Annotated in this window: 87 protein-coding genes and 1 pseudogene; 49 read left to right on the top strand and 39 right to left on the bottom strand. The window is 68.2% G+C overall.

All coding sequences use genetic code 11. The features are described from left to right. Positions 1-75 precede the first annotated feature (75 nt). Positions 76-375 (top strand): annotated as a pseudogene (locus tag AC07UK_RS34135) (cytochrome D1 domain-containing protein); the annotation flags it as partial. A 35-nt stretch (positions 376-410) separates the two neighbouring features. Further along, positions 411-1,184, top strand: a complete 774-nt coding sequence (cobA, locus tag AC07UK_RS34130) for a uroporphyrinogen-III C-methyltransferase (RefSeq protein ID WP_494687417.1) — start codon at positions 411-413, stop codon at positions 1,182-1,184. A gap of 150 nt (positions 1,185-1,334) precedes the next feature. On the opposite strand, the gene pobA is transcribed toward cobA, so the two are convergent. Beyond that, entirely contained in the window at positions 1,335-2,504 is a 1,170-nt protein-coding gene (pobA, locus tag AC07UK_RS34125; protein ID WP_436224718.1) for a 4-hydroxybenzoate 3-monooxygenase, read from the bottom strand. 126 nt (positions 2,505-2,630) lie between these two features. Between pobA and AC07UK_RS34120 the strand changes: the two genes are divergently transcribed. Next, complete coding sequence (locus AC07UK_RS34120; RefSeq protein WP_436224717.1) at positions 2,631-3,539, top strand: helix-turn-helix domain-containing protein; 909 nt, start codon at positions 2,631-2,633, stop codon at positions 3,537-3,539. A gap of 4 nt (positions 3,540-3,543) precedes the next feature. Here AC07UK_RS34120 and pcaDC read toward each other — a convergent pair whose 3' ends face one another. From pcaDC to pcaH, 4 genes are all read right to left on the bottom strand, one after another. Next, positions 3,544-4,719, bottom strand: a complete 1,176-nt coding sequence (gene pcaDC, locus AC07UK_RS34115) for a bifunctional 3-oxoadipate enol-lactonase/4-carboxymuconolactone decarboxylase PcaDC (protein ID WP_436224716.1) — start codon at positions 4,717-4,719, stop codon at positions 3,544-3,546. A gap of 70 nt (positions 4,720-4,789) precedes the next feature. Further along, a complete protein-coding gene (locus AC07UK_RS34110) occupies positions 4,790-6,145 on the bottom strand; it encodes a 3-carboxy-cis,cis-muconate cycloisomerase (protein ID WP_436225359.1) in 1,356 nt (451 codons plus the stop codon). A 107-nt stretch (positions 6,146-6,252) separates the two neighbouring features. Continuing rightward, the gene (gene pcaG / locus AC07UK_RS34105; protein WP_011617762.1) at positions 6,253-6,822 is read right to left on the bottom strand and encodes a protocatechuate 3,4-dioxygenase subunit alpha; all 570 of its coding nucleotides are present in this window, start codon (positions 6,820-6,822) and stop codon (positions 6,253-6,255) included. A gap of 4 nt (positions 6,823-6,826) precedes the next feature. Beyond that, positions 6,827-7,528: a protocatechuate 3,4-dioxygenase subunit beta gene (gene pcaH / locus AC07UK_RS34100; protein WP_494687418.1), complete on the bottom strand. Its 702-nt coding sequence runs from the start codon at positions 7,526-7,528 to the stop codon at positions 6,827-6,829. A 94-nt stretch (positions 7,529-7,622) separates the two neighbouring features. Between pcaH and AC07UK_RS34095 the strand changes: the two genes are divergently transcribed. Then, positions 7,623-8,576 (top strand): LysR substrate-binding domain-containing protein, encoded by a 954-nt coding sequence (locus tag AC07UK_RS34095; RefSeq protein WP_436224714.1) that lies wholly within the window; start codon positions 7,623-7,625, stop codon positions 8,574-8,576. Here the strand turns inward: AC07UK_RS34095 and AC07UK_RS34090 are convergent. Beyond that, positions 8,570-9,952, bottom strand: coding sequence for an MFS transporter (locus tag AC07UK_RS34090; RefSeq protein ID WP_436224713.1), 1,383 nt, complete (start codon positions 9,950-9,952; stop codon positions 8,570-8,572). The two genes, AC07UK_RS34095 and AC07UK_RS34090, sit on opposite strands and share 7 nt — an antisense overlap. A 469-nt stretch (positions 9,953-10,421) precedes the next feature. Here AC07UK_RS34090 and AC07UK_RS34085 point away from each other — a divergent pair, with 469 nt between their 5' ends. Beyond that, positions 10,422-10,622: a DUF2905 domain-containing protein gene (locus tag AC07UK_RS34085; RefSeq protein ID WP_010810842.1), complete on the top strand. Its 201-nt coding sequence runs from the start codon at positions 10,422-10,424 to the stop codon at positions 10,620-10,622. 15 nt (positions 10,623-10,637) lie between these two features. Here AC07UK_RS34085 and AC07UK_RS34080 read toward each other — a convergent pair whose 3' ends face one another. Continuing rightward, positions 10,638-12,587 carry a methyl-accepting chemotaxis protein gene (locus AC07UK_RS34080; RefSeq protein WP_494687419.1) on the bottom strand — a complete coding sequence of 650 codons (1,950 nt, stop codon included), beginning with the start codon at positions 12,585-12,587 and terminating at the stop codon, positions 10,638-10,640. A 265-nt stretch (positions 12,588-12,852) separates the two neighbouring features. After that, the gene (locus AC07UK_RS34075) at positions 12,853-13,881 is read right to left on the bottom strand and encodes a LysR family transcriptional regulator (protein ID WP_494687420.1); all 1,029 of its coding nucleotides are present in this window, start codon (positions 13,879-13,881) and stop codon (positions 12,853-12,855) included. Positions 13,882-13,987: 106 nt separating this feature from the next. Between AC07UK_RS34075 and AC07UK_RS34070 the strand changes: the two genes are divergently transcribed. Then, the gene (locus AC07UK_RS34070; protein ID WP_494687421.1) at positions 13,988-15,202 is read left to right on the top strand and encodes an MFS transporter; all 1,215 of its coding nucleotides are present in this window, start codon (positions 13,988-13,990) and stop codon (positions 15,200-15,202) included. A 54-nt stretch (positions 15,203-15,256) separates the two neighbouring features. Here AC07UK_RS34070 and AC07UK_RS34065 read toward each other — a convergent pair whose 3' ends face one another. From AC07UK_RS34065 to AC07UK_RS34055, 3 genes are all read right to left on the bottom strand, one after another. Further along, on the bottom strand, positions 15,257-17,143 hold the full coding sequence (locus AC07UK_RS34065; RefSeq protein ID WP_494687422.1) for a sensor histidine kinase: 1,887 nt from the start codon (positions 17,141-17,143) through the stop codon (positions 15,257-15,259). 9 nt (positions 17,144-17,152) lie between these two features. Continuing rightward, positions 17,153-17,827: a response regulator gene (locus AC07UK_RS34060; RefSeq protein ID WP_436224708.1), complete on the bottom strand. Its 675-nt coding sequence runs from the start codon at positions 17,825-17,827 to the stop codon at positions 17,153-17,155. 193 nt (positions 17,828-18,020) lie between these two features. Continuing rightward, on the bottom strand, positions 18,021-18,278 hold the full coding sequence (locus tag AC07UK_RS34055; RefSeq protein WP_436224707.1) for a hypothetical protein: 258 nt from the start codon (positions 18,276-18,278) through the stop codon (positions 18,021-18,023). A 276-nt stretch (positions 18,279-18,554) separates the two neighbouring features. Between AC07UK_RS34055 and AC07UK_RS34050 the strand changes: the two genes are divergently transcribed. Next, on the top strand, positions 18,555-19,490 hold the full coding sequence (locus tag AC07UK_RS34050; RefSeq protein ID WP_436224706.1) for a BON domain-containing protein: 936 nt from the start codon (positions 18,555-18,557) through the stop codon (positions 19,488-19,490). Between the two features lie 32 nt (positions 19,491-19,522). Here AC07UK_RS34050 and AC07UK_RS34045 read toward each other — a convergent pair whose 3' ends face one another. After that, positions 19,523-20,449, bottom strand: a complete 927-nt coding sequence (locus AC07UK_RS34045) for a LysR substrate-binding domain-containing protein (RefSeq protein ID WP_436224705.1) — start codon at positions 20,447-20,449, stop codon at positions 19,523-19,525. Between the two features lie 118 nt (positions 20,450-20,567). Between AC07UK_RS34045 and AC07UK_RS34040 the strand changes: the two genes are divergently transcribed. Further along, on the top strand, positions 20,568-22,022 hold the full coding sequence (locus AC07UK_RS34040) for an amidase (protein WP_494687423.1): 1,455 nt from the start codon (positions 20,568-20,570) through the stop codon (positions 22,020-22,022). 80 nt (positions 22,023-22,102) lie between these two features. Further along, positions 22,103-23,092, top strand: a complete 990-nt coding sequence (locus AC07UK_RS34035; RefSeq protein ID WP_436224703.1) for a Bug family tripartite tricarboxylate transporter substrate binding protein — start codon at positions 22,103-22,105, stop codon at positions 23,090-23,092. Between the two features lie 30 nt (positions 23,093-23,122). Here the strand turns inward: AC07UK_RS34035 and AC07UK_RS34030 are convergent, their stop codons facing one another. Further along, the gene (locus AC07UK_RS34030) at positions 23,123-23,899 is read right to left on the bottom strand and encodes an NAD(P)H-dependent oxidoreductase (RefSeq protein WP_494687424.1); all 777 of its coding nucleotides are present in this window, start codon (positions 23,897-23,899) and stop codon (positions 23,123-23,125) included. A gap of 89 nt (positions 23,900-23,988) precedes the next feature. Between AC07UK_RS34030 and AC07UK_RS34025 the strand changes: the two genes are divergently transcribed. Then, on the top strand, positions 23,989-24,882 hold the full coding sequence (locus AC07UK_RS34025) for a LysR family transcriptional regulator (RefSeq protein WP_494687425.1): 894 nt from the start codon (positions 23,989-23,991) through the stop codon (positions 24,880-24,882). 107 nt (positions 24,883-24,989) lie between these two features. Further along, complete coding sequence (locus tag AC07UK_RS34020) at positions 24,990-25,376, top strand: nuclear transport factor 2 family protein (protein ID WP_494687426.1); 387 nt, start codon at positions 24,990-24,992, stop codon at positions 25,374-25,376. Positions 25,377-25,531: 155 nt separating this feature from the next. Here the strand turns inward: AC07UK_RS34020 and AC07UK_RS34015 are convergent, their stop codons facing one another. Further along, complete coding sequence (locus AC07UK_RS34015; protein ID WP_436225358.1) at positions 25,532-25,984, bottom strand: RidA family protein; 453 nt, start codon at positions 25,982-25,984, stop codon at positions 25,532-25,534. 172 nt (positions 25,985-26,156) lie between these two features. On the opposite strand from AC07UK_RS34015, the gene soxR reads away from it, so the two are divergent. Further along, the gene (soxR, locus tag AC07UK_RS34010) at positions 26,157-26,672 is read left to right on the top strand and encodes a redox-sensitive transcriptional activator SoxR (RefSeq protein ID WP_316156054.1); all 516 of its coding nucleotides are present in this window, start codon (positions 26,157-26,159) and stop codon (positions 26,670-26,672) included. Here the strand turns inward: soxR and AC07UK_RS34005 are convergent. Then, positions 26,635-27,015: a c-type cytochrome gene (locus AC07UK_RS34005; RefSeq protein ID WP_436224700.1), complete on the bottom strand. Its 381-nt coding sequence runs from the start codon at positions 27,013-27,015 to the stop codon at positions 26,635-26,637. The genes soxR and AC07UK_RS34005 overlap by 38 nt on opposite strands. 178 nt (positions 27,016-27,193) lie before the next feature. Here AC07UK_RS34005 and AC07UK_RS34000 point away from each other — a divergent pair, with 178 nt between their 5' ends. Further along, a complete protein-coding gene (locus AC07UK_RS34000; RefSeq protein ID WP_436224699.1) occupies positions 27,194-27,607 on the top strand; it encodes a hypothetical protein in 414 nt (137 codons plus the stop codon). 130 nt (positions 27,608-27,737) lie between these two features. Continuing rightward, the gene (locus AC07UK_RS33995) at positions 27,738-28,397 is read left to right on the top strand and encodes a DsbA family oxidoreductase (RefSeq protein ID WP_436224698.1); all 660 of its coding nucleotides are present in this window, start codon (positions 27,738-27,740) and stop codon (positions 28,395-28,397) included. Between the two features lie 78 nt (positions 28,398-28,475). On the opposite strand, the gene AC07UK_RS33990 is transcribed toward AC07UK_RS33995, so the two are convergent. Both AC07UK_RS33990 and ytfE read right to left on the bottom strand, forming a co-directional pair. Continuing rightward, positions 28,476-30,764 carry a nitric-oxide reductase large subunit gene (locus tag AC07UK_RS33990; RefSeq protein WP_494687427.1) on the bottom strand — a complete coding sequence of 763 codons (2,289 nt, stop codon included), beginning with the start codon at positions 30,762-30,764 and terminating at the stop codon, positions 28,476-28,478. 34 nt (positions 30,765-30,798) lie between these two features. Next, a complete protein-coding gene (gene ytfE, locus AC07UK_RS33985) occupies positions 30,799-31,515 on the bottom strand; it encodes an iron-sulfur cluster repair protein YtfE (protein ID WP_436224696.1) in 717 nt (238 codons plus the stop codon). A 151-nt stretch (positions 31,516-31,666) separates the two neighbouring features. On the opposite strand from ytfE, the gene norR reads away from it, so the two are divergent. The 3 genes from norR (at position 31,667) to AC07UK_RS33970 (ending at position 35,592) form a co-directional block, all read left to right on the top strand. Continuing rightward, positions 31,667-33,232, top strand: a complete 1,566-nt coding sequence (gene norR / locus AC07UK_RS33980; RefSeq protein ID WP_494687428.1) for a nitric oxide reductase transcriptional regulator NorR — start codon at positions 31,667-31,669, stop codon at positions 33,230-33,232. A gap of 146 nt (positions 33,233-33,378) precedes the next feature. After that, positions 33,379-33,807 (top strand): polyhydroxyalkanoate granule-associated phasin, encoded by a 429-nt coding sequence (locus AC07UK_RS33975; RefSeq protein ID WP_436225357.1) that lies wholly within the window; start codon positions 33,379-33,381, stop codon positions 33,805-33,807. 210 nt (positions 33,808-34,017) lie between these two features. Next, positions 34,018-35,592 carry a histidine kinase N-terminal 7TM domain-containing protein gene (locus AC07UK_RS33970; protein WP_436224694.1) on the top strand — a complete coding sequence of 525 codons (1,575 nt, stop codon included), beginning with the start codon at positions 34,018-34,020 and terminating at the stop codon, positions 35,590-35,592. Positions 35,593-35,601: 9 nt separating this feature from the next. Here AC07UK_RS33970 and ubiT read toward each other — a convergent pair whose 3' ends face one another. Genes ubiT through ubiU form a run of 3 tightly spaced genes read right to left on the bottom strand, consistent with a single transcriptional unit; the run spans position 35,602 to position 38,089 of the window. Continuing rightward, a complete protein-coding gene (gene ubiT / locus AC07UK_RS33965) occupies positions 35,602-36,066 on the bottom strand; it encodes a ubiquinone anaerobic biosynthesis accessory factor UbiT (protein WP_010810646.1) in 465 nt (154 codons plus the stop codon). After that, positions 36,063-36,995: a U32 family peptidase gene (locus AC07UK_RS33960; protein ID WP_494687429.1), complete on the bottom strand. Its 933-nt coding sequence runs from the start codon at positions 36,993-36,995 to the stop codon at positions 36,063-36,065. Before AC07UK_RS33960 ends, ubiT begins: the two co-directional genes overlap by 4 nt. A gap of 47 nt (positions 36,996-37,042) precedes the next feature. Then, complete coding sequence (gene ubiU, locus AC07UK_RS33955; protein WP_436224692.1) at positions 37,043-38,089, bottom strand: ubiquinone anaerobic biosynthesis protein UbiU; 1,047 nt, start codon at positions 38,087-38,089, stop codon at positions 37,043-37,045. A gap of 267 nt (positions 38,090-38,356) precedes the next feature. Between ubiU and AC07UK_RS33950 the strand changes: the two genes are divergently transcribed. Beyond that, positions 38,357-39,526 (top strand): NAD(P)H-dependent flavin oxidoreductase, encoded by a 1,170-nt coding sequence (locus AC07UK_RS33950; protein ID WP_436224691.1) that lies wholly within the window; start codon positions 38,357-38,359, stop codon positions 39,524-39,526. Positions 39,527-39,719: 193 nt separating this feature from the next. Here AC07UK_RS33950 and AC07UK_RS33945 read toward each other — a convergent pair whose 3' ends face one another. Then, the gene (locus tag AC07UK_RS33945; protein ID WP_494687430.1) at positions 39,720-41,018 is read right to left on the bottom strand and encodes a hypothetical protein; all 1,299 of its coding nucleotides are present in this window, start codon (positions 41,016-41,018) and stop codon (positions 39,720-39,722) included. Positions 41,019-41,356: 338 nt separating this feature from the next. On the opposite strand from AC07UK_RS33945, the gene AC07UK_RS33940 reads away from it, so the two are divergent. The 4 genes from AC07UK_RS33940 to AC07UK_RS33925 all read left to right on the top strand — a co-directional run bounded on the left by AC07UK_RS33940 (position 41,357) and on the right by AC07UK_RS33925 (position 44,743). After that, positions 41,357-43,381, top strand: coding sequence for a type IV pili methyl-accepting chemotaxis transducer N-terminal domain-containing protein (locus tag AC07UK_RS33940; protein WP_494687431.1), 2,025 nt, complete (start codon positions 41,357-41,359; stop codon positions 43,379-43,381). Then, entirely contained in the window at positions 43,378-44,034 is a 657-nt protein-coding gene (locus AC07UK_RS33935; RefSeq protein WP_494687432.1) for a response regulator, read from the top strand. Before AC07UK_RS33940 ends, AC07UK_RS33935 begins: the two co-directional genes overlap by 4 nt. A gap of 200 nt (positions 44,035-44,234) precedes the next feature. Next, entirely contained in the window at positions 44,235-44,393 is a 159-nt protein-coding gene (locus AC07UK_RS33930; protein WP_013953922.1) for a DUF3309 family protein, read from the top strand. Positions 44,394-44,554: 161 nt separating this feature from the next. Beyond that, on the top strand, positions 44,555-44,743 hold the full coding sequence (locus tag AC07UK_RS33925) for a DUF3008 family protein (protein WP_010810654.1): 189 nt from the start codon (positions 44,555-44,557) through the stop codon (positions 44,741-44,743). 90 nt (positions 44,744-44,833) lie between these two features. On the opposite strand, the gene AC07UK_RS33920 is transcribed toward AC07UK_RS33925, so the two are convergent. The 3 genes from AC07UK_RS33920 to AC07UK_RS33910 all read right to left on the bottom strand — a co-directional run bounded on the left by AC07UK_RS33920 (position 44,834) and on the right by AC07UK_RS33910 (position 46,971). Next, positions 44,834-45,538 (bottom strand): ParB-like protein, encoded by a 705-nt coding sequence (locus AC07UK_RS33920; RefSeq protein WP_494687433.1) that lies wholly within the window; start codon positions 45,536-45,538, stop codon positions 44,834-44,836. Next, complete coding sequence (locus AC07UK_RS33915; RefSeq protein WP_041228949.1) at positions 45,522-45,941, bottom strand: hypothetical protein; 420 nt, start codon at positions 45,939-45,941, stop codon at positions 45,522-45,524. Before AC07UK_RS33915 ends, AC07UK_RS33920 begins: the two co-directional genes overlap by 17 nt. A 172-nt stretch (positions 45,942-46,113) precedes the next feature. Beyond that, positions 46,114-46,971: an SDR family oxidoreductase gene (locus AC07UK_RS33910; protein WP_436224685.1), complete on the bottom strand. Its 858-nt coding sequence runs from the start codon at positions 46,969-46,971 to the stop codon at positions 46,114-46,116. 342 nt (positions 46,972-47,313) lie between these two features. On the opposite strand from AC07UK_RS33910, the gene AC07UK_RS33905 reads away from it, so the two are divergent. Together AC07UK_RS33905 and AC07UK_RS33900 are read left to right on the top strand one after the other, a co-directional pair. After that, positions 47,314-48,378, top strand: coding sequence for a BON domain-containing protein (locus AC07UK_RS33905; RefSeq protein ID WP_494687434.1), 1,065 nt, complete (start codon positions 47,314-47,316; stop codon positions 48,376-48,378). A 7-nt stretch (positions 48,379-48,385) separates the two neighbouring features. Continuing rightward, entirely contained in the window at positions 48,386-49,021 is a 636-nt protein-coding gene (locus AC07UK_RS33900; RefSeq protein ID WP_494687435.1) for a ParB-like protein, read from the top strand. A 37-nt stretch (positions 49,022-49,058) separates the two neighbouring features. Here the strand turns inward: AC07UK_RS33900 and AC07UK_RS33895 are convergent, their stop codons facing one another. The 7 genes from AC07UK_RS33895 to AC07UK_RS33865 form a co-directional block, all read right to left on the bottom strand. After that, on the bottom strand, positions 49,059-49,913 hold the full coding sequence (locus tag AC07UK_RS33895; protein ID WP_436224682.1) for an alpha/beta hydrolase family protein: 855 nt from the start codon (positions 49,911-49,913) through the stop codon (positions 49,059-49,061). Further along, the gene (locus AC07UK_RS33890; protein WP_494687436.1) at positions 49,900-51,093 is read right to left on the bottom strand and encodes a DUF3182 family protein; all 1,194 of its coding nucleotides are present in this window, start codon (positions 51,091-51,093) and stop codon (positions 49,900-49,902) included. Before AC07UK_RS33890 ends, AC07UK_RS33895 begins: the two co-directional genes overlap by 14 nt. 54 nt (positions 51,094-51,147) lie before the next feature. Beyond that, complete coding sequence (locus tag AC07UK_RS33885) at positions 51,148-51,714, bottom strand: low affinity iron permease family protein (protein ID WP_494687437.1); 567 nt, start codon at positions 51,712-51,714, stop codon at positions 51,148-51,150. Positions 51,715-52,536: 822 nt separating this feature from the next. Continuing rightward, positions 52,537-53,010 carry a PRC-barrel domain-containing protein gene (locus AC07UK_RS33880; protein ID WP_010810663.1) on the bottom strand — a complete coding sequence of 158 codons (474 nt, stop codon included), beginning with the start codon at positions 53,008-53,010 and terminating at the stop codon, positions 52,537-52,539. Positions 53,011-53,095: 85 nt separating this feature from the next. Further along, complete coding sequence (locus AC07UK_RS33875) at positions 53,096-53,470, bottom strand: hypothetical protein (protein ID WP_436224678.1); 375 nt, start codon at positions 53,468-53,470, stop codon at positions 53,096-53,098. A gap of 200 nt (positions 53,471-53,670) precedes the next feature. Further along, positions 53,671-54,477: a sensor histidine kinase gene (locus AC07UK_RS33870; RefSeq protein ID WP_436224677.1), complete on the bottom strand. Its 807-nt coding sequence runs from the start codon at positions 54,475-54,477 to the stop codon at positions 53,671-53,673. Between the two features lie 141 nt (positions 54,478-54,618). After that, the gene (locus AC07UK_RS33865; protein ID WP_013953934.1) at positions 54,619-56,019 is read right to left on the bottom strand and encodes a sigma-54-dependent transcriptional regulator; all 1,401 of its coding nucleotides are present in this window, start codon (positions 56,017-56,019) and stop codon (positions 54,619-54,621) included. Positions 56,020-56,374: 355 nt separating this feature from the next. On the opposite strand from AC07UK_RS33865, the gene AC07UK_RS33860 reads away from it, so the two are divergent. Then, a complete protein-coding gene (locus tag AC07UK_RS33860) occupies positions 56,375-57,436 on the top strand; it encodes a sigma-54 interaction domain-containing protein (RefSeq protein WP_494687438.1) in 1,062 nt (353 codons plus the stop codon). Here the strand turns inward: AC07UK_RS33860 and AC07UK_RS33855 are convergent. Continuing rightward, on the bottom strand, positions 57,421-59,427 hold the full coding sequence (locus tag AC07UK_RS33855) for a hybrid sensor histidine kinase/response regulator (RefSeq protein ID WP_494687439.1): 2,007 nt from the start codon (positions 59,425-59,427) through the stop codon (positions 57,421-57,423). The genes AC07UK_RS33860 and AC07UK_RS33855 overlap by 16 nt on opposite strands. A gap of 160 nt (positions 59,428-59,587) precedes the next feature. Beyond that, the gene (locus AC07UK_RS33850; RefSeq protein ID WP_494687451.1) at positions 59,588-60,595 is read right to left on the bottom strand and encodes an SDR family oxidoreductase; all 1,008 of its coding nucleotides are present in this window, start codon (positions 60,593-60,595) and stop codon (positions 59,588-59,590) included. Positions 60,596-60,850: 255 nt separating this feature from the next. Here AC07UK_RS33850 and ligD point away from each other — a divergent pair, with 255 nt between their 5' ends. The 4 genes from ligD to ku all read left to right on the top strand — a co-directional run bounded on the left by ligD (position 60,851) and on the right by ku (position 67,673). Continuing rightward, entirely contained in the window at positions 60,851-63,592 is a 2,742-nt protein-coding gene (ligD, locus tag AC07UK_RS33845; protein WP_494687440.1) for a DNA ligase D, read from the top strand. 145 nt (positions 63,593-63,737) lie between these two features. Then, the gene (locus AC07UK_RS33840) at positions 63,738-64,133 is read left to right on the top strand and encodes a hypothetical protein (RefSeq protein WP_436224673.1); all 396 of its coding nucleotides are present in this window, start codon (positions 63,738-63,740) and stop codon (positions 64,131-64,133) included. Between the two features lie 288 nt (positions 64,134-64,421). Beyond that, positions 64,422-66,431: a response regulator gene (locus tag AC07UK_RS33835; protein WP_436224672.1), complete on the top strand. Its 2,010-nt coding sequence runs from the start codon at positions 64,422-64,424 to the stop codon at positions 66,429-66,431. 222 nt (positions 66,432-66,653) lie between these two features. After that, positions 66,654-67,673, top strand: a complete 1,020-nt coding sequence (gene ku, locus AC07UK_RS33830) for a non-homologous end joining protein Ku (protein WP_494687441.1) — start codon at positions 66,654-66,656, stop codon at positions 67,671-67,673. 70 nt (positions 67,674-67,743) lie between these two features. Here the strand turns inward: ku and AC07UK_RS33825 are convergent, their stop codons facing one another. Then, a complete protein-coding gene (locus AC07UK_RS33825) occupies positions 67,744-68,184 on the bottom strand; it encodes a BON domain-containing protein (RefSeq protein WP_436224670.1) in 441 nt (146 codons plus the stop codon). Between the two features lie 288 nt (positions 68,185-68,472). Continuing rightward, complete coding sequence (locus tag AC07UK_RS33820) at positions 68,473-68,733, bottom strand: hypothetical protein (RefSeq protein ID WP_013953943.1); 261 nt, start codon at positions 68,731-68,733, stop codon at positions 68,473-68,475. 235 nt (positions 68,734-68,968) lie between these two features. On the opposite strand from AC07UK_RS33820, the gene AC07UK_RS33815 reads away from it, so the two are divergent. From AC07UK_RS33815 to AC07UK_RS33775, 9 genes are all read left to right on the top strand, one after another. Further along, positions 68,969-69,925, top strand: coding sequence for an oxygenase MpaB family protein (locus AC07UK_RS33815; RefSeq protein ID WP_494687442.1), 957 nt, complete (start codon positions 68,969-68,971; stop codon positions 69,923-69,925). Between the two features lie 746 nt (positions 69,926-70,671). Further along, positions 70,672-70,998 (top strand): RNA chaperone Hfq, encoded by a 327-nt coding sequence (locus AC07UK_RS33810; RefSeq protein WP_436224668.1) that lies wholly within the window; start codon positions 70,672-70,674, stop codon positions 70,996-70,998. 227 nt (positions 70,999-71,225) lie between these two features. Next, positions 71,226-72,512 (top strand): FliC/FljB family flagellin, encoded by a 1,287-nt coding sequence (locus AC07UK_RS33805; RefSeq protein ID WP_436224667.1) that lies wholly within the window; start codon positions 71,226-71,228, stop codon positions 72,510-72,512. Positions 72,513-72,643: 131 nt separating this feature from the next. After that, entirely contained in the window at positions 72,644-72,997 is a 354-nt protein-coding gene (locus AC07UK_RS33800; RefSeq protein WP_436224666.1) for a flagellar protein FlaG, read from the top strand. A 33-nt stretch (positions 72,998-73,030) separates the two neighbouring features. Next, entirely contained in the window at positions 73,031-74,437 is a 1,407-nt protein-coding gene (fliD, locus tag AC07UK_RS33795; RefSeq protein WP_494687443.1) for a flagellar filament capping protein FliD, read from the top strand. Between the two features lie 38 nt (positions 74,438-74,475). Continuing rightward, the gene (gene fliS, locus AC07UK_RS33790) at positions 74,476-74,901 is read left to right on the top strand and encodes a flagellar export chaperone FliS (protein ID WP_436224664.1); all 426 of its coding nucleotides are present in this window, start codon (positions 74,476-74,478) and stop codon (positions 74,899-74,901) included. A gap of 1 nt (position 74,902) precedes the next feature. Continuing rightward, positions 74,903-75,244, top strand: coding sequence for a flagellar protein FliT (locus AC07UK_RS33785; protein ID WP_436224663.1), 342 nt, complete (start codon positions 74,903-74,905; stop codon positions 75,242-75,244). Between the two features lie 70 nt (positions 75,245-75,314). Continuing rightward, complete coding sequence (gene fliK / locus AC07UK_RS33780; protein ID WP_494687444.1) at positions 75,315-76,640, top strand: flagellar hook-length control protein FliK; 1,326 nt, start codon at positions 75,315-75,317, stop codon at positions 76,638-76,640. Then, positions 76,637-76,930, top strand: a complete 294-nt coding sequence (locus AC07UK_RS33775) for an EscU/YscU/HrcU family type III secretion system export apparatus switch protein (protein ID WP_114136290.1) — start codon at positions 76,637-76,639, stop codon at positions 76,928-76,930. The genes fliK and AC07UK_RS33775 overlap by 4 nt, the downstream gene beginning before the upstream one ends. 71 nt (positions 76,931-77,001) lie before the next feature. On the opposite strand, the gene fliE is transcribed toward AC07UK_RS33775, so the two are convergent. Further along, positions 77,002-77,325 carry a flagellar hook-basal body complex protein FliE gene (gene fliE, locus AC07UK_RS33770; protein ID WP_041688225.1) on the bottom strand — a complete coding sequence of 108 codons (324 nt, stop codon included), beginning with the start codon at positions 77,323-77,325 and terminating at the stop codon, positions 77,002-77,004. A 408-nt stretch (positions 77,326-77,733) separates the two neighbouring features. Between fliE and fliF the strand changes: the two genes are divergently transcribed. From fliF to AC07UK_RS33725, 9 genes are all read left to right on the top strand, one after another. After that, entirely contained in the window at positions 77,734-79,464 is a 1,731-nt protein-coding gene (gene fliF / locus AC07UK_RS33765) for a flagellar basal-body MS-ring/collar protein FliF (RefSeq protein ID WP_494687445.1), read from the top strand. After that, positions 79,451-80,461: a flagellar motor switch protein FliG gene (fliG, locus tag AC07UK_RS33760; RefSeq protein ID WP_013953954.1), complete on the top strand. Its 1,011-nt coding sequence runs from the start codon at positions 79,451-79,453 to the stop codon at positions 80,459-80,461. Before fliF ends, fliG begins: the two co-directional genes overlap by 14 nt. After that, a complete protein-coding gene (fliH, locus tag AC07UK_RS33755; RefSeq protein ID WP_494687446.1) occupies positions 80,448-81,266 on the top strand; it encodes a flagellar assembly protein FliH in 819 nt (272 codons plus the stop codon). The genes fliG and fliH overlap by 14 nt, the downstream gene beginning before the upstream one ends. Continuing rightward, positions 81,259-82,734 (top strand): flagellar protein export ATPase FliI, encoded by a 1,476-nt coding sequence (gene fliI / locus AC07UK_RS33750; RefSeq protein ID WP_058697368.1) that lies wholly within the window; start codon positions 81,259-81,261, stop codon positions 82,732-82,734. Before fliH ends, fliI begins: the two co-directional genes overlap by 8 nt. Further along, positions 82,712-83,170: a flagellar export protein FliJ gene (gene fliJ / locus AC07UK_RS33745; protein WP_011617820.1), complete on the top strand. Its 459-nt coding sequence runs from the start codon at positions 82,712-82,714 to the stop codon at positions 83,168-83,170. The genes fliI and fliJ overlap by 23 nt, the downstream gene beginning before the upstream one ends. Before the next feature lie 26 nt (positions 83,171-83,196). Continuing rightward, complete coding sequence (locus AC07UK_RS33740) at positions 83,197-84,624, top strand: flagellar hook-length control protein FliK (RefSeq protein WP_494687447.1); 1,428 nt, start codon at positions 83,197-83,199, stop codon at positions 84,622-84,624. Positions 84,625-84,829: 205 nt separating this feature from the next. Further along, positions 84,830-85,246, top strand: coding sequence for a type II toxin-antitoxin system HicB family antitoxin (locus tag AC07UK_RS33735; protein WP_436224658.1), 417 nt, complete (start codon positions 84,830-84,832; stop codon positions 85,244-85,246). A gap of 31 nt (positions 85,247-85,277) precedes the next feature. After that, positions 85,278-85,931: a DNA oxidative demethylase AlkB gene (gene alkB, locus AC07UK_RS33730; RefSeq protein WP_494687448.1), complete on the top strand. Its 654-nt coding sequence runs from the start codon at positions 85,278-85,280 to the stop codon at positions 85,929-85,931. An 84-nt stretch (positions 85,932-86,015) separates the two neighbouring features. Continuing rightward, positions 86,016-86,504 carry a GFA family protein gene (locus AC07UK_RS33725; RefSeq protein WP_436224656.1) on the top strand — a complete coding sequence of 163 codons (489 nt, stop codon included), beginning with the start codon at positions 86,016-86,018 and terminating at the stop codon, positions 86,502-86,504. A gap of 59 nt (positions 86,505-86,563) precedes the next feature. Here the strand turns inward: AC07UK_RS33725 and cysK are convergent, their stop codons facing one another. Beyond that, entirely contained in the window at positions 86,564-87,481 is a 918-nt protein-coding gene (cysK, locus tag AC07UK_RS33720) for a cysteine synthase A (protein ID WP_436224655.1), read from the bottom strand. Between the two features lie 427 nt (positions 87,482-87,908). On the opposite strand from cysK, the gene AC07UK_RS33715 reads away from it, so the two are divergent. Together AC07UK_RS33715 and bcsS are read left to right on the top strand one after the other, a co-directional pair. Further along, positions 87,909-90,068: a glycosyltransferase gene (locus AC07UK_RS33715; protein ID WP_494687449.1), complete on the top strand. Its 2,160-nt coding sequence runs from the start codon at positions 87,909-87,911 to the stop codon at positions 90,066-90,068. After that, on the top strand, positions 90,065-90,796 hold the full coding sequence (gene bcsS / locus AC07UK_RS33710) for a cellulose biosynthesis protein BcsS (protein WP_436224653.1): 732 nt from the start codon (positions 90,065-90,067) through the stop codon (positions 90,794-90,796). Before AC07UK_RS33715 ends, bcsS begins: the two co-directional genes overlap by 4 nt. A gap of 34 nt (positions 90,797-90,830) precedes the next feature. Here bcsS and AC07UK_RS33705 read toward each other — a convergent pair whose 3' ends face one another. Then, the gene (locus AC07UK_RS33705; RefSeq protein ID WP_013953965.1) at positions 90,831-91,460 is read right to left on the bottom strand and encodes a DUF938 domain-containing protein; all 630 of its coding nucleotides are present in this window, start codon (positions 91,458-91,460) and stop codon (positions 90,831-90,833) included. 118 nt (positions 91,461-91,578) lie between these two features. Next, a partial coding sequence (locus tag AC07UK_RS33700; RefSeq protein WP_494687450.1) for a group II intron maturase-specific domain-containing protein occupies positions 91,579-92,508 on the bottom strand: 930 nt, incomplete at its 5' end.

Below are 92,508 nucleotides of genomic sequence, written 5' to 3'. Positions count from 1 at the left end.
CGACCGGGTCGTCAAGTCCCGCCCTTCACGCTATGCCGTTCGCTTCCTCAATAGGGACCTTAACTGAACGGCATTACCCCCTACGCCTGGGCCGACGCCATGATGAGCCCGAAGCGCGACACTCTGCAGGTGATCGACAAGCAAAGCCTGCGGGTGATCGGCAGCGTCACGCCGAGCCCTGGGCGCACCGCCGCCCACGTCGAATTCACGCGCGACGGGCGCTACGCGCTGGTCAGCCTGATGGAGCGCGACGGCGCCATCGTGGTGTACGACGCGGCCACCTTGCAGGAGGTCAGGCGCCTGCCGATGGACAAGCCCATCGGCAAGTACAACGTCTTCAACAAGACCACGCGCTCGGCCGGCACCAGCCACTGAGCCGGCGTGGTGATGCCCCATTGCAGGAGCCCGAGATGAACCCACCCCTGAAACCCGGCAAGGTCTGGCTGGTCGGCGTCGGCCCCGGCAGCCCGGACCTGGTCACGGTACGCGCCATGCGCGCGCTGGCCGCGGCCGAGGTCTGGCTGGTCGATGACCTGGTCGCGCCGGAGATGTCCTGCTATGCCAGGCCCGGCACGCATGTGGAGTGGGTCGGCAAGCGCGGCGGGCGCTGCTCGGTCAGCCAGGAGCGCATCCAGCAGCTGACGCTGCAGCATGCGCTGGCCGGCCGCACCGTGGCGCGCGTCAAGGGCGGCGATCCGCTGCTGTTCGGGCGCGGCGGCGAAGAAGCCGCCTTCCTGCGCGGCCACGGCGTAGCCGTCGAGATCGTCAATGGCATCAGCAGCGGCATGGCCGCCGCACAGGCACTGGGGATTGCGCTGACACACCGCGCGCACTGCCACGGCGTGACCTTCGTGACCGGCCATACCAGCGCGCACGGCTCGCCCGACTGGCAGGCGCTGGTGCGTGGCGGCACCACGCTGGTGATCTATATGGGCATGAGCCGGATCGCGGCGATCCGCGACGGCTTGCTGGCGGCGGGGATGCGCAGCGACATGCCGGCGGCGGTGGTGATGCATGCCGGCAGCGAGCAGGCACGCAGCTGGACCGGCTCGCTCGGCACGCTCGCAGAATCGCTCGCAGCGGGGCTGGCCAGCCCGGCCGTGATACTCGTGGGTGGGGTGGTCGGAGACACGCTGCAGGCAGTGCAGGCGATGGTCCCGGGCGCCGGCGCGCTGGCCGCGTAGCGTCGGCTGCCTGCAAGTTCTACCGGGTTTCAGCGAGCCGACTGTGTGCTCCCTCTCCCGCTTGCGGGAGAGGGAGCAAGCCGGCAGCATGCAAAGTCTGTCAGCAGTTGCGCGCCGATGCCGCACTCGCCTCGCTTGCTGGCAGACCGCTCAATACGGCAACCCCACATAGTTCTCCGCCAACACCCGCGACGCCGCCTCCGACCCCACCAGATAGTCCAGCTCCGCCCGCTGCATCCGCAACGAGAACGCATCCGCATCCGGAAACCGGTGCAACAGCGAAGTCATCCACCACGAGAAGCGCTCGGCCTTCCACACACGCTGCAGGCAACGCGCGGAATAGCCATCGAGGCCGCTGGCATCGGCATGGCGGTAACGGGCTTCAAAACCCTCGGACAACGCCAGCACATCACTGGCGGCCAGGTTCAACCCCTTGGCCCCGGTAGGCGGCACGATATGTGCCGCGTCGCCCGCCAGGAACAGCCGGCCAAAACGCATCGGCTCGCTCACAAAACTGCGCAGCGGGGCAATGCTCTTCTCGATGCTGGGCCCGGTCACCAGCGCGCTTGCCGTCTGCGGATCGAGCCGGCTGCGCAGCTCCTGCCAGAAGCGCTCATCGGACCAGTCTTCGACGCGCTCGCTCGACGCCACCTGCACGTAGTAGCGGCTGCGGTGGCGCGAACGCATGCTGCACAGCGCGAAGCCGCGCTCATGGCTGGCGTAGACCAGCTCATCGGCAACGGGTGGCGTCTCCGACAACAGCCCCAGCCAGCCAAACGGATAGACGCGCTCGAACACCTGGCGTGCCGCCACCGGCACGCTCTCGCGGCAGATGCCGTGAAAGCCGTCGCAGCCGGCGATGTAGTCGCAGGCAACCTCGCGCATGGCGCCATCCTTGCGATAGCGCACCGACGGCGTGCTGCCGTCGAAACCATGCACGCTCACCTCCTGCGCTTCATAGACCGTGGTGGTGCCATCGGCGCGGCGTGCATCCATCAGGTCGCGCGTGACCTCGGTCTGCCCGTACACCGTGACGCTGCGCCCGATCAGCGCATGCAGGTCGATATGGTGGCGCTGCCCGCCGTACGACAGGGCGATGCCGTCGTGGACCAGGCCTTCCGCATGCAGCCGCCTGGCCACGCCGGCACGTTCCAGCGCGTCGACGGTGACGCTCTCCAGGATGCCCGCGCGGATGCGGCCAAGCACGTATTCGGGACTGCGTTGTTCAATGATGATGTTGTCGATGCCGGCGCGAGTCAGCAACTGGCCGAGCAGCAGGCCGGCCGGGCCGGCGCCGATGATGGCAACCTGGGTGCGCATGTCTTGTCTCCTTGTGGGTATCCGTCTTCTGCCGCTAAAGATAGTCGGCTGAGGCCCCCCAAGGAATGGACAGATCGAACCAATGACAGGACAATCGGAACATCGCTGGTAAACACTGAAGCCACCGTGAGACCTGTCCCGACGTACTCGCTATACGGCACCAATCCCTCGGAATTGCTGTCAAACCAGCTGCATTTCGAGTCCATTGCCGCGCGCAGCCGCCTGCACGGGTGGGAGATCAAGCCACACCGGCATGAGCGCTTCCTGCAAATTCTGTACATTCACTCAGGCGCCGGCGAAGCCTTGCTGGAGGAGCGGCGCGAACCGCTGCGCAGCGGTTCGCTGGTGACGATGCCGCCACGGCACATCCACGGCTTTGTCTTCACGCCGGACACCGACGGCATGGTCGTGACCATGACCGACAGCCACCTGCGTACGCTGCTGGCCGGGGTGCCGGATGCGCTGCCGCTGTTCGCCCATCCGCGCCACGACCGCGTGCGCCGGGGCCACGCGCTGGCCGACACGCTGGCACTGGTTCGCGGCGAGATGGAAACTGTGTCCGCCTGGCGCGGGGCGTCGCTGTCGGCATTGCTGACGCTGCTGCTGATCGGCATCGCGCGGCTGGCCAATGCCACCGCGCCGGCCGCGGTGCGCAGCAACAGCCGGCCCGCGCGGCACTTCCAGCACTTTCAGCAGATGCTCGAGTCAGCTTATCGTGAGCAGAAGGAAATCGCGCACTATGCCGGCGCCATCGGCATCACGCCCACGCAGCTCAACCGCGTGTGCCGCCAGGCGTGCGGGCAGTCGGCCCTGCAGATGATCCATGCGCGCGTGCTGGCCGAGGCGCAGCGCGACTTGCTGTTCAGCGACCTGGAGGTCAAGTACATCGCCCTGTCGCTCGGGTTCTCCGACGCTGCCTACTTCTCGCGCTTCTTCGCGCGGCTGGTAGGACAGTCGCCGACAGAGTTCCGGCAATCGGGGCGCGCGCGGCTGCCGGCATTTGCCATGCCGCCGCCCGCGGATGCGGCGGGGTGACCGGTCAGCCGGCCTGGTCCATCCCGGCGAACACCTCCTCGGCCAGATGAAAGGCCGAGTTCGCCGCCGGCACGCCGCAATAGATTGCGGTCTGCAGCAGCACCTCCTTGATCTCGTCGCGTGTCACGCCATTGTTGGCGGCGGCGCGCAGATGCAACCTGAGCTCCTCCGGGCGGTTCAGCGCCACCATCATGGCGATCGTCAGCAGGCTGCGCGTATGCCGCGGCAGGCCTTCGCGCGTCCAGATCTCGCCCCAGGCATAGCGCGTGATGAGGTTCTGGAATTCCTCGTTGAGCGGGGTCAGCCGCGCGAGCGAACGGTCCACGTGCGCGCTGCCCAGCACCTCGCGCCGCACGGCAAGGCCGGCGTCGTAGCGCGCATGATCATCGGTGACCGGCAGCCGGCCGCGCACGAAATCGAGCAGCGCTGCCGTGAAGCGGCCGGGCTGCTCGAAGCTGGAAATATGCGCGGCGGGCAGTTCGACAAAGCGGGCGCCGGGAATCGCATCGGCCAGCGCGCGGCCTTCCTGCGCAGGGGTCGACGGGTCCTGGCTGCCGGCGATGACCAGCACCGGCACCTGGATCGACGCGACCGACTCGCGGAAATCGGCGTCGCGCACGGCCGCGCAACTGGCCGCATAGCCGCGCGGATCGAGGCCGGCGAGCACATCGCGCAAGCCGTCGAGCGCGCGCTCCGCCGTGGCGGCAAACCCCGGCGTGAACCAGCGCTCGACTGAAGGCGCGACCATCACGGCCATGCCTTCGCGCAGCACGGTGTCGATGCGGGTGTTCCAGCCGTCGGCATTGCCGATCTTCGCGGCGGTATTGGCCAGCACGATATGCGAGAACCTCTGCGGCGCATGGATGCCCAGCCACATCCCGGTGAGCCCGCCCATCGACAGGCCACAAAACGCCGCCTGCCCGATCCCCAGCGCATCCAGGATGGCGATGACGTCCTGCCCGAGCTGCGCCACGGTAAAGGCATCGCCCGGCGCGGTCGAGCGGCCGTGGCCGCGGGTGTCGTAGCGCACCACGCGATAGCGACCGGCCAGCGCGGCAGCCTGCGGCTCCCACATGGTGTGGTCGGTGCCGAGCGAGTTCGAGAAGAGGATGGCGGGCGCGGAATCGGGGCCGTCAACGGTGTAGAAGAGCCGGGCGCCGGCGTGGTCGAGGTAGGGCAATGCAGTCTCCTTGGGTGCGCGGCCGGCGGTGTGGCCGGCGCATCGCGGTAGTTCCGGGCTCAGGGCAGTCTCAGGACTGGCGCGCCGCCAGCGCGGATTGCCAGGCCTGCACGGCGGCGTCCGCAAAGGCCGCTGACTGGCCCGCGTAGTTGGCCGGGTCGGCAAGGCGGTCCAGCGCGGCGTCATCGAGCAGGCCAGCATGCGCCGGGTCGGATTGCAGCGTGCGAGCCAGTGCGTCGCGCAGGCTGGTGCCGTCGGCCACCGCACGTTGCGAGGCACGCTCTACCAGATGGTGCGCCGGCAGCCGGCCGATCCTGCCGCCAAGTTCAAGCATCGCCGCCTCGCCGAGGATCAGGCCATGGGTGAGGCCGAGGTTGGCACGCATGCGCGCCGTATCGACCTGCAGCCCCGCCACGACCTCGCCCATCTGGCGCAGCGCGCCGGCGGCCAGCGTCACGATCTGCGGCAGTGTGTCCCACTCTGCCTGCCAGCCGCCCAGGGCGCGTTCATGTTCCTGCACCATGCCCGCCAGCATCGTCGCCACCAGCGGGGGCACGCGCACCGCGGCCGTCAGCACCGCCGCGCAGCCGACCGGGTTGCGCTTGTGCGGCATGGTGCTGGAGCCGCCGCGGCCGGGGCCAGACGGCTCGGCCACTTCCGCCACCTCGGTCTGCATCATCAGCGAGATATCGCGCGCCATCTTGCCGAGCGTGCCGGTCAGCATGCCCAGCGTGGTGGCGATCTCGGCCATGCGATCGCGATGCGCGTGCCACGGCAGCACGGGGGCGGCCAGGTCCAGTTCGCGGGCCAGCGCGGCGGTCACCGCGGGCGCGGCCTGGCCAAGGCTGGCGAGCGTGCCGGCGGCGCCGCCGAACTGCAGCACGCGGGCCTGGGCGCGGGTGGCATCGAGACGGCCGAGATCGCGGCGCAGCGCATCGAGCCAGCCCGCGGCCTTGAGGCCGAAGCTGGCCGGCAGGGCATGCTGGAGCCAGGTGCGCGCGACCATCGGCGTGGCCCGATGCGCCGAAGCCAGCGCGGCGCAGGCTGCGCCCAGGCGCACCAGGTCGGCATCGAGCGCGCGCAGCGCGTCGCCGGCCTGGAGCACCAGTGCGGTGTCGATAATGTCCTGGCTGGTGGCGCCCCAGTGGACAAAGCGCGCCGCCTCGGCATCGCGCGCTGCCACGGCGGCGGTCAGTTGCCTGACGAAGGGAATGGCGAGATTGCCGGCAGCGACCGCGGCTTGCGCAAGCGCGTCGCGGTCAATGATGCCGGGGTCGCGGCAGACGTCGGCAATCACGGCCGCGGCCGCGGCAGGGATCACGCCGCTGTCGGCTTCGGCGCGCGCGAGCGCGGCCTCCACGGCAAGCATGCGCTGCACCGTGCCGGCGTCGGAGAAAATGTCCAGCACGGCCGGGCTGCCGGACATGGGATCGGTAAGACGCGTAGCGGTTGGCATTGGGGGCGATGGGTAGCGTGAGTGGCCGTGACATCGACGGCCACCCGATTATGCGTCTGTTGCCGGCAGCGGGGCCTTCAGATATCGAAGAACACCGTCTCGCCCTGCCCCTGCAGCGCCACATCCCAGCGCAGCGTGCCGTTGCCGGCATCGCTGGCAATCAGCGTGCCGCGGCGCTCGGCGGGGACCAGCGCCAGCACGGCATCGGCTGCATTGGCGGCCGCTTCGTCCGGGAAGTACATGCGCGTGGCGACATGCTTGACCAGCCCGCGCATGAACACCGACACCATGATGTGCGGCGCCTGCGGCCGGCCGTCCGGACCGGGCACGGTGCCGGGCTTGACGGTGACAAAGCGGAACGAGCCGTCGGCCTCGGTCGGCACGCGGCCGAAGCCGGTAAAGCCAGGCACCAGCGGCAGCTCGCGCGCATCGTCGGGGTGGCGGTAGCGGCCGGCGGGGTTGGCCTGCCAGATCTCGACCATGCCGTCCGGCACGGGCTCGCCGTCGGCGTCGGTCACGCGGCCTTCGATCACGATGCGCTGGCCGGCCAGTTCCGGCGCGCTGGCGGTCAGGTCGGCGCAGTTCAGGCCGCTCAGGCCGATATGGAGATAAGGGCCGACGGTCTGGGATGCGGTGGCGTAAAGCATGGTCTTACTCCATCGGCGTGGCATCGCGGCCACGCAGCACGATATCGAATTGGTAGCCGAGCGCGTATTCGGGCTGGGTTGTCTCCCAGTCGAGGCTGGCCACAAGCCGGTTGCGCGCCTTTTCGTCCGGCACGCAGTTGAAGATCGGATCGAACGGCAACAGCGGATCGCCGGGGAAATACATCTGCGTCACCAGCCGCGTGGCGTAGGCGTTGCCGAACAGCGAGAAGTGGATATGCTGCGGCCGCCAGGCATTGTGGTGGTTGCGCCAGGGATAGGCGCCGGGCTTGATGGTCTTGAACTGGTAGCGCCCGCTGGCATCGGTGACGGTGCGGCCTTCGCCCGAGAAATGCGGGTCGAGCGGCGCATCGTGCTGGTCGCGCTTGTGCACGTAGCGGCCGGCCGCATTGGCCTGCCAGACCTCGATCAGCGCGTTCGGCACCGGCCTGCCATTCTCGTCCAACACGCGGCCGGTCACGAGGATGCGCTCGCCGATGGGCTCGCCGCCGTTGCCGACGGTGAGGTCGTTATCGCCTTCACGGACGAACTCGGCGCCAAAGGTGGGACCGGTCACTTCAGACAGCGACTGCGGCAGCGCAATCAGCGGCTGGCCCGGCGAGCGCTTCTGCGTCGAGGCATAGGGATCGAAGCGGTATTCGGGCTGGGTGTCCCAGTAGGGACGGCGGTACTGGGCAAGACGGGTCATCGCGCAGTCTCCTTGTCATTGGAATGGTTTGACTTTAAACAACACATAAAGTCATGTAAATTAATAATTCATCGAAATACGATAACTTTTTGACATGAAACCCCAAGGCCCACTCACGCTCGAAATCTTCCGCAATCGCGTGCGGCTGCGGCACCTCTATTGTTTCGTGGCGGTGTCCCAGACCCAGCACCTGGGCCGCGCCGCCGAACGCCTGGGGCTGACGCAGCCGGCTGTCTCCAAGACACTGAGCGAGCTCGAGGAACTTGCCGGCACCCGCCTGCTGGTCCGGCAGCGGGCCGGCACTGAACTGACCACCGCCGGCACGCGCTTCCTGCGCCACGCCCTGCGCATCCTCGCGGATATCGATGCCGCCGCGGACAGTATGGCCGGCGCGGATGCGCTGCCGCAGGAGCGCATCCGGCTGGGTGCGCTGCCAAGCGTGGTGCCGGCCGTGCTGACTGATGCCCTGCTGCGGTTCCGCGCCGCGCATCCCGAGGTCGGCCTTGCCGTGCAGACCGGCATGAACCGCAACCTCATCGACCAGCTCAAGGCGGATGTGCTCGACCTCGTCATTGGCCGGATGGACGACCCGGTGGCCATGGAGAGCCTGTGGTTCGAGTCGCTGGGCCCGGACTCGCTGGCACTGGCGGTTCGTCCCGGGCATCCCCTCGCCGCCGTATCGCGGCCAACGCTGGTTGACGCACTGGCGTGGCCACTGGTGATTCCGGCCGCGGGCTCGATTCCCCGCCACAACACCGAAAGCCTGCTCGCCCGGCACGGCCTGCCACTGCCGGACGGCTGCGTGGAAACCTCGGACGCCTATCTCGGACGGCTGCTGGCCCGGCAGAGCGACAGCGTGTGGGCAGCGCCGCTCTCCGCAACCAGGCGCGCGGTATCCGAGGGGGATCTGGTACTGCTGCCGATCGATACGCAGGGCACCGAGGAACCGATCGGCCTGCTGCGGCACGGCGACCGCACGCTCACACCAATGGCCGAGGCGCTGGCGAACTGCATTCGCGCCGCGGCCCAGCCTGATTCCGCTCAGTGACTTGCGACGCTTGCGCTGCCATTGACTGAGTCGGCGGCACCCGCAGGGCGGCTGCTAAAATGCTTCACCAGCAGCGCTCCGGCGGCAAGGAATGCCGGCACGGTAAGCAGCGTAAAGATCGTGTCGAAGCCCAGGTGCAGGCGCAGCAGTTCCGCACCGAGCAGCGCGCCGGTGATGCCGCCGAAGCGGCCGATGCCAAGCATCCAGGCAACGCCGGTAGCGCGGCCCTGCGTCGGGTAAAAGGCCGCGGCCAGCGAAGGCATCGAAGACTGGGCGCCGTTCATGGCCGTACCGGCGAGGAAGATCAGTACGCCCAGCAGCACCTGGCTGCCGGTGCCGTGGCCCACTGCGTAGATCAGCACGCCGGTTGCGGCGTAGGTGATGGCGATGACCTTGTTCGGATTGAAGCGGTCCATGAACCAGCCGGCGGCGATGGTGCCGATGCCGCCACCGAGCGGAAACAGCGCCGTCAGGAACGACGCGTGCTGGATCGAGAAACCAGCGTCCTTCATCAGCGTCGGCATCCAGCTCGTCAGCAGGTAGAAGATGACAAGGCCCATGAAGTAAGTGGTCCACAGCATCGCCGAGCCCAGGCGATAGCCGGGCGCCACCACGGTGCCGATGGCGGATCGGGTCGCAGGGGCCTGCTCGCCGATGATGAAGTTGTTGGCCTCGGACAGGTCTGCGCCAGTCACGCGCCGCAGCACGTTGCGGATCTGGGTGGCAGGATAGTTGCGCAGGACCATGTAGCGCACGGACTCCGGCAGCAGCACCACCAGCAACAGCGCAAGCGCAAGCGGCACGATGCCGCCAAGCAGCAGCACGCTGTGCCAGCCGAAGTGCGGAATCATCGCGGCGGCGACAAAGCCGCCGGCCGCGGAACCCAGCGGAAAGCCGCAGAACATGGTATTCACGAGCACGGCACGGCGGCGTTGCGGCGCGAACTCCGATGTCAGCGTCACGGCATTGGGCATGGCGGCGCCCAGTCCCAGGCCGGTCAGGAAGCGCCAGACCGTGAGCCATCCCAGCGTGGGCGCAAACGCAGTGGCGAGGCTGCAGGCGCCAAAGAAGAAGACGGACAGCACCAGCACCTTCTTGCGGCCCACCCGATCGGCCAGCGGGCCGGCGAAGATCGCACCGAAAGCAAGACCGAACAGGGCCGCGCTCATGACGGGCCCGAGGGCGGCTTTCTCGATCCCCCATTCCTGCACCAGCGCCGGCGCGATATATCCGATTGCGGCGGTATCGAAACCGTCAATGGCAACGATCAGGAAGCACAGCACAAGAATGAGCCACTGGTAACCAGTGAATCGCTGTCCGTCGATCAGGGCCTGGACGTCCGTGACGCCGCCCTTCGTTTGGGTGGGATGTTGCACCGCTGTCTCCGTTTGCCTGGAAATCGCACGAACCGTCCTGCGGGCCGGACATGCGATATTGTTCTAATTGCGAACTGCTGTTCTCCAATTGAACGGAATCTTAGGCAACGGGCATTGGGACTACGAATTAGCGTTAACCCGGCGGGAAATTGGCCATCCAGCGTGTGGATTTCGCCGGAAGGCGCCATTTTTGTGGAACCAGATTGAACATCTGGATCACGGAACAGTGCTTTCTATCGGAAAACTGGCTGATCGTGAAATTTACTATCAGACTAACCTTGCGGCATTTCGGCGCTATAACCAAATTTCATGCAAAGAGCGCCAACTCTCAATTTACATTCCGAAACCCGAGACCTATAGTCCCTGCCCCCGGTGCGCCGAGCCGATGCAATCCTGCGGCGAAGTGCCTGTCCAACGTCTCAGGATCCGGGGCGCCACAAGCCGCCGGCCCGAACAAATCCATCCGATCATGCAACGCCTGCTTCTCATCCTTGGCTGCCTGCTGATCGCAGCCGCCGCTGCCTGGCCCTGGCTGTCGAAGCTGCCACTTGGGCGGCTGCCCGGCGATATCCATATCGTCCGGGACGGGTTCAGCTTCTACTTTCCGATCACGACCTGCATCCTGGTGTCGGTGCTGGTGTCGGTCGTGATCTGGATCTTCCGGCGCTGAACACTGGCAGGCGGACTAGGCTTGCGCCTCGGTCCGGAACACCGCCACCGCCCGCTGCATATGCAGCGCCTGCTCCTGCAGCGACTGCGCCGCCGCGGCGGCCTCCTCCACCAGCGCGGCGTTCTGCTGCGTGACCTGGTCCATCTGCGTCACCGCCTGGTTGACCTGGGCGATGCCGGTGCTCTGCTCGCGCGAGGCATGGCTGATCTCATCCATCATCGCCGTCACGCGGCCGATGGCGGCAACAGTGGTCTCCATGGTCGCGGCAACGTCCAGCGCCAGCGTGTTGCCCGACGCCACGCGCTGCGCCGATTGCGAGATCAGCGTGCGGATCTCCTTGGCCGAGTTGCCGGCGCGCTGCGCCAGCCCGCGCACTTCGGTCGCCACCACCGCAAAGCCGCGGCCGGCCTCGCCCGCGCGCGCGGCCTCCACCGCCGCGTTCAGTGCCAGGATATTGGTCTGGAAGGCGATGCCGTCGATCACCGCGATGATGTCGACGATGCGCCGCGAGTCGGCCTCGATTTCCTGCATGGTCTGCTGCATACGCCCGACCGCGTCGCCGCCGGCGCGCGCCACGTCAGACGCCTCGCGCGCCAGTTCGCTGGCCTGGCCGGCATTGCTGGCGTTCTGCTGCACGGTTGCAGTCAGCTGCTCCATGCTGGCCGCGGTCTGCTCCAGCGACGAGGCCTGCTCCTCGGTGCGCTGCGACAGGTCGATATTGCCCTGCGCGATATCGCCCGCCGCCGCCAGCACGTTGTGCGCGCCGGACTTGGTGTCGCCGATCAGCGCGCGCCAGCTGTCCACCAGCGACAGCAGGTGCCGCTTGATCTCGCTCAGTTCGTCGCGCCCGCGCACCGCGATGCGCAGGGTCAGGTCGCCCGCGTTGATGCGCTCGACCATCTCCGCCACCTGCCGCACGTCGCCGCGCATGCCGCGGCTGAAGCCGATGAACAGGTAGAACGCGGCGGCCACGGTCACCAGCGCAATGCCCGCCAGCAACACGAACTGCGCTTCCTGCGCCGCGACACGCTGTGCCAGCATGGCGTCCACGATCCCGGCAAACGCCTTGTTGGCGGCCGCCACGCCTTCGATGGCCGCGGTGGCCTCATCGAAGTAAGTCTTGGCATCGATATCGATGCCGGTCGCGCCCAGCATCCGGACCTTGAGCGTGCGATGGAAGTTGTCCATCGCGGCGAGCCGCGCCAGCGCGGCGTCGATGCGCGGCCGGTACGCGGGTGCCGCGTTCCCGACGCGCGCGATGTCGCGCCGCACCGTTTCCAGCCCCTCGTGGATCTGCTCGGCGAGCGCGCCCAGGCCGGCCTGCTGCGCGGCATCGGCATAGCCGCCCTGCGCGATGATGCCGGCCCCGCGGCCGCGCGCCAGCGCGCTCAGCTCAGCCAGGCGCGGCATCGGGCCCACCAGCAGGTTGAGCAGGTAGTACGAGCCCGCTTCACTGTCCAGCGCCAGCTGCGAGCGCTCGGCCACGTCGCCGATAAACGCCTGCGTCTGCCGCACCAGCACGCTGTGGCGCTCGAACAGCGGCCCCGCCGTGGTGTCCAGGCCAAGCCCGCGCAGATGCTGCCAGTCCTGCTCCAGCTTGCGCGCCCCGGCCGCCAGTTCAAAGGCAGGATTCTCCGCGATGCTGCGCGTCAGCCCCGCCAGGCTGGCCGCGGCCTTGTTGTCGGCCGCTTCGAAGGTGGCGCGAAAGGCCGCATTGCCCGACAACACCGCATTGGCGGCGCCGCGCCGCACCTGGGTCTCGCGCATGAAGTCGAGCGCATGCCCGGCCACGGCAAGCCCCCGCACTTCATCGCCGGTGGTGCGGATCGATCCCGCCGCATCGCTCAGCACCACGTACATCGCGCCGCATAGCGGCACCAGGAACAGCACGGCGATCAGCGCGAGCTTGCGGTTGATATTCAGGCGCGCCATCAGGCGCTCGGCGGGAAGGAAAAAGGGCGTCATGGCGGTCACAGAACCTGGCTTGGATTTCCTCCTATCGGCCTTGATTTGCAGGCCTGAAGCGCGGATTTCTAAGGTCTTGATAATGCGCAAATCCAGTGCAGAAAACGCGCTGAAGTGGGGCAGAAAGCACGGGTTGCGGGCAGTGTCGGCACCGCTGCCTGCCCACCTGCACCGAAGAGGTGTGGGGCATTGGGCAAGGGGTGACGGCGGCCTGCCCGGCCTTGTGCCCTTGACGGCGTCGTCTTCCGCGCCTCCCTGGGCACGCTCATGCGCGACGGGTCCGCTCGCCGCGCTCGCGCCGCCGCGGGCCCGGGCCCGGGCTCCCGACCATACCCGGCGTGGGAATGGCTTGCCGCATGGCATCGACAAACGACCTGAGCTTCGCCGGATAGAAGCGCGCATAGGGGTAGACCAGGTAGATCGGCAAGGGATCGGCCTGCCACTGCGGCAGCAGGTGCAGCAGCCTGCCGCTGGCAATGTCGTCGGCAAAGATCCAGGCCGAGCCGACGGCAACACCCAGCCCCAGCCGGGTCGCCGAATGCAGCGCGTAGAGGCTGTCCGTGCTCATGCGCGGCTGGAATGCGATGCCTTGGCGCGCCTGCGTCTGCGTGTTCTGCAGCACGACCTCATTGCGATAGAAGGTGCGCAGCGCCAGCCATGGCAGGCCCTCCAGGTCTTCCGGCCGGCGTGGCAGCGGCTTACCCTCAAACAGCGACGGTGCGGCAATGACCGCACGCGGCACGTCGGCGAGCCGCACCGCCACCACGCCAGGTTCATTCACTTCGCCCACATGGATCGCGCAATCGATGGCCTCGGCGATGAAATCCGGGGTACGGTCATGCAGCAGCCATTCCACCGAGACTTCGGGGTACTGCTGCAGGAAGCCGGCCAGCGGGCCGACCAGCAGCTCCTGCCCGAAAGCGTGCGGCACCACCACGCGCAACGTGCCTGCCGGCGCATGCCCGACCCCGCGCACGTCGGCCTCGAACATGGTCCAGTCGGCCACCAGCCCCTTGGCACGCTCATAGCAGCGTTCGCCGTCCTCGGTCAGCTTCATCGCATGCGTGGAGCGCTGCAGCAGGCGCACGCCGAGCAGCCGCTCCAGCGTCTGCAGGCGCCGGCTGACGGTGGGCTGGGTCGTCTGCAGCTGCGCTGCCGCCATCGACAGGCTGCCGGCCTCGACGATGCGCACAAAGGTCTGCATCAGCTCGATGCGGTCGGCGCTGGTCGCGCCGCGGGCGGCTGCCCTGCCCTGCGTGGCGGGGGTTAGCGGCAATGCTGGCTCGCGTTTCATACGTATCTCGTATAACCATTGTTCATTCCGCACGTCTACCAGAATCGGCCGGCGTGGACAACACTTCGAGCCACCCAAACCTGCCTGCGGACCACGCAACCCCAACATGTCCTCTGCTCCTGCCACCCCAGCCACCGTTGCCAGCCCGTCCTTGCCGGCACGCCTGGTGCTGATGCTTGCCGTCGGCGCGGGCCTTTCAGTCGCCTCGCTGTACTACAGCCAGCCCATGCTCGGGGTGATGGCACCCGACCTGCATGCGTCCGATTCGGCAACCGGCGCCATCCCGACCCTGACGCAGCTCGGCTATGCGCTGGGCATCCTGCTGCTGGCGCCGCTGGGCGACCGCTATGACCGCCGCCGCATCATCGTGGCCAAGGCGGTGGCGCTGGTCGGAGCCTTGCTGCTGGCGGGCCTGACGCCCGGCATTGGCGCGTTGCTGGTATCCAGCCTGGTGGTGGGCCTGGCCGCCACCATGGCCCAGGACATCGTGCCCGCTGCAGCGGCGCTGGCGCCCGCGGCGCAGCGCGGCAAGGTGGTCGGGACGGTCATGACCGGACTGCTGCTGGGCATCCTGCTGTCGCGGGTGGTCAGCGGCTTCGTCGCCGCGCACTTCGGCTGGCGCGCCATGTTCATGATTGCGGCGGCCAGCATCGCGGCGGTCGCGCTGGTTGCCCGGCGCCAGTTGCCGCGCTTCACGCCCACCACGGTACTGCCGTATCGTGCGCTGCTGGCCTCGCTGGCGGCCCTGTGGCGCGAGCATGGCGCCTTGCGCCGCGCCGCCCTGGCGCAGGGGCTGCTGTCGGTGGGCTTCAGCGCGTTCTGGTCCACGCTGGCGGTGATGCTGCATGGCGCACCGTTCCATCTCGGCAGTGAAGCCGCGGGCGCGTTCGGCCTGGCCGGCGCCGCCGGCGCGCTGGGCGCGCCGCTTGCCGGGCGCCTTGCCGACCGCAGCGGGCCGGAGCGGGTGACCCGGCTGGGCGCGGCACTGGCGGCGCTGTCGTTTGCCGGCATGCTGCTGACCCCGCTGGTATCGCCGCATGCGCAGCTGTGGCTGATCGGCGCCAGCGCCATCGGGTTCGACCTCGGTGTCCAGATCGCTCTGGTCGCGCACCAGACCATTGTCTATGGCATCGATCCGGGCGCGCGCAGCCGCCTGAATGCCGTGTTGTTCGTCTGCATGTTCACCGGCATGGCGGTCGGCGCCGCGCTCGGCAGCCTGGCACTGGCGCGTTTCGGCTGGACCGGCGTCGCCGCGCTGGCGACCGCCGCCGCGCTGGCTGCGCTGGCCGTGCGGCTGGCGCCGCGGCGTGGCGCGCGCTGAGCGCCAGCCCCCGGCCTGGCATGCTGAGCCTTCGCGCCCAGCCCGCCCGGGCCTCTACGCGGCGGGCGCGATGCCCTCCCGGTCGGTGCCAGCCTCATCGCCGTCTCGCGGCGCCAGCGGCACCTCCACCGTCAGCGCCGTACTGCCCGGCGCCGAGCGGATCAGCAGCCGCCCGTCGATCGCCGCCGCGCGCACCTGCATATTGCGCAGCCCGCGCCCGCCGCGCGTGGCCCCGGTGTCGAAGCCGCGGCCGTTGTCGGCCAGCGTGATCCGGATCACCTGCGCGTCCATGTCCGCGTGGGCGGTCACGGTCAGGGCGGTTGCCCGTGCGTGCTGCAGCACGTTGGTGATGCCTTCGAGCAGCAGGTATTGCAGCTCCTGCACCTTGCGCGCGGTGAAATGCGCCAGCGTGGGCAGGCGCTCGACCTCCCAGTGGATATCGAGGCCGCCATCGGCGATGCGCGGCCCCAGGCGGTAGCGCAGGTTGCCCAGCACCGCCGCCAGGTCGCCGCCGGTGTCCTGCATGGCGTCGATGGAAAGCTTCAGCGAATCCAGGGCGTGCCGGACCTGCACGGCGATTTCCGACGAGCTGGCCTTGCCGGATTCCAGCATCGAGATCGTGGTGACAAGCTGGCTGCCCAGGCCATCGTGCATGTCGCGCAGGATGCGGCCGCGCTCGCGCAGGGCGGTCTCCTCGGCAGCGATCTTCTGCGTGCGCGCGAAGGCCGCGCGCAGCTGCGCCTCGCGCTGCGCGACGCGCTCGGTCAGCACCCGGTTGGCGTCCTGCAGGCTCTGCACCGCGCTGGTGTAGCGCTCCGCCAGCATCCACGCCATCACCACGCTGAACGGCACCGACACATAGCGGGTCATGGAATGGACCCAGTAGTAGTCGCCGGTCAGCCAGACCTTGATCCAGTCCGCCAGGAACAGCACTGCCGACACTCCCACGGTGGCGGCCAGCAGCGTTGCCTCGCGGCTGGGCCGGCGCAATGCGCCCCATACCATCGCGCCGGCCACGGTCAGGATGATGCCCACCTTGACCAGCCAGCTCAGCGGAAAGACCATCGGGTGGCTTGACACGGCAGCCAGCGGCGCGATCACCGGCAGCGCCAGCCACAGGTAGGCGTTGAGGGTGCGATGCAGCCAGCGCCACGGCACGCGGATCACCAGCAGGCAGAACCGGGCGATGGCGCCCAGGAACACCTCGCGCGCGGCGGCGACGATATAGCTGCGCAGTTCCGCGGGAATCGCCAGGTCATCGACAAAGTAGTCGAGCAGCCGCACGCTCCAGGCGACCTCGGCCAGCCCGTACAGGCCGAACAGCGGATCGCGCTGGCGCCACCAGATCAGCAGCGCGAGGCCGCCCAGCACGACGCTGAGCACCGCCGCGATCAGCGGGCCGACTACGCGCAGGCGGAAGGCCTGTTCGAACTGCGCGCGCACGTCGGCGGCCGGGCCCACCGTCACCGGCAGCAGGCCCGAGCGCGCATAGGCGCGCGCCGCCACGGTGATGCGCAGCAGGTTGCCGTGAGTGCTTGCCAGCTCGGGCGGCATGGCCACGTAGTAGGGTCGCTTGGCCAGCGCCGACGAGGGTGCGTCCAGGCGCCCGCCGGCAGCGATCAGCACGCCATTGAGCCGCACCTCGTAGCTGCCGCCGGCCCATGGTACGAACAGCCCCCCAGGGTCAGCCGCGGGCCAGTTGCGGTCAAAGCGCAGTTCGTAGACTAGCGTGCCGGACTTGCCCGGCATCCCCCGGTCCCAGTAATCAGGCAGCGTCAGCGGGAGCGCCGGCAGCACCGTGCCGTCGGTCAGCGTGGCCGCGCGCGTGGCCGCGGCCAGTTCCATCGTGCCCGCGGCTGCCGCCATGCCGGGCAGCATCAGGCAGGCCCATGCCAGCAGCACGGCAAGCACGGTCCGGAGGTGGCGCGGCCGATGCAGCATTAGGTGGGGTCACAAGGACTTGAGCAGGCCCAGCTTGGCCGCCTCGAACACGGCTTCGCCGCGTGAGCGCACCGCCAGCTTGCCGTAGATGTTCTTGATGTGCGATTGCACGGTATGCACGCTCAGCCCCAGGTAGCGGGCAGTCTCGGCATAGGTATAGCCGCGCGAGATCAGGTCCAGGATCTCGTTTTCGCGCACCGACAGCACCACGGCACCGGGGGCCGCGGTATCGCGCGCAACCGCCTCGGCCGGCGCGCCGCGCAGCCGGTTCACTACCTGCCGCGCGATCAGCGGGCTCATCGGCGAGCCGCCCGCGCGCAGCTCGCCGATGGAGGCGGCGATGCGGTCCGTGGTTTCGTCCTTGAGCAGGTAGCCGATGGCGCCGGCCTCGATGCTGGCCAGCACGTGCTGGTCGTCGCCGAACACCGTGACCACCATGCAGTCGCACGCGGGATAGCGCTCGCGCGCGTCGCGGATCACGTCGATGCCGCTGCCGTCCGGCAGGCCGAGGTCGCACAGCAGCACGTCGGGCTGGTGCTGCGCCAGCCAGGCCAGGGCTTCCGCCGCGCTGGCGGTACAGCCTGCCACCACGGTGGCCGGCGCATGCATCTCGACGGCCTGCACCAGGCGGCTCAGCGCCGCGGGATCGTCTTCGACGATCAGGACTCTTGTTGTGCTTGCCATGCCTGTCTTTTCCCGAGCCATGCCGCTGTGCCGCCCATTGCGCCGGGCACGACGGCGGATTCTGACATATCCGCCCGCGCATGGGACGGTCGTGCGGCCCGCTTGAGGGTAAACGCCGCCGCCCTTACCCATCGCACGGTCTGCCGCGGTTGCCCATCCCATATTCTGGGGAGGCGCCTGAATCCGCCTGCTCCTATGATCCGGCAAACAGCCTGATCCGCCGCCGCTTCAAGGACTCGGTCAATCCGCAGTGCACCGGCAAGGCGCTGATGCGCGACGCGCTGATGGTCAACCAGAAGAAGATCAGCAACCTGATCGAACCGGCCCCGGCGACCACGGCCGCTGGCAGCGCAGCCGCCTCTGCGAAAGCCTCGGCCACCAAGTCGACAAAGTCGACCAAGACCAGCAGCGCGAAGTAAACCGGCAAAAAGGTGGCGACGGGCGGCAGCACGGCCGCCCGGCATGCCAGCCCCGGTGCGCGTGGCGCCCTGCCTCGCGCCATGTGGATACTGCGGCACGCCCCGCCCATCCGGACCGGCATCCCTTACAAGCTCTGAAACCCTTGCATGGATGCAGTGCGCCAAAGTGCCGGCAAACCCCCGTCCGCGGGGCATCCCGCCGCACGGTACGAATCTTGCCCCTTCCTGATTACCCGCCAGCGGTTCGCGCACGGCGTGTGCGCCTGCGCCCGCACATGGCGCCACACGCACACTGTCAGGAAAACAGCATGGGCTACTACTACGATGAGCGCAATGCGCGCGCCGCGCGCCAACGCCGCCAGGCATGGGAAGACGATGACTGGCAACCTGAATCCGAACAGGAGCGCTGGCAAGCGCGGCGTCGGCGCCAGCAAATGGCCCCGGGCCAGACCAGTTACGGCGGCTCCGCCCGCCCGGACCGGGATTTCAACGAAGCGTACGGCGCCCGCAGGTACCCGGAACACCCGTCCGGCGCACGCTCCGGCAGCAACCTGCGCTATGGCCTGAACGGCGGCTATGGCTGGGAACGTGCCAGCGAATGGCGCGATCCGCAGGCATGGCAACGCGACGACGAGTACGCCGAGCGCCAGTGGCGCCGCAGCGCCGAACGCGCACGGGATCCGCGTGAATCGCCTCACGCGCGCGGCCATGACACCTACTTCAGCGACCTGCGCAGCGACACCCGCTACTGGGTCGACCCGCACGAGGACTGGGAAGAAAAGCAGCGCTATGAGGCCCGGCGTCACAGCCCGGGCTACCGGGAATATGCGCAGCGCCGCGGCTGGGAAACCGACGATCTCGATGACGAGCGCGAAGGCTCGCATGGCGTGCTCTACAACCTGGGCCGCCGCATCGGCGAAGCCGTGGGCGACTGGTTCGGCAGCTCCGAACGCCACACTGGCCCGCGCGGCTACCAGCGCAGCGACGAACGCATCCGCGACCAGATCTGCGAGCAGCTGAGCTATGCGCGCGGCGTTGACGTGAGCGACGTCAGTGTGGACGTCAGCGAAGGCGTGGTGTCACTGACCGGCACCGTGCGCGACCGCGGCCAGAAGTTCTATATCGAAGACCTGGCCGACGGCACCTACGGCGTCAAGGAGGTCAACAACGACATCCGCGTGCGCCGCGAGCTCCCCGAAGCCCGCACCACCGGCGATGTGACCGGCAGCACCTGGCGCGGATGACGCCAGCGATGGCGGGCGCCGCAGGCCAGGCCCTAGGCGCCCGCCACGCCAACCTCCGCCGCCAGCCGTTCGCGGATAAACCCCAGGAACGCACGCACGCCCTCAGGCAGCGTGCGGCCGGCCAGCGTCTGCAGTTCGACCGCGCGGCTGCGCATGCCGCGCTCCCGGATCGAGGCGGCGCGCAGTTCGCCGCGGCGCAACCTGTCGCCCACGGTGACGGCGCCGGAGATCGACAGCCCGCCACCGTGCAGCACGAAGTTGGTCAGGGTCTCGAAGTGGTTGGTCACCAGAACCGGCTCGAACACGATGCCGCGTTCGCCGCAAGCGATGTCGAACAGCTGGCGCACGGTGTTGTCGCCCTCCGGCAGCGCCAGCGGGTAAGGCTGCATCTGCGCCAGCGTGACGCTGCGAAAGCGCGCCAGCGGATGGTCCGGACGCATGATGGCAATGACCGGCGCGGGCTGGCGGTGCTCCACGCGGATGCCCTGCTCCGCGGCGCGGCTGTAGGTAATGCCGATGTCCGCGTCGCCGTGCAGCACGATGCCGGTGACCTCGGCCGGCGGCGCCACGCGCACATGGAACTGCAGGCCCGGATAGCGCTGGCGGAACTCGGCAATGATGCGCGGCAGGAACTCGATTGCAAAACCTGCTGAGCTGGCCACCCGCACCCGGCCCCGGCGCAGGCCCTGCAGCGCGGCGATCTCTGACACCACCCGATCGGCCTCCAGCGCACCGCGCAGGGCATAGGCCGCCAGCAACTCCCCGGCCGCGCTAGCCACCATGCCACGCGGCCGGCGGTCGAACAGCGGCACGCCGAGCAACGCTTCGAGCGCGCCGACCTGGCGGCTCACAGCCGACACGGTGACATTCAGCCGCTGCGCCGCCTCGGTCAGCGAGCCGCTGCGTATGACCTCCAGGAAATAGCGCAGCGAGGTTTCCTGCAGGCGATGCGACAACATGGGCGGCTCCGGGGGCTGGTTTGCGTTTTACGCAAGGATATTTGAAAAAATCATCGATTGCGGGAAACCGTGCGCCGCCCGTATGCTTTTTCCCGACACCACAGGAGACACCCGAGCCATGGCGCCCACCCCGTCCACCGATCCCATCACCGAACTCGATGCCGTCGCCCTGTCGCGCGCCATCCATGCACGCGAGGTCTCGTGCGTGGAAGTGCTCGATGCCTTCCTTGGCCAGATCGACCGCCACAACCCGCGCGTCAATGCCATCGTGGCGCCGGTGGAGCGCGACACCCTGCGCGCGCAGGCCGCGGGGCTCGACGCCGAACTGGCACGCGGCGCCAGCCGCGGCCCGCTGCATGGTTTCCCGCAGGCGCCCAAGGACATCAGCCCGGCCGCGGGCATGGTCACCACCAAGGGCTCGCCGATCTTCGCCGGTCAGGTCAGCGAGACCGACGCCGTGATCTTCGAGCGCATGCGCGCCGGCGGCGCGGTCTTTGTCGGGCGCACCAACTCGCCGGAGTTCGGCCTGGGCGGCCATACCTACAACCCGGTTTACGGCACCACCCGCAACGCCTTCGACCCGGCACGCTCCGCCGGCGGCAGCAGCGGCGGCGCCGCGGTGGCGGTGGCGCTGCATATGCTGCCGGTGGCGGATGGCTCGGACATGATGGGGTCGCTGCGCACGCCCGCGGCGTTCAACCATGTGTATGGCCTGCGTACCTCGGTCGGCTGCGTGCCGCACGGCCCGGGCGACGAGGTCTTCTTTCAGCAGTTCAGCGTGGCCGGCCCGATGGCGCGCAACGTGCCGGACCTGGCCCTGCTGCTGTCGGTGCAGGCAGGCTTTGACGCGCGCCTGCCGCTGACGCACCGCGCCGAAGCGCCCGGCACCTTCACGCTGCCGCCCGAACGCGACTGGACCGGCGTGCGCATCGGCTGGCTGGGCAACCTGGGCGGCCACCTGCCGACCGAAGCCGGCGTGCTCGATACCTGCGAGCAGGCGCTCGCGCACCTGCGCACGCTCGGCTGCACCGTGGACACCGCGCTGCCCGAGTTCGACCTGGAGCGCCTGTGGCGCGCGTGGATCGACCTGCGCAGCTTCTCGGTGGCCGGCGCCAACGCGGCGCTGTACCACGACCCGGCCAGGCGCCAGCTGCTCAAGCCTGAGGCCGCATGGGAGATCGAGCGCGGCCTGGCCCTGCCGGGCACGCGCGTGTATGAGGCCCTGTGCGAGCGCAGCGCGTGGTACCAGGTACTGCGCGCGCTGTTCGAGCGCTTCGACTACCTGGTGCTGCCGGCCGCGCAGATGTTCCCGTTCAATGCCGACTGGGACTGGCCGCATGCCATCGACGGCCGCGACATGGACACCTACCACCGCTGGATGCAGGTGGTGGTGCCGGCCACCATGGCCGGACTGCCCGCGCTGGCCGCACCAGCCGGCTTCGGACCCCATTGCCTGCCGGCCGGCATCCAGATCATCGGCCCGGCGCAGGCCGACGCCGCGGTGCTGCAGATCGGCCATGCCTATGACCAGGCCGGCGGCTTCTCGCGCGTGCGCAGCCCCTGGCTCGATTGAGCCTTCGGCTAGTCCTGGCCCCGCTTCGTATTGCTTCCGATTGCCTTCTATTCCTACAACTGCCGGCAGGAGTGCCAACGATGACCGCAATGCCCCCGAAGCTGTTTCTCGCCTGCGCCGCCGCCCTGACCGCGGTGCTGTCCACAACGCCCGCCGCCGCGCAGGCCCAATCCTGGCCGGACCGCCCGATCCGGCTGGTGGTGCCCTTCGCCGCGGGCGGCGCCACTGACGTGCTGGGCCGCCTGCTGGCAGTGGGCCTTGGCGAAAAACTCGGCCAGTCAGTGGTGGTCGAGAACAAGCCCGGCGCCAGCACCGTGATCGGCGCCACCCAGGTATCCAAGGCCGCGCCCGACGGCTACACGCTGCTGCTGGCGGCCAGCACCACGCTGACGCTGAACCCGGCCATCCGCCAACACCTGGGCTACGACCCGATCAAGAGCTTCACCCCGCTGGGCCTGGTCGCCGACATGAGCCTGGTACTGGTGGCCAACCCGGACACGCAGATCACCTCGCTCAAGGATCTGGTGACGCAGGCCAAAGCCCACCCGGACAAGTTCTCCTACGGCTCGTTCGGCGCGGGGTCCTCGGTGCATTTCGGCGCGGAGATGCTCAAGTCCGCCACCGGCATCCGCATGGTCCACGTGCCCTTCAACGGCAGCGCCCCCAGCCTGACCGCGCTGGCCGGCGGCCAGGTGCCGGTCGCGGTCGATACCGTGGTGGCCACCCTGCCGCTGATCAAGGGCGGCAAGATCCGGCCGGTGGCGGTGTTGTCGCCGCAGCGACTGCCGGCGTTGCCGCAAGTGCCGACCGTCGCGGAGAGTGGCTACCCCGGCTTCCAGATGGGCACGTGGTTCGCGCTGCTGGCACCCGCAGGCCTGCCCGCGTCGGTGCAGCAGAAGCTGGAGAAGGCCCTGGCCGACGTCGCCAACGCGCCGGCTACCAAGGCGCGCATGGTTGAACTGGCGCTGACGCCGGCTTATGGCAATGGCGCAGCAGTGAAGGCGCGGGTGGAGAAGGAATTGCCGGAGATGCGGGCGGTGGCGGCGCGGGCGGATATTCGGGCGGACTAAGTCCACCGGGGCGGCCGTCGGTTGCCGCCCTTACTCCACATGCGCCGCGAACCCCACCGTTCCCGGCGCCACCTCCTCGCGAAGCGTCAACTGCGGAATCTGGTAGTCCCCCGCGTTCTGCCGCCGGAACGGGATCGGTGCGGTTGTCCCCAGCGCATCTAGCCGCTCGCCCAACTCCTCGCGAATCCGAGCAAAGCGCGCCTCATCAACCTTGCTGGTCCGATACACCAGGTACGGCGGCAGCACGTCAAATCCGGGGTAGTACAAGATGCCGTGGTGGATCGGGAACAGGATGTCGTCGATCGGGCCATTGATGCCGCGCGCGCTGTAGTGGGATTCCCAGCCGCCGGTGGTGACGACCAGCATGGCGCGCTTGCCAGCGAGACTGCCTTCGCCATAGCGGTTGCCCCAACGCTCGTCGGAGTGTTCACCCACGCCGTAGGCAAAACCATAGGCATAGACGCGCTCGACCCAGCCTTTCAGGATGGCCGGCATCGAGAACCACCACAGCGGGAACTGCAGGATGACCGTGTCGGCCCAGCGCAGCTTTTCCTGCTCATGCGCAATGTCGTCGCTCTGCAGCCCGTTCTCGAAGGCATGTTTGGAATCCAGTGACGGGTGGAAGGGCGCATCGCCCGGCTGCGCCGTGGTGTCGGCGCCGTCGAGCTGGGCCTTCCATTGCATCGCATACAGGTCCGAGACCTGAACCTGGTGCCCGGCATCGCGCAAGCGCTGCACGGCAAAGTCGCGGATCGCACCGTTGAGCGACCTCGGTTCCGGGTGGGCATAGACAAGCAATACGTTCATGGCAGCGGCTTCCAGAAGTTTCGTGTGAAGCCAGCATAAGCCGTCGTCAGCTATATTAGAAATGAATATCCAATATCCCAGGTATTGTCATGACTAATCTCAGGCGGCTGGACCTGAACCTGCTGGTGACGCTGGATGTGCTGCTGTCAGAGCACAACGTGACCCGCGCGGCGCAGCGGCTGCACCTGTCACAACCTTCGGTCAGCGTGCACCTGTCCAGGCTGCGTGATTACTTCGGCGACCCGTTGCTGTTGCCGGGCCCGCGCGGCATGCGCCCCACCGCCAAGGCCGAATCGCTGCGCGAACCTTTGCGTGAGGCGCTGGACTCGCTGGAGCACGCGGTCTCGTCCGATAGTCCGTTCGATCCCGCTGCCTCGACCCACACCTGGCGCGTGGCCGCGACCGACTACGGCGAATCGACCATCGTGCTGCCGGCGCTGCAGGCGCTGCGCATGGCGGCGCCCGGCGCGCGCCTGGCCGTGGTGGAGATGGTTCCCCCGCGCATCGCCCGGCAGGCCGAGCGTGCCGAACTGGACCTGGCCCTCCACACCACCGATGGCTCGCCGCCGGGCCTGCACCGACGCGCCCTGTTCACCGAGCGCTATGTGCTGGTGGGCCGCGCCGGGCATCCGCAGCTGAAGCGGCGGCCCACGCTGGCGCAGTTCTGCGCGCTCGACCACGTGATCGTGTCGCCGGACGGCGGCGGCTTTTACGGCGTCACCGACGAGGCGCTGGCGCAGGCCGGCATGCAACGGCGTGTCGTGCTGTCTGTACCCCACTTCCTGTTTGTCACGTCGGCCGTCGCCAGCACCGATCTGGTGGCGATGCTGCCCGAGCGGTTGGTGCGCGGCGTGCCGGGACTGAAGGTGGTGGAACCGCCAGTCGAAGTGCCGGGCTATGAGATGTCGATGTTGTGGCCAGAGCGTGTGCATCGCGATCCGGCACACCGCTGGCTGCGTGAACTCATCGCCACATCGGTCTAGCCGACAGCGCCCCGTACGTTTGCATACAAAACTGGAATACAATCAGCGCTTTCAACGCCGCGGCATGGGGTGGGTAACCCGGTGCCGCCCCAGTTTTGGAGGAGACCATGACGTATTCAGAAACGGGCCTGACTTCCCGCCACGTGGCCGCGCTCGCGCCGATCGAGGACTACCTGCAGGGCCATATCACCGGCAAGGCCGAATTCATGTACAAGGCGTTTGCCGCCGACGCGCGCATCGTCTCGTTCCGTGACGGCAAGCTGCATTCGCTGACGGTTGAGGAATTCACCTCGGCGCGCTGCCCCGGCCATCCCGCGGCGGACGAGGCGCAGCGCAAGCGCTTTATCACGCAGTTCGATGTGGTGGGCAATGCCGGCGTCGCCAAAGTGGTGCTGGAATACCCGGGCGTGACCTTCACCGACTTTATGACGCTGCTGGAGATTGACGGCGTCTGGAAGATCGTCAACAAGACTTTCAGCGCCGCACCGCGCTGAAGATAGGACAGCCGCTGCGGCAAAGCGCCGCAGCCCACGCCTACCTTGCGGCTGCAGGCAATCCTGCCTTTGACATCGGCCCGAAGAACTGCCTTCATCCGCTCCCGCCCGACCACGCGCGCCACCTCGGCGATCACGCAGTCGTTGCGTTGCGTTCAGCCCGGCAGCACCGCCGTCGCTTCGATCTCGAACAGCATATTGTCCAGCGCCAGCCGCGGCACCGGAATCAGCGTGCAGGCCGGCGTTGGCTTGTCGCCCCACATCTCGCGCAGCGCCGCGCCGAAGGTGCGCAGGCGGTCGTGCGAGTGGTCGACCACCAGCACCGTGAGCTTGGCCACATCGCCCACGTCGGCGCCTGCCGCTTGCAGCGCGATGCGCAGGTTATGCATGGCACGCGCCACCTGGCGCGGAAAATCGAGCGGCAGGCAACCGGCCGCGTCCTCACCGCCCTGCCCCGCGATATAGACGATGCGGGCCGGGCCTTCCACCATGGCCACATGCGAATAGCCGTTGGGCCGCGGGTCGTACAGCCCCTCGGGATTGATGAGGCTCAGCGAGGGGTTGGAGCGAGCGACCGGCATGGTGGGCATGGAAGGCAGCGCGGGCATCGCGGGTGAACGCAAGGATGAGGGCGAGAACGGGAACATGGTCATCAGCTCTGTATTGAGGCGTGGCGAACAGTGGAGTCGCAAGTATCAAACCTCAACTTAGCTTGATGTCAAGCGCGGCCTTGGTGGTAGCATGGACATTCCTCCGTTCCACTGGTGTCTTCCACTGCCGATGGCCTCCGCGAACAAGCCCCCTTCACCGCGCCGGCGCCGTGCCGCGCCCTCAGAAGAACTGCTCTCCGTCGGCGAAGTCGCCGCGCGCACGGGCATCGCCGTATCCGCCCTGCATTTCTATGAATCGCGCGGCCTGATCGCCAGCACGCGCAGCGGCGGCAACCAGCGCCGCTATGCGCGCGCCGTGCTGCGGCGGCTGGCCGTGATCCGCGTGGCGCAGCGCATGGGGCTGCCGCTGGCGGTGATCGCCGATGCCATGCAGAAGCTGCCGGACGGGCGTGCGCCCACTGTGGCCGACTGGCGCCGGCTGTCGGCCAGCTGGCGCGATGACCTGGATGAACGGATCCGCACGCTCACGCAATTGCGTGACCAGCTAGATGGGTGTATCGGGTGCGGGTGTCTGTCGTTGAAGGCGTGCCCGTTGCGCAATCCGCATGACGCGTTGGCCGGGGAAGGGCCGGGGCCGCATTTCCCGCCTACTGGAATGTCTGCAGGTAAGCCAGCAGATCGCTGATCTGCTTGTCATCACTGAGCCCCCAGAAGCGCATCTTCGTGCCAGGCACGACCTTGCCGGGCGAATGGATGAAGGCACGCAGCGTGTCATGCGACCACACCACCTTTGAAGCGCGCATTGCCTCCGAATACTGGAAATCACTGGTGCCGCCCGCGGCACGGCCGAAGATGCCGTTCAGCTGCGGGCCAAAGCCTGCGCGCGCGTTGCGGCCAACGTGGTGGCACGAGGCGCAGCGCGTGGTGAACAGGGCCTTGCCGGCCTGGATATCGGCGGCGGCAGTGGCTGCGGTGGGGATGGCAGTGAAGGCGGCCAGGGCCAGCAGGACAAGGGCGGTACGGGGCATGGAGCAGCTAAGGAAGGAAAGAGCTTCGGCAACGGGGTTGCATGATACAGGCGTAGCCAAGACGTCCCATCCCTGCAGCAAGGTTACACCACGTCACACTTGCAACACTTCGCGCGCCCCATATTACAAGCCCGCCCCCTACAGTGAGCCCATGTCCAACGCCCCTTGGGAGGCAACCATGAAACGAATCATCGCAATGGCGGTAGCAGGTGGTGCAATGCTGGTGGCCAGCGCCGGGGCTCACGCCGGTGTGAATATCGATATCGGCATCGGCGTGCCGGGCGTGGTGGTGGCCCAGCCGGCGCCGGTCTATCGTCCAGCCCCGGTCTATGCTCCTGCGCCGGTGTATGCGCCGGCTCCGGTTGCCTATGCGCCCAGCCCGGTAGTGGTGGCACCGCGCCCCGTCGTGGTGGCACCGGTGCCGGTACGCTATGACTATGACCGCGGCTATCGCAGGGACTACCACCGGGACTACTACCGGGAAGGCTACCGCGAAGGCTATCGAGACAACCGCCGCGACTGGCGCGAGCGCGAATGGGCACACCGTCATGACGACAATGACGGCCACGGCTACGGGCGCCGCTGGGACTGACGGGTACTGATGGGGCGGCGCCCGGCCACGGCCGCGGCGCCCGCCTGCAAGGATTCGCCAGTCAGGCTACCCTGTCGGCAATTTCCAGATCCGGGCCGGGGTCACGCCCCTGCCCACGCCAGGAGTAGCCATGCCCCAACCCATCAAGATTGACTTCGTCTCCGACATTGCCTGCCCCTGGTGCGCCATCGGCCTGTCTTCACTGCAGTTGGCGCTGCAGCGCCTTGGCGATGCGGTGGATGCCGAAATCGTCGTGCATCCGTTTGAACTCAACCCGGGGATGCGCCCGGAGGGCGAAGCGATCGTCGACTATCTCGGCAGGAAGTACGGGCGCACCCCGGCGCAGATCGCAGAGACCCAGGCCATGATCCGCGAGCGCGGCGCCGGCGTGGGCTTCCCGTTTGGCGAGCGCACCCATGTCTACAACACCTTCGATGCCCACCGGTTGCTGCACTGGGCAGGCCTTGAAGGCAAGCAGCTGCCGCTGAAGCTGGCGCTGCTGCGCGCCTACCATGCCGACGGCAAGGACCCGAGCAATCACGAGGTGCTGGTCGAAGCCGCGCAGGCTGTTGGCCTGGATGCCGCGGCGGCGCGCAAAGTGCTGGACAGCGACGACTATGCCGATGCGGTGCGCGCGGAAATCCAGGAGTACCAGCGCATGGGCATCCAGTCAGTCCCGTCCATCATCTTCAACAACCGCTATCTGGTTACCGGCGGGCAGCCGGTGGAGGCGTTCGAGCAGGCCATCCGGGAAATCGTTGCCGAGGCGCAGCAGGCGGGGAACAGTTGAGCCGCCACGCATCGGCAGGATGAAAAAAGCCCGCCCGGAACCCCGGGCGGGCCAGCACTGCCTCTCGCTCCCGATCTTTCAGCGCACCGCCGTCTTCATCCGCGCCGGCACCGCATCCGCCGCCACCGGCGTACGATTCGCCAGCCCCAGCACCACCTGCCAGGCAAACGACACCGCGCCGACGATAAACACCACGTCGCCGAAGGTGCGCACCCAGCGCAGGGTCTGCAGGATGGGCTGCTGCATGAAGGCCTCGCTACGCGCATACCAGGTGCCATGCTCGACGCTGGCCAGGAACTGGATGATGCCGATCGGCAGCAGGCTGGTGCCGATCATCAGCACCAGGCCGATGTTCAGCCCCCAGAAGGCAGTCTTCATCAGCGTTGGGCTGAGCCGGTAGGCCGGACGCACGTAGCGCAGCACCAGCAGCGTGAAGCCCAGCGCCAGGAACCCGTAGACCCCGAACAGCGCGGCATGGGCGTGCACTGGCGTGGTGTTCTGCCCCTGGATGTAGTACAGCGCGATCGGCGGGTTGATCATGAAGCCGAACACCCCGGCGCCCAGCATGTTCCAGAACGCCACCGCGACAAAGCACATCAGCGGCCACTTCAGGTCTGCCATCCACGGCGCGCGCTGCTTCAGGCTCCAGTTCTCCCAGGCTTCATGGCCCAGCACGATCAGCGGCACCACTTCCAGCGCGCTGAATGCGGCGCCCACCGCCATCACCGGCGTGGTGGTGCCGGCAAAGTACAGGTGATGGAAGGTGCCGGGAATGCCGCCGAGCATGAACAGCGAGGCCGAGGCCAGGCTGGCGGCCGTTGCCATCGGGCGCGACACCAGGCGCAGCGTGGAGAAGATGAATGCCAGCGCGGTGGTGGCAAAGACTTCGAAGAAGCCTTCCACCCACAGGTGCACCACCCACCAGCGCCAGTACTCCATCACCGTCAGGCTGGTACGTTCGCCGTAGGCCAGGCCCGCACCGTAGAACAGGCCGATCGCCACCACCGACGAGGTCAGCAGCGCCAGCAGGTTGCGGTCGGTGCCGCGCGCGCGCAGCGCCGGCAGGATGCCGCGCATCATCAGCACCAGCCAGATCAGGATGCCGGCGAACTTGCCGATCTGCCACAGCCGGCCCAGGTCGACATACTCATAGCCCTGGTGGCCCAGCCAGAAGTTCAGGTGGGCCGGCAGCTTCTGCGCGATCGCCAGGTAGTTGCCGGTAAACGATCCCACCACCACGACCACCAGTGCCCAGAACAGGATATCCACGCCCAGGCGCTGGTACTTCGGGTCCTTGCCGCCGTTGATCAGCGGCGCGAGGAAGAGGCCCGCGGCCAGGAAGCCGGTGGCGATCCAGAACAGTGCGCTCTGGATATGCCAGGTGCGCACCAGTGCGTACGGGAACCACTGCGACACATCGATGCCGTAGAACTTCTGGCCCTCGACGGTGTAGTGCGCGGTAAAGCCGCCCAGCAACACCTGGAACACGAACAGCGCCACCACCAGGAACAGGTACTTGCCGAGCGCGCGCTGCGACGGCGTCAGCGCCACGGACAGCAGCGGGTCGCGTGCCGGCGCCTGCGGCGGCGCGTCTTCCTTGCCGCGCAGGAAGGCCCACGCCCACACCAGGAAGCCGACCCCGGCCAGCAGCACCACCACGCTGATCACCGACCACACCACGTTCTCGCTAGTGGGCTGGTTGCCGATCAGCGGCTCGTGCGGCCAGTTGTTGGTGTAAGTGGCCTCGTGCCCCGGGCGCGCGGTCGATGCGGCCCACGCGGTCCAGAAGAAGAAGTGCGTGAGTTGTTCGCGACGCTCGGCGCTGGGCAGCGTGTTCTCCTTCATCGCGTAGTGCTCGCGCGTGGTGTGCAGCGCTGGCGCATCGGAGAAGAGCTTGTCGTAGTAGGCGGATGTATCGGCAATGGCCTGCGCGCGGCGCTTCGACACTATCAGCACGTTGGTGGCCGGATCGGTGGCATTGCCGCGGTACTCGGTGCGCAGCTGTTCGCGCAGCGCGGCCTGCGCCGGCGCGTCAAGTTGCGCATAGGGCCGGCCGTAGGCGTCCTGCGCGGCCAGCTCCAGCCACGCGGTCAGTTCGCGGTGCAGCCAGTCAGCGGTCCAATCCGGCGCCTGGTAGGCGCCGTGGCCCCAGATGGAGCCCAGCTGCATGCCGCCCACGGACTGCCAGGCGGTCTGGCCGTCAAGGATCTCTTCACCGGTGAAGAGCGTGCGGCCCTCGGTCGTGACGACCTTGGCCGGCATTGGCGGGGCCTGCCGGTACACCTCGACGCCGTAGTAGCCGAGCAGGGAGAATGTGACCGCCAGCACGGCGATCAGCAGGAACCAGAGTCTGCGGTAGGAACCCATGATGCGAAGTCGTTGGTTATGGTGGCGGGAGGGCTCAGGCGTGCGTCGAGCAACCGCATCCGGTGGCTTGCGCGGCGGCGGGTGCCGTGGTGATCTCGAACAGCACGTTGTTTTCCAGGTGGATGTGTTCCATCAGGTCTTCGCGCAGCGTGCGCAGGCCCAGGTAGAGCGCGCGCCACGTATTGCAGGCCGCGCGCGGCAGCGTGATGTCGTTGGTCAGCGCCGCCAGCCGCTGCAACGCCACGCCGTGGTCGTCATGCTCGGCGCGCATTACCATGATCGGCCGGCCCGCGGCGGCATGCAGGCCGCGCGACAACATCGGGAACAGCACCTGCTCTTCCTTCTGCATATGCATTTCCAGCTCGCCCAGCATCTCGCTCAGGTGGTCGGCCAAGCCAAGCGGGCAATCGGGCCGGTCGCCGTGCACCTGCTCTACGCGCCGCGCCAGGCGGATCAGCTCGGGCAACTGCTCGCGATGGCGCGCATGGAAGCGCGTGAGGATATGGTCGATCAGCTCGGCCGGCGCCGCCGTGTTCCAGTCCTGCGCCGACGGCCCGGCTTCGTCCTGCAGCGCGCGCAGCTGGGCGTCGATGGTGCCGACGGCAGCCGCATCTAGACCCTTTTGCTGCGCGGCGTCGCGCAGGGTCTGCTTGCCCCCGCAGCAGAAGTCCAGCCCGTAGTCGTGGAAGATCCGGGTGGCACCGGGGATCAGGCGGGCCAGTTGGCCAAGCGAATGGTCCTGCAAAGTCATGATGGTTGCTCCGTGTGGAAGTTATGCCTGCATGACTTACGCGAGGAGCGTGCCTGAAAAAAACCTATCCGGATCAATGACTTGAATCAGTGATGGTGATTAATACCTTATACTTCTCGCGGTACTAATTACCCTGACGGTGTTTTTCACCATGCTACCGAGCGCGATGTATCCCGAGTTGCTGGCCGACCTTGTCACCGACTTGCCGCATGCGGTGCGCCTGCAGCGGCTGGTCAGCATGCTGCGCACGCATTTCCGCTGTGGCGCGGTGGCGCTGCTGCGGCTGGAGGAAGACCACCTGCGCCCCGTGGCGGTCGATGGCCTGGTGCGCGATGCGCTGGGCCGGCGCTTTGCGGTCGGCCTGCACCCGCGCCTGGCCGCCATCCTGGCGCGCCGCGGCGTGACCTGCTTTCATCACGACAGCGTGTTGCCCGATCCGTACGACGGCCTGATCGACGAGCACGTCGGCGAGCCGCTGCCGGTGCATGACTGCATGGGCACCAGCCTGGCCGTGGACGGTCAGCCCTGGGGCGCGCTCACGCTGGACGCGCTGGCGATCGGCACCTTCGATGCCGCGTCCCAGGCCGAACTGCAGCGGCTGACGGTGATCGTCGAAGCGGCCATCCGCACCACCCGGCTGGAAGGCGAAATCCGCGCGCTGCAGCTGGCACGCGGCACGCCCGATGCCGACGAAACCACGGCCCAGCATGGCGACATCGGCGGCGAGATCATCGGCCAGAGCGAGGCCATCGCCAACCTGCTGCATGAACTGGAAGTGGTGGCCGATACCGACCTGCCGGTGCTGCTGCTGGGCGAGACCGGCGTGGGCAAGGAGCTGTTCGCGCACCGCCTGCACCGCCAGTCGCGCCGGCGCGCGCAGCCGCTGGTGCATGTCAACTGCGCGGCGCTGCCGGAGTCGCTGGCTGAAAGCGAGCTGTTCGGCCATGCGCGCGGCGCGTTCTCCGGCGCGACCGGCGAGCGCCCGGGGCGCTTCGAGGCCGCCGACGGCGGCACCCTCTTCCTCGATGAAGTCGGCGAACTGCCGCTGGCGATCCAGGCCAAGCTGCTGCGCACGCTGCAGAACGGCGAGATCCAGCGGCTGGGCTCGGACCGCCCGCGCCGCGTCAACGTGCGCGTGATTGCGGCCACCAACCGCAACCTGCGCGAGCATGTGCGCGACGGCTCGTTCCGCGCCGACCTGTACCACCGCCTGTCGGTCTACCCGATCCCGATCCCGCCGCTGCGCGAGCGCGGCAACGACGTGCTGCTGCTGGCCGGGCGCTTCCTGGAGCTGAACCGCGCGCGCCTGGGGCTGCGCAGCCTGCGGCTGTCAGGCGGTGCGCAGGATGCGCTGCGCAGCTACCGCTGGCCCGGCAACGTGCGCGAGCTGGAACACGTGATCAGCCGCGCGGCCCTGCGTGCCGTCAGCCGTGGCGCGGGCCGCAATGACATCGTGACGCTGGAGCCTGAATTGCTCGATCTCGACGGACTGGATGTGCCTGCGGCACGCCATGCCGGCACTGGCATGGCCAGCCCGTTTGCCGCACCGGCGCATGCCGCGGGCATCACCCTGCGCGACGCGGTGGAGCAAACCCAGCGCGCCTGCATCGAACAGGCGCTGCAGGACCAGGGTGGCAACTGGGCCCAGGCAGCACGCCAGCTGGGCATCGATGCCAGCAACCTGCACAAGCTGGCCAAGCGGCTGGGATGCAAGTGATTGACACACTCGGGAGCCAGGATGCCGGCATGGCGATGCGCGCCGTTACCGCATAAGCTAGTCCGGGTGCCGCCCGCATCGCGGCATCGCCGTGTGCAGCAACTGCCGCCTCACTGCGCGCACACCCACCACCGGAGATTCCCGTGATGATGACCGCAACGCAAGTCTTCTGGCCGCTCGGCTTCTGGCCGTTTCCCACCTTTTACTCCGGCGCGCACCAGTTTGAGGCCATGCAAGCCGACCTGTCGGACAACTGGCGCCGCATGGCCGAGCTCAACCTGGACTTCGCCCGCACCATGTATGAAGAACTGCAGTTCGATGCCATGGGCTCAATCCTCGCGCCGGAGCCAGAGGCCTTCTACGTGCGCGAGATTGCCTGCGAGCTGCCGCTGATCGGCGGCCCGCTGCACTATGCGTCGGCCATGCTGGAGCTGTGCGCCCGGGCCCAGCAGAAGTGGATCGATGGCTGGGGCCACCTGCTGACGCAGGGCCTGATGCCTGACTGGCAAGGCATGCAAAGGGACGTCACCGATATCCCCTTCTGGCTGGTCCGCGAAACCCCGCGGCCGGCATGACCTGGCCACTCCGGCCTTGCCCCGTCGCGACGATCATCCCGATCGGTTCGCTCGACGCCAGGTAGTGGGGCGCCCCGCGCCCCTTTCCTGCGACCTGTTGCATCGGCGCACCCACAGCCAAGCCAGCCGCGCGGCCCGGTATCATGCTGGCTGACGAGATCCCGGATCGCCGGAACCAACGCCCGGGTCTCGGGATGCGCTCCGCCCTCAATGCCCTCATATTCCCTGGTTCTCCTGCTTACCGTCGCCGTGGTTGCCTGCATCGGCATGGCCATCGCCACCTGGCCGCGGCGCGACGATCCGACCGTCCAGGCGTTCCTGGTGCTGGCATTCGGCGCGGCGACCTGGAGCGGCGGCCGCCTGCTCGAGATCAGCGCCACCGACCTGGAGGGGCGCATCCTGTGGGCCAAGATCCAGTACATCGGAATCGTCGCCGTGCCGATCGGCTGGCTGGTGGCGATGGTGCACCTGAGCCGCCCGCGCTATGTGGTGCCCTGGTCCAGGCTGTGGCTGCCCGTGCTGGTGGCCGTGGTCACCGTGGTGATGGTCTTCACCAACGAGCGCCACCGGCTGATCTGGCCGCGCATCACGCTGATGCCTCCCGGCGTATTGCCCGGCGCGGTGTTCGACCATGGCATCGGCTATGCCGCGGTGGCCGTCTGGTCGTACCTGCTGCTGGGGGTGAGCCTGTATTTCCTGGTGACGGCCGAAGTGCCCAACGGGGCCTTGTCGCGCCGGGGCCGCGCCATCCTGGCGTCGGGCCTGGCCCTGCCCCTGGTTGCCAATGTCGCCTACCTCAACCGCTGGACCGGGCCGCTGGGCGGGGACCTGACGCCGGCGACGTTCTCGCTGATGGCGGCGCTGGTCTGGTTCTGCGCGCTGCGCACGCACCTTGACGATATCGGCCACTACGCCCGCCTGCGGGTGTTCGATGCCCTCAGCGAAGGCTGCGTGATCGTCGACAGCCATGGTGTCATCGTCGAATTCAATCCGGCCGCGGCGCAGCTCTGGCCGGCCCTGCGCCGCGGCGACCCCCTGCCCTCCGGCTGGGAAGCCGCGCTGCAGCACTCGCCCGCCGACACTGCCGGCCTCGCGGCCACGCCTTTCGTGCCGCCGGGCGAGCCCTTCGAGCTCACCGTGGAGGGGGTCGCCCGACTGGACGGCAGGCAGATCGGCAGCCTGCTGTTCCTGCGCGACATCAGCCGCTTCCAGTCGCGTGAGCTGGCCCTGACCGCGCGGCTCGGCCAGACCGAAGAGCAGTTGTGGCAGGTGCAGGCCGACCTGGACATCGACGCCCTGACCGGCATCCGCAACCGGCGCTACTTCCAGCGCGAGTCGATCGCGGCCGTGACCCGGGCGTGCGAGCGCAGCCAGGCACTGGGCCTGCTGATCCTGGATGTGGACCAGTTCAAGCAATACAACGACCTGCATGGCCACGTGGCCGGCGACGACTGCCTGCGGCAGATTGCCGGCGCCCTGACCCGCACGCTGTCCGGCGAGCAGTTCTGCGCCCGGCTGGGCGGCGAGGAATTCGCTGCGGTGCTGCCCGGCGCCACGCGCGACGAGACCCGTGACGTGGCGCGCCGCATGGTGGCGGTTGTGCGCGATCTCGGCATCGCGCACAACGGCACGCCGGTGCAGCCGGTGGTCACCATCAGCGTGGGCGCGGTCTGCACCGTGCCGGAAGCGCAGCGGCTGGAGCCGCTGCTGCACCGCGCCGACAGCGCGATGTACCGGGCCAAGCGCGCGGGACGCAACCGCTTCATGCTGGACGGCGACGCCTGAGCGTCACGGCTACGACGCCGCACCGGCCCGCCCCACGGTGGCCCCGTGCAAGGCCACCAGCCGCGCCGCGGCCTGGCTGACCCATGCGGGCCGCGGCGCGGCATCGAGCCAGTACTTGACCTCCAGACCCAGCGCGGTATCGCCGCTGATCACCAGCCGGCGCTGGAAGAACAGCGTGTCGGTATCGGCCTCACCGCCCAGCAGGCGCAGGTAGTCGACCGCGCAGGCGCGCAGCGTCAGTTCAGGCTCGGCGTCCGCTGCAGCGGCGCGAAAGCGCCCGCCTTCGCAGCGGAACGGCACGGCCAGCCCGAGATCCTGAACCGTCAGCAGGAAGGCATGTCCGTCCAGTGCGGCTGGCGGCTCCAGCCATCCCGCTCGGCGCGCCAGTTCCAGCGCCGCCACCAGCGGCAGCGCCCGGGCACGGGCGGGCATGCGCCGGTGCACGCCCGCGATCAGCTTGTGCAGCGCGCTCATGCCCGGGCCTCCCAGGCAATGCCCGCGCTGCCGTGCCAGTAGCCATTGCAGGGCTGGGCGCCGGCCGGCGTGATGCCGCTGGCAGCGGGTGCCTGTTCACCTGCACGAATCGACGCGAGCTGTTGCACCACCTGCAGCGTGCCGGATGAATGCGGGCTCACGCGCAGCATCCCCACCCCCATCCGCGCCATCGCCAACGCCTCTGCGCACAGGTCCAGGCAGGTGGCGCTCTGCGTCTGCACGCCGTTGAGCGTGAAGAAGGCCTGCCCTTCGCCGGTGGCGGCCACGAGGCCGTCGGGATAATCCATGCAGCGGAACTCGCAACTGTCCTTGCGCAGGCGATGGTGGCGTGCGGTAAAGCAGCGCGCCGAGAACGCCAGCGGCAGGCGTCCCCAGACAAAGGCTTCCAAACGCATGCCAGTGGGGCGCGACGCAGCCAGCGCTGCCAGCGTGGCGCCGTCCATCTCCACCGGCGCGACGCAGCCGGCCGCGCCCAGCCCGGCCAGCCACGCCAGCGTATCGGCGTGGTAGGCATTGAGGTGGGGGCCGCCGACAAAGGGCCGCCCTGCCATGCAGCGCACCGCGCCAAGGTCGTTGGCCTCGACCAGGTAGTCGTCCTGCGCGCAGGCGCGGCGCATCCAGGCGATGTCAGTGTCGGACTCCACCAGCACCGGCGTCGACAGCACCACCTCCTTGCCGGCATCGCGCAGCATCTGCGCAATCTCCAGCCATTGCGCATGACGGACTTCATGGCGGCGCGTGCAGACGGTCTCGCCGAGGTAGACGCGGTCGACCCGCGAATCGGCGACCGACGCATAGAACTGCATCACGGCCTCGCGCGGCCAGTAGTACAGCAGCGGGCCCAGGGCGATGCCGAAATCAGGCATCGCTACGGCTTGCGGCATCGCGGCCGCGGCAATCTCTGGCATGGGAAGCTCCATCATGGCCGGTTCAACGCAGATCGATGTCATGGGTGTCACCGCCACGGCCGGTCGTAGGCGCCTTGCGTGACCTGGTCGCCTTCGGCATGGCGCCCCAGCGTGCTCTGCCACTCTTGCCGCGGCACGAAGCGCGCCGGATCGGCGCAGGCCGCGTCGATGGCCGCGCGCAGCACGCCGACCACATCGCCCACATAGCGCGGGCTGCGCTGCCGCCCTTCGATCTTGATGGCTGCGATGCCCATGTCGATCAGCGCCGGCAGCAGCGACAGCGCATTGAGGCTGGTCGGCTCTTCCAGCACGTAGCCGCGCTCGCCCTCCACCTCGAAGCGGCCCTTGCACAGCGTGGGATAGCCGGCCGGCTCGCCCGGCGCATAGCTGTCGATCAGGATGCCCGACAGCCGCGCCTGCATGGTGCCGTCCTGCTCGGTCCAGCGCACCGCGTGCGCGGGCGAGCAGACGCCCTTGTTGTTGGGCGAGTCGCCGGTGGCGTAGGACGACAGCAGGCAGCGCCCCTCGGCCATCACGCACAGGCTGCCGAAGCCGAACACCTCCAGCTCCACGCTGGTCTGGCGCGCCAGCTTGCCGATCTGCGCCAGCGACAGCACGCGCGGCAGCACCACGCGGCGGATATGGAAGCGCTCGCGCATCAGCTCGATGGCGTCGGCGTGCGTGGCCGAGCCCTGCACCGACAAGTGCAGGCGCAAGCCCGGATGTCGCTCGCACGCATAGCCCATCAGGCCGGCATCAGCCATGATGACCGCGTCGGCGCCAAGGTCCGCCGCCGCATCGACCGCGCGCTGCCATTGCGCCACCGCGCCCATCTGGGCGAAGGTGTTGATGGCGAACAGCACCTCGGCGCCGCGCGCGTGGGCTTCGGCCACGCCGGTGCGGATGTCGGCCTCGGTAAAGTTCAGGCCGCCGAAATTGCGCGCGTTGGTGGCATCGCGCAGGCCCAGGTAGACCGCGTCGGCGCCGTGCTGCAGTGCCATGCGCAGGGCCGCCAGTGAACCGGCGGGCGCAACAAGCTGGGGCCGGCGCGGCACGCTCGCCGCGGCGGATGGGGCTGGGGAGGCAGGGGTCATCGGTGATGGCGCCGGCGGCGGCGCGAAGATGAAGACAGCGGCCGATGCTAGCCAAGCGCTTGCAGCAGGGGCTTGACCGCGCGCAAACCCACGCCAACGGCACACCGCCCGCGTTGGCCTATGCCGGTTGGCGTAGGCCGATGGCAGGCCACCACCGCGCGCTTGACCTGCGGCAAACGCCGGCCCGTGCCGCTGTGCCACGCTTGCCCGGTCATCCCCGCGGCTGGCCGCACGCCGGCCCCGCGCCCATCCTCTTCCGGAGACTTTATGAATCAACCCTGGCTCAAGCTGGCCGGCCGCCGCCTACTGCCCATCGTGCAGGGCGGCATGGGCATCGGCATCTCGGCCCACCGGCTGGCCGGCGCCGTCGCGCGCGAGAACGGCGTCGGCACCATCGCCAGCATCGACCTGCGCCACCACCACCCCGACCTGATGGAACGCACCCGCGGCAGCCGTGACAAGCCCGCCATCGAAGCCGCCAACCTCGAAGCGCTGGATCGCGAGATCCGTGCCGCGCGCACGGCGTCCGAGGGCCGCGGGCTGATCGCCGTCAACGTGATGAAGGCGGTGGGCTCGCACGCCGCGCTGGTGCGGCAATCCTGCGAAAGCGGCGCCGATGCCATCGTCATGGGCGCCGGCCTGCCGCTGGACCTGCCCGAGCTGACCGCCAGCCACCCCAGGGTGGCGCTGATCCCGATCCTGTCCGAGGCACGCGGCATCGGCCTGGTGCTGCGCCGGTGGATGAAGAAGGGCCGGCTGCCCGATGCCATCGTGGTCGAACACCCGGCGCATGCCGGCGGCCACCTGGGCGCGGCCACCATCCAGGACTTGTCGGAGCCGCGCTTTTCGTTTTCGCGCGTGCTGGCCGAATGCCGCGAGCTGTTTGCGCAGCTGGGGCTGGCCTGGGACAGCATTCCGCTGATCCTGGCCGGCGGCATCGACAGCCATGCCAAGGTGCGCCACTGGCTGGGCGAGGGCGCCGCCGCGGTGCAGCTGGGCACGGCCTTCGCCGTGACCGAGGAATGCGATGCCCACCCGGCCTTCAAGCAGGTGCTGGCCACGGCGCGGCCCGAGACCCTGCGCGAGTTCACCAGCGTGGCCGGGCTGCCCGCGCGCGCGGTGCTGACGCCGTGGCTGTCGCGCTACCTGTCGAGCGAGTCGCGGCTGCAGCGCCGCGCCAGGCCGCGTGAATGCCTGGAGGGCTTCGACTGCCTGCAGGCGTGCGGGCTGCGCGACGGCATTGCCCGCATCGGCCAGTTCTGCATCGACCTGAAGCTGGCGCAGGCCGTGCGCGGCGACGTGGAGCGCGGCCTGTTCTTTCGCGGCCGGGGTGCGCTGCCCTTCGGCGAGGCGATCCGGCCGGTGGCGGAGCTGATGCACTACCTGTTGACCGGGGAAAAGCCTGCGGGTCTGACTCAAACCCCGACACCAGCCTGACGCATGCCTGTTGTGCGTGCCGTGCCCAACGCGCGCGAACAAGGCTCCCCTCGCCCGCTTGCGGGAGAGGGGTGGGGGAGAGGGCCGGAGTGTCTACGAAGTGAGGCGCGTCAGTGTGCCAGCGCCTGCCCTCACCCCCGGCCCCTCTCCCGCAGGCGGGAGAGGGGAGCAAACCGGCAGCATGGGAACCTTGTCAGCAATCTGAGCGCGGCGGTAATCCGCCGCGCTTCTTCATCTCCCGCATGCAGCGCAACGCTCCCAGCAGCTGCCACCCCAGCCACGCATTGGCGCCCGCCAGCAGCAGGCCGCCAGCGCGGGCCAGCGGCGCCGGCGCCAGCGGTACCGCCAGCAGCAGCACGTAGGCCGCGAGCAGCAGCCATGCCTGCCACCGTTGCCGGCCCGGCTCGATGATGGCCTGCATGGCCGGCACGCGCGCGCGCGGCGGCAGCAGCCGGCGCAGGTGCAGCCAGGCCACGAACGGCACGATCTTGCCGAGCATGGCCGTGACCGGCAGCACGCCCACGCCGACCAGCGCCATGGTGCCGGCCCACCATGCCAGCGGCAAGCCGGCGGCGGGCAGCACGACTGCCGCCGCCCCCAGCAGCGCCGCGCCCGCCATGCTGGCGCATGCCACCGGCCAGAGCAGCCAGAACGGATCATGGCGCCGCCGCGCGCGCAGCGTGCCGGCCAGCCCGCACGCGCCCACCACCACCACGAGCGCCAGCCACGCGAGCAGCACGCCATGCGCCAGTGCCCGGTGACCCGGCCACAGCATTGCCGCGGCGCTGAACAGCGCCAGCGGCAACCAATGCGCCATGGGCAGCCAGCGCCCGATCGCCGCCGGCAGGCGCGGCGCCTGCCAGAACATCGGCAGCACGGTGGTGGCCACGCCGGTCACCAGCGCGGCCAGCCAGCCGCCCAGTGCCCACGCCATATGCAGGCCAAGCCAGCGCGCCACCGGCACGTGCCACCAGCCGCCGAGGGCGCCGGCCAGCACCATGCCGCACAGCACCGCGACCATCAGCGGCGCGCCGATGCCGGCAAGGGTGCGCGTGGTGGCATCCACTGCGGCCACGCGCCGGCCAGCAGCCAGCAGGATCGCCCCGGCCAGCAACAGGATCACGGCCACGGCCGCCGCTGCCTGCATCGCCACAGGTTCACCGCCGAGCAAGCCAATGCCCAGGGCGGTGGCCACGCCCGCGCCGGACGCGGCCATGAACGGCGCAAGCAGCCCCGCCCCCGGCACGGCCACGCCGGCCACCACCGGCATCATCTGGAACAGCGCGCCCACCATGACCGGCAGCAGCATGCCCAGCGCCAGCACATGCACCGCCACCAGCGCCAGTGGCGCAAAGCGGTCCGGCAAGCCGTCGGGCGGACCGGCGGCAAGCAAGACGCCCGCCGCGGCGCCAAGCCACGGCGCCGGCATCAGGCAGCCGAACACCACGGCCAGGCGCGGGGCGCGTTCATAGTCGAAATTGGCTGCCTTCACGCCTCGATTCTCCCCATCAAATGGTGACTGGATGCTAGGCCAGGGCAGGTCGTGGGAATTTGACCGCAGCCAAGTCCGACGACATATCCCCGCGCCATGCGGCGGAGCGATATATCACGACGTGACAGGTCGGGTGAGGGGCGACATCCCCGGTGATCAACCGCCGATGCGCCGCCGACCGCACATACACCGCACCAAAGTCGGACTTTCTTGATCTGGCGCAGGAAGCCCCGCCTGCTGTGCAGGGAAAATGGCTTCCACTGCCAGCGCACAGTCATGCACGCGCCGGCCGCCGGGCCAACACCCGGCTTCCCCGACTGGTAGCCCCCGATACCGCCATGTTCCGAACCGATCCTCCAGCCGCCAGCGCCACGGCGGCCTCCGGCGCTGCCGGCCTGCCGGCGCTGCGCGACCGCCTCTCCACCCGCATCATCTCGCTCTCGCTGGCCGTGCTGCTGGTGGTGCTGGGCATGATTGCCGGCACGCTGTGGCTGTCATGGAAGCTGGAAGGCGCGGGTGCCGCCATCAATGACGCCGGCAGCCTGCGCATGCGCGCCAACCGCGTGGCGATCGAACTGACGCTGGCACAGGCGCGCCAGGACAATGCACTGGCCGAGCAGGTGCAGGCGCTGGACGCCACGCTGGCCCTGCTCAGGAAAGGCGACGCGGCGCGCCCGCTGTTCCTGCCGGACGAACCCGCCATCCATGCGCAGATGGCCCGCGTCACGCAGGACTGGCAACAACGGCTGCGCCCGCTGGCAGTGGCCGGATCCGGCAACGACGCTGCGCCGGCACGCTATATCGCCGCACTGCCCGGCTTCGTCGCGCAGGCCGATCGCCTGGTCGGCATGATCGAGCATGACAGCGCGCGCAAGACCGACTGGCTGCGCGTGTCGCAGATCGCGCTGGCGGCAATGGCGTGCGTGGGCACCGTGGCCGTGATCTACCTGCTCTACCTGTGGATCATCCTGCCGGTGCTGCGGCTGCAGGACGGCCTGCGGCGCATGGCGGCGCGCGAGTTCTCACTGCGCCTGCCGGTGGAAAGCCGCGACGAGTTCGGCACCCTCAGCGAAGGCTTCAACCGCATGGCCGGCGAACTGCAGGGGCTGTACCACGACCTGGAGGCGCGCGTGGCGCAGAAGACCGCCGAGCTGGAACGCCAGAACCGCGACCTCGAGACGCTCTACGAGATGGCCGCCTTCCTGAACCAGGCCGCCGATGCCGAGGCCATGGCGCGCGGCTTCCTGGAGCGCGTGATGCGCCAGTTCGATGCCGATGGCGGCAGCGTGCGCGTGCTGGACAGCCGCCACGGCAGGATGCACCTGCTGGCAGCCGCCGGCCTGCCGGCCGCGCTGGCCGAATCCGAATCCTGCGCGGCGGCCAACGCCTGCCATTGCGGCGACGCCACGCGCGAGGCCGTGGTCGCCATCGTCGACCTGCGCGCGGCGCAGCGCCAGGGCGCCGCCGCGGATGCCACGCCCTGCAGCCGCAACGGCTTCCAGTCGCTGGCGGCCTTCCGCATCGAAAGCCAGCGCGGCGCCACCGGCGTGTTCGCGCTGCACTTCCGCACGCCGCGCGCGCTGCCCCCGTCAGACCGCCAGATGCTGGAAACACTGGGCCAGCACCTTGGCACCGCGCTGGAACACCTGCGCCTGTCCGCGACCGCGCGCCAGCTAGCGGTGGTGGAAGAGCGCAACCTGGTAGCGCAGGGCCTGCACGACAGCATTGCCCAGGGCCTGAACTACCTGAACCTGCAGGTGCAACTGCTGGACGCCGCGGTCGAGCGCGACGACCTGGCCGAGACCCGCGAGATCGTGCCGATGCTGCGCCACGGCGTGGAAGAAAGCTACCAGGACGTGCGCGAGCTGCTGAACAACTTCCGCTCGCGGCTCGGCACCGGCGAGCTGCGCCCGGCAGTGGAAGAGACCGTGGGCCGCTTTCGTCGGCAATGCCGCACCGAAGCAACGCTCTCCATCGACGAGAGCGGCGGCGCCTGGCCATTGGCGCCGGAGCAGCAGCTGCAGGTGCTGTTCATCCTGCAGGAGGCGCTCTCCAATGTGCGCAAGCACGCCATGGCGGCACACGTGGCGGTGGCGCTCAGCCACGGCCGCGATTTCCGGCTGGTGGTGCAGGACGACGGCGAGGGCTTCGACCCGGAGGAACTTGCCACGCGCGCCGAAGCGCATATCGGCCTGAACATCATGCGCGAGCGCGCGGCGCGGCTGGGGGCGCGGCTGCACGTGCAGGCCCGCCCCGGCCACGGCGTTCGCATCGAACTGGTGCTGCCCGCCGGCCGCGCTTCCGGCGCCCGCGAACTCGCCGACACCCGCCCCGCCCCCACGACCACCGAGACCCAGCCATGACCATCCGCATCCTGCTGATCGACGACCACACCTTGTTCCGCTCCGGCATCCGCGCGCTGCTGCAGCGGCAGGCCGACTTCGAGATCGTCGACGAAGCCGCCGACGGCGTGGAAGGCATCAAGCGCGCCAAGCAGCACCGCCCCGACGTGATCCTGCTGGACCTGAACATGCCCGGCCTGTCCGGCCTGGAGGCCCTGCAGCTGCTGGTGGAGGACCTGCCGCGGACCGCCGTGATCGTGTTGACCGTGTCGGAAGAAGCCGAGGAACTGGCCACCGCGCTGCGCGGCGGTGCACGCGGCTACCTGATCAAGAATATCGAGACCGAGGCGCTGATCGCCGGCATCCGCCGTGCCGCGGCCGGTGAGCCGGTCATCTCCGACAGCATGACCGCCAAGCTGGTGGCCCAGTTCCGCGCTCCCGCGCCGGTGGCCGCGGCGCGCCAGGATGAAGCGCCACGGCTGACCGCGCGCGAGCGCGAGATCGTGCAGGGCCTGGCGCGCGGCGAAAGCAACAAGGAGATCGCGCGCGACTTGGGCGTGGCGGAAAGCACGGTGAAGATCCACGTGCAGAACATCCTGAAGAAGCTGAACCTGGCCAGCCGCGTGCAGGTGGCCGTCTATGCCGTCGAGCACGGGCTGAACGCAGCGTGCTGAACGCGGCGCAGCGTCAGCCACGACAGCCCTGCATGTGCCCCCCACACCCCAGCGTCGTCCGATTCCTACACCGATATCAGCCCTAGTCCGGGGGGATGCCGGCGCCCCCTGATCTAGGCTGAACAGTAAGCAGTTGGTTCTCCGAGGCCACCCGGTCCGGAAGCCCCCGGCTTGCCAGATCCACAAACAAGGAGCACGCCATGGGAATCGGCACCATCCTCCTGATCATTCTTGTCCTGCTGCTGCTCGGCGCGCTGCCGGCCTGGCCCTACAGCTCCGGCTGGGGCTACTGGCCTAGCGGCGGCCTGGGCCTGATCGTCCTGATCGTGGTGCTGCTCGTGGTGCTTGGCCGGATCTAGTGTTTCCCGGCCAGCCTGCGGGCGATGCACGCCGGCACGCGCGCGCAGCGGCGCCGGCGCGGGGCGAGCCTTGTCGCTGCCGCGCCGGCGCCCTATAACGAAGCGCGGGCGTGTGTCACCGCATCGCCCGGTTCCTTCCCCCCTTTCGCAAGGAGATTCAGATGCCAGCAAAATCCAAGGCGCAACAGCAGGCCGCGGGAGCGGCGCTCTCCGCAAAGCGCGGCGAAAAGAAGGCCGGATCGCTCAAGGGACCTTCCCGCTCGATGTATAAGTCGATGAGCGAGAAGGAACTCGACAAGATGGCTTCGACCAAGACCAAGGGCATGCCGAAGCACAAGTCAGACAGTTGATCTGGAACCAGAATCAGCAATGCTGCCGGTTTGCTCCCCTCTCCTGCTTGCGGGAGAGGGAGCACCCAAGCGGTCTGCCAGACTGTCTGATTATCTGGCACCGCCCTTCTTTCCCCCGACCCGCCCCCTCACCGGCCCGCCGCAATAGCCCGGCAGCCGTCTTGCGCGGGCGCTGCGCGCCAGCCGGATCGACTCCGCCAGCGCCAGCCCGAATCCCGCGATGCTGCCCAGATCCTGTTCCACCCGCTCGCGCAGGAAGCCGGCCCAGGAGAAATCGCCGGCAGCGCTGCCAGGCTTGCGGTAGGCCCCGGCCTCGCGCGCAAAGGCCGCCAGGCTGCGATAGGGATCGTCGCGCATGCCCCGCACAGTGGGCGGCAGTGCCTTCAGGCCCAGCAGCCTGCCGTGCTCGTCATAGGGATGGACATGGCCGAGACGGCGCATCCGTTTCCAGAACGCAGACGGGCTCAGGCGGCTGAAGTCATGCAGCACGCGCACGGGTGCCCGCTCGTAGCCGAGATCCAGCCATGCCCGCGCCCAGTGATGGTGATCGATGATATAGAGGCCGCCGCCCGGCCCGGCCACGGTCTTGATGCGATGGCGGCGCATGAAGCGCCGCAGCGCCGCGTGGTCGTCCGGGTCCGCGTGGCGCTGCGTGACGTCCATCTTGTAGCTGACGTGCGCATAGCCCAGCGTCAGTTGGGTCGGGCGCAGGCGAGCCAGTTCGGCAACGGCCTTGCTGCGCGGCGCGCGGTGGTCCGCGCTGTCGGCAGCGCGGCGCTCAGTCGTGCTCGGCACGCTTCTGGTCAACGAAGTGCTCAAGCTCGCTGCCCGGGTCTTCGTTGCCGGTGCTCTCTTCGGCAATCGCTTCGCGTGTGAGCGGGCGCGGCCAGTATTCGCCCTCGCCGTCATGTACGGGCTCGCCGTGGCGGGCGGGATTGAAATCCGTCCACTGGCCACATTCCCAGTTGCCTTGCGCACGTTCCAGTCCGCTCGCACCGGCCTCGCGCAGCACGTCCACGGCGACGGAACCGAGGCCGTTGTTGACGCACGCCGCCAGCATGACGCGGTCCGGCGCAGTGTCCGGCCCCACCGACATGATGGATACGTCCCACACGGAGAAGCCGCGCGAGAACAGGGTCCGTGCCACGTCTTCGGCGCTGGCTATCGAATCGAAACGTCCGGCTACGATCGCTGACATGATGACTCTCCCATGAGATGGTGGCGATGGTCATGACTGCTGCCATCCACATTGCAAGAGCCACGCCCGCGCCCGCTGTGCGTCACGCCGCGCGCATGGCCCGCATGGCGCGCACGCCGGTGTGCAATATTTGCAAAGGCGGCCCCGGAACTACATGCCTTGTCCTGGCGCCTCAGCCGTTGACGACCTCGCCGCCGTTGATGTGCAGGATCTGCCCGGTGATGTAGCTGGCCGCGTCCGACGCCAGGAACACAAAGCCCGCCGCCACCTCGAACGGTTGTCCCGGGCGGCCCATCGGCGTCTTCCTGCCAAACTCGGCCACTTCTTCCGCCGTGAAGGTCGACGGGATCAGCGGCGTCCAGATCGGGCCCGGTGCGACGCCGTTGACACGGATGCCGCGCTCGACCACCTGCAGCGCCAGGGAACGCGTGAACGATACGATCGCACCCTTGGTGGCGGAGTAATCCAGCAGGTGCTTGCTGCCGCGATACGCGGTCACCGAGGTGGTGTTCAGGATCGACGCCCCCGCCTTCAGGTGCGGCAGCACCGCGCGCGTCAGGTGGAACATCGCAAACACATTGGTGCGGAAGGTGGCCTCCACCTGGCTGGGGTCGACTTCTTCCAGCGAGGCCTTGGGGTGTTGCTCGGCAGCGTTGTTGACCAGGATGTCGAGCTTGCCGTACTGCTGCAACGCCTGCCGCGCCACGGCCTCGGCATGCGCGTGGTCGGCGAGGTCACCCGCAATTGCCAGGCATTTGCGGCCAGCCCCCTCTACCAGCTCGACGGTCTCGCGCGCATCGGCATGCTCATCGAGATAGGCGATGGCGACATCGGCGCCTTCACGCGCAAAGGCCACCGCAATGGCCCGCCCGATGCCGCTGTCGCCGCCGGTGATCAGCGCCACGCGCCCGCGCAGCCGGCCGCTGCCGACATAGTCCTCGGCACCGCTGTCCGGCTGCGGCCGCATGGCGGCCTCCAGGCCCGGCTGGCGCGACTGGTGCTGGGGCGGGATGCTGGTCGGTGTGGACATGGCTGGCTCCTGTCTGCGCGGCCGCGTCGCGGCCCTTGCAGGTGCGGCGCAAATTCCATGCCGCAAACGGCGAGCCCTGGCCACGCCGCGGCACCGGCGTCCCGGCCACCGCTCGCCGCCGTGGCTGGCACGCCGCCCGCAACCCTTACATCGCCCGGCAATCCTTACAGCGCGCCGGGACGCCAGCCCGCCTGGCCCCGCCCGCGCGCCGGGGCACGGATTTTGCGGCCATTGCAGACATGAACGTCACCGGCCCGGCGCGCCTGCGGCAGTTGCCGCACTGGCCTGCCGCACCAGGCAGTGCGGCGGAGGACGCCCGGGCCCCACAGCCAGGAGGCAACCATGTTCAACTTCCGCAACGAGCGCAGCCGCAGCGGCCCCCGCACCGGCACCGAAACGCAGCGCCGCGAACGCGGCCCGGCGCAACGGATGCGCGACCAGAGCCGGGGCAGCGGCTCGGAGGACTGGGGACAGGACTGGGGACAGGAATGGGGTGAGGACTGGCGCGGCGACAGCAGCAGCCAATCCGCGCCTCCGGAACGCTACAGCGAGGCTGCGCGCCATGGCGGCCCGTGGTACCAGCAGGACACGCCTGCCGGCCAGCGCCGCGGCAGTTGGGGCGAACAGGGCTATGGCGCGGCCGACACCGGCGGCACCGGCCATCCGTACAGCAGCGGCTATGGCGGCTACCGGCCGGCCCCTCAGGACAGCGGCTACCGCAGCGAAGAACGCGAATCGGGCTATGGCTACCGCGATGAAGACCGCTTCGGCCCGCGCGGACGCCGCAGCGAAGCGGACGACCCGCGCCAGCCTGGCCGTGCCTGGCACGGTGAAGAAGAGTGGGGGGAACGCGGCGGCCGTGCCATGCATTGGCGCGAAGGCATGGAACGCGACCGCGCGCAGCGCGCCGGCCAACCCAGCTATGGCGGCGGCTACTTTGGCGACGCCGGCAGCGGTGGCCAGTCATACAGCGGCGGCCAGCGTGTGTACCCGGATGATCCGGGCTACCGGCGCTACGCGCCTTATGCAGCGCAAGCGGGAGCGCCAGGCGGCCAGCGTGGGCGCCGTCCGGTTGGCCCCAAGGGCTACCGCCGCACCGATGAGCGCGTACGCGAGGATGTGTGCGAACGCCTGGCGATGAACCCGTATGTCGATGTCGGCGACGTCAGCGTGGAAGTCGCCAACGGCGTGGTGACGCTGGACGGCACCGTGCGCGAGCGCCGCGAGAAATACGTGATCGAGGACATTGCCGATGCCGTGTTCGGCGTCACCGAGGTGGATAATCGCCTGCGCGTGCAGCGCCAGCCAGGCGCCGCGTGGGCGGCCGGCTCTGAGGTCGGCGGCGACGATGCCACCGACACGGCGTCTCCGGGGACCTCGCCCGAGCGCACGCTGAACAAGAGCTGATGCGCCCATGCGCCGCCAGCCTCGCAAGCTGCTCCCGGGCAGCAAGCTGATGGTGCCGCTGGATGCCCTGCGTCCCACCCAGATCACGGTAGGCGGCTACCACGTCGCGCAGAAGGTCCATGTCACCCGGCGCGTGTCGCCGGAACGCCGCGCCGCGTTCCTGGACCGGCACCGCGTACACCTGGTGATCGGTCCGGAACAGGCCCTGTACGTGGTCGATCACCATCACTGGGTGCGCGCCTGGCACGATCTCGGGCTCACCCATGTGCCGGGCCTGGTGCGCGCCGACCTGAGCGACATGAATGTGCCGGCGTTCTGGCGCCAAATGGTGGCCGAGCATATGGTCCACCCTTACGACGAGCACGGGCGCCGCCGTCCGCTGACGGAATTGCCCGGCGGCATCCACGACATGCGCGACGACCCGTATCGCAGCCTGGAGGCCTTCGTGCAGCTGGCCGGCGGCTATCGCAAGGTCAAGACCGCCTATATGGATTTTCGCTGGGCCGACTACTTCCGCCGCCACGTGGCGGGCCCGTTCGATACCACGCATCACTTTGCCATCGCGCTGGCGCAGGCGTTCCGGCTGGCGCACGCCGCGGGCGCGCGCGGCCTGCCGGGCTATATCGGCCCATTGGGGTGCTGAGCGGGTTCAGCCGTCTTTGCCTGCTGTCAGCGACACGCTATTGCGCGCCGGATGCCGCTGCCGGGGCGCTGGCGGACTCGGCCAGCGGCATGCCCGGTTCGTCGGCCGGCACCTGCGGCGCGGGCGGCTCCGCGCGTTCGGCGCTGACCGGGCCGGCGCGCGCGACGGTAATCATCTCGCGCAGCCAGTTGACCAGCAGGCTGCTGTAGGCGCGCTGGCTTTCCTCTTCCGTCAGGCCGTGGTCGGCCCCCTTGATCACGCGGTAGGTCATGGAGTTGGCGTGCACGCAGGCATCCACGTAGCTCATCACCGCGGCGTGCGGCACCACCTGGTCATGCTCGGATTCAATCACCAGCACGTCGCCGGCAAATTCCGCGCAAGCGCGCAGGGCTCGGTTGCTCTCGGGCGGCACCACGCTGCGCCGGTAGGCCACCAGGTCCTGTTCGCGATGCAGCTGGCGCTTGGGCAGTTCCCAGCCCGAGTCCATGTACAGCGCCGGCGCGCGGAACGCCATCCAGCGCACCTGGCGCAGCGTGCTCAGCAGCGCAGCCAGGTAGCCGCCGTAGCTGCTGCCCACCACCGCGATGGCGTTGCGGTCCACTTCGGGCTGGCGCACCAGCACATCGTAGGCGGCCACCACGTCGGCCAGGTTGCGCATGCGGCTGACCGTCTCGTATTGCGCCTGGGTGCCGGCGTGCCCGGTCAGGTCGAAGGTCAGGCAGACACAGCCCAGCCCCGCCACCTTGCGCGCGCGGGCCAGGTACTGCTGCTGGCTGCCGCCCCAGCCATGGACGAACAGCACGCCCGGCAGCCTGGTCTGCGGGCTGATCAGGGTGCCGGCAATGGTGCCGCCTTCGCTTTGTATCTGCACCAGGTCTTCATGCGTTGCCATCGGATTCAGGCTCCAGTCGTGCGTATTTGGTCAACGGACCGGCGTGCCGGTCCTCTCCCTGGAAGTAGATCTCAGCGTCGTCCGGCACGCGCACGCCCTTGCCATAGACTTCGCGCGTGGCAGCCACCACGCGGGCGCGGCGCGGATCCTCGAGCAGCGCGGCCAGCGCCGCCAGCTCGGCGCCGGTCGCGCCGCCCACCCGCCAGGACTGTTCCAGCACGCCCCCAAGCACTTGCCCGTGGCCGGCGCTGCCCGCGGGCGGGCCGAAGGCGACGTCGTAGTTGCAGCGCGACAGCACCATGCCCCCGGCATCGCCATAGCAGGCCAGCGCGGCTTCGTGGTACACCATCGCGGCCCGCACCGCGGCCAGCGTGCGGGCGTCGAACGGATGCCGCAGCAGCGCCTCGAGGCCGCCGCGCACCATCGTCAGCGTGGAGCCGCCATAGACCTTCTGCCCGTGGTTGTTGGCAGTGAGCCCTTGGGTGCCGCAATAGCTGGCCCGCAGGCCGGCCAGCTCCACCTGCCCCACGCTGTAGGTCTGCGGCGCGTCCAGGTCGCGCTCCGCCACCAGGCCATGGGCTTGCACCACGTCGGGCGCCATCGCGGCGAGCGCCTCGTCCAGCGAGCGTTCGTCGTGGACCACGTGCTGGCCCAGCCCGCCGATGCCGCACGGTTCCTTCAGCCGTACCGGCCCCAGCGCCAGCAGGCGCATTGCCGCAATCCGCGCATCGCTGAGCGTGAAGGCGGTAAAGCCCGGCAGCGTGGCACCCACCACGCGCCGCACAAAGTCCTCGGACCAGCCCCGCGGCGCTGCGGCGCCGGGCGCCACCAAGCCGTGCGTGATCGCCTTGGTGGCCACGAAGGCGAAAGGCACCACGCCGCCAAACAGGTCGCCCGCGTCGCGCACGCCGAGGTCCTGCGCCAGCGTACGGCCCACCAGAGTCTGCGCGGGCACCAGGTATGGCGCAGGCAGCCCCGCATCCGGCGCGGCGTAGGGGCCTGCAAAGGAAAAGCCCGCGATGTCAGCGACCTTGCGGGCAATATTGGCAAGGGTTGTACCGAGGTGGCTGTCGGCCTTGCCCAGGGACTCGCAACCGTAGACCATCACCACGCGGCTGCGTGCCGGCGAGTTGCCCGGGGCAGCGCATTTTCGATGCATTGTCTTGCTCGGTTCGGACACGGGCGGCTCCTTGCTGGTGGCTCTCGCTCGATGGGGTGGGAGGGGCCGCATGGGCTAAGAGCTGGGCGCCACGGTGGGTGAGCGGCTCCCGGCATCGCTGCCGACCAGCCGGCGCACGCGCGCTGCGCGCGCCTGCCGCTTGGCGGCGTGGTTCTCGCGCGCCTCGTCCAGCGAATGGCTCGACTTGATACCGTCTTCCTTGTCAGCAAGCTCGGCCAGGTGGCGATAGAAGGTCACCAGCTGGCGCAGCTCTTCCTCATCCAGGTCCTCGATCGACACCAGCATATTGCTGGCTTCGCGGTGCGAGGCGAGCAATTCATTGAGCTTCAGGTGGACCGCGACCGCGTCCTTGTTCTGGCTCTGCTGGATCAGGAACACCATCAGGAAGGTGACGATGGTGGTGCCGGTATTGATGACCAGTTGCCAGGTTTCGGAATAAGCAAACAATGGGCCGGTGATGGCCCATGCGGCTATCACGGCGACGGCCAGCACGAATGCGACGGGCGATCCTGCCTGGCGTGTGGCGGCGCCGGCGAAGCGGTCAAAGGCATGCAGCACGCCATGCTGGCTGGACCCGGTGCGATGGCTAACGCCTGGCGGAATTGGGCTGGAATTGTTCATTGTTGCGCTCTCATGGAGTGTGGATGTTTGGGATTGGCTTCATGTGGTTGGTTTGTGGTGTTTGGCGGGTGTGGCTCTTTAGCTTGGCGGCATGCGGTTGCTTGTCGTTCTTGGTGGGCGTGGCTCTTTAGCTTGGCGCCATGCGGTTGCTTGTCGTTCTTGGCGGGCGTGGCTGTTTCGCCGGCTTAGCCGGCGAGTCACTTTTTGTCCGAGCGACAAAAAGTAACCAAAAAACGCGTCGCCTGAGCGGCTGGCAATCAATTCCACGGCGTTGGTGGTTCGCACGGTGGTGCTTTCCGTTTGGGCGTGGGTAACCGTTCGACCCTGCTACGCCATGTGAGTCAGTGACAGTGCCTGCGTTAACCCACTATTGAACGATCCCCATGCAGGGCGTAGGCCGCCTGCTGCAAACGGCATCGCGGGGACGCCTACGGCTGCTACGCAGGCCCAAAATGCGCTGACGGTCTTTGGGCGCTTGCGCGAAGCGCAGCCGAAGGCGTTGATGCGATAACGCTCGAGAGCACGGGCCACCGCCCGACTTGGGGATATTTCAAAAGCCGGTTATCGAAGGCACTGGCACACACTCACATGGCGTTAGCAGGGTCGAACGGGCACCCACGCCCAAACGGCAAGCACCGCCGCCCATATGACCAACGCCGTGAAATTTATTGCCAGCCGCATAGGCGACGCGTTTTTTGATTACTTTTTGTCGCTCGGACAAAAAGTGACTCGCCGGCTACGCCGGCGAAACAGCCACGCCCGCCAAGAGCGACAACCGGCCGCCTCGCACCAAGCCCGAAAGCCATCCCCCTACCTTCCCCCTCACCTCCTCCTCTCATCCCAAGGGTCATACCGATCCGCCTCCCAATAAGGCGAAATCCCGTAATACTGGTGAATACTGGTAGCCCACTGCGAATCCGCCATGCTGGGCCAGTGGTCCTTGTCAAACCCCGGCGCGGCCTTGAGCCGGTCCCTTTCAACACCAAGCACGAAACACTTACGCCGCGTGTCGAGCGTGAGCGCCGACCACGGCAAGGCGAAGAGCTTTTCGCCAATGCCAAGGAAGCCGCCCATGGCCAGCACTGCGTAGGCCACGCGCCCGCCAAGCACGTCGATCATGATGTGGTCGATGGTGCCGATATCGTCGCCGGCGGGGTCAACCACCTTGTTGCCCTCAAGCGTGTCGGCTGCCATCACGAATGGGCCAGGGCCCGGGGAATCGCGGTCGATGCCGCCGACGATGGATGCGCCGTGCGGCGGCCGTTCTTCAGGGGGTTCAGGTTGGACTCGGGTCATGGCTGTCTCCGTTTGGCGGGCCGCGGCGCAGGGCACTGGGGCCGCCGCGCCGCGGCATTTGGACTCAGGATGGCGGACACGCGCTTCAGCGCTTCGTGGCTGACCCCTTGCGCTGGCCGGCCGGCTTGGCGCCCACGGGCTGCTTTTCGCTGCCCCGCTTGAGCTTCCAGTCGACGTCGTCGCGCGCGGTCTGCGTCTTCTTCTCAGCGTGCATGGCTGCGCTCGGCGAGATCGGGTCGCTGGCCGGGAACGTCATCTCCAGCGAGTCGTCCACGGCGGCCTGGTAGGTCTTGGCTTCCTTGCCCCGTTGCTTGTCGCCGGCGGCGGCCTTGCTGCCTGCGCCGGCCTTGCCTGCGGATGGCCCGCTCATGCGGGCAGCCCGGGACTTGTCGGATTTCGCGCCGGACGGCTTGTGAGCAACCTGCGCGGCCTTGTCGGATTTGCGGCTGGCTTTGGGCATGGTTGTACCCTCCTTGGTTGGGTCATTCATCCATGCAAGGCGCGGGCCAGAAACGGGAGAGGCCAGCAGAGCGGCCGGGAGCGGTGCGGGCGCTGCCGTGACGCCGCGGGGGCGGCGAGTGCGGCAAAGGCCGGCCGGCAAGCGCTACGCGTAGCGCATGCGACATGCCGGTAAAAACTACATCAATGCGCCGCGCCGCGTCAGGCCTGCATGTGGCGCGGGAACCTGACAACAATGCAGACGCTGATCCTGTCGCTATCGCAGTCATCGCTTTCCGCGCTCAGCGCCGCCCCGTGCATTTCCACCATGCGGCGCGTCAGCAGCAGCGCGCTGCTCTGCCGGGCCGGGGTCGCACCGTCCGGTGCCGCCCGGCGCCCGAAGAAATCGGTCAGCGCGGCCAGCCGGCTGGCGCTGCGCTGCTGGTCCAGCGGCGGGCTCTCGGTGATGCGCAGCTTCACGTGATCCGGCTCGCTGAGCACCTTCACGGCGACCGAGCCGCCTTCCGGCGCGCGCCAGATGCAGTGCACCAGCAGGTGCCGCAGCAGCGGGGCCAGCCGCACGGCGTCGCCATCGATCAGGTAGGCCGATTCGGACGATTCGGCCGCGCCGTCAGTGGCGACCGGTGACAGCAGCACGCCCCGGGCTTCGGCCGCGGGGCGACGGTCGGCGACGGCCTGGGCCGTGAGCGCCAGCAGGTCCAGGCGCTGCCAGCGCGGTGCGCCCTCGTCGGCCAGCAGCCGCACGGCTTCTTCCATCTCCTCGATCAGCGCCAGCTGCTGCTGCGTGCCGGAACGAATGCCGTCCAGCGCGCGCTGCGCGGGCGCCGGCGTGGTATCGAAGGCGCGGTCCAGCACGTAGGCCCAGCTCTGGATGGCGTTCAGCGAGGAACGCAGGTCATGCGCCGATTGCTCGATCAGCGCGCTCACCTCTTGCACGCTGCGCACGGCAGCGGCTGGCGAAGAAAGCGGAGCGTCCGGCATCGCGGACTGCGCGGGTTGCTGCGTCATGTGCGGCTCGGCATTGGCACGTCCCCGGCCGCATTGGCCGGGCTGGATGCCTTGGACGGAAGCAAGAAACGTGCTGCACAGGGCGCTGCGGTCCGCAGGCACCTGCGCAATCCCCGCAAACGCAGGCGCTGGCTCGCGCCGTCAGCCGGTAGCCGACGATCCGGTGTCGTTGCGCGAGGCGCGCAGCCACTCTGGCAATTCGCCGCGCGCGGCATAATCTTCCAGCCGGTTGTACAAAGTCTTCAGGCTGATGCCGAGGATCTCGGCCGCATGCTTCTTAACGCCGGCGCATTGCTCCAGCGTGGCGAAGATCAGCTGCCGGTCGGCATCGGCCAGGGACATGCCCACCGGCACCGACACCACCGCCGCGCCCGGCGCCTGCGTGGCCGCGACCTGCAGCGGCACCTGCACCTCGGTGATGAGATCGTCGTCGGACATGATGAAGGCGCGCTGCACGAAGTTGCGCAGCTCGCGCACATTGCCGGGCCAGGCGTGCAGGCGCAGGCTGTCCAGCACATTGGGCGCGAAGCGGCGCCGGGTACCCTGCTCGGCATTGAGCTGCTCCAGCATCAGGTTGGCGATCTGGATCACGTCGTCGCCGCGCGCGCGCAGCGGCGGCAGTTCTACCGGGAACACGTTCAGCCGGTGGAACAGGTCCGCGCGCAGCTTGCCGTCGGCCACAGCATCTTCAGGGTTGCGGTTGGTGGCGGCCAGCACGCGCACATCGGCATGGCATTCGCGGTTGGTGCCCACGCGCATGAAAGTGCCGGTCTCCAGCACCCGCAGCAGCTTGACCTGCAGCTCGGCGGGCATCTCGGTGATCTCGTCCAGGAACAGGGTGCCGCCGTCGGCGCGCTCGAAATAGCCCTTGTGCTGGCGGTCCGCGCCGGTAAAGCTGCCGCGCTCGTGGCCGAACATCTCGCTTTCGATCAGCGTGGGCGAGATCGCGCCGCAGTTGACCGCCAGGAACGGCTGGCGCCGCCGCGACGAGAGCTCATGCACGGTCTGCGCCGCCAGTTCCTTGCCGGTGCCGCTTTCGCCGATCAGCAATACCGTGGCTTCAGTCGGCGCCACGCGCGCGAGCTGGTCGTAGACCACCTGCATCACTTCGGAACTGCCCATCAGCCGGCCGAAACGGCCGTAGCGGCGCAACTCGCCACGCAGCGAATGGATCTCGGCGCGCAACTCGCCGGTGGTGGCCAGGCGCCTGAGCACGGTCTGCAGCCGCGCCACGTTGATGGGCTTGACCAGGTAATCGGTGGCACCGGCGCGCAGCGCTTCGACCGCGCTTTCGACGCTGGCATAGCCGGTCGTGAGGATCACTTCGACGCCCGAGGCGCCAACCTCGTCGAACAGCTCCATGCCGTTGCCGTCCGGCAGGCGCAGGTCGGCCACGATCGCCTCCGGCATGCGCCAGCCGATCTGCAGCCGTGCCTCGCGCAGGGTGCCGGCGGTGGCGGAACTGAAGCCTTCCATGGCCACGATCTCGGCTAGCGCGGCACATGCGTTTTCGTCGTCATCGACAATCAGGATGTGGGGCATACGATCCGTCAGTGAGACCTATTGGAAACTTGGGCGAAATCCACTTGCACCTGCGTTCGCGCGCCACGGCGGGCATTGCTGCCGGGCTCGGGACGCCCGCCGGCGCGCTCCATGCGAGGCGTGGCGCGACGGGCACAGGGGCGCAAGGATTTCGACTGCGACATGGTCAGCCGGTTGCACAAGTCCACTGCGTAATGCCAGTCTAAGCGCGGGCGGGCACGGTCGTTGCCAGTGTCCGTCTGACACAGCTGTCGGATGTTTCCGCGCGGGGTCGTGCATCTATGGCAAGCCACTGCGCCAAAGGCTAGCATAGGAACTTCCCACGACAAGCCCGATCTCGACCGAGGCCTTCATTGTGCCCGTGACCGCCAGCACACCGCGGCGCAGCAATGCCGCTCCCTCTGGCCAGCCCGCCAGCCACGCCGCCAGCCTATCCGAGCCGGCGCGCGAGGCCACGCCGCGCCGCGCCATCCCTTCGCAGGTCTCGCTGCTGTGGGAAAGCGCGTCGCCCGTCATGCAGCGCTTGCTGGCCCAGATCGAGCGCGTGGCGCCCACCGATGTCACCATGCTTGCGGTAGGCGAAAGCGGCTCCGGCAAGGAAGTGGTGGCACGCGCGGTGCATGAGCGCAGCGCGCGCCGCAAGGGCCCCTTCATCGCGGTCAACTGCGGCGCGATCCAGCCCACGCTGATCGAATCAGAGCTGTTCGGCCACGAGAAAGGTGGATTTACCGGCGCGATCGAGCAGAAGGCGGGCTACTTCGAGCAGGCCCATGGCGGCACTCTGTTTCTCGATGAAGTCACCGAAATGCCGCTCGACATGCAGATCAAGTTGTTGCGGGTGCTGGAAGGCCGCACCTTCCACCGCGTCGGCGGCGACACGCCCATCGCCACGGACGTGCGCATCCTGGCAGCCACCAACCGCGATCCGGTCGAGGCAGCGCGTGCCGGCCAGTTGCGGGAAGACCTGCTGTACCGGCTGGCCGTGTTCCCGCTGCATATCCCGCCGCTGCGCGAGCGGCCCGACGATATCGTGCCGCTGGCACGTCACTTCCTGGCCGAATACAACGCCATGGAGCGCACCGACAAGGCCTTCTCCGCCGCCTCGCTGGAGCGGCTGGTGCGCTATGACTGGCCGGGCAATGTGCGCGAGCTGAAGAACGCGGTCTACCGCGCCTTTATCCTGGCCGACAAGGTCGTGGAAATCGGCAACCCCAACCTGGCCACGCAGCCGCCGCGGCCCACCACGGTGGACGGCGTGGTCAGCGTGCGCGTGGGCACCACGCTGGCCGACACCCAGCGCGAAATCATCATGGCCACCCTGGCGCGCTTTGACGGCGACAAGCGCCAGGCCGCGCGCGCGCTCGGCATCAGCCTGAAGACGCTGTACAACCGGCTGGACGCCTACCGCTCCTTGTAAGGCGCCGGCGCGGCCAGCACGCGCGACAGGGCCTCGATCGCCAGCGGCTTGGTCAGGTACGCATGGAAGCCGGCCAGTTCGCTGCGCCGCTGGTGTTCGGCAGTGCAGCGCCCGGTCAGCGCCAGGAACTGCACCGCGCGCGGGCCGCATGCCTGGCGCAATGCCGGCAGGACGTCAAAGCCCGACATGTCGGGCATCTCCAGGTCGAGCAGCACGCAATCCGGGCGGAATTCGGCAACCACGTCCAGTGCCTGCTGGCCGCCATGGGCCGCGCGCGCCTCGTGGCCGAGCAGGCCCAGCAGCTCGGCCATGCTGTCGGCTGAATCGGCATTGTCGTCCACCACCAGCACACGGCGTCGCGGCATCGGCCCCCGCGGCGGCGTGGCGGCCGCGCGCGGGCGGGCGGTGACGCGCGGCAGGATCACGGTGAAGGTGCTGCCCTTGCCCGCGCCACCGCTGTCGGCCTGGATCGCGCCGCCGTGCGCCTCCACCACGGCCTTGGCCAGTGCCAGCCCGATGCCCAGGCCGCTGCGGCTGTCGGCGTCGCCCTCCTGCGCAAACAGGTTGAAGATGCGGTCCAGCGCCGCCGGCGCGAGACCCCGGCCGGTATCCGACACGGCGGTGATCACGCGCGCTGACTCCACGCTCACATGCACGCTGACGGTGCCGCCGCGCGGGGTGTACTTGACCGCGTTGCTGAGCAGGTTCAGCAGCACCTGCCCCAGCCGCGCGGCATCGGCGCGCACGTAGGGCGAGCTTGCCGGCAGCGCCACCACAAGCTGCTGGCCGGCCGCCTCCAGCGCCGGGCGGATCGCTTCGATGCTGGTGGTCACCACGACGTTGTACGAGGTTGGCGTCAGTTCCATCTTCAGCTTGCCGGCGGTCACGCGGCCCACGTCGAGCAGGTCATTCACCAGCCGCTCCAGCTGGTGCAGCTGGCGGTCGATGATCCCCGCGCAGCGGCCCACGCGCGTGTCGGCATCCGGGGTCAGCGCGATCACTTCCACCGCGTTGCGCACCGCCGCCAGCGGATTGCGCAGTTCATGCGCCAGGATGGCCAGGAACGATTGCAGCCGGCGGTTGCCGGCCTCGAGCGTTTCCAGCCGCAGCGCATCGCTCAGGTCGCGGGCGGTCCACAGCAGGCTGGTCGGGCAGCCGGCGGCGTCGCGGACCAGCACCATGCGCGTATGGCAACGCACCACCGAGCCGTCCTTGCGTGCCACGCGCTCGTCGCCGGCCCACTGGCCGCAGGCGTGCGCGGCTTCCAGCGCCGCGCGGTCGCGCCCCGCGGCGGCATCCTGGCGGGAATAGAGCAGTGCCAGCGGCTGGCCGACGGCTTCGGCCTCGGCGTAGCCGGCCAGGGCCTGCGCGCCGACGTTCCAGGCGCGGATGGTGCCGTCCAGGTCAAGCTCGCACACCGCGGTGCCGGGCAGGTTTTCAGCCAGCAGGCGCAGCCGGGTATCGGCCAGCCCGGCGTGCTCGGATGCGGCCTGCTGCACGGTAATGTCGCGGCACGACACAATAAAGCCGGTGGCCTGGCCCGCTGCGGACTCTCCGGACAAGGTATCCGCATGGTTGAGCGCCGCGCCCGGCTCGCCGGCCGCGCCAATGGCCCGCATGCGGCAGGACGCCTGCAGCAGGCTGCCGTCGCGCCGCACGCGCCAGCCCTGGTCGCGCACGCTGCCGCCAAGTGCGGCCGCCTGCAGCCATTGCTGCGGCAGGCCGGCAGCGACATCTTCAGGGCGATGCAGGCAGGAAAAGTGACGGCCGGTGATTTCCCCGGCGCTGTAGCCGAACACGCGCCGCGCGGCATCCGGCCACATTGCAATGCACCCGCGCGCATCGGTCTCGAACACGGCGCAGTCTTCCACCGCATCGAGCAGGCGCCCGTACTGTGCCGCCAGCGGGACGCCGGCATGGTCCACCCTGGTGCCGTCCGGCTCGCCGACGGGTGACGCACGGACACCTTTTGCCGCTCGCGGCTCGGACATGAGCACACCTTCTGTGTAATGGGGTGAAGCCAGCAGGCCCCGTGCGCGGGCGGCCTGGCGGCGCCGCGCGGCGGCGGGCCGAATACCCGCAACTGCGGGCATCCGAGTCAATGATAGGTGTTCGCGGCCCATGCGCCACCAATGTGCGCGGCACCGGAAACTAGCGCTTGTGCCGCAACTGGTACATCGCGGCAACCGCGGCGGAGGCACCCACCACCAGCGCAGTGGCCAGCATCGGGTGGCGCGCCGTGGTGGTGTAGGGGCAGGATTGCAGCGCGTTGTGGCTGCCGCTGCGTTCCTGCAGGCCGCTGCCGCTGCCATACAGCGCGTTGTCCTCGAGCGGACCCGCGGGGTGGTGCGTCTGTTGCGCGCGGCCCATGAAGCGGCGCATGAAGCGGTCGAAGGTGTGCGGCGCATGGTACGCCGCGGCCGAGAACGCCTTGGCGGCCGCACCGACGAAGAGCTCGCGGCGCGGGTTCGCGGCGGCAAACAGGATCGCGTCGGCGGCCAGCGCCGGGTCATACAGCGGCGGCGGCAGGCGCGGCTCGACATCGAGGAAGTTCTTGGCGTGCATCGCCAGCGGCGTTTCCAGTCCGGCAGGCTTGATCAGCGTCACGCTGACCGGCGCCTGCTCCTGCTCCAGTTCCAGCCGCAGCGAATCCGTAAAGCCCTTGATCGCGTGCTGCGAGGCCGCATAGGCGCTCTGCAGCGGCAGCGGGCCGTCCGCCGCCTCGCTGCCCATGTTGATGATGGCGCCGCCGTGCTCGCGCAGGTGCGCGGCCGCCGCCAGCGAGCCATGCACGGTGCCCCAGTAGTTGGTATCGAACAGCCGCCGCTGGTCTTCCAGCGGCACATCGCAATGGCGCCCGAAAATGGTCACGCCGGCGTTGTTGATCCAGGTATCGAAGCCGCCGAAGCGCTCGATGGCAGCCTGCGCAACCTTGCCAACCTCTTCATGCTTGCCGACGTCGGCCACCACGGTGATGACTTCATTGCCGTGCTCGCGCAACTCTTCCGCCAGCTGGTGCAGCGAACCCTCGCTGCGCGCCACCAGCACCAGCCGTGCGCCCTGCTGCGCCGCCTTGCGCGCCGTCACCAGGCCCACGCCGCTGCTGGCACCGGTCAGGACGATGACCTGCGAGCCAATGTTCTTCAGGGTTGGTTTCATCGCCGCTTCCTCCTCGGGGAGGCCCGGCACGGTGCCGGGCATGCCGCTGGGGAGTCGCAAGGAGCGTTCCTGTCCGGTGCGGCCCTGGGTGGCGGCGCCACGGCAGGCTGGCCGCCGCAGATTTACAACGCCCGGTAAGAAGCACATGCGCGGCGCGCGCATGGGGCTGCCACAGGGCACTGTAGGACGGGCGCCGATTTCAGCGACGGCATGTGCTGCCTAAGCTGGATACATCCCACGTAACCGGCGACAGCCATGGCCAAGACCACGCGACCGACAGCGCCACAGGATCCAGGCAAACGCCGCGCCTTAGCAAAAGGCGCCGGCAAGCATACCGGCAAGCGCGCCAGCACGGCGCGCCCGGCGGCACGCGGCGCGCCAGCCGCCAAGGCCGCCCCCGCCGCACTCGATAAATACCGCCGCATGCGCGACTTCGGCGCCACGCCGGAGCCCGCCGGCGCCGCCGCACGCACCCGCGGCAAAGCGCACAAGCGCGCCGGCGAGCTGTCCTTCGTGATCCAGAAGCACGCGGCGCGTCGGCTGCACTATGACTTTCGCCTTGAGCTTGGCGGCACGCTGAAAAGCTGGGCCGTGCCCAAGGGCCCGAGCCTGGACCCTGCCGACAAGCGCATGGCCATCCATGTCGAGGACCACCCGCTGGACTACGCCGGCTTCGAGGGCGTGATCCCGGCAGGCCACTACGGCGCCGGCACGGTCATCGTCTGGGACCGCGGCACCTGGTTGCCGGTGGGCGATGCCGAGGCCGGCTACCGCGCCGGCAAGCTGAAGTTCGAGCTGCGCGGCGAAAAGCTGCACGGCCACTGGACCCTGGTGCGCATGCACGGCAGCCGGCAGAAGGAGCAGGACGCCTGGCTGCTGATCAAGGAGCGCGACGAGACCGCCGTGCCAGCATCAGAGTTCGACGTGGTCGAGGCCTTGCCGGACAGCGTGCTGGGCGGTACGCAGCGCAAGCCTGCGGCAAAGCGCGCAAAGACCACCCAGCCGCCTGACGAAGCCGCACCAGATGCGCGCAGCACGGTGAAGTCCCTGAAGCCGCCGCGCGGCGCGCCGCGCGCGGCCTTGCCGCTGGCGCTGGCGCCGCAGCTGGCCACGCTGGTGGAACAGCCTCCGTCCGACGCGCAGGCGTGGCACTACGAGATCAAGTTCGACGGCTACCGGCTGCTGGCCCGCATCGACGGCAAGGATGTGCGCCTGTTCACGCGCCAGGGCCACGACTGGACTAGCAAGCTGCGTGCGCTGGCGCGCGACGTCGGCACCCTGGGCCTGCCCGACGGCTGGCTCGATGGCGAGATCGTGGTGCTCGACAAGCATGGCGCGACCGACTTCCAGGCGCTGCAGAACGCCTTCGATACCGCGCGCGTCGAGGCCATCCAGTACTTCGTGTTCGACCTGCCCTACTTTGCCGGCCATGACCTGCGCAAGGTGCCGCTGGTGGAGCGGCGCGCCCTGCTGCGCCGGATCTTCGCGCACAACCCCTCGCCGCGCCTGCAGTTCAGCGAGGACTTCGAGGCCGGCCCTGCCGACATGCTCGAGGCAGCCTGCCGCATGAAGCTTGAAGGCGTGATCGGCAAGCGCGCCGACGCCAGCTATGTCAGCGCGCGCACCAATACGTGGATCAAGCTCAAATGCACCTTGCGCCAGGAGTTCGTGGTGGCGGGCTTCACCGATCCGAAGGGCAGCCGCGCCGGCATCGGCTCATTGCTGCTTGGCGTGCACGACAGCGGCGGGCGGCTGCGCTACGCGGGCAATGTCGGCACCGGCTTCGACACCCGCACGCTGGGCGCGCTGCGCACGCAGCTGGACGCGTTGCGCGCCGATTCCGCGCCCTTTGAGAGCGTGCCGGCAGGCGTGAAAGGGCACTGGGTGCGGCCAAAGCTGGTGGCCGAAGTCTCGTTCGGCAGCTGGACCCGCGAAGGCCGCGTGCGCCATGCCGTCTTCCACGGCCTGCGCACCGACAAGCCCGCGCGCGCGGTGTCGGTGGAGCGGCCGGCAACGCCGGCAGCCAAGGGCAAGCCCGCGCCAAAAGCAGCAAGGCACACCGGGACACAGCCGAAGCCCGGCACCGCTGCAAAGCGTGCTACCGCCGCCGGCGGCAAAGTCGCGATCAGCCATGCCGGGCGCGTCATCGACACAGCATCCGGCCTGACCAAGGGCGACCTGGTGCGCTACTACGAACGCGCCGCGCCGCTGATGCTGCCGCACCTGCGCGGGCGTCCGATCGCGATGGTGCGCGCGCCGTCGGGCGTGGGCGGCGAGCAGTTCTTCCAGCGCCATGGCGACACGCTGCGGGTGGACGGCCTCAACGTGCTCGATCCGGGCCTGTGGCCCGGGCATCCCGCGCTGCTGGAAATCGCGTCGGCCGAAGCGCTTGTGTCCGCGGCACAGCTCAACGTGGTGGAGTTCCACACCTGGAACGCCAGCAAACGCAGCATCGACCGCCCCAACCGGATCGTCTTCGACCTGGACCCGGGCGAAGGCGTGCCCTGGGCACAAATGCAGGAAGCCGCCACGCTGATGAAGGCGCTGCTCGATGAACTCGGCCTCGCCAGCTTCCTGAAGACCAGCGGCGGCAAGGGGCTGCACGTAGTGGTGCCGATCACGCCGCGCGCGGGCTGGGACGAGGTGAAGGCGTTCGCGCATGACGTGGTGCGCCATGTCGCCAAGACCATTCCGCAGCGCTTCGTGGCCAAGAGCGGGCCACGCAACCGCGTTGGCAAGATTTTCATCGATTACCTGCGCAATGGCGTCGGCGCCACCACGGCGGCGGCATTCTCGGCGCGGGCACGCCCGGGGCTGGGCGTGTCGATGCCGGTGTGGTGGGAAGAACTCGATACCCTGCAAGGCGCGGCGCAGTGGACCGTCGCCAATGCGGGCACAAGGCTCGACGCCGTGGCCGCCGACGACCCATGGGCGGACTACGCCGATACCCGGCAGGCGATCACGCGCGCCGCTGCGCGACTGGCTCGCACCGGCTAGCCATCCCGCGCGTTCCTGCCGGATTCCGCAGCAAACGCCAAGCGGCACATTTCTTGCCGCATCCCGGTCATGGCACACGGCCCGGCGCACCCGCCGCGTGCGCCGCGTTGCCCTGCTGCCAGTGCAACGACGACATGGAGACGTGATGATGAGCCAACTCAGGATCGCCGCGAAGATGCGAGCCGCCACCGCCGCGCCACGCAACCGGCGCGCCTTGCGTCACCTGCTGGTTACCTGCGCGATGCTGTCCTTTGCCGCCAGCCCGGTGCAGGCACGCCTGCCGGCGCCAACGCCCGAGCAGCAGCAGGCCGCCGAAGCCAAGAAGACCAAGGAAGCCGAAGCGGCCAAACAGCAGGCCGACGCATTGGGCCGGGTTCAGGACCGGATCGCCGCGCGCTTTGGCAAGGGCGCCACCAGCGGCGGCGCCACCGAGCCCGGCAAGATCCCGCAGAAGGCTGCCGAAGCGACCGGCTCAACCGGACCGCACGGCGGCACCTCCCCCAGCGCCGAAGCGCATGGCGGCGAGGCGGCCCGCCACTGAAGTGCGCAACGTATGCCACGCAGTTCACTTGCCGCGCCCGGCACGTCTCTTGCCACTGCCAGCGCAACAGCCTGGCACAGACCGCAGGCGTACTGATGCAAAAGGGGGAATGGCGATGGACGACTTCTGCACGCATGTAATAACTACAACCGGCAGCCGCGCCGGCGCGGCAAAGCTTGCAAGCGGTGCGGCGCGGCCGGCGCGGTTTTACACGGTGCCGCGGACCATCCCGGGCCTTGCCCCTGAGCAACCCTCCGCGGGCGCGCAAGCGCCTGTCAGCGTGATGCCATGAAGCCGCACGCCGCCAACCCGGCCCCGCTGATCCTGAACGTCGATGACCGCGAGGGGCCGCGCTACGTCAAGAGCCGCATCCTCCATCGCGGCGGGTATTCCGTGATCGAGGCCGCCACCGGCCATTCGGCGCTGTCGCTGGTGCGACAGCATGCGCCCGTGCTGGTGCTGCTGGCAGCCCGCCTGCCCGATATCAGCGGGCTGGAAGTCTGCCGGCTGCTCAAGGCCGATCCACAGACCGCGCACACGCTGGTGCTGCTGACCTCGCCGGGGCTGGCGCAATCGCGCCAGCGCGCAGAGCTCCTGAACGGCGGCGCCGACGGCCACCTGGTCGAGCCTGCCGAGCCGGACGAGGTGTTGTCGAGGATCCAGGCGCTGCTGCGGCTGCGCGGTGCTGAGGACGCCTATCACCGCACTTCGCGGGCACTGCATGCGCATGAAGACATGTTCCGCCAGCTGGCCGAATCGCTGGCCGACGTGGTGTGGATCCTCGACCCGGCCGAGCCCCGCCTGCTGTTCGCCAGCCCCTCGCTCGCCGCGTTGTGCGGCCATACACCCGAGCAGCTGGTGCAAGCGCCGCGCCGCTGCCTGGAGCGCGTGGCCCCGGCCGACCGTGCGCGCGTGGAAGCGGCCTTTGCCAGCATGCTGGGCGACGGCAGGCTGGACATCGAGTTCCGCCTGACGCGCCCGGACGGCGAGCTGCGCGATATCCGCGCGCAGGCGTTCCCAGTGCGCAGCGGGGAAGGTCCGTCGGCCGAGGCCGGCGCGCCGCCATCACGCATTGCCGGCACCTGCCAGGACGTGACGCTGCAAAACCGCGCCGAACGCGCGCTGCACGACGAGGAACGGCGCAAGGACCAGTTCCTGGCCATGCTGGCGCATGAACTGCGCAATCCGCTGGCGCCGCTGCGCAGCGCCGCGGACCTGTTGCAGCAGCTCTCGCCCTCGCGCGAGGACATGTTCCGCGCGCGCGACATCATCGGCCGGCAGCTGCACCACCTGACGCGGCTGGTGGATGAGCTGCTCGACATCTCGCGCTTCAACCAGGGCCGCATCACGCTGCGCGAGGAGCTGGTGGAACTGCGCACCGCGCTCAGTACCGCGGTGGAAGCCGTGCGCCCCACGATGGAGGCCTGCGGCCATACGCTGCGCCTGTCGCTGCCCGAGCAGCCCCTGCCGGTACGGGGCGACCTGGTGCGCCTGACGCAGATCTTCAGCAACCTGTTGCAGAACGCCGCAGCCTATACGCCCGCCGGCGGCCAGATCGCCGTCGATGCCAGTCTTGAAGACAGCGCGGCGGACACTGCGCCCGATGCCGCGTCCGGTGGCCGCGTCAGCGTGCGCGTGCGCGACAACGGCGCCGGCCTGTCAGAGGCGCTGCAGCGGCAGCTGTTCGATCCGCTGGCCCCGCACGACGACGGCACCCAGCCAGAGCCGCCGCGCAGCGCGTTCCAGCAGGACGGACCCGGTATCGGCCTGACGCTGGTGCAAAAGCTGGTGCGCCTGCATGGCGGCACCATCCGCGCCGACAGCCCCGGCCCCGGACAGGGCAGCACCTTCACGGTGACGCTGCCGCTGGAGCCGTGGCAGAAGTGGCACCCAGGCTCCGGCCGCGCTGCGCCGCACCGCGGCGTGCCGCGCCGGATCATGGTGGTGGACGACAACCCTGACGCGCTCGAAGCCATGATGATGACGCTGCAGACGCTCGGCCATACGGTGGTGACCGCCGCCGACGGCCCCAGCGCGCTGGCGCGCGCCACCGACGCCCGTCCGGAGGTAGTGCTGCTGGACCTGGGCATGCCCGCCATGGACGGCTTCGAGACCGCGCGCCGGCTGCGCGCGCTGCCCGAGATGCGCGGCGCCACGCTGGTGGCGCTGACCGGCTTCGGCCAGCCCGAGGACCGCCGCCGCGCGCTGGAAGCCGGCTTCGACCAGCACCTGGTCAAGCCAGCCGACCTGGACGCGCTGACACGGCTGCTGGACGAACTCAGCGCGGGCCACCCCTAGCGCGTTGCCAGTGCCGGCCGCCGATCCCATCCACCCTTGAACAAGGAAGCAAGGAAGCTCCGTGCATACCACGCCCGACCCCGACATCCCGCAGCGCAAGCCTGAAACCCCGCCGCCGGAGCCTCCGCCGGGCCCGCCCGAACCGGTGGCAGACCCGCCTCCGGGCGATCTGCCGCCACCGCCGCCGCAACGTGCGCGTGCGGCTGGCAAAGGAGCCGTCACGTGTCACGCATCATCTGGAAAGGCGCCATAACCTTTGGCCTGGTCAATATCCCGGTGGTATTGCGGCCCGCGTCGCGCAGCCAGACGCTGGACCTGGACCTGCTGGACGTGCGCGACATGGCGCCGGTGGGCTACCAGCGCATCAACAAGAGCACCGGCAAGCCGGTCGACAAGGAGCATATCGTCAAGGGCTACCAGTACGCCAAGGACGAATACGTGCTGCTGAACGAGGAAGACTTCCGCCAGGCCAATGTCGAGGCCACGCAGACGGTGGATATCGTCAGCTTTGTCGACGGGCAGAGCATCCCGCCGTACTACTTCGATACGCCCTACTATCTCGAGCCCGACAAGCGCGGCGAGCGCGGCTACGCGCTGCTGCACGAAACCATGCGCCGCACCGGGCGTGCCGCGCTGGCGCTGGTGGTGCTGCGCGCCCGCCAGCACCTGGCCGCGATGCTGGTGCACGGCGACGCGCTGGTGCTCAACACCATGCGCTTTGCCGACGAGGTGCTGCCCATCTCCGAACTGCGCCTGCCCAAGGCAGCCACCGGCAAACCCACCGGCGCGCACGCGCGCGAGATCGAGATGGCCACCAAGCTGGTCGACGACATGAGCGAAGACTGGGAGCCGGAACAGTACCGCGACAGCTATCGTGACGACCTGATGGCGCGCATCGAAGAAAAGATCGACTCCGGCAAGACCCACCAGCTGACCCCGCCTGCGGCAGAGGAAGAAGCGCCGCGCCAGGGCGCCAAGGTCATCGACATGGTGGCGCTGCTGCGCCAGAGCCTGGGCCAGCGCGGCAAGGAAGACAAGGAAGGCGCCGCCCCCGCGCGCCGCAAGGCCCCTGCGCGGCATGCCGCCGCCAGTAAGCAGCCCGCTGCAAAACGGGCTGCAACCCCGCCTGCCAAGCGCGCCAGCACTGCCACCAAGACCAAGCGCGCACCGGCCAAGCGCGAGTCGCACGCGCCGGCCGCGCGCAAGAGTGCAGGCACTGCGCGCAGGAAGCACGCGGCTTAGGCCGGCGCTGCGGTTCGCCAAATCCCGCTTGGGTTCTCCCTCTCCCGCTTGCAGGAGAGGGAGCAATCTCTCAGCGCGACGACACCTTCAGGTTGTCTTTGACCGATGTCACGCCCTCGACGCTGCGGATCGCGTCCAGCGCCATGTCGTGCTGCTGCTGGCTCGGCACCGTGCCGCTCACGTCGACCGTGCCCTGCTGGGTCTTCACATGGATGGCGGTGGACTTGAGGTCCTTGGTCGTGAGCAGCTTGGTCTTGATCCTGGTGGTGATGGCGCTGTCCTCGACGGCGCGCTTGGTCTTGTCGACGCTCATGTCCGGGGCGGCGCCCCGGTCAGGGTCGGCACGGCCGGGCATGCCCGGAGCGGAATTGACGGGTGCGGCGGGGGTATTGTCCGCCGCAACCAGGATCAGGCCGCTCTTGTCGAGCGCCAGCGCGCTGCCGGCCGCCGCCAGCGCCGCAGCAACACAGACCATCCGCACCGTGCGCGCGGGGATTCGGGAAAAACGCATGGCTGCCTCCTGTTCGGGTCACCAGCGCATCCGCTGCCGTGCCTTGTCTGGCACGTGGAACCACTGGTAAGCCATTTTTCAGCAAGCTCCATACCTGCCGGCCAGGCCGCGCCAGGCGTCCCTGACGGGACCCAGGGTGTGTAAATCGGGCCGCCCGTTGTAAAAGCGCCCGCCGCACGGTGTGCTGCATCGCGCGCTACAGCGCCGATGCCGGCGGCACCCGGGTCCTTCCATGCTTGGCATGGCGATTGCGAATCAGGGAATGCGGCAGTTCGCCGCGTCAAGGAGCTAGCAATGGGACAGCAGCAACAGCCGGGTCAATCGCAGTCGGGCCAGAAGCCGCAGGATCAGAAGCAGCAGGAACAATCTGGCCAACGCGGCAGCCAGCAACAGCCGGGACAACAACAAGGCGGCGGTCAGATGGGTAACCAGGACCGCAAGCAGGACCAACAACAGCAGCAGGATCGCGGCAGCTCGCAACCGGGCCAGCAAAGTGGCCAACGCAGCGGCCAGCAAAGCGGCCAGGGCGGGCAACAGGGTGGTCAGCAAGGCGGACAACGCCAGCCGTAATCCGCGCCAGCTACGAAAACAGGCAGCTTTCCGGGTATGTGCGGCCGCAACATGCGGTGCGGCCGCAGGGGCATACGCCGGAGATTGGCAGGCCGGGACTCCCGCGAGGGGGTTCCGGCCCTTTTTTTCGGCAACGGCAGCGGCGTGACCCCGCGCACATCGTCCCGCATCCCGTGTATGCTGGCCCTGAATTCCCATCCAGGCACCACCTGCCTTGTCCAGCTTTACCGACCCCGCCGCCGGCCGCTCTGCGCAGCCACGACGCGGCCCGCTGAACCAGCTCTCCACCAGGCTGCGTGAACGCGCCGGCGCGCACCTGCGCGCGCTGACCCGCAGCAATTCCGGCCTGACCCTCGACTACGACAACCCGCCGGGCGATCCCGGCCTGTTCGGGCCCGACGCGGTCTGCTGGCGCGTGCACGCCGACTTTCCGGCAATGCTCGCGGGCGGCGTCAGCGCTCTGCTGCTGCAGACGCTGCATCCGCTGGCGCTGGCCGGGGTCTGGGACCACTCCAGCTTTCGCACCGACATGCAGGGGCGCCTGGGGCGCACCGCGCAGTTCATCGCGGGCACCACCTACGGCAGCCGTGCCGATGCCATGGCGCTGATCGGGCGCGTACGGCGCATCCATGCCGGCGTGGTTGGCGTGGCCCCGGACGGGCGGCACTATGCGGCCTCCGACCCGGCGTTGCTGACGTGGGTACACGTGGCCGAGGTCTCGAGCTTCCTGGCTGGCTACCTGCGCTATGTCGGGCCACTGGGCAGCGCCGAGCAGGATCGTTACTACGACGAGGTTGCGCGCATCGCCGAGATGCTGGGCGCGGCCGACGTGCCGCGCTCGCGCGCCGAAGTCACGGCCTACCTGGAGGCCATGCGGCCTGCGCTGCTGGCCAGCGAACGCACCAGCGAAGTGGTGCGGCTGGTGCGGAAGATGCCGGTGGCCAACCCGCTGCTGCAGCCGGCGGTGCGCATCATGGCCGACGCGGGCATCGCCCTGCTGCCGCCGTGGGCACGGCACCAGCTCGACCTGGACGGCCCTTCGATACGGCGCCCGGCCGCACTCGCGGGCATGCATGTGCTGACACCGGCACTTCGCTGGGTGCTGGGCGCCGGCCTGGCAGCGCGCGCACGGCGGCGCGTGGCCCGCGGCACCGCCACCACGGCCGGCTGAGGGCCGCGCCGGCTATCGGCGTTCAGCGGGCACTTCTTGAAGGGAAATGAGAAATGGCGGCAAAAACCCTCGCATTTCGGAGGATTGAGCGCCGCGAAAGTGGCGTTAAATCTGCCTCGGCATTCCGAACGGCCGGTCGGATTTACTAACCGCACCAGGCACAGCGCCACAGAGCGCGATTCAAAGACGCAGGCAAAAAAAGAAGCCTACGCGCGGGGTGCTCGTAGGCTTTCCAGGACTGCTCGAGCCGAAAGGCTCTTGCCAAGAATATAAACGCGCTTACATGAGGTGTAAATCCCGTTTCTATCAGGGGATTCCCTCATGACGATATGAGCTCGTTTGCGCACTTTTTATGATTTGGGCCCTGACGCTACATCAGGGCATTTTTCCCATGGGCTGGCAATTTCCTCACGGGCCCCGTCCACACCGGGACTGCCGGGCCTGCCGCCCTGGCCGCAGCATGCGGCAGCGCACAATCTGTTACAATATCCCAGGTTCGAGAGCAACACATTTTATAGAGCAAAGACTCTAGACCCGAATTGGCGCGCGCTTCGTCAACGCTTGTAGAACTTTGTTACTCTCAGCCCCGAAGTATTCCCCTTCTCTTCTGGCAGCACCAACCGGCGACGCCGCAGCTACCGAGAGCGGATGTTTCCCCTGCCGCCCTGGCCGCGCCGCACCCCAAGCCGCCGGCCAACGGACCATTATCAGCCGCCAGAACCCTAGTGGGCTCTTCCGGAGTCGTTGTGAAGAAGAAGGAAACCCGGCCCAGGTCACCGAGCCGAAAGCAACTGCAGCACCAGCAATTTGCTGCATACAACACCAGCCAGGCGCCTGTGATCGTCCACCTGTCCAACGGCGCGCGACTGCAGGGCCTCGTGCTGGCGTCAGACGACTACGTGGTGCTGCTTGGCCGGCAGCCGGACGACATCCGTCCCACGGTGGTCTACAAGCGGGCCATCTGCCTGGTCACGCTGGCCAATGCGCCGGACGCGCCGGTGGTGGCACCGGATCCGGCCCCGGCGCCGGACTTCCTGCCGATCTACATCCCCCGCACCAGCAAGCGCCGCTAGACCAACGCCCGCCCCACACGCCTTCCCGCTCTCCGGCGCCCCCTGCCGCGCCGCGCCTCCGCCCGCCCTGCCGGCACCCCGCGAAACTATCGCCGAGATCACTCTAAACCTTTCCCTTGCCCGGTCGATAACCCAAGCAACGGAGGCACTCTACGCCCTGCAAAGCAGGCCGCCAACGTTACGGCACTAGCCGGGATGCCCAAAACTTTGCATATAGGAGTCGTACCATGGCGCAAGTCATTAACACCAATTCGTTGTCTCTGATGACTCAGAACAACCTGAACGCTTCGCAATCGTCGCTGAACACGGCGATCCAACGCCTGTCGTCGGGCCTGCGCATCAACAGCGCCAAGGACGACGCCGCTGGCCAGGCGATTGCGAACCGCTTCACCTCGAACATCCGCGGCCTGACGCAAGCCCAGCGCAATGCCAACGACGGCATCTCGCTGGCGCAGACGACGGAAGGCGCGCTGACGGAAGTCAACAACAACCTGCAGCGCATCCGTGAACTGAGCGTGCAGGCCGCCACCGGCTCGAACTCGGCATCCGACCTGAAGTCGATCCAGGACGAAATCAAGCAGCGCCTGGACGAAATCGACCGCACGTCGCAGCAGACCGACTTCAACGGTGTGAAGGTTCTGTCGTCCAATGCCAAGCCGCTGACCGTGCAAGTGGGTGCCAACGACGGCGAAACGATTACGATCAACCTGAAGGAAATCAGCTCGAAGACGCTGGGCCTGTCTGGTTTCTCGGTAGCACGTTCGCAGCCGAAGGTGGGCGATGCCGTGGAAGAAGTTGGTGGATCCGCCGCGCTGAAGAAGGTCGATCTGTCGGCCGTGGAAGGCGCAGCCGGCCTGAATGTCGCTGCTGGTTCGACGAGCCTGCACCGCGTGCTGGACCCGACGACTGGGGCAGCTACCTCCCAGTACGTAGTCAAGTCCGGCGACGACATGTACGCCGTGGACGTTGCTGACGCAACCGGCGCCGTCACCCTGAGCAAGACGGCTAACACGATCACGTACCAGGACGGCACGCTGAACGCCGCCGCCGCCGCGTACAACATCAAGGTGGCAGCGGACGCCAGCGGCAACGCGGTTGGCTACATCACCATCCAGGGCCACAACTTCGAAACGACCAGCCTGACCAACAATACCGCCACGATGACGGACATTGACGGTGCGGGCACGGACGGCGTGGCGCTCGTGCTTGGCAAGTCCGCCGAGTACAAGGGCACGGCTTCGAACAACCCGAAGGCCCTGCTGGACTCCGCCCTGAAGATCGTGGACGACCTGCGCAGCTCGCTGGGTGCCGTGCAGAACCGCTTTGACTCGGTGATCTCGAACCTGGGCACCACCATCACCAACCTGTCGTCCTCGCGCTCGCGCATCCAGGACGCGGACTACGCCACGGAAGTGTCGAATATGACCCGCGGCAACATCCTGCAGCAGGCTGGTACCTCGGTGCTGGCGCAAGCCAACCAGACCACGCAAGGCGTGCTGTCGCTGCTGCGTTAATCGCATCTGCAAGCAGGCATTCCAGGCTGGGCCGCAAGGCCCGGCCTTTTTGCCGGAACGCTTAGCAGGCAGCCCGCTGCCTGCTAAGCGCTTCGATCTGTATGTGAACCATGCAATTAATTGGAGCGAACATGGCGGCCTCCCCGACAGTGAACCCGACTGCAGTGCGCCTGCCGTCTGCGGCGCTGGCCAACAACACCCCAGCCCGCGCACCGGCTGGATCGCGGTCACTGGAGGAAGTGGCCATCGCTCCCTCGCCGATTGCCGGGGATACCTCCGCTGCTATCGGCGAACTTGTCGAGGCGCTCAAAACCACCTCCATCAGTCTGCGCTTCGAGATTGATGAGACCACGCACCGCGTCATCACCAAGGTGATCGACAAGGAAACCGGCGACCTGATCCGGCAGATGCCCACCGAAGAGGTGCTGCGCATCGCCCGCGCCATCGACAAGCTGCAAGGGCTGTTCGTCAGCCAGGCGGCCTGAGCCCTGAACATCAGTTGAAGACGAGACAACAATATGGCAACGATCTCCTCCATCGGCATCGGCTCCAACCTACAGCTGAGCACCCTGCTGGACCAGCTGCAGAAGGCAGAGCAGGCGCCGCTTGACGCGATCAACGCGCAGGCCAAGAGCTACCAGACCAAGTTGTCGGCATACAGCCAGTTGCAGAGCGTGCTGAGCGCCTATCAGGCCGCGGCAAAAAAGCTGTCGGATGCCACCACGTTCGGCGCAGTCAAGGCCACCCTCGGCACGCCCGACGTGATGTCAGTTTCAACCGCAGCCAACGCGGTGCCCGGCAACTACAGCATCACGGTCGGTGCGCTGGCCACTGCACAGTCGCTGGTGAGCGGCAATGTTGCAAACGAGAAGGCCGCCATCGGCGGCGGCGAACTCGTGTTCGACTTTGGCGAGGCGCTGGCCACTGGCGGTGCGGCCACCAGCACCAAGAAGGTCACCATTCCGGCAGATTCGTCCCTCGAAAGCATGCGGGACGCCATCAACAAGGCCGGCATCGGAGTGACTGCAAGCATCATCAATGACGGCAGCGCCAGCCCGTATCGCCTGGTGCTGACTTCGGACAAGACTGGCACACAGGCAACCATGCGCGTGTCGTCGACCGACCCCGCCCTAAACAACGTGATCGCCTTCGACCCGGCCGCTGCGGCTGGCGTCAATAAGATGGAACAGAAGGTGCCACCGGCCAATGCCACGCTGAAGATCAACGGCATTGACGTAGTCAGCCAGAGCAACGCAGTAGTGGACGCCTCCCAAGGCGTAACCATGAACCTGGCCAAGACTGGTACCACCACATTGGTGGTCACGCGCGACAACGATGCAATCAAGACATCTGTGCAGGCTCTTGTCACCGCGTACAACAATATCCAGAGCACAGCTAAATCGCTGACGGCGTTTGATACGAAGGCCGGCACATCATCGGCGCTGACTGGTGATGGCACGTTGCGCTCAATCCAGTCAAGTCTCCGTACGATGTTGGGCGGCGCCATGGATGACGGTAACGGCGGCAAGATCACCCTGATCGACGTCGGCATCTCATTCAACAAGGACGGCACGATGGCGCTCGACAGTACGAAGCTGACCAAGGCCCTGAACGACAATCTTGGTGGTGTGACCGCAATGTTTTCCAGCACCACGGGTAGTGGTGGCCTCGGCAAGCAGGCCAGCGACTATATCGACAGTCTCACGAAGACCGATGGCGCACTGAAGTCCGCGCAGGACGGCATCACCAAGACCCTGAAGGACCTGGAAGGTGACTACACTCGCGTCCAGGACCGTGTGACTGCCACGATCGATCGCTACAAGGCCCAGTTCACGCAACTGGACCTGGTGGTCGCACAGATGAACCGCACCAGCAGCTACCTGACGCAGCAGTTCAATGCGCTGAACAACAGCGCCAAAAAGTAACCGTCCCGCCGCACCCCACAGCCTGAAGGAACCCAAACATGTTCGCCCGCGCATCCGCCAATGCCTACGCCCAGGTCGGCGTCCAGACCGGTGCCATGAGCGCCAGTCCGCACAAGCTGATCACCATGCTGTACGACGGCGCGCGCGCGGCGATTGCGCGGGCGAAGTTCCACCTGGAAGGCGGCAGCATTGCCGAACGCGGCAACGCCATCTCCAAGGCCATCGACATCATCGACAACGGCCTGCGCGCCGTGCTCGACCATGAGGCTGGCGGGGAAATCTCCGCCAACCTCGAATCCCTGTACGAGTACATGGTTCGCCGGCTGATGCTGGCCAACCTGCGCAGCGACGCGGCCCTGCTGGCTGAGGTCGACACGCTGCTCGAAAGCCTGGCTTCGGCCTGGGCGCAGATCGACGACACGGCCGCAGCCGCGGATCAGCAACCCGCCTTGCAGGACAACTGACATGGTCTCCCTTCCCAAGTTCTCCCCGATCGTGGCCTGCTACGAGGAAATCCTCGCGCTGTCCGCACGCATGCATGAGGCCGCCCAGGCAGTTGACTGGGACACTGTCGCCGAGCTGCAGCAGGGCTACCTGGCCCAGGTGGACCGCCTGCGCCAGATGGACCACGAGGCACCGTTCTCCGATGCGGAACGCATGCGCCGCTACCAGTTGCTGGACCGCATCCTCACTTACGATGCCCGCATCCGTGACCTGGCCGTGCCGCAGCTGAAGAAGCTCGGCAACATGCTGACCAGCTCGCGCCGCCAGTTCGAACTGTCCGCCGCCTACGGCGCCACGGCCTGACGCAGCCTGACGGCTACGCTACTCCCTGCGGCGGGCCGGAAAGCCCGCCGTCTGCATTCACGCGACCCGTATGACCGGCATCCATCTGCCTCCAGGCCTGGCACCCGGTCAGGCCCCGGACCCACAACCGCTGCGCACCGCGCTTGCCATCGACAAGCTGGCGGCGCTGCAGCCCGTGCCCGAGGCCACCGAGTCGAATGTCCAGAACTCCACCGGCCAAGCGATCCGCCACAGCCAGCAGGCCACCGGCGCCAACGCCTTGGCAGGCCAGGCTGCGTTGCTGCCGGGCACTTCGACGCAGGAATCGCTGAGCGCGGTGGCGCGCGCCATCCTGGCGGTGATGGACGGCACCGAGGCCCAGCCGGTGCGCAGCGCCGGCCCGCTGCTGGCCGCCGCGCCCACGCCAGCTTCGGCGCAGGCCGCCGCGGCGGCCCTTGCCAACACGGTCGGGCAGAGCGGCCTGTTCTACGAATCGCACCTGGCGCAGTGGGTTGCGGGCGCGCGCGGGTTGCCCGGCATCCGCCAGGAGCCGCAGGCGCAAGTACCGGTGCCGGCCCGAGCGGCTGCCCCAGGTGGCACTGCGCAAGCCGCCGCAACGACTCTGCCGTCCGCGCTGCTGACCTATGCGGGCGGTGCGGCAGCGGCAGAGCCGGCGCGGCCCTCAGCGCCGCCGCTGATTCCGGCCTCGCAGGTGCTGGCTGAAGCGCTGGCCTCGGCCGGCAATCCGCGCGTGGCCCATAGCCATGCGGCGGCGGAACAGGCGCTGCGGCAAGGCACCGCCACCACGGCGGCCTACACTCGCGAAACCGCTGCCGAACCCGGCACCCAGCGCCAGTCCGCCGCGGCGCTGGCCACGCAGGCCTACCAGACCACCGCGGAGGCTGGCGCGCGCACCGCTGCGCCGGACAGCCTCGCCCCCCACGCGGCGCGCGCCGCCGCCGGCCTTCCGGACACCACCTCGGCGGACGCCGGCCGGCAGGCCGCGGCAGCCGGCCCGGCCATCCATCCGGCAACCGAAGGCGTGGTCCGCCAGCAGCTGGAATTGCTCGCCACGCAGCAGTTCCGCTTTGCCGGCGAAGCCTGGCCCGGCGTGCCGATGGAGTGGGAGCTGCTGCGCCCCGATGCGGATGGCGCCGCGCAAACCCGTGACGACAGCGCCCGGCCATGGTCCAGCCGCCTGCGGCTGCAATTGCCGAGCCTCGGCATCGTCGAAGCGGTGCTGACACTGGGACCGGCAGGACTCGACGCCCGCGTGGCAACGCCCGAGACCGATGTCGCGGCGCGTTTCATCGCGGCTCGGCCGCTGCTGCGCAACCAGCTGGAGGCGCAGGGCATCGTGCTGCAGCGCCTGAGCGTGCAGACCCAGGACAACCTGACCGAAGGAGCGGCGCGATGAGCGAAGCGGCGCAAGACCGCGGCACGGCAATCGCGCTGTCCTACCAGCACAGCGACAAGGCCCCGCGCGTGGTCGCCAAGGGCTATGGCGTGGTGGCCGAAGCCATCATCGCCCGCGCGCGCGAAGCGGGCGTCTATATCCACGATTCGCCCACCCTGGTGAACCTGCTGATGCAGGTCGACCTGGACAGCCACGTGCCGCCGCAGCTCTATGTGGCCGTGGCGGAACTGCTGGCGTGGATCTACCACCTTGAAGCGGGCATGGACGCGGGCGCTGAAGCGCAGGCCTGACCCGGACGACAAGAGCCCCTGGCCGCTTGCGCGCGCCAGGGGCTCTTGGCTTTCGGGGCAGGCCGCTGGGCTTACACCGCCATATTCATCATTTCCTGATATGCCGCCACCAGCCGGTTCCGCACCTGCACCCCGGTCTGGAACGACACATTGGCCTTCTGCAGGTCGATCATCACGTCATTGAGCGCCACGCCGGGCTTGCCCAGCTCGAAGGCCTCGGCCTGGCCGTAGGCGCGTTCCTGCGCGGCGTTGATCCGGCCCAGCGAGCGCTGCAGCTCGCCGGCAAAGCCGCCGCCGACCGGCGCGGCGGACTGGCTGGCACTGTTGCCCGAGGCAACCTGGGACATCCCGCGCAGTTGCTGCAGCATGCCCTCGATGGAAGAGATAGTGGTCATTTGGCTCGTCGTATGCCGGGTCTACCGGCAGAGTTCGTCTTGTGGCGCGCCCCTTGCATCACATAACGGCCTGCCGGCAGGCGGGCCTCAGGCGGTTCGCACCCAGTTTCAGCCCCCGCAGAGTACCCGCCGCCTCCGCCCTCCCATGGGCCGAAATCGGACAAAAAACCGCGTCTATTCACCGGATTGTCGCGCTCAAGTCTGGCCGATCATTGCCACCGTGCCGGAAGAGCGCGGGCTGTCGTCCCGTGCTGGCTCCGGAAATCACCAGACAACCATCGATTCGGGAGTACGCGTGTTTTCTCTGCAGCGTAATGTGAGCCGTGCCGTGAGCCGCGCCGACGACCAAGGCGGTCAGCATCGCCCGTGCCGTTGCGAGCATCGCGGCGCCGGATCCGGAGCACGCGCATGACCGCGGCCGTGGCACTGCCCGGGCGCCCGGCGGAAGTGATCGAGCGCCTGAAAGCCAACCCGAAGCTGCCGCTGATGCTTGCCGGCGCAGCCCTGGCCGCGGCCATCGCCGTGGGCGTGCTGTGGTCGCGCAGCCCGGACTACAAGGTGCTGTACAGCAACCTGTCCGAGCGCGACGGCGGCGCGGTGCTGCAGTCGCTGCAGCAGATGAACGTGCCATACAAGTTCGCCGAAGGCGGCGGCGCGGTGATGGTGCCGGCCGAGAAGGTCCATGAAATCCGCCTGCGCCTGGCATCGCAGGGCCTGCCCAAGAGCGGCACGGCCGGCATGGAGCTGATGGACAACCAGAAGTTCGGCATCAGCCAGTTTGCCGAGCAGGTCAACTACCAGCGCGGGCTGGAAGGCGAACTGGCGCGCTCGATCGAATCCATTGCCGCGGTGCAGTCCGCGCGCGTGCACCTGGCCATCCCCAAGCCGACGCTGTTCGTGCGCGAGCGCCAGAAGCCGACCGCGTCGATCGTGCTGCAGCTGTACCCGGGCCGCGCCATCGATGAAGGCCAGGTCGCGGCCATCAGCCACCTGGTGTCGTCGAGCGTGCCGGAGCTGACGCCCAAGTCGATCTCGATCGTCGACCAGCACGGCAACCTGCTGTCGAACACCGGCAACGAGCGCATGCTCGACGCGACCCAGCTCAAGTACGTCCAGGCGCTGGAGCAAAATTACCTGAAGCGCATCGAAGCGATCCTGACGCCGATCGTCGGCAAGGACAACGTGCGCGCGCAGGTGACCGCCGACGTGGACTTTTCCATCGTCGAGCACACCGACGAGAGCTACAAGCCTAACCAGGACCCGACCCGCTCGGCCATCCGCAGCCAGCAGACCAGCGAATCGACCCAGCAGGGTGCCACGCCGCCGGGCGGCGTGCCCGGCGCGCTGTCGAACCAGCCGCCGGCTGCCGCCGCCGCGCCCGTGACCACGCCGCAGACGCCGCGTGCGGGCCAGGCACCGGGACAGGCCGGTGCTCCGGCTGCCGGGCAACCCGGACAGCCCGGGCAAGCTGCCCAGCCAGGCCAGGCGGCTCAGGGTGCCAATTCCACGGCTTCCGGCGGCCCCAGCAGCAATCGCCGCGACTCCACCGTCAACTACGAGCTGGACCGCTCCGTGCGCCACGTGCAGCAGGCACCGGGCGGCGTGCGGCGCCTGTCGGTGGCGGTGGTGGTCAACTACCGCCAGCAGGCCGATGCCAAGGGCAAGCTCGTGGCCGAAGCGCTGCCGCCGGCACTGCTGGCGCAGATCGAGAACCTGACCAAGGAAGCGATGGGCTTCTCGGCCGACCGCGGCGACTCCATCAACGTGGTCAACAGCCCGTTCACCGCCGAGCGCGAGAAGACGGCGCCCGAGGTGCCGCTGTGGAAGCAGCCCGACATGATCGAGCTGGGCAAGACCCTTGCGGGCTACCTGCTGCTGGCAGTGCTGGCGCTGTTCGTGTGGTTCAAGGTGGCGCGCCCGATCCTGCGCCGCTACACCTCGCCGCCGCTGCCGGCGCCGGAAGCCAGGGACGAGACCGAGGCGGTGCTGCTGCCGCCGGACGAGCCCGCCAACCCTGAAATCTTGCGGCTTGCCGCCAAGTATGAAAGCGACCTCGCGCTGGTGCGCGACGCCGCACAGCGCGACCCGCGCCTGGTCGCCAGCGTGATCAAGAACTGGATTGCCAATGACAACCGCTAAGGGCATGTCCGAATCTGGCCTGCAAAAGAGCGCCGTCCTGATGATGGCGATCGGCGAGGATGCCGCGGCCGAGGTGTTCAAGCACCTGTCGCAGCGTGAAGTGCAGGAGCTGGGCTCGGCCATGGCCACGCTCAGCTCGGTCACCCGCGAGGAAATGGCCGAGGTGCTGGGCGAGTTCCGCTCCGAGACCGAGCAGTACCTGGCCCTGAACGTCGATTCCAACGCCTTTATCCGCAGCGTGCTGAACAAGGCGCTGGGCGAGGAACGCGCCCAGTCGGTGATCGAAGACATCCTGGAGTCGCGCGATCCGGGCGGCGGCATCGATTCGCTGAACTGGATGGACGCCACGGCCATTGCCGAGCTGATCCGCGACGAGCACCCGCAGATCATCGCCACCATCCTGATCCACCTGGACCGCCAGAAGTCGTCCGAGGTGCTGGCGCTGTTCACCGACCGCCTGCGCAACGACGTGATCCTGCGTATTGCCACCTTCGGCGGCGTGCAGCCAGGCGCGCTGCAGGAACTGACTGACGTGCTGACCAAGCTGCTGGCGGGCCAGAGCCTGAAGCGCAGCCGCATGGGCGGCGTGCGCACCGCGGCCGAGATCATCAACCTGATGAGCACGGCGCACGAAGAGGCCGTGATCGACGGCGTGCGCCTGCACGACGGCGACCTGGCGCAGAAGATCATCGACGAGATGTTCCTGTTCGAGAACCTGCTGGAGGTCGACGACCGCGGCATCCAGCGCGTGCTCAAGGAAATCGCCACCGAGTCGCTCATCGTCGCGCTCAAGGGCGCGCCGCAGGAGCTGCGCGACAAGTTCATCCGCAATATGTCCACCCGCGCCGGCGAGATGCTGCGCGAGGACCTGGACGCGCTGGGCCCGGTGCGCGTGTCGCAGGTCGAGGCCGAGCAGAAGGCCATCCTGCAGGTGGTAAGACGCCTGGCGGATGCGGGCGAAGTGCAGATCGGCGGAGGCGACGATGCCTATGTCTGAGGCAAACCCTGAGCGCGGCCAGGCCGCACGCCGCGCGCCGCGCGGCGACCCGCTCACTTCCCTTGCCGGCAACGGCGCGGCCGCCGATCCTGGCGGCTTTGCGCCGTTCGAGCCCCCGCGCCGCGCGCGTGGCGGCGCGGCCGGCTGGCAGCGCTGGCAGATGGGCTCGCTCGATCCCCGGGAAAGCGAGCCGCCCGAAGCCCTGGCCGCCATGCCATCCGAGCCCGCACCGCCGCCGATCGATTTCGAGGCGCTCGACGCGATGCGCGAAGGCGCGCGCAAGGAAGGCTATGCCCAGGGCTACACCCAGGGGCAAACCCAGGGCTACGGCGACGGCCACCGCGAAGGCTACGCCCGCGGCCTGGAAGCCGCACGCAACGAGGCCACGCAGCTGCAGGCGCTGGCCACCAACTTCCGCAGCGCGCTCGGCGGCGTGGACGACCAGGTCGCGCGCGCGCTGGTGTCGCTGGCGCTGGACGTGGCGCGCCAGCTGGTGCGCACCGCCCTGGCAAACGACCCCGCGGTGCTGCTGCCGGCCGTGCGCGAGCTGCTGACCAGCGAACCCGCGCTGTGCGGATCGCCCAGCCTGCTGCTGCATCCCGACGACGTGGCGCTGGTGGAAACCCACCTGCATGGCGAACTGGCGGCCGCCGGCTGGACCGTGCGCGCCGATCCGTCGGTGGCGTGCGGCGGCTGCATCGCCAGCGCCGCCAGCGGCGAGCGCGATGCCACGCTGCCTACGCGCTGGACCCGCGTGGTCAAGGCGCTGGGCCGCGACGATCCGTGGGAGCCGCCACATGCCTGATGCCGCCGAGCAAGCCACGCCCGCGCCGGATTCCGCGCTGGCCCACGCGCAACGCTGGATCGGCGCGCTGGACAGCGCCGCGGCCGGCATCGCCGGGCTCGACAGCAAGCGCAGCTGCGGCCGCCTGACGCGCGCCGCGGGCCTGGTGCTGGAAGCCGTGGGCCTGCGCCTGCCGGTGGGCAGCGACTGCCTGATCGAGCTGCCCGCCGGGCAGTTCACCACCGACAGCAATGCCCCGCGCACCGCGGAAGCGGAAGTGGTGGGCTTTGGCGCCGACCGGCTCTACCTGATGCCGCAATCCGATGTGGTGGGCTTGCTGCCGGGCGCGCGCGTCTACCCGCTGGAACCATCGCCGCAGCCGGCCGGCATCACCACGCCGCGCGAGCCGGGCTCCAAGCGCCTGCCGGTTGGCGCCGGCCTGCTGGGCCGCGTGCTGGATGCCGCGGGCCGCCCGCTCGACGGGCTGGGCCCGATCACCGCCGCCATGGAGGTGCCGCTGGCCGGCGAGCAGATCAACCCGCTGATGCGCGCGCCGATCGAGACTGTGCTCGATACCGGCGTGCGCGCCATCAACGGCATGCTGACGGTAGGACGCGGCCAGCGCATGGGACTGTTCGCGGGCTCCGGCGTGGGCAAGAGCGTGCTGCTCGGCATGATGGCGCGCTATACCAGCGCCGACGTGATCGTGGTCGGCCTGATCGGCGAACGCGGCCGCGAAGTGAAGGAGTTCATCGAGAACATCCTTGGCCCCGAGGGCCGCGCACGTTCGGTCGTGGTGGCCGCGCCGGCCGATACCTCGCCACTGCTGCGCATGCAGGGCGCCGCCTATGCGACGCGGCTGGCCGAGTATTTCCGCGACCAGGGCCAGCATGTGCTGCTGATCATGGACTCGCTGACGCGCTACGCCATGGCGCAGCGCGAGATCGCGCTGGCCATCGGCGAGCCGCCGGCCACCAAGGGCTATCCGCCCTCGGTCTTTGCCAAGCTGCCGACGCTGGTCGAGCGCACCGGCAACGGCCCCGAAGGCGGCGGCTCGATCACCGCGTTCTACACGGTGCTGACCGAAGGCGACGACCAGCAGGACCCGATCGCCGATTCCGCGCGCGCCATCCTGGACGGCCATATCGTGCTGTCGCGCAGCCTGGCCGAATCCGGCCACTACCCGGCCATCGACGTGGAAGCATCGATCAGCCGCGCCATGACCGCGCTGATCCCGAATGAGCAGTTCGGCTCGGTGCGCCGCTTCAAGCAGCTGATGTCGCGCTACCAGCGCAACCGCGACCTGATCAGCGTGGGTGCCTACGTGCCGGGCAACGACCCGGAGCTGGACCTGGCGATGCGCCTGCACCCGCGCATGGAAGCCTTCCTGCAGCAAGACATCCACGAGCGCGCCGGCTACGACGACGCCATCGCCCAGCTTCACAGCCTCTTCGACAGGAGTGAACATGCTCAAGCATTCACCGCTTAATACGCTGGCTGATCTCGCCCAGAACGATACCGACGCCGCCGCGCGCGAGCTGGGCAGGCTGCAGGGACTGCGCACGCAGGCTGAGCAGCAGCTCAACCAGCTCACCGAGTACCGCCATGAGTACCGCGCGCGCATGCAGGTGGTGGCCGCCGAAGGCATGACCTCCAGCCGCTGGCAGGATTTCTCGCGCTTTCTCGATTCGCTCGACCATGCCATCCGCCAGCAGGGCGCGGCGCTGGCCAAGGCCGAGGCCGACCTGCTGGCAGGGCGCAACCACTGGCAGCACCAGAAGCGCCGCCTGAACTCCTTCGACACGCTGATCGCGCGCGCCGAAGCGAAGGAAGACCAGGTTGCCGCGCGCCGCGAACAGCGCGCCAACGACGAATACGCCGCCCGTCTGGTCCGCACCACGGCCAGCCGCCTCAGCGAAGCCTGACCCGGGCCACACCCGTAGCCAACCCCATGATCGATATCAGCCAGATTGTCAGCAGCGCCGCCAATGCGGTCGAGGGCGCCAGGCGCGCCACCGCCGACGCAACCGCGAGCGGATTCGGCGACGCGCTGTCGCGCGCTCGCGAAAGCAGCAAGGCCCCCGCGCCGCCGGCCAGGGAAACCACCGCGCGCGACCAGCCCGCATCCCGCCAGCCCGCGGCGCAGGCCGATGCCGGCAAGCCGCAGCCAGTCGCCGCGGCCGGCAAGAAGCCGGCAGCTGGCCACAAGGATGAAGACCAGGACCAGGACGACACCGCGGCGGCCACGCCGACGGATGCCGCAGCCGCGGCCGCTGCGGCCCTGGCACTGATGCTTCCTGCCGCCGCCCCGGCCAGCCCCGCTGGCACACCGGCCGGCGCGGCGGGTTCCGCCCTCGCCGGCGTTGCCGACACCGGCGGCGCCGCGGCACTGCAGGCGGCGCTGGCAAATGCCGCCCAGCCGGCCACGGCAGATGCCCAGGCCGATGCCATGCCGGCTGCCGCCACGCCACTGCCGGGTACGCTGCAGGTCGTCACCACCGAAGCCCGGCCCGCACAGCCTTCGGTAGCCGACACGCTGGCCACCATCGCATCCCAGCGCGCCGCGATGCAGGCCAGCACCAGCGCAGGCACCGACGGCAAGGCCGGCACGACTCAGGCCATCCCGGGCGACGTGCCGGCCGTCCAGCAGCAAGACGCCAACGGCCAGCATGCCGGCGAATCGGGCAATCGCCCGGACAGCGGCATCGCCCAGCACCGCGCCGATTCCCTTGCCGCCAACACCGGCACGGCGGACGCCAGACCCGTGGTAACGCCGTTCGCCGCCACACAGGCTGCCGCCCGCACCGGCGAGGCTACCGCCGCCAGCCCCGACAACGCACAAGCCATGGCTGCCGCGCTGGCCGGCCAGGCTACCCCGTCGGCTACTGCAGCCGCTGCAGTAGCCTCCGCCCGTTCCGTGGTCACCCCGCCGCTGTACGACAGCCAGTGGCCGCAGGCCCTTGGCCAGCAGATGATCCGCATGAGCACGCAAGGCCAGCAAAGCGCCGAACTGCAGCTGAACCCGCCTGACCTCGGGCCGCTCAAGGTCGTGCTCAACGTGGTCAACGACCAGGCCCAGGCCCAGTTCGTCTCGCCCCACCAGGCCGTGCGCGCCGCGGTGGAAGCGGCGCTGCCGCACCTGCGCACCGCGCTGTCGGAAAGCGGCATCCAGCTTGGACAGACTTCGGTGGGCGCAGACGGCTTTGCCAGCCAGGCGGGCAATGGCAACGGGCAGCAACAGCAGGCGCCGGGCAATGGGCGCGGGCAAACCAGCTTTGGTGCCGGCACGCTGGCGGCTGTTGAGCCGGCGGCGGTGGCCGGTACGACGGCCCGTCCCGCACGCGTGCTTGGGCGTGGCGAGATCGATACGTTTGCCTGAATTCGCGCTGTGTAGCGCGTGGTGATTGCGCGCCATGGAAGAATGCAAGGCCGCCCGATGGGCGGCCTTTGTCATGTCAGCGGCGGGGCGATTCATGTATTTCGCTCACAATCCTGCAACCGGATTTAACGGCTTGCTGCTAGAATTGGTAAACATTTTTGATTACCATAGACTTCGCATCCGTTGTCGCGGGAGGAGTCCCAATATGCTGCGTTTCCCTGCCAACATCGTCCCGGACGACGGTGGCTTTGCTGTGTCGTTTCCCGATATCCCCGAAGCCCTGACCAGCGGCGACACCATCGAACAGGCCCGCGAGATGGCCGCCGATGCGCTCGCCACGGCCATGGAGTTCTATTTCGAAGATGGCCGCCCGGTGCCGCTGCCGTCGAAGGCAAAACGCGGCCAGCATCTGGTTGAACTGCCGGCCAGCGTGTCGGCGAAGGTGCTCCTGCTTAACGAGATGATCGCGCAGGGCGTGACGCAGGCGGAACTGGCGCGCCGGCTGCATACGCGCAAGCAGGAGGTGCAGCGTATCGTCAACCTGGACCATGCGACCAAGATCGATACGATCGAGGCTGCATTCCGGGCGCTTGGGAAGCGGCTGGAACTGACCGTCGCCTGACCGTGCCAGGACGCCCTCAATCCTCCACCCCATGACTTTCGACCTGTTCGACGATCTGCCTCCGAGCGGCTCCGCCATCGAACCCCTCGCCGACGGCGCCGTAGTCCTGCGCGGCCTGGCCCGTGCGGATGCCGAAGTGCTGCTGGCCGACGTCCAGGCCATCATCGCGCTTGCCCCCTGGCGGCACATGATCACCCCCGGCGGGCTGAGAATGTCGGTGGCAATGGTCAACTGCGGCACGGTCGGCTGGGTCTCCGACGCGCGCGGCTATCGCTATGACCCCGTCGATCCGCTGAACGGAAAGCCGTGGCCGGAGATGCCGGCGAGTTTCCGGCAACTGGCCACCACCGCGGCGGCGCAAGCGGGCTTTTCCGGTTTTGAGCCGGATGCCTGTCTTATCAATCGCTATGAGCCGGGCACCCGGCTCTCGCTGCACCAGGACCGCGACGAGCGCGATTTCAGCGCGCCCATCGTCTCGGTCTCGCTGGGGCTGCCCGCGGTGTTCCTGTTCGGCGGCATGCGCCGCGCGGACCGTCCGCAGCGGGTGCGGCTGGCGCATGGCGACGTGGTGGTGTGGGGCGGGCCGTCGCGGCTGGCCTTCCACGGCGTGGCGCCGCTGGCCGATGGCGACCATCCGCTGCTGGGGCGGCTGCGCATCAACCTGACATTCCGCAAGGCGCTCTAGCCATCACCGCCGCCTTGGCACTTTGCCGGGGGTTTTCTACAGTCAATGGACTGTCCTGAACGCCACCGTGCAAAGGCTCACACCATGCATCTAGACGGCTCCTGCCATTGCGGCGCCATCCATTTCTCGCTCGAGTCCGATTCCCCCTATCCCTATATGCACTGCCATTGCTCGATCTGCCGCAAGACGGCGGGGAGCGGCGGCTACGCGATCAACTTGGGCGGCGACGCGGCCACGCTGCGCGTGCGCGGGCGCAAGCACCTTGGCATCTATCACGCCGTGCTGCGCGAGCCCGGCAAGCGCGCGCGGCGCTCGCCGGCGCAGCGGCATTTCTGCGTGAAATGCGGCAGCGCGCTGTGGCTTTGGGACCCGCGCTGGCCGCACCTGGTGCATCCGCATGCATCGGCCATCGACACAGCGCTGCCGCGCCCGCCGGAGGTGGTGGAGGCTGCGCTGGATTCTGTCGCGCCCTGGGTCGACGTGCCCAAGGGCAAAGGCCATGTGCACTGCCGCACCTGGCCGGAGGAATCGCTGGCGGACTGGCACAAGCGGCACGGCCTGTCGTCGCGCTGAGCGGCTGCCCAAAACGTTCTGAGCGCCCGGGCCTCACGGGCCGGGGCGCTCATGCTTGCTTAGGCGGGCAGGAACCCTTCGACGGTCAGGTAGCGCTCGCCAGTGTCGTAGTTGAAGCCCAGCACGCGCGCGTTGGCCGGCAGCTCGGGCAGCTTCTGTGCGATCGCGGCCAGCGTGGCGCCGGACGAGATGCCGACCAGGATGCCTTCCTCGCGCGCGCAGCGGCGTGCCATCTCGCGCGCGGGCTCGGCATCGACCTGGATCACGCCGTCCAGCAACGAGGTGTCGAGATTCTTCGGGATAAAGCCCGCGCCGATGCCCTGGATCGGGTGCGGCGCCGGCGCGCCGCCGGAGATCACCGGCGAGGCCACCGGCTCGACGCCGAACACCTTGAGCTGCGGCCACTTGTCCTTGAGCACGCGGGCGCAGCCCGTCAGGTGGCCGCCGGTGCCGACGCCGGTGATCAGCACATCCAGCCCCTCCGGGAAATCGTTCAGGATTTCCTGCGCGGTGGTACGCGCGTGCACGTCGACATTGGCCGGGTTCTCGAACTGCTGCGGCATCCACGCGCCCGGCGTGGCGGCGACCAGTTCCTCGGCACGCGCGATCGAGCCTTTCATGCCCTTCTCGCGCGGGGTCAGGTCAAAGGTGGCGCCATAAGCCAGCATCAGGCGGCGGCGCTCCACCGACATGCTGTCCGGCATCACCAGCACCAGCTTGTAGCCCTTGACCGCGGCCACCATGGCCAGGCCGATGCCGGTATTGCCCGAGGTCGGCTCGATGATGGTGCCGCCCGGCTTGAGCACGCCGCGGCGCTCGGCGTCTTCCACCATCGACAGCGCGATGCGGTCCTTGATCGAGGCGCCGGGGTTGCTGCGCTCCGACTTGATCCAGACCTCATGGCCGTTGCCGAACAGCCGGTTGATGCGGATATGCGGGGTATTGCCGATCGTCTGCAGGATGTTCTGGACCTTCATCTTGTTCTCCGTGGCGGGCGCGATGCCGCAGGCCTGTAAGGCACTGGCATCGCAGGATCGAATGACGGGACGATTCTAGAGCAAAGCGCCACGCAGGCGGAACGTTTCATGCCAGGATCGTATCGTCTGCAATGCCCTCCTTAACCATTGACCGTATGCCCTGCGCAGGCCACCGCTCAATCGCGCAGGCGCTCGGCGATCAACTCACGCAACCGTGGAATCTGCTCGTAGATTTTGGTCACTATCCAGCTCGTCCCCGCCCCTGCCTTAAATGATCTTCATATCAGAAATAAACAACAACCGTCTGATGCGACATGAGGTCGTCAAAGAGCTCCCGCCTATGGCACCATGCGGACTAGTCGTATGACTATGCCGATATAGGTCTCCGCTTGTAGCTCGACGGGCAAGGCGCCCATTGGAAGCCAACATGAAGACTGAGCAGCCCAAACGCTATATCGCCTTGCTAGTTGCCGTCTACGTGTCTTGCGGATTCGCGTATCTCGCCTGGCGCGTAGGAACCGTCAACATGGACGCGCCGTGGCTGTCTCTGCCGTTGTATGCCGCTGAAGTCTACGGTTATCTGAGCGGACTTCTGTTCGTGCTGATGACCTTTCGGCTCAGCGTGCGGGAGGTAGTACCGCCGCCAGCGGGACTGAAGGTCGATGTATTCGTGCCCACTTACAACGAGTCCGTGGACCTGCTGCGCCGTACGCTGCTGGCGGCCACGCGGATGGAGTACCCGCATGTTACCTGGCTACTGGATGACGGCCGGCGGCCAGACATGCGCAAGCTGGCGGAGGATCTGGGCTGCCGCTACCTCGCCCGCGATAACAACTCCCACGCCAAGGCCGGCAACCTGAACCACGCGCTGCAGTTCTGCGAAGGCGAATTCATTGCGATCTTCGACGCCGACCATGCTCCTCGCAAGGATTTCCTGGTGAAGACACTGGGATTCTTCCGCGATGCAGACGTTGCGTTCGTGCAGACACCGCAGGACTTCTTCAATATCGACTCATTCAACCACCGCGTCGGCAAGAAGCGGGTCTGGGATGAGCAGGCGCTCTTCTTCAAAGTCATACAGCGCGGCAAGGACGCACTGAATGCTGCCTTCTTCTGCGGCAGTTGTGCGGTGATCCGACGTTCCGCGGTGAAGAGAATCGGCGGCTTCGCCACCGAGACCGTTACGGAGGATGTCCATACGGCCGTCAAGCTGCACAAGCTGGGATTCAAGTCTGTGTACTACGCCGAATCACTTGCCTTTGGCCTGGCGCCACACAGCATTGACACCTACCTGAAGCAGCGCATGCGTTGGGGAATGGGAGCGATGCAGGTGTTCCGGCGCGAAAGAATTCTTTTCAGCCGGGGCCTGACGCTGGGCCAGCGACTCAATTATTTCGCGTCGGCACTTTTCTTCTTCGAAGGTTGGCAGAAGCTTGTTTTCATTCTGACACCGCCGGCAGTATTTCTCTCGGGCGACCTACCTATAGTCTCATCGCTCAACACTTTCCTGCTGCTGTTCTGCCTGTACTACCTGCTGTCGATGTTGGTTCACCTTGAGCTGGGACGCGGCTACAACTCGCTGTTACTCAGCGAGCAGTACGCCATGGCTCGATTCTTTGCCTTCATGTCAACGAGCGTTGGACTGTTTCGTCGCAACATCCCGTTTGCCGTGACCGACAAGCAGCTTTCCGATACTGGCAGGATGTGGCTCTGGATGTCGCCGGTGCTGGTGCTGGCGGGGATTACGGCAATCAGCGTGCCGATAGGCCTGTACCGGATGCATACAGGGAGCATTCCGTTCGGTGCAGGCGTCATCACGCTCATATGGACCTGCGTGACCCTTCTCACGGCAACGATGGTGACCGTGTACGCTCACCGCCATGCAAGCAACCGCCGCACCGAGTACCGCTTCCCGCTGCGGCTGCCGATCACGCTGACCCTTGATGGCAACTCATACCTTGGCTTGACATCGGACCTTTCCCCCAACGGCGCGCTTTACATCGGGGAACCAATTCCAACGTTATCCCGCGGCAGCACGGTAAACATAGCCATCCACCTGCCCAATCTAATCGTATGCGATGCGGCCGTGGCGACGTTCGTCAACCGATCCGCGGCGTGGGCGGAAAAGGCCGCGGCGGGCGTCGCCGGGGAGGCCACAGTGGGACTGCGTTTTAGCTGGGATGCGCAGGGCAACACCGGCGCACTCGAGACGTTCCTGTACGGCAGTCGGCTGCAGCTCGAAATGGGCAACCTTTCCGAAACCGAGACTCCGCCTCTTACTCGCCTGGCTGAATTGCTGAGCCGCGACGGGGGCGCGCCACTGCTGACGCAGAACTGGGCACCGGGACTGCTGATGCAGCCGCTGCGTGCCGGTGTGTTGCCGGTGGTCATTGCCACGATCGAGGGCGCGGCGCCGCTGCTGTTCAGCAGCATCGAACTCGATCTGGACACTGGTGCCACGTTGCGTCGTACCACGAAAGGCATGGCCACGGAACATGCGGTCAGGCTGACGCCCACGGGCAGGCTAGCGACGCCAACCGGCGATTTCCACCTTTACAACATTACGCCGCACGCGACGACGGTATGAAAGAAAAAGGCCGCATGACGCAGGACACGCGCAAGAATATTCGGGCCGACCGTGCTCTCGCCATCGTAACCCTCTGTGGCGCGGCCATCGTCCCATTGCCGGCTATGGCGGGCACGTTGTTCGGCGGGGCAAGCTTCGCCGGTGGAGGTGAGCGTAGCGAATACGCTGGTGTCACCGGCAATTGGCTGCCGGTGCCCTTCCTCACCCAGAAGCTCGTCGTCAGCGACTACCACTACAAGTACGGCTCGAACGGCACGACGGTGTCAGTGAACGGACAATCGGCTGAGGCGGCGCTTGGCGTACAGAAAGGCTGGGAGACCGGCTGGGTTGAAGCCACGGCCGGCGCGCGCTATCGCTACAATCGCGTGTCGCCAGAAGGCGCCGATAACCGTGCCGACGGCGGCGAATGGGGCCTGGCCTTGACAGTCCTCGGCCAGCAGGAGTTCGCGCAACACTGGGCCGTCAACGGCATCGCGAGCTACAACTTCGGGCCCAAGGCGTATTGGGCGCGCGGCCGGATTCTCTACAAGATTTTCGGCGATGCGTGGGCCGGCGCGGAGGTCATCAAGCATGGCGATCCGTTTTACCACTCCACGCAGGGCGGTCTGGTGCTGACCGGCATCTCGCTCGGCCAGACCGTGAAGCTTGGCTTCTATGGTGGCGTCAAGAAGACCGGTGGGCAGCCGCGCGCATTCTATGGCGGGCTGGAAATCAGCAAGGCGTTCTGATGGCGCTTGTGCCGCGCCCAAGAAAATGCGCTAACTATTTGATTCCATTGACATGGAACGTCAGGCTGAAGTTGTTGGCCGGCATTGGCACCGGCTCGTCGCAGCGCATGCCCTGCGCCTCGCCCAGCGCGATCACAGCTTCCATGTCGCGCACGCCCCAGTCGGGGTCGGTGGCGCGCAATTGCGCGTCGAAGGCCGCGTTGCTGGGCGCCGTATGCGCGCCGCCGCGGCGATAGGGACCGTACAGAAACAGCACGCCGCCAGGGCCCAGCAGCTTGCCGGCGCCCTCGAACAGCGCCTCGGCCGCGGCCCATGGGGCAATATGGATCATGTTGATGCACACCACCGCATCCGCGGCGTCGATGCCCCACGGCTGGCGGCAGACATCCAGCGCCAGCGGCGCGCGCACATTGGCCAGGCCCGCATGCGCGGTCCACGCGGCAATCGACGCGCGCGCGGCAGCTTCCGGATCGCTTGGCTGCCAGGTCAGTCCCGGCAACGCGGCGGCGAAGTGCACGGCATGCTGGCCGGTGCCGCTGGCAATTTCCAGTACCGTGCCGCTGGCGGGCAGCACATTGCGCAATACCGCAAGGATCGGCTCGCGGTTGCGCTCGGTGGCGGGCGCCATGCGGCGTGCATCGGGGTCTTGGGTGGAGCCGGTCATGATGGCATGCTCAGCGGGGGGAGGGTAGGAGAAGTCCATCACTGGAACTCCTCCCCCCTAAGAGCCGTACGTGCGAGTTTCCCCGCATACGGCTCAAGCCTTTACAAAGTGATTGAACTTATTCAAACACCGGTTTCACAGCTATTGTACCGTAGTGATGAACTTGGACATGGCAATCGGGGTGCACCAATACGCGATTTCCTAGAGCATCGGAGCCCCCAAGAATCTGGGGTTCGATGTGATGGTCATCCCATCCAGTCTCGTCGGTCAACGCGCCTTGACACACCGCGCACAAGCCTCGCTGAGAGACGTACAGCTTTGCCCATTGCTTTCGGTACGACATGCGATCTGCCATGCGTTCCTGCCGCAATTTCTCGCCATACATCTCCTGCGCCGGGTCGAAGGGATGGTAGTCCGCCCGCACCTTCTTGTGCCGCCGGATGAGCGTACTCGGAATCGAATACAACTCCATCCAGTAGCGTTCACCTGCCTTGTTCACAGCAGTGGTTCCGAACACCCAGTTCCGATCCCCAACTGAGGCGTAATACTTCTTTCGCACCCATTCGGAGTTCTTCCCTCGATGTCGCCGTTTTGCCCACCTCCATAGAGCCCTAAAAATCAGGTTCTCCATTCGGGTGAACGCCGCCTTCGCTACCACCGGGCAGTGATACTGCGCCCAGCCCCTTAGCATCGGGTTCAGCAGTCGAATCAATTTCTCCTGCTTGACCGTCTTGTTTGCACTGATGACCTCCTTCACCTTGCTGTAGAACGCTTTCACGTTCTTCTTACCTGGCTTGATGAGCAGCTTTCCCGAATACTTCCGGAAATTCCACCCCAGAAAGTCAAAGCCGTCAGCGATATTGACGATCCGCGTTTTCTCCGTCGATAGCGTCAGCCCCCGTACTGCAAGGAACCGTTCTACCCACGGCTTCACTTCGTGTTCCAACACTTCCGGCGTACTGCCGGTGATCACGAGTCGAGTCGCCCCGGGGAACTTCCCCCCAAGGCGCTCACGGAACCGGACGTGAACGTCTCCGCTCATCCGGCT

This window comes from Cupriavidus sp. GW821-FHT07C08, from assembly GCF_059419025.1.
Note: the sequence above shows the minus strand (reverse complement) of the source record. Positions and strands in the feature narration are given on the sequence as shown.

Excerpts from the sequence above, each read along its gene's own strand:
- cobA (WP_494687417.1), top strand. The coding sequence starts at position 411 with ATGAACCCACCCCTGAAACCCGGCAAGGTCTGGCTGGTCGGCGTCGGC.
- pobA (WP_436224718.1), bottom strand. The coding sequence starts at position 2,504 with ATGCGCACCCAGGTTGCCATCATCGGCGCCGGCCCGGCCGGCCTGCTG.
- AC07UK_RS34110 (WP_436225359.1), bottom strand. The coding sequence starts at position 6,145 with ATGTCCGGCAGCCCGGCCGTGCTGGACATTTTCTCCGACGCCGGCACG.
- pcaG (WP_011617762.1), bottom strand. The coding sequence starts at position 6,822 with ATGCTTTACGCCACCGCATCCCAGACCGTCGGCCCTTATCTCCATATC.
- pcaH (WP_494687418.1), bottom strand. The coding sequence starts at position 7,528 with ATGACCCGTCTTGCCCAGTACCGCCGTCCCTACTGGGACACCCAGCCC.
- AC07UK_RS34095 (WP_436224714.1), top strand. The coding sequence starts at position 7,623 with ATGAAACCCCAAGGCCCACTCACGCTCGAAATCTTCCGCAATCGCGTG.
- AC07UK_RS34085 (WP_010810842.1), top strand. The coding sequence starts at position 10,422 with ATGCAACGCCTGCTTCTCATCCTTGGCTGCCTGCTGATCGCAGCCGCC.
- AC07UK_RS34080 (WP_494687419.1), bottom strand. The coding sequence starts at position 12,587 with ATGACGCCCTTTTTCCTTCCCGCCGAGCGCCTGATGGCGCGCCTGAAT.
- AC07UK_RS34075 (WP_494687420.1), bottom strand. The coding sequence starts at position 13,881 with ATGAAACGCGAGCCAGCATTGCCGCTAACCCCCGCCACGCAGGGCAGG.
- AC07UK_RS34070 (WP_494687421.1), top strand. The coding sequence starts at position 13,988 with ATGTCCTCTGCTCCTGCCACCCCAGCCACCGTTGCCAGCCCGTCCTTG.
- AC07UK_RS34065 (WP_494687422.1), bottom strand. The coding sequence starts at position 17,143 with ATGCTGCATCGGCCGCGCCACCTCCGGACCGTGCTTGCCGTGCTGCTG.
- AC07UK_RS34060 (WP_436224708.1), bottom strand. The coding sequence starts at position 17,827 with ATGGCAAGCACAACAAGAGTCCTGATCGTCGAAGACGATCCCGCGGCG.
- AC07UK_RS34050 (WP_436224706.1), top strand. The coding sequence starts at position 18,555 with ATGGGCTACTACTACGATGAGCGCAATGCGCGCGCCGCGCGCCAACGC.
- AC07UK_RS34045 (WP_436224705.1), bottom strand. The coding sequence starts at position 20,449 with ATGTTGTCGCATCGCCTGCAGGAAACCTCGCTGCGCTATTTCCTGGAG.
- AC07UK_RS34040 (WP_494687423.1), top strand. The coding sequence starts at position 20,568 with ATGGCGCCCACCCCGTCCACCGATCCCATCACCGAACTCGATGCCGTC.
- AC07UK_RS34035 (WP_436224703.1), top strand. The coding sequence starts at position 22,103 with ATGACCGCAATGCCCCCGAAGCTGTTTCTCGCCTGCGCCGCCGCCCTG.
- AC07UK_RS34030 (WP_494687424.1), bottom strand. The coding sequence starts at position 23,899 with ATGAACGTATTGCTTGTCTATGCCCACCCGGAACCGAGGTCGCTCAAC.
- AC07UK_RS34025 (WP_494687425.1), top strand. The coding sequence starts at position 23,989 with ATGACTAATCTCAGGCGGCTGGACCTGAACCTGCTGGTGACGCTGGAT.
- AC07UK_RS34020 (WP_494687426.1), top strand. The coding sequence starts at position 24,990 with ATGACGTATTCAGAAACGGGCCTGACTTCCCGCCACGTGGCCGCGCTC.
- AC07UK_RS34015 (WP_436225358.1), bottom strand. The coding sequence starts at position 25,984 with ATGCCCGCGCTGCCTTCCATGCCCACCATGCCGGTCGCTCGCTCCAAC.
- soxR (WP_316156054.1), top strand. The coding sequence starts at position 26,157 with ATGGCCTCCGCGAACAAGCCCCCTTCACCGCGCCGGCGCCGTGCCGCG.
- AC07UK_RS34005 (WP_436224700.1), bottom strand. The coding sequence starts at position 27,015 with ATGCCCCGTACCGCCCTTGTCCTGCTGGCCCTGGCCGCCTTCACTGCC.
- AC07UK_RS34000 (WP_436224699.1), top strand. The coding sequence starts at position 27,194 with ATGAAACGAATCATCGCAATGGCGGTAGCAGGTGGTGCAATGCTGGTG.
- AC07UK_RS33995 (WP_436224698.1), top strand. The coding sequence starts at position 27,738 with ATGCCCCAACCCATCAAGATTGACTTCGTCTCCGACATTGCCTGCCCC.
- AC07UK_RS33990 (WP_494687427.1), bottom strand. The coding sequence starts at position 30,764 with ATGGGTTCCTACCGCAGACTCTGGTTCCTGCTGATCGCCGTGCTGGCG.
- ytfE (WP_436224696.1), bottom strand. The coding sequence starts at position 31,515 with ATGACTTTGCAGGACCATTCGCTTGGCCAACTGGCCCGCCTGATCCCC.
- norR (WP_494687428.1), top strand. The coding sequence starts at position 31,667 with ATGCTACCGAGCGCGATGTATCCCGAGTTGCTGGCCGACCTTGTCACC.
- AC07UK_RS33975 (WP_436225357.1), top strand. The coding sequence starts at position 33,379 with ATGATGACCGCAACGCAAGTCTTCTGGCCGCTCGGCTTCTGGCCGTTT.
- AC07UK_RS33970 (WP_436224694.1), top strand. The coding sequence starts at position 34,018 with ATGCCCTCATATTCCCTGGTTCTCCTGCTTACCGTCGCCGTGGTTGCC.
- ubiT (WP_010810646.1), bottom strand. The coding sequence starts at position 36,066 with ATGAGCGCGCTGCACAAGCTGATCGCGGGCGTGCACCGGCGCATGCCC.
- AC07UK_RS33960 (WP_494687429.1), bottom strand. The coding sequence starts at position 36,995 with ATGCCAGAGATTGCCGCGGCCGCGATGCCGCAAGCCGTAGCGATGCCT.
- ubiU (WP_436224692.1), bottom strand. The coding sequence starts at position 38,089 with ATGACCCCTGCCTCCCCAGCCCCATCCGCCGCGGCGAGCGTGCCGCGC.
- AC07UK_RS33950 (WP_436224691.1), top strand. The coding sequence starts at position 38,357 with ATGAATCAACCCTGGCTCAAGCTGGCCGGCCGCCGCCTACTGCCCATC.
- AC07UK_RS33940 (WP_494687431.1), top strand. The coding sequence starts at position 41,357 with ATGTTCCGAACCGATCCTCCAGCCGCCAGCGCCACGGCGGCCTCCGGC.
- AC07UK_RS33935 (WP_494687432.1), top strand. The coding sequence starts at position 43,378 with ATGACCATCCGCATCCTGCTGATCGACGACCACACCTTGTTCCGCTCC.
- AC07UK_RS33930 (WP_013953922.1), top strand. The coding sequence starts at position 44,235 with ATGGGAATCGGCACCATCCTCCTGATCATTCTTGTCCTGCTGCTGCTC.
- AC07UK_RS33925 (WP_010810654.1), top strand. The coding sequence starts at position 44,555 with ATGCCAGCAAAATCCAAGGCGCAACAGCAGGCCGCGGGAGCGGCGCTC.
- AC07UK_RS33915 (WP_041228949.1), bottom strand. The coding sequence starts at position 45,941 with ATGTCAGCGATCGTAGCCGGACGTTTCGATTCGATAGCCAGCGCCGAA.
- AC07UK_RS33910 (WP_436224685.1), bottom strand. The coding sequence starts at position 46,971 with ATGTCCACACCGACCAGCATCCCGCCCCAGCACCAGTCGCGCCAGCCG.
- AC07UK_RS33905 (WP_494687434.1), top strand. The coding sequence starts at position 47,314 with ATGTTCAACTTCCGCAACGAGCGCAGCCGCAGCGGCCCCCGCACCGGC.
- AC07UK_RS33900 (WP_494687435.1), top strand. The coding sequence starts at position 48,386 with ATGCGCCGCCAGCCTCGCAAGCTGCTCCCGGGCAGCAAGCTGATGGTG.
- AC07UK_RS33895 (WP_436224682.1), bottom strand. The coding sequence starts at position 49,913 with ATGGCAACGCATGAAGACCTGGTGCAGATACAAAGCGAAGGCGGCACC.
- AC07UK_RS33885 (WP_494687437.1), bottom strand. The coding sequence starts at position 51,714 with ATGAACAATTCCAGCCCAATTCCGCCAGGCGTTAGCCATCGCACCGGG.
- AC07UK_RS33880 (WP_010810663.1), bottom strand. The coding sequence starts at position 53,010 with ATGACCCGAGTCCAACCTGAACCCCCTGAAGAACGGCCGCCGCACGGC.
- AC07UK_RS33875 (WP_436224678.1), bottom strand. The coding sequence starts at position 53,470 with ATGCCCAAAGCCAGCCGCAAATCCGACAAGGCCGCGCAGGTTGCTCAC.
- AC07UK_RS33870 (WP_436224677.1), bottom strand. The coding sequence starts at position 54,477 with ATGACGCAGCAACCCGCGCAGTCCGCGATGCCGGACGCTCCGCTTTCT.
- AC07UK_RS33865 (WP_013953934.1), bottom strand. The coding sequence starts at position 56,019 with ATGCCCCACATCCTGATTGTCGATGACGACGAAAACGCATGTGCCGCG.
- AC07UK_RS33855 (WP_494687439.1), bottom strand. The coding sequence starts at position 59,427 with ATGTCCGAGCCGCGAGCGGCAAAAGGTGTCCGTGCGTCACCCGTCGGC.
- AC07UK_RS33850 (WP_494687451.1), bottom strand. The coding sequence starts at position 60,595 with ATGAAACCAACCCTGAAGAACATTGGCTCGCAGGTCATCGTCCTGACC.
- ligD (WP_494687440.1), top strand. The coding sequence starts at position 60,851 with ATGGCCAAGACCACGCGACCGACAGCGCCACAGGATCCAGGCAAACGC.
- AC07UK_RS33840 (WP_436224673.1), top strand. The coding sequence starts at position 63,738 with ATGATGAGCCAACTCAGGATCGCCGCGAAGATGCGAGCCGCCACCGCC.
- AC07UK_RS33835 (WP_436224672.1), top strand. The coding sequence starts at position 64,422 with ATGAAGCCGCACGCCGCCAACCCGGCCCCGCTGATCCTGAACGTCGAT.
- AC07UK_RS33825 (WP_436224670.1), bottom strand. The coding sequence starts at position 68,184 with ATGCGTTTTTCCCGAATCCCCGCGCGCACGGTGCGGATGGTCTGTGTT.
- AC07UK_RS33805 (WP_436224667.1), top strand. The coding sequence starts at position 71,226 with ATGGCGCAAGTCATTAACACCAATTCGTTGTCTCTGATGACTCAGAAC.
- AC07UK_RS33800 (WP_436224666.1), top strand. The coding sequence starts at position 72,644 with ATGGCGGCCTCCCCGACAGTGAACCCGACTGCAGTGCGCCTGCCGTCT.
- fliD (WP_494687443.1), top strand. The coding sequence starts at position 73,031 with ATGGCAACGATCTCCTCCATCGGCATCGGCTCCAACCTACAGCTGAGC.
- fliS (WP_436224664.1), top strand. The coding sequence starts at position 74,476 with ATGTTCGCCCGCGCATCCGCCAATGCCTACGCCCAGGTCGGCGTCCAG.
- AC07UK_RS33785 (WP_436224663.1), top strand. The coding sequence starts at position 74,903 with ATGGTCTCCCTTCCCAAGTTCTCCCCGATCGTGGCCTGCTACGAGGAA.
- fliK (WP_494687444.1), top strand. The coding sequence starts at position 75,315 with ATGACCGGCATCCATCTGCCTCCAGGCCTGGCACCCGGTCAGGCCCCG.
- AC07UK_RS33775 (WP_114136290.1), top strand. The coding sequence starts at position 76,637 with ATGAGCGAAGCGGCGCAAGACCGCGGCACGGCAATCGCGCTGTCCTAC.
- fliE (WP_041688225.1), bottom strand. The coding sequence starts at position 77,325 with ATGACCACTATCTCTTCCATCGAGGGCATGCTGCAGCAACTGCGCGGG.
- fliF (WP_494687445.1), top strand. The coding sequence starts at position 77,734 with ATGACCGCGGCCGTGGCACTGCCCGGGCGCCCGGCGGAAGTGATCGAG.
- fliG (WP_013953954.1), top strand. The coding sequence starts at position 79,451 with ATGACAACCGCTAAGGGCATGTCCGAATCTGGCCTGCAAAAGAGCGCC.
- fliH (WP_494687446.1), top strand. The coding sequence starts at position 80,448 with ATGCCTATGTCTGAGGCAAACCCTGAGCGCGGCCAGGCCGCACGCCGC.
- fliI (WP_058697368.1), top strand. The coding sequence starts at position 81,259 with ATGCCTGATGCCGCCGAGCAAGCCACGCCCGCGCCGGATTCCGCGCTG.
- fliJ (WP_011617820.1), top strand. The coding sequence starts at position 82,712 with ATGCTCAAGCATTCACCGCTTAATACGCTGGCTGATCTCGCCCAGAAC.
- AC07UK_RS33740 (WP_494687447.1), top strand. The coding sequence starts at position 83,197 with ATGATCGATATCAGCCAGATTGTCAGCAGCGCCGCCAATGCGGTCGAG.
- AC07UK_RS33735 (WP_436224658.1), top strand. The coding sequence starts at position 84,830 with ATGCTGCGTTTCCCTGCCAACATCGTCCCGGACGACGGTGGCTTTGCT.
- alkB (WP_494687448.1), top strand. The coding sequence starts at position 85,278 with ATGACTTTCGACCTGTTCGACGATCTGCCTCCGAGCGGCTCCGCCATC.
- AC07UK_RS33725 (WP_436224656.1), top strand. The coding sequence starts at position 86,016 with ATGCATCTAGACGGCTCCTGCCATTGCGGCGCCATCCATTTCTCGCTC.
- cysK (WP_436224655.1), bottom strand. The coding sequence starts at position 87,481 with ATGAAGGTCCAGAACATCCTGCAGACGATCGGCAATACCCCGCATATC.
- AC07UK_RS33715 (WP_494687449.1), top strand. The coding sequence starts at position 87,909 with ATGAAGACTGAGCAGCCCAAACGCTATATCGCCTTGCTAGTTGCCGTC.
- bcsS (WP_436224653.1), top strand. The coding sequence starts at position 90,065 with ATGAAAGAAAAAGGCCGCATGACGCAGGACACGCGCAAGAATATTCGG.
- AC07UK_RS33705 (WP_013953965.1), bottom strand. The coding sequence starts at position 91,460 with ATGACCGGCTCCACCCAAGACCCCGATGCACGCCGCATGGCGCCCGCC.